The 114,789-nt window shown below is 73.2% G+C and carries 97 protein-coding genes, 2 pseudogenes and 1 riboswitch (1 of these 100 only partly in view); of the genes and pseudogenes, 43 read left to right on the top strand and 56 right to left on the bottom strand.

The features are described from left to right. Positions 1-106 precede the first annotated feature (106 nt). The 8 genes from AB0G35_RS05575 (at position 107) to AB0G35_RS05610 (ending at position 10,301) form a co-directional block, all read left to right on the top strand. Complete coding sequence (locus AB0G35_RS05575) at positions 107-319, top strand: type A2 lantipeptide (protein WP_360944131.1); 213 nt, start codon at positions 107-109, stop codon at positions 317-319. Between the two features lie 198 nt (positions 320-517). Beyond that, positions 518-1,324, top strand: a complete 807-nt coding sequence (locus AB0G35_RS05580) for an HlyD family efflux transporter periplasmic adaptor subunit (RefSeq protein WP_360944134.1) — start codon at positions 518-520, stop codon at positions 1,322-1,324. After that, complete coding sequence (locus tag AB0G35_RS05585; RefSeq protein ID WP_360944137.1) at positions 1,321-3,603, top strand: NHLP family bacteriocin export ABC transporter peptidase/permease/ATPase subunit; 2,283 nt, start codon at positions 1,321-1,323, stop codon at positions 3,601-3,603. The genes AB0G35_RS05580 and AB0G35_RS05585 overlap by 4 nt, the downstream gene beginning before the upstream one ends. 1 nt (position 3,604) lies before the next feature. Further along, positions 3,605-6,487 (top strand): NHLP bacteriocin export ABC transporter permease/ATPase subunit, encoded by a 2,883-nt coding sequence (locus AB0G35_RS05590; protein ID WP_360944140.1) that lies wholly within the window; start codon positions 3,605-3,607, stop codon positions 6,485-6,487. Positions 6,488-6,704: 217 nt separating this feature from the next. Then, positions 6,705-7,163 carry a cyclic nucleotide-binding domain-containing protein gene (locus tag AB0G35_RS05595; protein ID WP_360944143.1) on the top strand — a complete coding sequence of 153 codons (459 nt, stop codon included), beginning with the start codon at positions 6,705-6,707 and terminating at the stop codon, positions 7,161-7,163. 203 nt (positions 7,164-7,366) lie between these two features. After that, positions 7,367-8,434 (top strand): ABC transporter substrate-binding protein, encoded by a 1,068-nt coding sequence (locus tag AB0G35_RS05600; RefSeq protein ID WP_360944146.1) that lies wholly within the window; start codon positions 7,367-7,369, stop codon positions 8,432-8,434. 74 nt (positions 8,435-8,508) lie between these two features. After that, positions 8,509-9,516: an iron ABC transporter permease gene (locus AB0G35_RS05605; protein ID WP_360944604.1), complete on the top strand. Its 1,008-nt coding sequence runs from the start codon at positions 8,509-8,511 to the stop codon at positions 9,514-9,516. Beyond that, a complete protein-coding gene (locus tag AB0G35_RS05610) occupies positions 9,513-10,301 on the top strand; it encodes an ABC transporter ATP-binding protein (RefSeq protein WP_360944149.1) in 789 nt (262 codons plus the stop codon). The genes AB0G35_RS05605 and AB0G35_RS05610 overlap by 4 nt, the downstream gene beginning before the upstream one ends. A gap of 148 nt (positions 10,302-10,449) precedes the next feature. Here the strand turns inward: AB0G35_RS05610 and AB0G35_RS05615 are convergent, their stop codons facing one another. Both AB0G35_RS05615 and AB0G35_RS05620 read right to left on the bottom strand, forming a co-directional pair. Beyond that, positions 10,450-11,400: an isocyanide synthase family protein gene (locus tag AB0G35_RS05615; RefSeq protein WP_360944607.1), complete on the bottom strand. Its 951-nt coding sequence runs from the start codon at positions 11,398-11,400 to the stop codon at positions 10,450-10,452. A gap of 17 nt (positions 11,401-11,417) precedes the next feature. Beyond that, positions 11,418-12,737, bottom strand: a complete 1,320-nt coding sequence (locus AB0G35_RS05620; protein WP_360944152.1) for a cytochrome P450 — start codon at positions 12,735-12,737, stop codon at positions 11,418-11,420. Between the two features lie 302 nt (positions 12,738-13,039). Here AB0G35_RS05620 and AB0G35_RS05625 point away from each other — a divergent pair, with 302 nt between their 5' ends. Genes AB0G35_RS05625 through AB0G35_RS05635 form a run of 3 tightly spaced genes read left to right on the top strand, consistent with a single transcriptional unit; the run spans position 13,040 to position 16,130 of the window. After that, positions 13,040-13,321, top strand: a complete 282-nt coding sequence (locus AB0G35_RS05625) for a hypothetical protein (RefSeq protein ID WP_360944154.1) — start codon at positions 13,040-13,042, stop codon at positions 13,319-13,321. After that, a complete protein-coding gene (locus tag AB0G35_RS05630) occupies positions 13,318-15,621 on the top strand; it encodes a heavy metal translocating P-type ATPase (protein WP_360944157.1) in 2,304 nt (767 codons plus the stop codon). The genes AB0G35_RS05625 and AB0G35_RS05630 overlap by 4 nt, the downstream gene beginning before the upstream one ends. After that, positions 15,618-16,130: a copper chaperone PCu(A)C gene (locus AB0G35_RS05635; RefSeq protein WP_360944160.1), complete on the top strand. Its 513-nt coding sequence runs from the start codon at positions 15,618-15,620 to the stop codon at positions 16,128-16,130. The genes AB0G35_RS05630 and AB0G35_RS05635 overlap by 4 nt, the downstream gene beginning before the upstream one ends. Positions 16,131-16,159: 29 nt before the next feature. Here AB0G35_RS05635 and AB0G35_RS05640 read toward each other — a convergent pair whose 3' ends face one another. Next, positions 16,160-16,753, bottom strand: a complete 594-nt coding sequence (locus AB0G35_RS05640) for a sigma-70 family RNA polymerase sigma factor (protein WP_360944163.1) — start codon at positions 16,751-16,753, stop codon at positions 16,160-16,162. Between the two features lie 49 nt (positions 16,754-16,802). Here AB0G35_RS05640 and AB0G35_RS05645 point away from each other — a divergent pair, with 49 nt between their 5' ends. Then, complete coding sequence (locus AB0G35_RS05645; protein WP_360944166.1) at positions 16,803-17,144, top strand: zf-HC2 domain-containing protein; 342 nt, start codon at positions 16,803-16,805, stop codon at positions 17,142-17,144. A 184-nt stretch (positions 17,145-17,328) separates the two neighbouring features. On the opposite strand, the gene AB0G35_RS05650 is transcribed toward AB0G35_RS05645, so the two are convergent. Continuing rightward, positions 17,329-18,093, bottom strand: coding sequence for a PE-PGRS family protein (locus AB0G35_RS05650; RefSeq protein ID WP_360944169.1), 765 nt, complete (start codon positions 18,091-18,093; stop codon positions 17,329-17,331). A gap of 182 nt (positions 18,094-18,275) precedes the next feature. On the opposite strand from AB0G35_RS05650, the gene AB0G35_RS05655 reads away from it, so the two are divergent. Beyond that, complete coding sequence (locus tag AB0G35_RS05655) at positions 18,276-19,211, top strand: virginiamycin B lyase (RefSeq protein WP_360944172.1); 936 nt, start codon at positions 18,276-18,278, stop codon at positions 19,209-19,211. Positions 19,212-19,415: 204 nt separating this feature from the next. On the opposite strand, the gene AB0G35_RS05660 is transcribed toward AB0G35_RS05655, so the two are convergent. Next, positions 19,416-19,631, bottom strand: a complete 216-nt coding sequence (locus AB0G35_RS05660; protein ID WP_360944174.1) for a ferredoxin — start codon at positions 19,629-19,631, stop codon at positions 19,416-19,418. A gap of 8 nt (positions 19,632-19,639) precedes the next feature. After that, positions 19,640-20,830, bottom strand: coding sequence for a cytochrome P450 (locus tag AB0G35_RS05665; RefSeq protein ID WP_360944176.1), 1,191 nt, complete (start codon positions 20,828-20,830; stop codon positions 19,640-19,642). Positions 20,831-20,947: 117 nt separating this feature from the next. Between AB0G35_RS05665 and AB0G35_RS05670 the strand changes: the two genes are divergently transcribed. From AB0G35_RS05670 to dacB, 3 genes are all read left to right on the top strand, one after another. Beyond that, on the top strand, positions 20,948-21,553 hold the full coding sequence (locus AB0G35_RS05670) for a TetR family transcriptional regulator (protein WP_360944179.1): 606 nt from the start codon (positions 20,948-20,950) through the stop codon (positions 21,551-21,553). 210 nt (positions 21,554-21,763) lie between these two features. Then, entirely contained in the window at positions 21,764-22,180 is a 417-nt protein-coding gene (locus AB0G35_RS05675; protein ID WP_360944182.1) for a hypothetical protein, read from the top strand. Positions 22,181-22,279: 99 nt separating this feature from the next. Then, a complete protein-coding gene (dacB, locus tag AB0G35_RS05680) occupies positions 22,280-23,917 on the top strand; it encodes a D-alanyl-D-alanine carboxypeptidase/D-alanyl-D-alanine-endopeptidase (protein WP_360944185.1) in 1,638 nt (545 codons plus the stop codon). Between the two features lie 37 nt (positions 23,918-23,954). Here dacB and AB0G35_RS05685 read toward each other — a convergent pair. Beyond that, a pseudogene (locus AB0G35_RS05685) lies at positions 23,955-24,113 on the bottom strand (PPOX class F420-dependent oxidoreductase); the annotation flags it as partial. Positions 24,114-24,405: 292 nt separating this feature from the next. Then, on the bottom strand, positions 24,406-24,723 hold the full coding sequence (locus AB0G35_RS05690; RefSeq protein WP_360944188.1) for a hypothetical protein: 318 nt from the start codon (positions 24,721-24,723) through the stop codon (positions 24,406-24,408). A 162-nt stretch (positions 24,724-24,885) separates the two neighbouring features. Between AB0G35_RS05690 and AB0G35_RS05695 the strand changes: the two genes are divergently transcribed. Both AB0G35_RS05695 and AB0G35_RS05700 read left to right on the top strand, forming a co-directional pair. After that, entirely contained in the window at positions 24,886-26,070 is a 1,185-nt protein-coding gene (locus AB0G35_RS05695) for a hypothetical protein (protein WP_360944191.1), read from the top strand. 63 nt (positions 26,071-26,133) lie between these two features. Continuing rightward, a riboswitch (ZMP/ZTP riboswitch) is annotated at positions 26,134-26,221 on the top strand. A 21-nt stretch (positions 26,222-26,242) separates the two neighbouring features. Then, positions 26,243-27,097, top strand: coding sequence for a tetrahydrofolate dehydrogenase/cyclohydrolase catalytic domain-containing protein (locus AB0G35_RS05700; protein ID WP_360944194.1), 855 nt, complete (start codon positions 26,243-26,245; stop codon positions 27,095-27,097). Positions 27,098-27,150: 53 nt separating this feature from the next. Here AB0G35_RS05700 and AB0G35_RS05705 read toward each other — a convergent pair whose 3' ends face one another. Next, positions 27,151-27,480 carry a hypothetical protein gene (locus AB0G35_RS05705; protein WP_360944197.1) on the bottom strand — a complete coding sequence of 110 codons (330 nt, stop codon included), beginning with the start codon at positions 27,478-27,480 and terminating at the stop codon, positions 27,151-27,153. Then, a complete protein-coding gene (locus AB0G35_RS05710) occupies positions 27,477-28,616 on the bottom strand; it encodes an MFS transporter (protein WP_360944610.1) in 1,140 nt (379 codons plus the stop codon). Before AB0G35_RS05710 ends, AB0G35_RS05705 begins: the two co-directional genes overlap by 4 nt. On the opposite strand from AB0G35_RS05710, the gene AB0G35_RS05715 reads away from it, so the two are divergent. After that, positions 28,571-29,110: a LysR substrate-binding domain-containing protein gene (locus AB0G35_RS05715; RefSeq protein ID WP_360944613.1), complete on the top strand. Its 540-nt coding sequence runs from the start codon at positions 28,571-28,573 to the stop codon at positions 29,108-29,110. The two genes, AB0G35_RS05710 and AB0G35_RS05715, sit on opposite strands and share 46 nt — an antisense overlap. Before the next feature lie 146 nt (positions 29,111-29,256). Here the strand turns inward: AB0G35_RS05715 and AB0G35_RS05720 are convergent. Next, a pseudogene (locus AB0G35_RS05720) lies at positions 29,257-29,472 on the bottom strand (pyridoxamine 5'-phosphate oxidase family protein); the annotation flags it as partial. Here AB0G35_RS05720 and AB0G35_RS05725 point away from each other — a divergent pair. Then, positions 29,413-29,712, top strand: a complete 300-nt coding sequence (locus AB0G35_RS05725; protein WP_360944199.1) for a DUF6545 domain-containing protein — start codon at positions 29,413-29,415, stop codon at positions 29,710-29,712. The pseudogene AB0G35_RS05720 and the gene AB0G35_RS05725 overlap by 60 nt on opposite strands. 97 nt (positions 29,713-29,809) lie before the next feature. Here the strand turns inward: AB0G35_RS05725 and AB0G35_RS05730 are convergent, their stop codons facing one another. The 3 genes from AB0G35_RS05730 to AB0G35_RS05740 all read right to left on the bottom strand — a co-directional run bounded on the left by AB0G35_RS05730 (position 29,810) and on the right by AB0G35_RS05740 (position 32,910). Beyond that, entirely contained in the window at positions 29,810-31,228 is a 1,419-nt protein-coding gene (locus tag AB0G35_RS05730) for an aldehyde dehydrogenase family protein (RefSeq protein WP_360944202.1), read from the bottom strand. A gap of 195 nt (positions 31,229-31,423) precedes the next feature. Beyond that, positions 31,424-32,593 carry an FAD-dependent oxidoreductase gene (locus AB0G35_RS05735; protein WP_360944205.1) on the bottom strand — a complete coding sequence of 390 codons (1,170 nt, stop codon included), beginning with the start codon at positions 32,591-32,593 and terminating at the stop codon, positions 31,424-31,426. Then, positions 32,590-32,910, bottom strand: a complete 321-nt coding sequence (locus tag AB0G35_RS05740) for a bifunctional 3-phenylpropionate/cinnamic acid dioxygenase ferredoxin subunit (RefSeq protein WP_030411057.1) — start codon at positions 32,908-32,910, stop codon at positions 32,590-32,592. Before AB0G35_RS05740 ends, AB0G35_RS05735 begins: the two co-directional genes overlap by 4 nt. Before the next feature lie 168 nt (positions 32,911-33,078). Between AB0G35_RS05740 and AB0G35_RS05745 the strand changes: the two genes are divergently transcribed. The 8 genes from AB0G35_RS05745 to AB0G35_RS05780 all read left to right on the top strand — a co-directional run bounded on the left by AB0G35_RS05745 (position 33,079) and on the right by AB0G35_RS05780 (position 44,066). Then, entirely contained in the window at positions 33,079-33,882 is an 804-nt protein-coding gene (locus AB0G35_RS05745; RefSeq protein WP_360944208.1) for an IclR family transcriptional regulator, read from the top strand. 188 nt (positions 33,883-34,070) lie between these two features. Continuing rightward, the gene (locus AB0G35_RS05750; protein WP_360944211.1) at positions 34,071-35,183 is read left to right on the top strand and encodes an S-(hydroxymethyl)mycothiol dehydrogenase; all 1,113 of its coding nucleotides are present in this window, start codon (positions 34,071-34,073) and stop codon (positions 35,181-35,183) included. Continuing rightward, positions 35,180-37,633 (top strand): FAD-dependent oxidoreductase, encoded by a 2,454-nt coding sequence (locus AB0G35_RS05755; protein WP_360944214.1) that lies wholly within the window; start codon positions 35,180-35,182, stop codon positions 37,631-37,633. Before AB0G35_RS05750 ends, AB0G35_RS05755 begins: the two co-directional genes overlap by 4 nt. A 195-nt stretch (positions 37,634-37,828) precedes the next feature. Further along, entirely contained in the window at positions 37,829-38,959 is a 1,131-nt protein-coding gene (locus AB0G35_RS05760; RefSeq protein WP_360944217.1) for an aromatic ring-hydroxylating dioxygenase subunit alpha, read from the top strand. Then, entirely contained in the window at positions 38,952-40,418 is a 1,467-nt protein-coding gene (locus AB0G35_RS05765) for an aldehyde dehydrogenase family protein (RefSeq protein ID WP_360944220.1), read from the top strand. Before AB0G35_RS05760 ends, AB0G35_RS05765 begins: the two co-directional genes overlap by 8 nt. A 12-nt stretch (positions 40,419-40,430) precedes the next feature. Continuing rightward, complete coding sequence (locus tag AB0G35_RS05770) at positions 40,431-42,032, top strand: amino acid permease (protein ID WP_360944223.1); 1,602 nt, start codon at positions 40,431-40,433, stop codon at positions 42,030-42,032. A 38-nt stretch (positions 42,033-42,070) separates the two neighbouring features. Beyond that, positions 42,071-43,627 (top strand): GMC family oxidoreductase N-terminal domain-containing protein, encoded by a 1,557-nt coding sequence (locus AB0G35_RS05775; protein ID WP_360944226.1) that lies wholly within the window; start codon positions 42,071-42,073, stop codon positions 43,625-43,627. Positions 43,628-43,691: 64 nt separating this feature from the next. After that, positions 43,692-44,066, top strand: coding sequence for a metalloregulator ArsR/SmtB family transcription factor (locus AB0G35_RS05780; protein ID WP_360944229.1), 375 nt, complete (start codon positions 43,692-43,694; stop codon positions 44,064-44,066). A gap of 338 nt (positions 44,067-44,404) precedes the next feature. On the opposite strand, the gene AB0G35_RS05785 is transcribed toward AB0G35_RS05780, so the two are convergent. The 7 genes from AB0G35_RS05785 to AB0G35_RS05815 form a co-directional block, all read right to left on the bottom strand. Next, on the bottom strand, positions 44,405-45,199 hold the full coding sequence (locus AB0G35_RS05785) for a carbon-nitrogen hydrolase family protein (RefSeq protein ID WP_360944232.1): 795 nt from the start codon (positions 45,197-45,199) through the stop codon (positions 44,405-44,407). A gap of 436 nt (positions 45,200-45,635) precedes the next feature. Continuing rightward, a complete protein-coding gene (aspA, locus tag AB0G35_RS05790; protein WP_360944235.1) occupies positions 45,636-47,051 on the bottom strand; it encodes an aspartate ammonia-lyase in 1,416 nt (471 codons plus the stop codon). A gap of 627 nt (positions 47,052-47,678) precedes the next feature. After that, complete coding sequence (locus AB0G35_RS05795) at positions 47,679-48,671, bottom strand: asparaginase (protein ID WP_360944616.1); 993 nt, start codon at positions 48,669-48,671, stop codon at positions 47,679-47,681. Positions 48,672-48,967: 296 nt separating this feature from the next. Further along, positions 48,968-49,666, bottom strand: a complete 699-nt coding sequence (locus AB0G35_RS05800; RefSeq protein WP_360944619.1) for a FadR/GntR family transcriptional regulator — start codon at positions 49,664-49,666, stop codon at positions 48,968-48,970. A gap of 111 nt (positions 49,667-49,777) precedes the next feature. Next, entirely contained in the window at positions 49,778-50,398 is a 621-nt protein-coding gene (locus tag AB0G35_RS05805) for a GNAT family N-acetyltransferase (protein WP_360944238.1), read from the bottom strand. Between the two features lie 401 nt (positions 50,399-50,799). Next, positions 50,800-51,492 carry a response regulator gene (locus AB0G35_RS05810; protein WP_360944241.1) on the bottom strand — a complete coding sequence of 231 codons (693 nt, stop codon included), beginning with the start codon at positions 51,490-51,492 and terminating at the stop codon, positions 50,800-50,802. 260 nt (positions 51,493-51,752) lie between these two features. Continuing rightward, a complete protein-coding gene (locus tag AB0G35_RS05815; protein ID WP_360944244.1) occupies positions 51,753-53,414 on the bottom strand; it encodes a sensor histidine kinase in 1,662 nt (553 codons plus the stop codon). 225 nt (positions 53,415-53,639) lie between these two features. Between AB0G35_RS05815 and AB0G35_RS05820 the strand changes: the two genes are divergently transcribed. From AB0G35_RS05820 to AB0G35_RS05830, 3 genes are read left to right on the top strand one after another with little or no spacing between them, the layout of a single operon-like run. Next, on the top strand, positions 53,640-54,455 hold the full coding sequence (locus AB0G35_RS05820) for an ABC transporter ATP-binding protein (protein ID WP_360944247.1): 816 nt from the start codon (positions 53,640-53,642) through the stop codon (positions 54,453-54,455). Further along, positions 54,445-55,320: an ABC transporter permease gene (locus tag AB0G35_RS05825; protein ID WP_360944250.1), complete on the top strand. Its 876-nt coding sequence runs from the start codon at positions 54,445-54,447 to the stop codon at positions 55,318-55,320. Before AB0G35_RS05820 ends, AB0G35_RS05825 begins: the two co-directional genes overlap by 11 nt. A gap of 52 nt (positions 55,321-55,372) precedes the next feature. Next, a complete protein-coding gene (locus AB0G35_RS05830; protein ID WP_360944253.1) occupies positions 55,373-56,404 on the top strand; it encodes an ABC transporter substrate-binding protein in 1,032 nt (343 codons plus the stop codon). A gap of 39 nt (positions 56,405-56,443) precedes the next feature. On the opposite strand, the gene AB0G35_RS05835 is transcribed toward AB0G35_RS05830, so the two are convergent. From AB0G35_RS05835 to AB0G35_RS05860, 6 genes are read right to left on the bottom strand one after another with little or no spacing between them, the layout of a single operon-like run. Continuing rightward, complete coding sequence (locus tag AB0G35_RS05835; RefSeq protein WP_360944256.1) at positions 56,444-57,535, bottom strand: serine protease; 1,092 nt, start codon at positions 57,533-57,535, stop codon at positions 56,444-56,446. Positions 57,536-57,567: 32 nt separating this feature from the next. Beyond that, positions 57,568-58,698, bottom strand: coding sequence for a trypsin-like peptidase domain-containing protein (locus AB0G35_RS05840; RefSeq protein ID WP_360944259.1), 1,131 nt, complete (start codon positions 58,696-58,698; stop codon positions 57,568-57,570). Next, entirely contained in the window at positions 58,695-61,694 is a 3,000-nt protein-coding gene (locus AB0G35_RS05845; protein WP_360944262.1) for an ATP-binding protein, read from the bottom strand. The genes AB0G35_RS05840 and AB0G35_RS05845 overlap by 4 nt, the downstream gene beginning before the upstream one ends. After that, complete coding sequence (locus AB0G35_RS05850) at positions 61,675-62,802, bottom strand: hypothetical protein (protein WP_360944265.1); 1,128 nt, start codon at positions 62,800-62,802, stop codon at positions 61,675-61,677. The genes AB0G35_RS05845 and AB0G35_RS05850 overlap by 20 nt, the downstream gene beginning before the upstream one ends. A 7-nt stretch (positions 62,803-62,809) precedes the next feature. Then, positions 62,810-63,763, bottom strand: a complete 954-nt coding sequence (locus tag AB0G35_RS05855; protein WP_360944268.1) for an alpha/beta fold hydrolase — start codon at positions 63,761-63,763, stop codon at positions 62,810-62,812. 18 nt (positions 63,764-63,781) lie between these two features. Further along, positions 63,782-64,675, bottom strand: a complete 894-nt coding sequence (locus AB0G35_RS05860) for a DNA/RNA non-specific endonuclease (RefSeq protein ID WP_360944271.1) — start codon at positions 64,673-64,675, stop codon at positions 63,782-63,784. Between the two features lie 215 nt (positions 64,676-64,890). Here AB0G35_RS05860 and AB0G35_RS05865 point away from each other — a divergent pair, with 215 nt between their 5' ends. Next, on the top strand, positions 64,891-65,697 hold the full coding sequence (locus AB0G35_RS05865; RefSeq protein WP_360944274.1) for a caspase family protein: 807 nt from the start codon (positions 64,891-64,893) through the stop codon (positions 65,695-65,697). A 78-nt stretch (positions 65,698-65,775) separates the two neighbouring features. Here AB0G35_RS05865 and AB0G35_RS05870 read toward each other — a convergent pair whose 3' ends face one another. After that, complete coding sequence (locus tag AB0G35_RS05870; protein ID WP_360944277.1) at positions 65,776-65,967, bottom strand: DUF6381 family protein; 192 nt, start codon at positions 65,965-65,967, stop codon at positions 65,776-65,778. Between the two features lie 430 nt (positions 65,968-66,397). On the opposite strand from AB0G35_RS05870, the gene AB0G35_RS05875 reads away from it, so the two are divergent. Further along, a complete protein-coding gene (locus AB0G35_RS05875) occupies positions 66,398-67,366 on the top strand; it encodes a hypothetical protein (protein ID WP_360944280.1) in 969 nt (322 codons plus the stop codon). Positions 67,367-67,452: 86 nt separating this feature from the next. On the opposite strand, the gene AB0G35_RS05880 is transcribed toward AB0G35_RS05875, so the two are convergent. The 3 genes from AB0G35_RS05880 to AB0G35_RS05890 all read right to left on the bottom strand — a co-directional run bounded on the left by AB0G35_RS05880 (position 67,453) and on the right by AB0G35_RS05890 (position 71,005). Beyond that, positions 67,453-67,803, bottom strand: a complete 351-nt coding sequence (locus AB0G35_RS05880) for a PRC-barrel domain containing protein (RefSeq protein ID WP_360944283.1) — start codon at positions 67,801-67,803, stop codon at positions 67,453-67,455. A gap of 64 nt (positions 67,804-67,867) precedes the next feature. Further along, entirely contained in the window at positions 67,868-68,365 is a 498-nt protein-coding gene (locus AB0G35_RS05885) for a DUF6328 family protein (RefSeq protein ID WP_360944286.1), read from the bottom strand. A gap of 75 nt (positions 68,366-68,440) precedes the next feature. Next, the gene (locus tag AB0G35_RS05890) at positions 68,441-71,005 is read right to left on the bottom strand and encodes an ATP-dependent Clp protease ATP-binding subunit (protein WP_360944289.1); all 2,565 of its coding nucleotides are present in this window, start codon (positions 71,003-71,005) and stop codon (positions 68,441-68,443) included. A gap of 334 nt (positions 71,006-71,339) precedes the next feature. On the opposite strand from AB0G35_RS05890, the gene AB0G35_RS05895 reads away from it, so the two are divergent. Further along, complete coding sequence (locus AB0G35_RS05895; protein ID WP_360944292.1) at positions 71,340-71,978, top strand: UdgX family uracil-DNA binding protein; 639 nt, start codon at positions 71,340-71,342, stop codon at positions 71,976-71,978. Positions 71,979-72,172: 194 nt separating this feature from the next. On the opposite strand, the gene AB0G35_RS05900 is transcribed toward AB0G35_RS05895, so the two are convergent. Continuing rightward, positions 72,173-74,371, bottom strand: a complete 2,199-nt coding sequence (locus tag AB0G35_RS05900; protein WP_360944295.1) for an FUSC family protein — start codon at positions 74,369-74,371, stop codon at positions 72,173-72,175. Positions 74,372-74,494: 123 nt separating this feature from the next. Here AB0G35_RS05900 and AB0G35_RS05905 point away from each other — a divergent pair, with 123 nt between their 5' ends. Together AB0G35_RS05905 and AB0G35_RS05910 are read left to right on the top strand one after the other, a co-directional pair. Next, positions 74,495-75,088 (top strand): PadR family transcriptional regulator, encoded by a 594-nt coding sequence (locus AB0G35_RS05905; RefSeq protein WP_360944298.1) that lies wholly within the window; start codon positions 74,495-74,497, stop codon positions 75,086-75,088. Positions 75,089-75,294: 206 nt separating this feature from the next. Next, a complete protein-coding gene (locus AB0G35_RS05910) occupies positions 75,295-76,776 on the top strand; it encodes a DEAD/DEAH box helicase (protein ID WP_360944301.1) in 1,482 nt (493 codons plus the stop codon). A 90-nt stretch (positions 76,777-76,866) separates the two neighbouring features. On the opposite strand, the gene AB0G35_RS05915 is transcribed toward AB0G35_RS05910, so the two are convergent. From AB0G35_RS05915 to AB0G35_RS05925, 3 genes are all read right to left on the bottom strand, one after another. Beyond that, entirely contained in the window at positions 76,867-77,670 is an 804-nt protein-coding gene (locus tag AB0G35_RS05915) for a uracil-DNA glycosylase (RefSeq protein WP_360944304.1), read from the bottom strand. 20 nt (positions 77,671-77,690) lie between these two features. Beyond that, positions 77,691-78,374, bottom strand: a complete 684-nt coding sequence (locus AB0G35_RS05920) for a pyridoxamine 5'-phosphate oxidase family protein (RefSeq protein WP_360944307.1) — start codon at positions 78,372-78,374, stop codon at positions 77,691-77,693. A gap of 164 nt (positions 78,375-78,538) precedes the next feature. Further along, positions 78,539-80,941: a glycosyl hydrolase family 65 protein gene (locus AB0G35_RS05925; RefSeq protein ID WP_360944310.1), complete on the bottom strand. Its 2,403-nt coding sequence runs from the start codon at positions 80,939-80,941 to the stop codon at positions 78,539-78,541. 233 nt (positions 80,942-81,174) lie between these two features. Between AB0G35_RS05925 and AB0G35_RS05930 the strand changes: the two genes are divergently transcribed. After that, entirely contained in the window at positions 81,175-82,365 is a 1,191-nt protein-coding gene (locus tag AB0G35_RS05930) for an IS110 family transposase (RefSeq protein ID WP_360944313.1), read from the top strand. 8 nt (positions 82,366-82,373) lie between these two features. Here the strand turns inward: AB0G35_RS05930 and AB0G35_RS05935 are convergent, their stop codons facing one another. Continuing rightward, complete coding sequence (locus AB0G35_RS05935) at positions 82,374-83,135, bottom strand: HAD-IA family hydrolase (protein WP_360944317.1); 762 nt, start codon at positions 83,133-83,135, stop codon at positions 82,374-82,376. A gap of 180 nt (positions 83,136-83,315) precedes the next feature. Here AB0G35_RS05935 and AB0G35_RS05940 point away from each other — a divergent pair, with 180 nt between their 5' ends. After that, entirely contained in the window at positions 83,316-84,197 is an 882-nt protein-coding gene (locus tag AB0G35_RS05940) for a universal stress protein (RefSeq protein ID WP_360944320.1), read from the top strand. Between the two features lie 46 nt (positions 84,198-84,243). Here AB0G35_RS05940 and AB0G35_RS05945 read toward each other — a convergent pair whose 3' ends face one another. The 15 genes from AB0G35_RS05945 to AB0G35_RS06015 all read right to left on the bottom strand — a co-directional run bounded on the left by AB0G35_RS05945 (position 84,244) and on the right by AB0G35_RS06015 (position 103,444). Beyond that, entirely contained in the window at positions 84,244-85,590 is a 1,347-nt protein-coding gene (locus tag AB0G35_RS05945) for a nicotinate phosphoribosyltransferase (RefSeq protein ID WP_360944323.1), read from the bottom strand. A 42-nt stretch (positions 85,591-85,632) separates the two neighbouring features. Next, the gene (locus AB0G35_RS05950; RefSeq protein WP_360944326.1) at positions 85,633-85,932 is read right to left on the bottom strand and encodes a DUF1876 domain-containing protein; all 300 of its coding nucleotides are present in this window, start codon (positions 85,930-85,932) and stop codon (positions 85,633-85,635) included. Positions 85,933-85,964: 32 nt separating this feature from the next. Continuing rightward, the gene (locus AB0G35_RS05955) at positions 85,965-86,846 is read right to left on the bottom strand and encodes a universal stress protein (RefSeq protein WP_360944329.1); all 882 of its coding nucleotides are present in this window, start codon (positions 86,844-86,846) and stop codon (positions 85,965-85,967) included. 123 nt (positions 86,847-86,969) lie between these two features. Then, the gene (locus AB0G35_RS05960) at positions 86,970-88,211 is read right to left on the bottom strand and encodes a sugar ABC transporter permease (RefSeq protein ID WP_360944332.1); all 1,242 of its coding nucleotides are present in this window, start codon (positions 88,209-88,211) and stop codon (positions 86,970-86,972) included. Beyond that, positions 88,208-88,984: an ATP-binding cassette domain-containing protein gene (locus tag AB0G35_RS05965; RefSeq protein ID WP_360944335.1), complete on the bottom strand. Its 777-nt coding sequence runs from the start codon at positions 88,982-88,984 to the stop codon at positions 88,208-88,210. Before AB0G35_RS05965 ends, AB0G35_RS05960 begins: the two co-directional genes overlap by 4 nt. 11 nt (positions 88,985-88,995) lie before the next feature. Beyond that, complete coding sequence (locus tag AB0G35_RS05970) at positions 88,996-90,090, bottom strand: substrate-binding domain-containing protein (protein ID WP_360944338.1); 1,095 nt, start codon at positions 90,088-90,090, stop codon at positions 88,996-88,998. Further along, positions 90,087-92,489 carry a SpoIIE family protein phosphatase gene (locus tag AB0G35_RS05975; protein WP_360944622.1) on the bottom strand — a complete coding sequence of 801 codons (2,403 nt, stop codon included), beginning with the start codon at positions 92,487-92,489 and terminating at the stop codon, positions 90,087-90,089. The genes AB0G35_RS05970 and AB0G35_RS05975 overlap by 4 nt, the downstream gene beginning before the upstream one ends. Before the next feature lie 218 nt (positions 92,490-92,707). Then, complete coding sequence (locus AB0G35_RS05980; protein WP_360944341.1) at positions 92,708-93,760, bottom strand: zinc-dependent alcohol dehydrogenase family protein; 1,053 nt, start codon at positions 93,758-93,760, stop codon at positions 92,708-92,710. A gap of 140 nt (positions 93,761-93,900) precedes the next feature. Continuing rightward, complete coding sequence (locus AB0G35_RS05985; RefSeq protein ID WP_360944344.1) at positions 93,901-94,236, bottom strand: hypothetical protein; 336 nt, start codon at positions 94,234-94,236, stop codon at positions 93,901-93,903. A 108-nt stretch (positions 94,237-94,344) separates the two neighbouring features. After that, positions 94,345-94,791: a hypothetical protein gene (locus AB0G35_RS05990; protein WP_360944347.1), complete on the bottom strand. Its 447-nt coding sequence runs from the start codon at positions 94,789-94,791 to the stop codon at positions 94,345-94,347. A 271-nt stretch (positions 94,792-95,062) separates the two neighbouring features. After that, positions 95,063-96,013, bottom strand: a complete 951-nt coding sequence (locus AB0G35_RS05995) for a hypothetical protein (RefSeq protein ID WP_360944350.1) — start codon at positions 96,011-96,013, stop codon at positions 95,063-95,065. Positions 96,014-96,128: 115 nt separating this feature from the next. Continuing rightward, positions 96,129-97,589 (bottom strand): amino acid permease, encoded by a 1,461-nt coding sequence (locus AB0G35_RS06000; protein WP_360944353.1) that lies wholly within the window; start codon positions 97,587-97,589, stop codon positions 96,129-96,131. A 413-nt stretch (positions 97,590-98,002) separates the two neighbouring features. After that, positions 98,003-100,459 (bottom strand): SpoIIE family protein phosphatase, encoded by a 2,457-nt coding sequence (locus AB0G35_RS06005; RefSeq protein WP_360944356.1) that lies wholly within the window; start codon positions 100,457-100,459, stop codon positions 98,003-98,005. A gap of 84 nt (positions 100,460-100,543) precedes the next feature. Continuing rightward, positions 100,544-102,172, bottom strand: a complete 1,629-nt coding sequence (locus tag AB0G35_RS06010) for a helix-turn-helix domain-containing protein (RefSeq protein WP_360944359.1) — start codon at positions 102,170-102,172, stop codon at positions 100,544-100,546. Between the two features lie 177 nt (positions 102,173-102,349). Then, positions 102,350-103,444 (bottom strand): acyltransferase family protein, encoded by a 1,095-nt coding sequence (locus tag AB0G35_RS06015; protein ID WP_360944362.1) that lies wholly within the window; start codon positions 103,442-103,444, stop codon positions 102,350-102,352. 268 nt (positions 103,445-103,712) lie between these two features. Between AB0G35_RS06015 and AB0G35_RS06020 the strand changes: the two genes are divergently transcribed. The 3 genes from AB0G35_RS06020 to AB0G35_RS06030 all read left to right on the top strand — a co-directional run bounded on the left by AB0G35_RS06020 (position 103,713) and on the right by AB0G35_RS06030 (position 106,294). Beyond that, a complete protein-coding gene (locus AB0G35_RS06020) occupies positions 103,713-104,546 on the top strand; it encodes an undecaprenyl-diphosphate phosphatase (protein WP_360944365.1) in 834 nt (277 codons plus the stop codon). Positions 104,547-104,653: 107 nt separating this feature from the next. After that, positions 104,654-105,952, top strand: a complete 1,299-nt coding sequence (locus AB0G35_RS06025) for a PP2C family protein-serine/threonine phosphatase (protein WP_360944368.1) — start codon at positions 104,654-104,656, stop codon at positions 105,950-105,952. A 126-nt stretch (positions 105,953-106,078) separates the two neighbouring features. Continuing rightward, on the top strand, positions 106,079-106,294 hold the full coding sequence (locus AB0G35_RS06030; protein WP_360944371.1) for a hypothetical protein: 216 nt from the start codon (positions 106,079-106,081) through the stop codon (positions 106,292-106,294). 277 nt (positions 106,295-106,571) lie between these two features. Here the strand turns inward: AB0G35_RS06030 and AB0G35_RS06035 are convergent, their stop codons facing one another. Next, positions 106,572-106,730 (bottom strand): hypothetical protein, encoded by a 159-nt coding sequence (locus AB0G35_RS06035; protein WP_360944374.1) that lies wholly within the window; start codon positions 106,728-106,730, stop codon positions 106,572-106,574. 128 nt (positions 106,731-106,858) lie between these two features. Between AB0G35_RS06035 and AB0G35_RS06040 the strand changes: the two genes are divergently transcribed. Together AB0G35_RS06040 and AB0G35_RS06045 are read left to right on the top strand one after the other, a co-directional pair. Then, positions 106,859-107,044: a hypothetical protein gene (locus AB0G35_RS06040; protein WP_360944377.1), complete on the top strand. Its 186-nt coding sequence runs from the start codon at positions 106,859-106,861 to the stop codon at positions 107,042-107,044. Between the two features lie 145 nt (positions 107,045-107,189). Beyond that, positions 107,190-108,599 carry a DUF5685 family protein gene (locus AB0G35_RS06045; RefSeq protein WP_360944380.1) on the top strand — a complete coding sequence of 470 codons (1,410 nt, stop codon included), beginning with the start codon at positions 107,190-107,192 and terminating at the stop codon, positions 108,597-108,599. A gap of 274 nt (positions 108,600-108,873) precedes the next feature. On the opposite strand, the gene AB0G35_RS06050 is transcribed toward AB0G35_RS06045, so the two are convergent. The 4 genes from AB0G35_RS06050 to AB0G35_RS06065 all read right to left on the bottom strand — a co-directional run. Further along, positions 108,874-109,701, bottom strand: coding sequence for a hypothetical protein (locus AB0G35_RS06050; RefSeq protein ID WP_360944383.1), 828 nt, complete (start codon positions 109,699-109,701; stop codon positions 108,874-108,876). After that, positions 109,701-110,975, bottom strand: coding sequence for a VWA domain-containing protein (locus AB0G35_RS06055; protein ID WP_360944386.1), 1,275 nt, complete (start codon positions 110,973-110,975; stop codon positions 109,701-109,703). Before AB0G35_RS06055 ends, AB0G35_RS06050 begins: the two co-directional genes overlap by 1 nt. A gap of 498 nt (positions 110,976-111,473) precedes the next feature. After that, positions 111,474-112,652 (bottom strand): aminotransferase class I/II-fold pyridoxal phosphate-dependent enzyme, encoded by a 1,179-nt coding sequence (locus tag AB0G35_RS06060; protein WP_360944389.1) that lies wholly within the window; start codon positions 112,650-112,652, stop codon positions 111,474-111,476. Between the two features lie 27 nt (positions 112,653-112,679). Continuing rightward, on the bottom strand, positions 112,680-114,789 hold the 3' portion of the coding sequence (locus tag AB0G35_RS06065; RefSeq protein WP_360944392.1) for a SpoIIE family protein phosphatase. The gene runs 245 nt beyond the window's last position; 2,110 of the gene's 2,355 nt are visible here — the last part of the coding sequence; the start codon falls outside the window, past its right edge — the gene reads right to left on this strand; its stop codon occupies positions 112,680-112,682.

Raw genomic sequence — 114,789 nt, forward strand, 5'->3', positions numbered from 1 at the left:
CAGAGGTCTCGATTTGGGGACCTTCGGCGACCGCTGTCGCGGCTGGACCGCCCTTCCGGAGGGCGCGGCCGCAGCTATTTGAGATATGCATCCGAAAGGAATCATCATGCGCGAGATTCAGACCCAGGAAATCGCCGACAGCGAGCTCGACAACGTGGCCGGCGGCCTCGTCGGCAGCCTGGCCGGCACCGCCACCTCCGCCCTCGACGGCGCCACGGGCCTCAACGTCGGCGGCACCCTGGGCACCGCCACCGGCACCGTCGAGGGTCTGACCGGCGTCAACACCAGCCAGGTCACGGGCCTCGTCGCCGGTCTCTAAAGACCCACGGCAGGTCGGCGGCCCCTCCTTGCCGACATGCCGGCCGGCTGCCCCGGAACCGCCAGGCCTTCGCCGGGTTCCGGGGCACCCGGCTGCCGTACCCCGGACCGGCCACCGTACGCTCGGTCCCACCGCGGCGGGGCGAGCCGCCCCGTCCGTGGTGTCCTGACAGTCCTTTGCAGTTGAGGGAAGAGTGTCGTGCAGTTCCGCCAACAGGCCCTTTCCAAGCTGCAGTCGCCCGAGGAAATCGATCTGCCGGTGCGCTTCGCCCGGCCGCAGGGACTTCTCGTCCTGATCGTCACGGTCCTCAGCGTGCTCGCCGCCGCCGTATGGGCGGTGACCGGAACCGTCTCCTCCACCCTCACCGCACCCGGGATCCTCACCCACGGCCAGGGCAGCTACGTCCTGCAGAGCCCGGTCGCTGGCCAGGTCACCGCCGTACTCGCCCGAGAAGGGCAGCGGGTGGCCGCGGGCGCCCCGGTCCTCAAGGTCCGCACCGCCCAGGGCACCACCGTCGTCCGCGCGATCGCCGCCGGCCGGCTGACCACGATGGTCGCCACCATCGGCTCGGTCGTCACCACGGGCGCGGACGTGGCCTCCGTCGAGCGCGTGGCACACGACCGGGACCCCCTGACGGCGACGCTGTACGTACCGGCCGAGAACGGCGCCACCGTCCCCGTCGGCGCCTCCGTCGACCTCACCGTCCAGTCCGTGCCGAACCAGCAGTACGGCGTGCTGCGCGGCCGGGTCAAGGCGGTCGGCCGGACCGCCCAGACGCGCCAGCGGATCGGCGCCTACCTGGGCAGCAGCCAGCTCGGCGAGCAGTTCTCGAAGGCCGGCCCGCCGGTCGCCGTCCTGGTCCGGCTCGACCGGGCCCCCGGGAACAGGTCCGGCTACGCCTGGTCGACCTCCGACGGCCCGCCCTACACCGTCGACTCCATGACGCTGGCCAGCGGCGCCGTCCACCTCGCCGCGCAGCACCCGATCGATTGGCTGCTGCCGTGACCGCATCCCAGGACTCCGCACCCCCGCAGGACCGGCTGCCGCCCCCCGGCCGCGGCCGGCACCGCCCCGAACCCGCGCCCGGCGCCCGACGCCGGCGCGCCGCCCCGCCCGCGCCCCCCAAGAAGGTCAAGACCGTCCGCACCCCCACCGTCCTCCAGATGGAGGCCGTGGAATGCGGCGCCGCCTCCCTGGCGATGGTCCTCGCCCACCACGGACGGCACGTACCCCTGGAAGAGCTGCGGATCGCCTGCGGCGTCTCCCGCGACGGCTCGCGCGCCAGCAACCTGCTCAAGGCCGCCCGCAGTTACGGCCTCCAGGCCAAGGGCATGCAGATGGAGGCCACCGCGCTCGCCGAGGTCCAGGGCCCGGCCATCCTCTTCTGGGAGTTCAACCACTACGTCGTCTACGACGGCATGGGCCGCCGGATGGGCCGCCGCGGCGTGCACATCAACGACCCCGACAAGGGCCGCCGCTTCGTGCCCATGGAGGACTTCGACACCAGCTTCACCGGCGTCGCCCTGGTCTTCGAACCGTCCGAGTCCTTCCGCAAGGGCGGCCGCAAGCCCGGCGTCCTCGGCGCCGTGCCGGCCCGGATGCGCGGCACCACCGGCACCCTGCTCGCCGCCCTCCTCGCCAGCCTGCTGCTGGTCGCGGTCGGCGCCGCGGTGCCCGCGCTCAGCCGGACGTACATCGACATGTTCCTGATCGGCAACCAGACCTCGCTGCTGGGGCCGCTCTTCGCGTCGATGGCCGCGATGGTCGCGCTCACCGCCGTCCTCACCGGACTGCAACAGGCCAACCTGCTGCGTGGCCGGATCATCTCCTCCACCCTCACCAGCGCCCGCTTCCTGCGCCATCTGCTCCGGCTCCCGGTCACCTTCTTCGCCCAGCGCAGCCCGGCCGACCTGGTCCAACGCCTGCAGTCCAACGACGCGGTCGCCGAAACCCTCGCCCGCGACCTCGCCGCCGCCGGCGTGGACGGCATCGTCGTCGTCCTCTACGCCGTGCTGCTGTGGACCTACGACCCCCAGCTCACCGTCATCGGCGTGGGCATCGCCCTGCTCAACGTCGTCGCCATGCGGATCGTGATACGGCTGCGCGCCACCCACACCGCGAAACTCCGCGCCGACACCGCCCGGCTCACCAACACCGCCTACACCGGCCTGCAGCTCATCGAGACCATGAAGGCCACCGGCGGGGAGAACGGCTACTTCCGCCGCTGGGCCGGCCAGCACGCCGCCACCCTGGAGGAACAGCAGCGGCTCGGCGTCCCCAGCGCCTGGCTGGCCGTCGTCGCGCCCACCCTCGCCACCCTCAACAGCGCCCTGATCCTGTGGATCGGCGGACTGCGGGCCGTCGAGGGCCACATCTCCATCGGTCTGCTGGTCGCCTTCCAGGCGCTGGTCACCCGCTTCACCGCGCCCATCACCCGGCTCAACGGCGTCGCCGGCCGCATCCAGGACTTCGCCGCCGACGTGGCCCGCCTCAAGGACGTCGAGTCCTTCCCCGCCGACACCCTCTACACCCGGCCCGGCTCGGAGGGCGACACCCGCCGGCTCAAGGGCCATGTGACGCTGGAGGACATCACCTTCGGCTACAGCCCGCTGGACAAACCGCTGCTCACCGGCTTCTCACTGGCTGTCGGGCCGGGCCGCCAGGTCGCCCTGGTCGGCGGCTCCGGCAGCGGCAAATCCACCGTCTCCCGGCTGATCTCCGGCCTCTACAGCCCCTGGGAAGGCACCATCCGCATCGACGGACACCGCCTGGAGGACCTCTCCCGCAGCGCGCTCGCCGCCTCCGTCTCCTTCGTCGACCAGGACGTCTTCCTCTTCGAGGGAACGGTCCGGGACAACGTGGCGCTGTGGGACCCGTCCATCCCCGACGACGCGGTCATCGCCGCCCTCAAGGACGCCGCCCTCTACGACGACGTCATCGCCCGCCGCCCGGACGGCATCTACACCCGGGTCGACCAGGACGGCCGCAACTTCTCCGGCGGGCAGCGGCAGCGCCTGGAAATCGCCCGCGCCCTGGTCCGGCGCCCCAGCATCCTGGTCCTCGACGAGGTCACCAGCGCCCTGGACGCACAGACCGAACAGATCATCATGGACAACCTGCGGCGGCGCGGCTGCGCCTGCGTCGTCATCGCCCACCGGCTCAGCACCGTCCGCGACAGCGACGAGATCGTCGTCCTCGACCACGGCGTGGTCGTCGAACGCGGCCGGCACGAGGACCTGGTCGCCGCCGGAGGCGCGTACGCCGAGCTGGTCAAGGAGCACTGAGGTGTCAGCCCTGCCCCCCATCCCGCACGCGGGACCCGGCGAGACGGACGCGGTGACGCAGGCCCTGGGCGGCCTCGGCACGCCCGTCGACTGCGCCGGACTGCGCAGCGTCCCCCTCGAAGGGCCGCACGTGCTGTGGCTGGTCACCGCCGGCGCGCTCGACCTGTTCGCGGTCGACGCCGCGGCGGAGGGCCACTGGCACTTCCTGGGCCGGCTCGAACCCGGCGCCCTGCTCCTCGGCCCGGTCGACGGCCCCCAGCACACCCTGCTCGGCCGCCCCTCGCAGGACTGCGCGGTGCGCCGGATCCCGCTGCGCGAGCTGCCCCGCTGGGAGTACGGGGGGTACGGCGAGGAGCATGACACCGGTGCCCAGCCGCTGTACGGCGCCCCCGGCGGCTACGGCCACGCCGCGGCGTACGGACCGCTGGAGCACGCCTTCGCGTTGGGCACCGCCCGCAGCCTGGGCGTGCTGTTCGAAGCCCCGCTGGACGGCCGGCCCGGCGACGACGCGGTGGCCGACGACGACGTGCTGTGGATGCCGGTGCCGCCCGGCAGCGTCCAGTACGGCGCCTCCTACAGCGCGGAGGCGGCCGCCGACCTGCTGCTCGACCCCGAGCTGTGGCAGCGGATGGTCAATCAGCAGTACCGGCTGCTGTCCGCCGTCGACCGCTGGATCGAGCAGCTGGAGCGCGCCCACGAGGACCGTACGGCGGCCGGCATCAAGGCCGGTGAGGCCGTCCGCGAGCGCGCCGACCAGGCACTGCTGGCCTCCATCGGCCGCCAGGACCGGGCCGGGCGGGGCGGCGCCGGGACGGACCGGACCGGCGACGACACCACCTTCGCGGTCTGCCGCACGGTCGCCGAGGCCGCCGGGATCACCCTCACCGAACCCCCCAGGGGCGGCGCCGTCAACGACCGCATCACGCCCGTCGAACGGATCGCGGTCAGCTCCCGGATCCGCACCCGCGCGGTCCGCCTCACCGGAAACTGGTGGCGGACCGACACCGGCCCCCTGGTCGGCCACCGCGCCAAGTCCGGCGCCCCCGTGGCACTGCTGTGGCGCCGCGGCCGCTACGAGGCGGTCAACCCCGTCTCCGGCCTGCGGATGCGGATCGGCAAGGACAACGCCGACGAGTTCGAGGCCCGCGCCGTCATGTTCTACCGCCCGCTGCCCGAGCGGCCGATGAACATGTGGCGGCTGATGCGCTTCAGCCTGCGCGGCACCCGCACCGACGTCCGCAACCTGGCCCTCAGCGGCCTGGTGACGGTCGCCCTCGGCGCCCTCGTCCCGATCGCGACCGGCAAGGTCCTCGGCGTGTACGTCCCGGCCGCAGACAAGAGCCTGATCGTCCAGGTCGCGCTGGCCGTCATCATCAGCAGCGTGGTCGCCGCCGCCTTCATGCTGCTGCAGAGCCTCACCGTGCTGCGCATGGAGGGCCGAATAGAGAGCGTGCTGCAACCGGCCGTCTGGGACCGGCTGCTGCGGCTGCCGACCAAGTTCTTCACCGAACGCTCCACCGGCGAACTCGCCAGCGCCGCGATGGGCATCAGCGCCATCCGCCGGGTGCTGTCCGGCATCGGCCCGGTGGCCGTGCAGTCCACCACCGTCGGCGCGATGAACTTCGCGCTGCTCCTCGTCTACAGCGTGCCGCTGGCGCTCGCCGCGCTCGGCATGCTGCTCGTCATCGGGGCGGTCTTCCTCACCATGGGCCTGTGGGAACTGCGCTGGCAGCGGCGGCTGATCAAGCTGACCAACAAGCTCAACAACCAGGCGTTCCAGACCCTGCGCGGACTGCCCAAGCTGCGGGTCGCCGCGGCCGAGAGCTTCGCCTACGCCGCCTGGGCCCGGGAGTTCGCCCGGTCCCGGGAGCTCCAGCAGAAGGCCGGCCGGATCAAGAACCTCACCACCGTCCTCAACGCCGTCTACCTGCCGCTGTGCTCGCTGGCCCTCTTCATGCTGCTGGCCGGCCCGGCCCGCGGCACCATGTCGGCCGGCGCGTTCCTCACCTTCAACACCTCGGTCACCATGCTGCTGACCTCGGTCACCCAGATCACCGGCGCCTTCGTCTCGGCCGCGGCCGCCCTGCCGATGTTCGAACAGATCAGGCCGGTTCTGGACGAGGCACCGGAGGTACGCGGGGCCAGCGCCCAGCCCGGCGCCCTCACCGGCGCCCTGGAGGCCAAGAAGCTCTCCTTCCGCTACACCGACGACGGCCCGCTGGTCCTCGACGACATCTCCCTCCAGGTCCGCCCCGGCGAATTCGTCGCCGTCGTCGGCCCCAGCGGCTGCGGCAAGTCCACCCTGCTGCGGCTGCTGATCGGCTTCGACAAACCCACCTCCGGCAGCGTCCTCTACGACGGCCAGGACCTCGCCGCCCTCGACCAGGCCGCGGTCCGCCGCCAGTGCGGCGTCGTGCTGCAGAACGCCCAGCCGCTCACCGGCTCCATCCTCGACTGCATCTGCGGCGCCGAGTCCTTCACCCAGGAGGAGGCCTGGGCCGCCGCCGAGATGGCGGGCCTGGCCGAGGACATCAAGCGGATGCCGATGGGCCTGCACACCATGATCTCCGGCGGCGGCGCCATCTCCGGCGGGCAGCGGCAGCGCCTGATGATCGCCCAGGCCCTGGTCCGGCGGCCGCGGATCCTCTTCTTCGACGAGGCCACCAGCGCCCTGGACAACGAGACCCAGCGCATCGTCATCGACAGCACCCGCAAGCTCAGCGCCAGCCGGCTGGTGATCGCCCACCGGCTCTCCACCGTCATGGACGCCGACCGGGTGATCGTCATGGAGGACGGCCGGATCGTCGAACAGGGCGCCCCGGCCGAACTCCTCGCCGACACCGGAGGCCGGCTGCACGACCTGGTGCGCCGTCAGCTGACCTGACCCGACCTGACCCCACCTGACCGCACCGGCCGCTCGGGACCGCCCGCCTGGGACCGCCCGCCCGGGGCCGGCCGCCTGGGACCGCCCCCTGGGACCGTCCGCCCGGGACCGTCCGCTCGGGACCGCCCGTCCGGGGCCGGCCGCGCCGCCGGACGAGCCGTTCCCGGCATCCCCGCCGTCCACCGCATATCGTGCGGAGCGGCGGACGGAGGATGAGATGGCCACGGCGCGGAACCTGTTCGACGCGATGCCCCCCGAGCAGCGGGGGCTGCTGACCGAACTCGCCCGCGAGGTGTCGCTGCCCCGCGACACCCGGCTCTTCGACGAGGGCCGGCGGGCGGACCGGTTCTGGATCATCCGCAGCGGCCGGGTCGCGCTCGACCAGCACGTACCCGGCCGCCGGTCGGCCGTCGTGGAAACCCTCGGCCGGGACGAACTGCTCGGCTGGTCCTGGCTGTTCCCGCCCTACCTGTGGCACCTGGGCGCGCAGACCGTCGGGCCGGTGGAGGCGGTCGAGTTCGACGCCGCGGCGGTCCGTGCGCTGTGCGAGCGCGACCCGGTCCTCGGCCGGGCGGTGTACCGCTACGTCGCCGAGACCGTCGCCCACCGGCTGCACGGCACCCGCACCCGGCTGCTCGACCTCTACGGCCCCCAGGGCAGCGGCTTCGACGACTGAACGGGCCCGGCCGCGCGAAAGCCGGCCCCCGCGTGCACCCCACCACGTGCACCCCCGGCGTGCACCCCACCGCGAGCGCATCCTCCGCGAAAAGCACCCCGCGCCCCGGAACCGCACCCCGCAACCGGCCGACTACCTGTGCCGGGCCGTGTCCACGGCCCCGGCCGGGCGGACCGGCCGCAAAAGCGTAGGGGAGAAGCACCATGCGTCCTGGGAAGTTGTGCGGTCTGGCCGCCGTCGTGGCACTGACCGCCACCGCGTGCGCCGGCGGGGGAGCGGACGTCGGCGGGGACGCCTCCGGCCGCGGCGGCGCCGGATTCCCGGTGCGGATCGCCGACTGCAAGGGCACCGAGACCACCTTCACCGCCCCGCCGCGCAGAATCGTCACCAGCAACGCCGCCGCCCTGGAGATGCTGCTCCGGCTGGGCGCCGGCGACCGCGTCATCGGCACCGGCTTCCCCCCGGGCAAGGGCACCCTGCCCGCCGCCCTCGACGCCCGCGCCCGCAAGGTGCCCGTCCTCGGCAAACACCTCGTCCCCAAGGAAAAACTGCTCGGCTCCGGAGCCGACCTCTACATCGACACCTTCGCCTCGATGGGCCACATGGGCGGCGCCGGGGACGCACCCACCGACGACGAGTTCGCGGCGGCCGGCATCAAACACCTCTACCTCGCCTCCACCGCCTGCGCCCCCATGGCGAAGCAGCCGCAGCGGGACCTCTCCGCGGTGGAGGGCGACATCCGGCGGCTCGGCGCGGTCACCGGTACGGCCGACCGGGCGAAGCGGCTCATCGCGGGCATGCGGGCCAAGGTCGCCGCCGTGCACAAGGCCGTCGGCCCCGTCCCCGAGCGACAGCGGCCGACGTACTTCTTCTTCGACTACGACGCCGGCACCAAGCAGCCGCTCGCGGTCTGCCGCAAGCAGGTCGCCAACGCCGTGATCACCCAGGCCGGTGCGCGCAACGTCTTCGCCGGCTGCGACGGCGACTTCCGGCCCGTCTCCTGGGAGGACGTGGTCGCCAAGGACCCGGACTGGATCCAGCTCGGGGTGCGCAACCGGGGCGACGCCGCGGCCAACGCCCGCGCCTTCGACGACGCGGCGGCGTTCCTGAAGAGCTTCCCCGCCACCAAGGGGCTGACCGCGGTGAAGGAGGGCCACTTCCTGCGGATCGGTTCGGAGCGGACGACGATCGCCGGGGTCGGCACCGCCGACACGGTCGAGGAGATCGCGCACACCCTCTACCCCGCCCGGTTCCAGGAGGCCCGCCGGTGACCACCGCCCTCGCCGACGCCTCCGCCCGGGCGGAAGCGGACGACCGGGCCGGGCGCCGGGCCCCGCGCGCCGGGCTGCTCGCCGTCGTCCTGGGCGCCGCGCTGCTGGCGGCCCTGACCGCCGCGGTCTCCGTCGGCGCCACCGCCATCCCGCCCGCAGAGGTCTGGTCGGTGGTGCTGCGCCGACTGGGCGGTGCCCCGCCCCGGCCGGGCACCGACGACCTCATCGTGTGGCAACTGCGCGTCCCCCGCGCCCTGTTGGCCGCCCTGGTGGGCGCCGGCCTGGGACTCGTGGGGACCGCGACCCAGGCGCTGGTCCGCAACCCGCTGGCCGACCCGTACCTGCTCGGCATCTCCAACGGTGCCTCGCTCGGCGCGGTCGCCGCGATCGTGCTGGGCGCGGGCACCGGCGGGCTGCTCGGGCTGGGGCTGTCCGCGGCCGCCTTCGCCGGCGCACTGGCCGCGTTCGCACTGGTGTGGTGCCTGGCCCGGCGCGGCGGCGGATTCTCGCCGCTGCGGCTGGTGCTGGCCGGGGTGGGCGTCGGCCAGTTCCTCTCCGGGTTCACCAGCTACCTGGTCCTGCAGGCCGGCGACGAGCAGCAGACCCGCAGCGTGCTGTTCTGGCTGATGGGCAGCCTCAGCGGGGCCACCTGGAGCCTGCTGGGACTGCCGCTGCTCGCCGTCGCGGCCGGGCTGCTCGCCCTCCAGGCCCGCGCCCGCGCCATGAACGCCCTGCTCATGGGCGACGAGACCGCCGCCGGCGTGGGCGTACCGGTGACCCGGCTGCGCCGCGAACTGTTCGTGGTCACCAGCCTGCTGACCGGTGTCCTGGTCGCGGTCTCCGGCGCCGTCGCCTTCGTCGGGCTGATGGTGCCGCACCTGTGCCGGCTGGTCATCGGCGGGGACCACCGCCGGCTGCTGCCGCTGTCCGCGCTGACCGGGGCGCTGCTGCTGGTCGTGGTGGACCTGGTGTGCCGTACGGCCATGGACACCCAGGAACTGCCGGTCGGGGTGGTCACCGCGCTGATCGGGGCGCCCGCCCTGCTGTTCGTACTGGACCGGCGGACGGCGGCCGGCCGGTGAACGTCGCGATCGAGGACCTGCACGTCGGCTACGCCGGCCGGAACGTCGTCGCCGGGGTGCACCTGATGGCCGCCTCCGGCGAGATCGCCGGGCTCGTCGGCCCCAACGGCAGCGGCAAGTCCACCGTCCTGCGCACCGTCTACCGCCATCTGCGGCCCACCGCCGGACGCGTCCTGCTGGCCGGCACCGACCTGCGCACCCTCACCCCCGGACGGACCGCGCGGCAGGTCGCCGCGCTGCCCCAGGAACGCGGCAGCGACTTCGAACTGACCGTCCGCGAGGTCGTGATGATGGGACGGACGCCCTACAAACGGGCCTTCGCCGGGGACGACCGCGAGGACCGGGAACGGGTGGCGCAGGCGCTGGCCGCCGTCGGACTCGCCGGCGGGGAGGCCCGGAGGTTCTCCGCCCTGTCCGGCGGCGAACGCCAACGCGCCCTGCTGGCCCGGGCGTTCGCCCAGGACCCCGAGGTGCTGGTGCTGGACGAACCCACCAACCACCTCGACATCCGCCACCAGGTCGAACTGCTCACCCTGCTGCGCGACCGCCGCCGCACCACGCTGATCTCCCTGCACGACCTCAACGCCGCCGCCTCCCTCTGCGACCGGCTGCACGTGCTGCACGGCGGACGGCTGGTGGCCTCCGGCACCCCGCGCGAGGTGCTCACCCCGGACCTGCTGGCCGAGGTCTTCGGCGTACGCGCCGCGGTGACCGAACACCCCCTCACCGGTGACCTGTTGATCGCCTACGACCACCGCGCACCGCTGCCCGTGGAGCGCGGCTGACGGGCGGGCGGCGGTGGCGGGGCCCGGTGCCCGGGCGGGGAGGGTGCCTGACCGCGGGGGGCGCCTTACCGGGGAGGGTGCCTGACCGGGGAGGGCGGCCACCGGGCGGCGGGCGCGTCCGGCGCCGGTGGCCACCCTCCCCCTCCGCTCACCCCGTCGCCACGAAGTGGCTCGGCCGGCCGTCCCGCAGCACCGGCCGCCCGAGCCGCTCGGCCTCCGCCCGGTGCCGCAACTCCCGCCTGCCGTCCGGGTGTTCCAGCACGCACGAGTGCCAGGGCGTCAGCCAGACGTCCGGTGCCGCCAGCAGCCGGATCCCGAACTTCGCCGCACCGCGTGGCTGCGGATGGATCGAGAGCCGGACCGCGCCCGGGTGCCGGCGGGCGACCAGCTCGCCCCAGGCACGGCTGCGCCGCATCACCCCGTAGGCGCGCCGGCGGCAGTCGCGCTGCAGCGCCGAACGGGTGCCGGAGAACGCCGCGGTGTCCTCGAAGAGGAACCGGGTGATGCCCTGGTACAGCCGGCGGGTCGGCTCGTGGCTGCGGGTCCGGGCGCGCAGCGCCTCCAGCGTGGGGGCGTACCGTTCGTCGACCAGCGCCCGCCGGTCGTCGTACGACAGCCCGGGCCCGTACACCGCCCGCAGGTCGAACACGTCCAGCCGGGTCAGCCCCTCGGCGCGGACCATGGCGCGCAGTGCGTCACCGTAGGCATCGATGGTGCGGTCGGGCACGTGGATGAGGTCGCTGAAGACGTGCCCGTCGGAGCAGATGACCACCCGCGCGCCGGGCGGGTGGACGTCCTCGATCCGGGCGCAGAGCTCGTCCAGGAAGCGCAGGGCCAGCCGCTCGCCCTCGTCGGGCAGCGGTCCGAGCACCTTGGCCGGGTTCGGCGACTTGCAGGGGAAGCCCGGCAGCGTGAACACGATCGGCTCACCGGCCGCCACGGGCCCCCTGAGCTGCCGCAGCTGCTCGGGGAACGCGTCCGGCCCGTCCCCGCCCGCGGTGTCCAGCGTCCGTCGGTACGGCAGGAGGACCGCGAGCACCGCCGCGCACACCGCACCGGGGTCGTCGGGCGGCGGGACGGCGGCGGGAGGGGCGGGCAGCACACGGTCCGGGTGGGTCAGCACGCGGCGCCCGCCCCGTCCGCGGTACGCCCTGCGGTGAACGGGCAGCCGCCGCCGGAGGCCGTACCGACGGCGTTCTCTTCGGCGGCCCCGCCGGCTCCGTACGCCACCGGCAGCCGGTCGACGCCCCGCGCCAACACCGCCGGTATCCAGGAGAGCCGGTCGTCCGGTGTGGCGAGCCGGAGCCCGGGAAGCCGCCGGAGCAGCGTCTCCAGGGCGATCCGGAGCTCGATCCGGGCGAGCGCGGCGCCGGGGCAGAAGTGGATGCCGTGGCCGAAGGCCAGGTGCGGACGGGGGGAGCGGTCGAGGTCGAGGCGCTCGGCGTCGGCGAACCGGCGCGGGTCGCGGTTCGCCGCGCACAGCGACACGATGACGGAGTCGCCCGCCGGGACCCGGGTCCCGTGCAGGTCGGCGTCCTCGGCGAAGAACCGCCAGGTCGTCAGCTCGAAGGCGCTGTCGTACCGCAGCAGTTCCTCGACCGCGCGCGGCAGCAGCTCCGGACGCGCGGCCAGCTCCGCGAGCTGCCGCGGGTGGCGCAGCAGGGCGACCAGCGCCGTGGTGATCTGGTTGGTGACCGGTTCCTGCCCGGCCACCAGCAGCTGGAAGATCATCGAGTCCAGCTCCGCCGGCTCGATCCGGCCGTCGTCGCACGCGGCCACCAGCCGGGACAGCAGATCCGCGCCCCGCTCACGGCGCTTGTGGGCGACCAGACCGCCGATGTACCCCTGCAGCCCGCGCAGCCGCGCCTCGTACGCCGGCCGGCCCGGGTCCGTGGGCCCCACCGGCTGGACCACCTTGCCCCAGTCCCGGTCGAAGCGATCGGCGAACTCCTCCGGCAGGCCGATGACTTCGGCGAGGACCTGGAAGGGGAAGCGGGCCGCGAACGCCTCGACGAGGTCCGTGGTGCCGCTCTCCGGCAACCCGTCGAGCAGGGCCTCGGCCCGCTCCTGGAAGCGGGGCCGGAGCGCCTCGACGCGCGCCGGGGCGAAGGCGTCGGTGAGCAGTCGGCGCAGCGCGGTGTGCCGGGGCGGGTCCTGGTGGAGCAGATGCACCTGGAGCTGGGAGTGCTGCGGCTCGGGCATGATCGAGGCGCGGGCCCGCCAGGCCGCGTTGCCCCGGGAGTGGTGCTTGCCCAGCCGCGGATCGGTCAGCGCCTGACGGGCGGCCTCGTACCCGGTGACCAGCCAGGCGCACACCCCGCTGGGGAACCGCACCCGGTGCACCGGGCCGCGCGCCCGCAGTTCGGCGTAGAGCGGATACGGATCTCGGGTGTAGTCCGCCCCGTAGAGCTCCACGGGCTCGGGCAATCTGGACATGGGTGTTCCTCCACGGCACTGACCGGTGACCGCCGTGCGCGAACGGCACGGCGTGGGAGAGGTCGGGCGCCGAACGCGTCGAGTTCCCGCGATACGCCGACGAATCCGGCGGACGACGAATCCGGCGGAAGGGGAGGCGGGAGCCGGGGCGGGAGCGGCGAGGAGCGAACCGGGTGGCGCGCAAACCCAGTTAGTCGCCCCGTGACGCCACCGGGTTCCGGGTCCGGAACAGGATGAACCTCACGTGCCAAAGGCCCCCCGATCGGCCGCTCCAGCCCGCGTCCACCTGCCACGATGACGCGATGTCCCGTTCTCCGGCCGACCGCAGTCGGCCCCCGCACCGCACGACCGCCGCCCGTCCGCTGCTTGCTCGGTCGGTGCTCGGATTCATCGCCCTGCTGGCCGTCCTCTTCGCGCTGTCCTACGCGGCCGGAACGCTCGCCGGCCCGGTCGCCCCGGGGCTGCACCCCGCCGGTGGCACCGGTGGTGGCGACCACGCTCCCGCCGACGGCGGGGACATGGGCGGCATGCACGGCATGGGCGCCCCCGCGCCCCGCCCGCTCGTCGTGGGGGCGCCGCGATGACCGCCCGTACGACCACCCTCACCATCGGCGGGATGACCTGCGCCGCCTGCGTGGGCCGGGTCGAGCGGAAACTCGGCCGACTGGACGGCGTCGCGGCCTCGGTCAACCTGGCGACCGGCCGGGCCACCGTGCAGCACCCGGACGAGGTGTCCGTCGAGGAGCTCGTCACCACCGTCGAGGCGGCCGGTTTCACCGCCCGGCTCCCCGAACCGGAGGTTCCGCAACCTCATTCCGGCAAGGGAGAGTCGGGGGCGCCCGACGGCGACGCCCCGAGCGCCCGCCACCGGCTGCTGGTCACCGCGCTGCTCTCGCTCCCCGTCCTGGTCCTGTCGATGGTGCCCGGCTGGCAGTTCCGCCACTGGCAGTGGCTGTGCTTCGTGCTCGCCGCACCGGTCGCCGTGTGGAGCGCCGCCCCCTTCCATGCCCGTGCCCTGCGCGGACTGCGGCACGGCGCCGCCACCATGGACACCCTGGTCTCGCTCGGCGTCACCGCGTCCTTCGGCTGGTCGGCGTGGGCGCTGTTCCTCGGCGGGGCGGGCGCGCCCGGTATGACGATGCCCTTCAGCCTGCTGCCCACCGCGGGGGACGGCAGTGCGCACCTCTACCTCGAAGCGGCCGTCGGCGTACCGCTGTTCGTGCTGGCCGGGCGGCACATGGAGGCCCGGGCCCGGCGCGGCACCGGCGCCGCGCTGCGGGCGCTGGCCGAACTCGCCGCCAAGGACGTTGCCGTCCGGGTGGCGGGACAGGAGCGGCGCATCCCGGTGGAACGGCTGCGGGCCGGGGACCACTTCCTGGTCCGGCCCGGGGAGCGGGTCGCCACCGACGGCACCGTCGTCACGGGCAGTTCCGCCCTGGACCTGTCCCTGGTCACCGGGGAGAGCCGCCCGGTCGAGGTCGGCCCGGGCTCGCCGGCGATCGGTGGCGCGGTCAACTCCGGCGGCCTGCTGGAGGTACGGGCCGACACGGTCGGTGCCGACACCCAGCTCGCCCGGATCACCCGGCTCGTCGAGGACGCCCAGACCGGCAAGACCCGGATCCAGCGGCTGGCCGACGCGGTGGCCGCGGTCTTCGTCCCCGCGGTGCTGACCGTCTCGGTCAGCGTCCTGGGCTTCTGGCTCGGCGCCGGCGCCGACCCGCAGGCCGCGGTCACCGCCGCGGTCGCCGTCCTCGTCGTGGCCTGCCCGTGCGCGCTGGGCCTGGCCACCCCGACCGCCCTGATGGCCGCCACCGGCCGCGGCGCCCAACTCGGCATCCTGGTCCGCGGCCCGCAGGCACTGGAGCGGCTGCGCCGGATCGACACCGTCGTCCTGGACAAGACCGGCACCCTCACCACCGGCCGGATGACCGTCACCGCCGTCACCGCCCGCACCGACGGCCTCGGCCCGGACACCGCGCTGCGGCTGGCGGCCGGCGTCGAACAGGGCTCGGAACACCCGCTGGCCCGCGCCGTCACCGCCTGCGCCCGCGACCACGACCCGGACCAACCACTGCCCGCCGTCAGCGACTTCACCGCCGAGCCCGGCCACGGCGTACGGGGCACCACGGACGGGCACCGGGTCGAGGTCACCGGGCCCGGCGACCCCGCCGCCCTGCCGGCCCCGCTCCCGGACGCCGTGCACGACGCCGAAGCCGCCGGCCACACCGCCGTCCTGGTCACCGTCGACGGCACCCCCGAGGCCGTCCTCGCGATCGGCGACGCGCTGCGCCCGGACGGCTACCGCGCCGTCGACCACCTGCGCCGGCTGGGCCTGCGCCCGGTCCTGGCCACCGGCGACCGCGCCGCCACCGCCCGCGCGGTCGCCGGCCACCTCGCCATCACCGAACTCCACGCCGAGGTACGCCCCGAGGACAAGGCCGCCCTCGTCACCACCCTCCAGCAGCAGGGCGCCCGGGTCGCGGTGGTCGGCGACGGCGTCAACGACGCGGCCGCCCTGGCACTGGCCGACCTCGGCATCGCCATGGGCAGCGGCACCGACGCCGCGATCGGTGCCGCGGACGTCACCCTCGTCCGCGAGGACCTGCAGGCCGTCGCCGACGCGGTACGCCTGGCCCGGCGCACCCTGGGCACCATCCGGACCAACCTCGGCTGGGCCTTCGGCTACAACCTGGTCACCGTGCCGCTCGCCGCCGTCGGCCTGCTCAACCCGATGCTCGCGGCCGCCGCGATGTCCGCCAGCTCCCTGCTCGTCGTCGGCAACAGCCTCCGGCTGCGCGCCTGGCAGCCCGGTGGCGGACCGGCCCGGCCGGGCCGCGGAAGCACCGGACGCCGCACCACCACCGCACACCGGGAGACCGCATGACACGGCTGCCCGCGGCCACCGTCGCCGTACCGCTGCTCACCTGTCTGGCGACCCTCGGTGCCCTGACCGCCTGGACGGCGGCGGGCCGGGCCGGCACCCCGGCCCGGATGGAGGTCACCGACGGCCGGGTACTGGTCCCGTCCGGACCCGAGGCCACCGCCGCGTTCCTCACCGTCCGCAACACCGGCGGCGCGGACGACGTCCTGACCGGCGTCACCGGGCCCGGCGGGCACCGGGCGATGCTCGGCCGCTCCGTCGACACCGGGCACAACGCCCGCAGCATGGCCATGGTCCACAGCGCTGCCGTCCCGGCCGGCGGCGCCCTGCGGATGACGCCGACCACCCTGGACATCATGATCAGCCCGCCGCCGCGGCTCGCGCCCGGCGACCGGCTCACCCTCACCCTGCACTTCCGCGACAGCCCCCCACGGACCGTACGGGCCCTCGCGGTACGCCCCGGGGAAGCCCTCACGAACGGGGGCCCAGGGACCGGCCGTGCCCGTCCCTGAGCCCCTCGCGTGGCGGGCGCGGCCGGTCGTCAGGCCACCGCGCCCGCGAACGCGTCCGGGCGGTCGGCCGGCTCCGGCCGCTCCGCCTCCGCCAGCAGCGCCACCAGCGTCTCCCGGGCCCGCGCCACCCGGGACCGTACGGTCCCGACCGGGCAGCCCATCACGCCGGCGGCCGCCGCATACGGCAGCCCCAGCACCTGGGTGAGCAGGAACGCCTCCCGCCGCTCGGGCGCCAGCGCCGCCAGCAGCCCGGTCAGCGCGATGCCCTCGTCGAAGCCGGGCACCCCGCGCGGCTGCGCCCGTTCCGCCGCCGTCTGCCAGTCGTCGGTCGCGGCCAGCCGCGGCCGCACCGCGTGCGACCGGAACCGGTCCGCCACCACCCGCCGGGCGATGGTCAGCAGCCAGGTGCGGGCCGACGACCGGCCCTCGAACCGCGGCAGGCTGCGCAGCGCCCGCACATAGGTGTCCTGCACCAGGTCGTCGGTGGCCTGCGGATCACCGCTGAGATGCGTCACATAGCGCCGCACGTCGAGCTGGGTGGCCCGGACGAACTGCTCGACGGCCTGCTCGTCACCGGTCCGGGCGGCCAGCGCCCAGCCGGTCACCGCCTCGTCATCCCGCATTCCGCGACCGCCCCTCGCCCTCGGCCCGCGCTTCGGAGAGGATGGCGGTATGCACTGCGCGCCCCTCCGTACGGCCCTCTCCGCCCGTCTCGACGGGGAGGAGCTGCCACCCGGCCTGACGCCCCACCAGCTCGACGGCCACCTCGCCGGCTGCGCCGACTGCCGGCGCTGGGAGAGGCAGGCCCGGGCACTGTCGGCGCGGGTCGCGCACGCGCACGCGCACGCGAGCGCGGGGAGCGGGGACGATCCGGAGGCTGTCGGGTCGCTGCTCGCCGCGCTGCGGTCGCGCTCCGTATGGCCGGGCGGAACCGCCCGCGCCCACGAGGAGGGGCCGGGCGGAGCCGCCCGCGCCCAGCAGGAGGGCAACACCGGGAGTACGGCCGCGGGCTGAGGCCGCCTGGGTGCCCCGCACGCCGGCCACGGACACGGGCGGCGTCGCCACCGGCATCCGGACACGCTTCATCATCTGGAGTCCTTCGCATGACCCGGTCCCCGCAACGGCGGTGACCGGTGACGTCGGAGCGGGGACAGGGGCGCCCGGCGCCCGTCCCCGGCTCGGGAGTTCGACCGTGCTGTCAGCAGACAGCCGGCTCATGCGGCGGACCCCGCAACGACATCGCGTGGGCCAGCAGGAGCTCGTGCACCGCGCGCCGCGGCTCCTGACGCGCGGCGCGTACGGCAGGCGGCGCGTCGGGCAGCACGATCCGCAGCACCAGCGCCAGCGGCGCGAACACCCGGGCCGACACGCTCCGGACGAGACGGAAGGCGGCCCGCTCCCCGCCCCACAACCACCATGCGCTGAGCAGGGCGACGAGGAGGTGGGCCGCCAGCATGCCGGCCGCACCGCCGTGCGCGGCGCCGCCCGGATGCGCCGTTTCCGCCATGCCCGGCATCCCTGCCGGGCCCGTCATGCCGGCCATGTCGTGCGTTCCGCCGGACATCCCGGGCATCGCGGCCATCTGGCGGTGCATCAGCCGCATCATCTCCGCGGCATCGCCACCGGAGACCGGCAGCCCCTCGCCGCCGCACATCCAGCCGGCCGCCCACTGCCGCAGCAGCGGCACCTGCCCGCCGCCGGATCCGGCCATCGCCTGGCCGAGGGAGAAGGCGCTGTGCAGGGCGGTCTGGGCGCCGACGGTCAGCAGGCCGACGAGCAGCGGTCCGCGTTCCCGGCCCGCGGCGCACCAGGCGCCGGCCGTGGTGGCCGCGCCCGCGGTGAGCAGCATCCACAAGGGCACCGCCGTACCGGACATCACCGAGTGGCCCAGTGCGGCGAGCAGCACGCAGACCACGGCGAACACCGCGGCCCGAAGCCCCCTGAGTACCTGCCCCGCAACCATGACGGGCCCATCGTCGCACCCCGCCTCCGGCGCGGAGTGCCTGGGTCACCGTTGTGACGGTGGGTCAGAAACGCTGCCGGACCCTCTTCGTGGAATTCCTTGCCCGGCCGGGCCACTTCATGGCATCCTGACGTCCACGCGTTAACGCAACTGAAGTAGCGGTAAGGAACGACAGGAGACCCGTGCCCCACAGCTCCAGCCCCCACACCCCCTCCACCTCCCTCACTCGGATCTCCGTCTCCGATCCCGCCGCCGGCCCCTATGCGATCGCCGCCGGACCCGACGGTGCGCTGTGGTTCACGATGGTCCACGCGGGCCGGATCGGACGGCTGGCGCCCGACGGCCGGCTCGACCGGTACGACCTCGACGCGCCGTCCTGCGGGCCGTCGCTCATCACGCCCGGACCCGACGGCGCCTTGTGGTTCACCCGCGCCCGGGACCACCGGATCGGGCGGATCACGGTCACCGGAGAGGCCACGTCGTTCGCCGTACCCACTCCGGACAGCGGTCCGTTCGGCATCGCGGCCGCCTCCGACGGCGCACTGTGGTTCACGCAGATGAACGGCAACCGCATAGGCCGCCTCACTCCGGACGACGGCCGGGTGACCGAGTTCCCGCTGCCGGTGAGCGGGGCGTTCCCGTCGGTCCTCACGGCCGGGCCGGACCAGGCGCTGTGGTTCACGCTCCACCAGGCCAACGCCATCGGCCGGATCGGCCTCGACGGTGCGACCACCCTCCACCCGCTGCCGACCGAGGCCGCCGGACCGGTCGGCATCACCTGCGGTACGGACGGCGCGCTCTGGTTCGTCGAGATCGGCGCGGGGCAGATCGGCCGCATCACGACGGACGGCCGGATCGACGAGTACCCCCTCCCGGACCGCGCGGCCCGCCCCCATGCCATCACCGCCGGCCCCACCGGCGGGTGTTGGTTCACCGAATGGGCCGCCGGCCGCATCGGCCACGTCACGCCGGACGGCCGCATCGAGGAATACGACCTGCCGGACCGCGACGCGGAGCCGCACGGCCTGGCGTTCGGACCCGACGGTGCGCTCTATGTGGCCCTGGAGGCGGGGCAGATAGCCCGGTTCGAGCCGGCCGGCACACCGGCTTCCACCTGACCTGCCGTCAGGTGACGGTGGTGCGCCGCAAGAACGCACCCTCCGTGGGATCGTCCGCCTCGCGCCGGCATACGTCCGGTGGGGCGTGACCACCGGCCACGCCCCACCTGCCATCCGTCACGCCCCACCGGGCGCGTCCCCCCGGACGCGCCCCACCGGGGCCTCCACGCCGGGCACCCCCGGCGTCGTCCGGCGGCCGCGGTCTCAGGGGCGCGGTCCGAGGACCTTCCCGGCGGCCCGTACGGTGATCGCCAGGGCGGGGCAGACGTCGGCCGCGTCCAGGGCGCGTTCGTCGGCCTCGATCCGGTCGTGCCGTGGCCGGGCGTGCACGCCGTCGAGGGCGAAGAGGTCCGGTGCGATGGCGGCGCACGAGCCCGACGCCATGCACAGCTGCGGATCGATCTCGATCTCCCACGTCATCGGCGCACTCACCACCCCACCGGAAGGACCCGGGGACCGCGCACCAGCATCTGGGTCTTCCACTCCACATCGCCGGCCACATGGAGCTTCGGGAAGCGGGTGATCAGGCCGCCGATCGCTTCCTGGAGCTCCAACCGGGCCAGCGGGGCACCCAGACAGTGGTGGACGCCGTGTCCGAAGCCGAGGTGCTGGTTGCCGGTCCGGGTGATGTTCAGCGTGCCGGGCGCGTCGAACCGCAGTGCATCGCGGTTGGCGGCGCCGACCGCGACCAGTACGGGTGTGCCGGCCCGCACCAGCGTGCCGCCGACCTCGATGTCCTCCGTGGCGTAGCGGGCCTGGCCGGCGCCGCTGCCGAGCGGGACGAACCGGAGTAACTCCTCGACGGCGCCGCCGATCAGCTCCGGGCGCTCGCGCAGCAGGGCGAGCTGGTCCGGGTGGTCCAGCAGCGCCAGCACGAAGTTGGGGATCTGGGTGGCGGTGGTCTCGTGCCCGGCGACCAGGATCCCGACGCACAGGTCGACGAGCTCCAGCTCCGAGAGCCGGTCGCCGGTGTCCCGGGCGTCGATCAGCGCGGTCATCAGGTCGTCCTGCGGGGCGCGCCGGTGCTCCTCGATCAACTGCCCCATGTAGGAGCGGAGTTCCTCCAGGTTGGTGTCGAACTCCTCCGCCGTCAGTGAACTGGTCGACAGCGCGGCGTCGCTCCAGACCCGGAACTTCGGCCGGTCCTGTTCCGGTACGCCGAGCAGCCGGCAGATCACCGCGACGGGGATGGGCAGCGCATAGCGGTCCACGAGGTCGGCCGGCGGCCCGGCAGCCTCCAGCTCGTCGAGCAGATCCTGGGTCAACTTCTTGACCTGCGGCCGGAGTTTTTCGACCTGGCGGACCGTGAAAGCCTTGGCGACCAGGGTCCGCAGCCGGGTGTGGTCCGGCGGGTCCATGCCCAGGATGCCGCTGTCCCGGCGGCCCTCGGACTGCCGGGGCTCGTCGTGCCGGGCGCTCTCCGCGCGGCTGAAACGCTGATCGCCGAGGACGAACCGGGCCTCCGCGTAACGGGTGACGAGCCAGGCCGGCTCGCCGTAGGCCAGCTGCACCTTCAGCAGCCCCGGGCGGTTGCGGGCCTGCTCGTACGCGTCCGCGAGGTCGAGGCTCTCGGCTTCATTGAAGGGGTAGGAGAGGGGTGCTGTGTCGGCTGTGGTCAAGGTGACCTCCCTTGTGTAAGCACCTGCTTACACAAGGTATGCCGCTCCTGCGGGGCGGTCAACGACGCATCGGCGCCGTCATCGTGACGGGCCGACGGAGAGGAGCGTGACACGACGATGGGGGAGACCTCCCAGTACGGCACGGTGGGCACCTACCGGCGGGACGCCCAGGGCACCCGGCGGCGCCTGCTGGACGCCGCGGCGGAACTGTTCGCGGAGCGGGGGTACGAGCGGGCGACGGTACGGGACATCGCGGCCCGCGCGGGCGCCAATCAGGCCCTGCTGTTCCGTTACTTCGGCACCAAGAAGGCGCTGTTCGGCGAGGTGATGGCGCGCGGCGGGCAGGAGCAGCTGCGGACCACGCCCGCGGACCGGCTGTTCGAGGTCGCGCTGCGCGGCATGCTGGCCGGCGGTGGCGGCCCGGGCGCCGACCGTTCCCTGGAGGTGTGTCTGCGCTCCATCGGTGGCAGCGACGAGATCGCGGACGCGCTGCGCGGGCTGGGAGAGGAGTACGCCGAGGTGCTCGCCACCCTCTCGGCGTCCGAGGACGGCGGGCTGCGCGGCGATCTGGCGCTGTCCTGGCTGCTGGGCATCGGCCTGATGCGGGTGGTGGTCGGCAAGGAGCCGCTGGCGAGCGCCGACCCCGACACGGTCTGCGCGCTCGTCGTCGGGGCGCTGCGGCATCTGCTGGAGGACCTGTCGGCGGACGAGGTGACGGATTGACGGATGGGGGCGCGGGGGTGAGCGCGCGGTGGGGTGGGCGGCGGAGCGCGCGCCCGGAAACGCACCCGGAGGGTGTCGTGCGGTTTGTCCTATTTCGTACTGCGTTCTGGTGATTTCCTCGGCGCGTCGCAGATCAAGGGGCAAAAGCCTCCTTATTGTCGCGTATGCAGAGAATATTCATTTTCTGCAGAGTCGAGTGAAGGTGGAAACATGCTCCGTTCGATCCCTCGCGGCCTCGCAGTGGCCGGCCTGACCGCGGCTGCCCTCGTGGTACCGACGGCCGGCGCCGCCACCGCCGCGACCGCACCCCCCAGCAGCACCCAGAAGCCGATGTGCTCCGCGCAGCGCTGCGACGAGGGCCACCACGGCAACCGGCACCACAACCGCCACCACGCCGGCCACAAGGGCAAGGGCAAGGCCAAGGGCCGCCTCGGGCACGGCGGCCACGACGGCTACGACGGCTTCGGCCGCGACGGCCGCCGCGACGGCTACGACTACGGCAACGGCCGCCACGACGGGTACGACGGCTACGGCCGCGAGGGCTACGGCCGCGACGGCTACGGCCGCGACGGCTACGGCCTGGGCCGGGGCGGCCTGCTGGGCCTGGGCCTGCTCGGGCTCCTCTGATCCCCGTCAGGCAGTCACGCGCAGGAGGCCCGGGAACACCTCCCGGGCCTCCCGCATGCCGCACCGGTGGCGGTCCGCGCCCCTGTCCACGGAGTCTGCATGTCACCATCCGCCATCCGCAGCAGGAACCGCCGGCGCACCCTCGTCGCCACGGCCCTCCTGCTGTCCGCCGGCATCGTCCTCACCGGTCTCGTCCGGGAGGCACCGCCGACGCCCCCGGGCACGCCCACCGGCACCGCCACCGGCCTGCCCGCCGACCGGGGCGGCCTCGACCCGCGCACCGCCGCCGTCCTGCGCAAACCGGCGTACCGGCACGCCCAGTGGGGCCTGTTCCAGCAGAATCCGCGCACCGGCAAGGTGATCCGGTCCCGCTACGCCGACCAGTTCTTCCTGCCCGGCTCCACCGCGAAACTCTTCAGCGTCAGCGGCACCTGGCACACCCTCGGCGCCGGCCACCGCTTCGTCACCCCCGTGTACGCCCTCGGACCGCGCCGCAACGGCACCCTCAGAGGCGACCTCGCCCTGGTGGCCCAGGGCGATCTGACCCTCGGCGGCCGGACCCGCAAGAACGGCACCGTCGCCTACACCACCGTCGACCACACCTACGCCAACGACATCCCCGGAGCCACCCTCACCCCGCAGAACCCGCTGGCCGGTCTCGACCAACTCGCCCGCCAGGTACGGGCGGCGGGGATCCGGCGGGTCGTCGGCGACGTCGTCATCGACCCGCGGCTGTTCCGCCCCGACCCCGCACTCGACCCGGTGCCCACCCCGCTGATCGTCAACGACAACGTCATCGACCTGCTGACCACTCCCGGCAGCGGTCCGGGCGCCCCCGCCGGCCTGGAGGTGCGCCCCAAGGTCGCGCCCTACCGGGTCACCTCCGCCGTCCGCACCGTCGCGCCCGGCCGGCCCGCCGACATCACCGTCACGACCTCCCCGGACGGCACCCGCATCCGGCTGACCGGCACCATCGCCGCCGGCTCCGCCCCCGTCCTGCGCATCGCGCCCGTCAAGGACCCCAACGCCTTCGGCCGCACCGCCCTGATCGAGGCGCTGGCACGGGCCGGCGTCCAGGTCACCGCACCGGCCGTCGGCCCCAACCCCGCCGCACGGTTGCCCCGTTCCTACCGGGGCGCCACCACGGTGGCCCGCTACACCTCCCCGCCCTACGCCGAGTACGCCGAGCTCATCCTCAAGGTCAGCCACAACCTCGGTGCGAACCTGGGCCTCTGCCTGATGGCCGTCCACAAGGGGAGCACCGACTGCCAGGACGGGTTCCCCGTGCTCGGCGCGTTCCTCGGCCAGGCAGGGGTCGACCGCCGGGCCGTCCAGCTCGCCGACGGCCGCGGCGGCAATCCGGCCGACCGGACCACCCCGCGCGCCCTGGCGCAGATGCTGACGTACTGGCAGCACACGCCCGAGGCCCGGCGCTTCCGCGAGGCGCTGCCCGTCCTGGGCGTGGACGGCTCCCTCGCGGACGACTGCCGGCACTGCCCCGCGCGCGGCAAGGTCTTCGCCAAGACCGGGACCGTGGCCGGCGCCGACGCCCTCAACGACCGGATCGCCGTGGGGGCCGAGACCATCGCCGGCTATCTGGACCGCGGCAAGGGCCGGTTCGACGTGTTCTTCGTCGGGGTGAACGGCGCCTCGGCACCGGACATCGACGGCGTCCTGGCCATCGGCAACGACGTCGCCACCGTCGCCGGCAACCTCCAGCAGCAGCGCACCGGCTGACGGCCGGGCCCACCGGCCCGGCCGCACCGGCCGCCCCTCATCCGGCCTGGCCGCTGTCCTTCAGGCTGCCCCAGCCGTGCCACCGCTCGACCTCGATCCAGGCGCTGACCCGGCGCCGGTCCCGCTGCGGATACGGCTTGCCCAGATAGCGCTGCGCCAGCCGGTCGATGTCCGTCAGCTGCGCGTCGTCCTTCATGGCGCCGGCGGAGCGGAATGTTCCGGAGGCGGGCGGCGTGCGGCTTCCTGATCATGCTTCTGCAGTACCGCAGGGACACCCTGCGGCACCGGCTCGGCACCGGCTCGGCACCGAGGGCGAGACGGCACACGCGGTGCTGTTCCTCTTCACCAACCGGTGCACGACCGGCTCGACGCTCTCCCCGGACGGCGGCCACACCCTGCGGTGGGGCCTGGCGGCCGCGCCGCGTCCGGCGTCAACACGGCGGATCGCCCGGGCGGTCCGTCCGCCCGGCGTCCCGCCCGCCGAGGGGTCAGGCGTCCTGGTGCGCGGGCCGGGCTGCCGGCACCGGCCGCCGGGGCGGCAACACGTCCGGCGCACGGTGCGGCCGCAGCGCGGTGAGTGCGGTCTCGGTCTCCTCCATCAGCGCTCGGTAGGAGACCAGCCGCTGCCACTCCGGATCGGCGACGCCGGGCACCGTGGCCGCGCGCTCCGTCCAGAGACGTACCAGCGCGGCGTAGACCGGGGTCTGCCGGGCGATTTCCGCGGTGATCCAGCTCGGCGTGGCCGCGGGACGGGGGAGGAACGTGTGACCGTGACCTGCGACGGTGCCGGAGGTGGGGGCGCTCATGGCCGTAGAAACGATTTTTCCGCCCTGGGGTCACTGCGTATTTTTCCGGCTGCCCGCACATGAGTCCCGGAGGCGGGGGGTCAACTCCCTCGAATATCACCTCATGCAGTGATCTATTGCCGGGAAGCGGTCCAATCCGGACGAAAGAACGTTGACGCTGTCATGGAACCGAGGGAGTTGTGGGAGCGCCACGCGGTACTCGCACAGGCGTTTTGCAGCAGCGATGACGAGGTCCGCCGGACGCAGGGACTCCTCGACGAGGCCGAGGCCCGCCGGTCCCGGACCCTGGCCGCCTTCGCCGTGACCGTCGGCAGCGACGCGGTGGTGGCGGACCTGCTCGGCCTGGACGAGCGCGAAGTGCGGCTGGCCCGCCGCACGGTGGGCAAGGACGACGCCCGCGCGGTCGCCAAGAGCCTGCTCGCCGAAGCGCCCCCCGCGCGCGAGACGTCCCCGACGCGGGAGCAGACCACGGTACGCGAGCCGTCCCCCGCCCAGCCGGCCGCCGCGCCGACCGCCCCCCGCCCCGCCCCGGCGCAGCCCGCCCCGGACCGGCCCACCACCGACCGGCCCGCCCCCGCCGGGACCGCCCCCGGCACCACGGCCGGCCAGTCCGGCGCGACCCCGGTCACCCACGACCCCGCCTGGGCGCCGGCCCTCGACGCGGTCCTGATGACCAGCTGGCACACCGGCGTCGACCTCACCGCACTCGCCACCGAACTCGGCCTGGACGTACGGCTCTTGGTCGCCCGCGCCCAGCAACTGTCCACGGAGACCCGCCCCACCCCGTCCCCGGCGCCGGACCGCACCGGCCGGCACCGAAGAATGGCCACCCTCCAGCCCTCCCCGCCGGCCGATACCGGCCCGGCCGCCTGGCGCGAACGCACCGACCGGCCCGCCTGGGAGCAGCACGAACACGACACCTGGAAACAGCAGCCGCACCAGCAGTACCAGTCCTACGCCGCGACCTACCCCCAGCACTCCCAGTACACCGCCTCGTCCACCTCGGCCGGCTACCACCAGTACCCCACCCACCAGACCCACCACGGCACCACGGGCCACCAGAGCCACCAGGCACACCAGCACCCCCACGACACCCGGACCGGGCAGACCCTCCACACCACCCAGCACGGTCAGCAGGTTCACCACGGGCACGAGCACCACTCCGGATACCAGGACCACCAGGGGTACCCGGCGTACGAGTCCCCGCCGCCACCCTCCGCCGCCCCCACCTGGGACGCCAACGCCATCACCGCCGCCCAGCACGACTGGGACGGCATCCTCAGCCAGTGGGAGGCCACCACCCCCACCACCCCACCCCTGTCCGCACCCGGTCACGGAGCCACCTGACCGGCCCGCGCTCCCGCCCGTGCGGCTCCTTGACCCCTACGGGTGAGCCGTCCTCTACAGTGGACGACGGGCCGTGACTGGCGCTTGGGTGGAGTACCACCGGGGAGCGGCCCGGCCACCATGGCCACTGCCGCGCGCCTGGGCGATCCACGACGACGCTCAGGAGTACCCGATGCCCTCGACCGCCCGCCTCATGGACGGCACCGCGCTGGCCCGCCGGATCGTCGAACAGGCCGCCGAGCGCGCCGCCGCCCTCACCGAGCAGACGGGCCAGGCCCCGTGTCTGGCGACCGTCCTGGTGGGGGAGGACCCCGCCTCGGTGACGTACGTCCGGATGAAGCGCAACCGCTGCGAGAAGGCCGGCATCCGCTCCCGGCACGTCGCGCTGCCCGCCACCACCACGACCGGCGAACTGGTCGACACCCTCACCGCGCTCTCCCAGGACCCCGAGGTGCACGGCATCCTCCTCCAGCACCCGGTCGGGCCGCACATCGACGAGCGCGCCGCCTTCGAGGCGATCGCCCCCGAGAAGGACGTCGACGGCGTCACCTACCACTCCTTCGCCACCATGAGCTTCGGCGCCGACGGCTTCGCCTCCTGCACGCCCGGCGGGATCCTCCGGCTGCTCGACCACTACGGCGTCGAGCTGGCCGGCAAGCACGCCGTCGTGGTCGGCCGCAGCGCGATCCTCGGCAAGCCGGTCGGGATGCTGCTGCTCGGCCGCAACGCCACGGTGACCTACTGCCACTCCCGCACCACCGACCTCGCCGCCCTCACCCGCCAGGCCGACGTCCTGATCGCCGCGGTCGGCCGGCCCCGCCTCCTCACCGCCGAACACCTCAAGCCCGGCGCGGTCGTGGTCGACGCCGGCTACAACCCCGGCAACATCGGCGACGTCGACTTCGACTCCGCCGCCACCCGTGCCTCCCTGATCACCCCGGTCCCCGGCGGCGTCGGCCCCATGACCATCGCCACCCTCCTCACCCAAACCGTCGACGCGGCCACCCGCCAGCTCAAGTCGGCCTGACCGCACCGAGCCCCCGGAGGCGGCCCCGCGCTGCCGTCGCTGCCCCGCCCGGCCTAGCGGCGGCGTCCCACGACCGTGAGCTGGGGCGGGTGCAGCGCGGTTCCGGGGTGGTGGCGGACCTCGAAGCCACGGGCCACCAGGACCTCGGCGAGAGCCCGGTACACGATCCGGCCCAGCTCATCACCGCTGGAACGCGGCGGAGCGGGCAGCCCTGCGTCCGGCCCCGGCCCGTTCCACAACACCAGCGCCCCCTCGCCCACCCAGTCCCGCTCGACGTACACGCCCGTCTCCCCGTCGCACCCGTCCAGCGAGGGGGCGAGCCGGAACCCCGAGCTCGCGAGGGCTGCACAGACCTCGTCCGCGAGTGCCGTCGCCCGTGTCATGAACTCTCCCGCCCCCGATAGGTCATCACCGTGGCCGCGCCCGACAGGCCGAGGACTGCCAGCGTGAGCAAAGCGGGCCCATAGCTTCCGGATTCCTGGATCAACGCCCCGGCTGCGGCCGGCCCCACGGCGGAGCCGGTTCCCACCGTGGTGTAGAGAACGCCCAGGATCTTTGTCAGGCGGGCGAGCCCGTACTGGTCGCCCAGCACGACGGGGATGAGCGCGATATAGCCTCCGTAACTGACGCCCAGCACGACGGCGAACGCCAGGAGGCCACCGAATCCCTCCGAGGCCAGCCACAGCAGCGGGCTGACGGCGATCACCACATGGCACCCCTTGAACAGGTTGAGCGTGCCGATCCTCCGGGCCACCGCGCCCAGCGCCAAGCGTCCGACGATGCTGCTGACCCCGATGACGGAGACGAGACCCGCGGCGGCGACGCCGGGTACACCGTGGTGACGGGCGTACTGGGGAAGTTGCACGAAAGGTACGTAGATGACGATGTTGATGAGGAGCGCCGAGAGGTAGAGGGTGCCGAAGCCTCGTCGAGCCCGGCCGGTCCCCGGAGCGGCGGTCGCCACCGGCTCGTGCCGAGGAGGGCGGGGGACGAGGGCCGCGCACAACAGGAGCAGCACCACTCCTCCCGCGGCGTAGTACTCGTACGAGCGGCGCTGGCCGAACGTGTCGACCATCCAGGCGGACAACGGAGAGCTGACCACCGTCCCCACGCCGACCCCACTGACCACGATGCCGGTGGCGAGCGCGCGTTGGCGGTCGAACCACCTTCCGACGGCGGTCATGACGGGCACGTAGACGCAACCGACACCGAGCCCGGTGCCCAGCCCGTAGGCCAGGTACGCCTGCCACAAGGCCGTCGCGTGGGCGGTGAGGAACAGCCCGAGCGCCAGAAGCCCTCCGCCACCCGCCAGCACCACCCGGGGCCCGTAACGGTCCGCCAGCGGGCCGGAGACCGCTCCGAGGCTGAAGAACAGAAGAGAGGTGATCGAGAAAATGGCCGATCCCGCGCCGCTTCCCGTTCCGAAGGAAGCGGAGAGCGGAGAAAAAACTGACCGTAACTGTAGGCCAGCCCATAGGCGACGCAGACGGCAACCGTGGCGCCGGCCGCAGCCAGCCAGGCACGCGGCGAGTCCCGGCCGGCCTCACCGACGGCCGCTCTCACCTCGCCATCCTGCGCTCCGCGCCCGAAGGCGACCTCGACTTCTTCCCCTTTCGCGACGAACACCGCGTGGTGGCCCTGCCCCTCGGTCACCCTCTTGCCGGGAACGGAACGGTCACACTGGCCCAGACCAGGAACGACCCCCTCGTCGTCAACATCATTTCCGGCAGCGGAACGCCCGGCCTGCGGGCGACAACCTCCCCCGGACGTCCCATAGTTGAGGTGAACAACGTCGACGAATGGCTGGAGGCCATCGCCGCCGGACGCGGTATCGGCGCTTCCACCTCTTCCACCGTGACCCTCCATCCGCATCCCGGCGTGATCTACCTGCCCTTGAAGGACGCCGCCCCCGTCAGCGTCCTCATCGCCTGGCGGAGCCTGGACTCCCACCCGCACACGGCCCACTTCGTTGCGGCCGCGAAACGCTGGAGCCGGTTCCGGCCCCGCGACTGACCCGTGGGCGAGGCAACCGGAAGCACGCCCGCCCACATGTCCGGGGTGACCTCGTCGTCCCGGTCGCGCGGCGGCCCGGTGCGGACCTTCACCGCTGACTCGGTGAGATCGAGTGCCGTCACGGCGACGGCAGCCAGTTCCCTGGCGTCGGGGCGTCGGGCGTAGTCCCATGAGCCGGGGGCCACGTGCTCGGCGAGCACCTGCATCCCGTGCCGCTTGGCGTCCTCACCCGGAATCGTCCGGGCCCTTCCCGGCACGACCGCCGAGCGGTAGTTCACGGAGTGGTGGAACACCGAGCGCCCGTGGACGATGCCGTCCACATGCGTCACCGGCCGCCGTCGGCAGAGCGCGCGCGCCTGCACATCGGAACAGCGGCGGAACTCCCTCCCCGCAGGGCAAAGGCGGCAATCGTGGCCTGTCTGCTCAAGGAAGCGTGCCGCGCTCGACTGGCCGGGCATCCTCCCGAGGCGCAGCCGGTCGGCCTCACCGCCATCGGTGGTGACGATCTCGCGGAGGAGACCGCATTCCTGCTGGAAGTGGCCCGCGCGTACACCTCACCACTGGTGGGTTCGTTCCCCGCCCACGTCGGGCGGTCGGTCTGATTCCCTACGAGCGGCGATCCCCCGGGACCGCCTGCCGCACAGTCGGCCGAGGCACTTCGTCCGGCGTGAACGGCAGGCGTTCCCCGGGGGCAACCGTTCAGAGCTGGAGCGACTTCGGCTGCAGGAATTCCATGAGGCCGTGCTTGCCGAGTTCCCGCCCGACGCCCGATTGCCGGTATCCGCCGAAGGGCGCGAGCGGATTGTATCCGCCGCCGTTTACGGTCACTTGGCCGCACAGCATCGCGCGCGCGAAGGCGATGGCCTGTTGCCGATCGGCGGCCCAGACGGACCCCGCGAGGCCGTAGTCGGAGTCATTGGCGATGTGCAGGGCCTCCGCTTCGTCCTCGTACTTCATGAACGAGAGCACGGGGCCGAAGATCTCCTGACGGGCGATGCTCATCGTGGGAGTGACGTCGGCGAAGACCGTAGGGCGGATGTAGTACCCCTTGTCGCGGCCTTCGGGGGTTTCCGGGCCACCCACGACGAGACGGGCGCCTTCCGCCAAGCCCGTACGGATGTGATCGCGGACCCGGTCCCGCTGGGCACCGCTCACCACCGGGCCCAGGCGGCAATCGGGATCGGCCGGGTCCCCGGGCACATAGGCGGCGATCTCCTTGACGGCGAGGCGAAGCGCTTCCTCGTAGTCATCGGCACTCACCAGCGTGCGCGTCAAGGCATTGCAGGACTGCCCGGCGTTGCGCATCACGTCGGCGACGTTGGCGCGGACAGCCTGCGTGAGGTCTGCTCCGGGGAGGATGACATTGGCGGACTTGCCACCGAGCTCAAGAGCGACGGGTTTCACCGCAGCGCCGGCGACGGAACCGATGTGCCTGCCGACGGCCGTGGATCCCGTGAACGAAATCATGTCGACCCCGGGGTGGCGTACCAGCGCCTCCCCGGCTTCCGTTCCCCGGCCGGTGACGAGGTTGAAAACCCCCTCGGGCAGGCCGGCGGCCGCCACACACTCGGTGAACAACTGGGCCGACAGCGGCGTCAGTTCCGCAGGCTTCAGTACGACCGTGCAGCCGGCGGCGAGTGCCGGCACGACCTTGCAGACGATCTGGTGCAGCGGGTAGTTCCACGGTGTGATGGCACCGACGACTCCGACGGGTTCGAGCACGACAAGCGAATTGCCCACCTGTTCCTCGAAGGCGAAATCGGCCGCCAGATCGGCGTGCAAGCGCGTCACGGTGACGGGAAGACCGGCCTGCACCCTGCGGGAGAAGCCGATGGGGGTGCCCACTTCGGCGGTGATGAGCGAGGCCATCTGCTCCTGCCGAGCGACGAGTTCGCCGGACAACGCGGTCAGTAACTCGGCACGCCGGGTGGGTGCGGTGGCCGCCCAACTCGGCAGTGCCGAACGGGCCGCGTGGACCGCGGCATCGACGTCGGCTGCGGAACCGGCCGGAACGCTCCCGATGACCTGCTCGTCGGCGGGATTGACGACTTCGAGGGAATCCGTTCCTTCCGCCGGTCGCCAGCGTCCTTTGATGAACACCTCCTGGTGCGCGATCACAAACGTGCTCCTCCCTAGATCACGGCTGGTAGGGGAAACCTAACCTCGGGCGCCACGGAGGCACCAGTGCGGACAGGGAGTTCGAGTCCGGTGCCGGCGGACACCCCTCCGTTGCGCACACTGTGCTGCCGTTCCGTGCCGGAGCCCGGCGCGGTTCGGCCTGGGCGAGGACGCGCACAGGGGGTGGGGCGGGGGTCAGGCCGTGGCCGGCTGGGTGGTGCGGGTGAGTTCGCGGCGGTGCCGCATGAAGGGGCGGGGGCGGTTGAGGGCGAGGACCGCGGTGGTGCGGCCGTCGCGTTCGTAGGTGGCGAGGAAGCTGCGGTCGTCGGGGGAGCCTTCGAGGAGGTGCGGGGTGTCGGTGGGGCCGCGGCGGCCGGCGAACTGGATGCGGACGCCGTACTGGTCGGACCAGAAGTAGGGCAGGGCCCGGTGGGTGGTGACCGTGCGGCCGGCGAGGAGGTTGCGGGCGGCGACCGCGGCCTGTTCGGTCGCGCTGGTCCAGTGCTCGGTCCGGACCCCGGCCACCCTGGCGACGTCGCCGACCGCGACGACGTTGGGCAGCGCGGTGACGCAGCCGGCGTCGCAGACCACGCCGTCGTCGAGGGGGAGTGCGGAGGAGGCGAGCCAGTCGGTGTGCGGGCGGACGCCGATGCCGACGACGACCACGTCGGCGGGCAGGCGGCGGCCGTCGGACAGTTCGACCGAGGTGACGCGGGGGCCGGCGCCGGCGCCGTGCAGCCCGGCCACGCCGGTGCCGGTCAGCAGGGTGACGCCGTGGTCCGCGTGCAGTGAGGCGCAGATCCGGGCCATCTCGTCGCCGAGCTGGGGCAGGAGCGGCAGCGGGGCGGCCTCGACCACGGTGACGTCATGGCCGAGGGCGGCACAGGATGAGGCGACCTCGGCACCGATGAATCCGGCGCCGATGACGACGACGCGGACCGGGCCCCGGGTCAGGTCGGCGCGCAGCGCCCGGGCGTCGTCGAGGGTGCGCAGGGTGTGGGTGCCGACGAGTGCCGGGCCGGGGAGGCGGCGGGGGGTGGCGCCGGTGGCGAGGACCACGCCGTCGGTGGCCAGCGGCCGGCCGTGGTCCAGCAGTACCGCGCCGGCGGCGGTGTCCAGGCCGGTGGCGCGGGTGCCGAGCAGCCATTCGGCGTCGAGCTCGGCGGTCTCCTCGGCGTCGGCCAGGGCGAGTTGGTCCTGGCCGGTGGTGCCGGTGAGGAAGTCCTTGGACAGCGGGGGCCGGTCGTAGGGGCGGTGGTGCTCGTCCCCGACGATCACCAGCCGGCCGTCGAACCCCTCGGCGCGCAGTGCCCGGGCGGTGTACAGGCCCGCCAGCGAGGCCCCGATGACAGCGACCGACTTCATGCGGCGGTGCCCTCCTCGGCGACGTGGTGCACGTAGATCATGCCGTCCTCGACGGTCACCGGGTGGGTCCGTACGGCCCGGCGGGCGGGCAGACAGGTGGGCGCACCGGTGCGGAGATCGAATGAAGCGGCGTGCAGCGGGCATTCGACCAGACACCCCTCCAGCCAGCCGTCCGCGAGCGAGGCGTCCTGGTGGGTGCAGGTGTCGTCGATGGCGTACAGCTGCCCGTCGGCGTTGAAGACGGCGATCGGAGGAGCGGTGTCGATGCGTACGGACTCGCCTGCGGGCAGGTCGGCGAGGTGGCAGACAGGAATCACAGGACCCCCCTGTTACTCTTCGGTATCATCGAGTTTCGCGTTGCGCACGATGGAGCGCTATGCGCAACAGAATCCCGACCGGGAGCGGGCGCGTCAAGCGCTCCCCGGAATTGCCGACTGCTCGAATTCGGACCCGCAACCGGGTCGCCAGGTGGTGAGAACCAACACATGACGGACATGGTGGAGGGGCAGACGGACGGCAGGCCGTCGAAGGGACCGGCGAGCGCCGTGCAGTCGGTGGACCGCGCGGTGACCGTTCTGGAGATCCTCGCCCGGCACGGCGAGGCCGGGGTGACCGAGGTCGCCGACGAACTGGGCGTCCACAAGTCGACCGCGTTCCGGCTGCTCGGCGTGCTGGAGAGCCGGGGCCTGGTCGGGCAGGAGCAGGAGCGCGGCAAGTACTTCCTCGCGGCCGGGGTGCTGCGGCTGGCCGGTGCGGCCGCCGTCCGGCTGGACATCTCCCAGGAGGGCGCGGCCGTCTGCCGCCAACTGGCCGACGAGCTCGGGGAGACGGTCAACATCGCGGTGCTGGAGGGCGATGCCGCGGTGAACATCATGCAGGCCCGCGGTCCGGCCTCGGTCACCGCGCAGAACTGGCTCGGCCGGCGCACCCCGCTGCACGCCACCTCCAGCGGCAAGGCGCTGCTGGCGTACCAGCCGGCGCCGGTCCAGGACGCCGTCCTGAGCCGGAAGCTGCCCCGGCTCACCGAGCGGACGGTCACCTCCGCCGAGGAACTGCGCCGCGAGCTCAAGGAGGTCGTCGAGCGCGGTTTCGCGATGGCGGTCGAGGAACTGGAGCTGGGGCTGCGCGCGGTCGCGGCACCGGTGCGCGCGCACGACGGCTCGGTGATCGGGGCGATCAGCGTGTCGGTGCCCGCGTACCGGCTGGACGAGGACCGGCTGCCCGAGGTCGTCCAGGGCACCGTTTCCGCGGCCGAGGAGCTCTCCCGCCGTATGGGGTACGCCTGTTGACCATCTGGCAAACACCTGACGGCGGCGGGGCCGGGGCGAACAGCTCCGGCCCCGCCGCCGTGTCCGGATGCGTCATGAGCCTTTTACGAACAGCTGGCCCGCACCCCTTGACGGTGCCGAGACGGCCTTCCCACTATGTCTCTCATCGCGCAACCAGTCGTGCACTGCGCAACACTGAGGGGTAGGGCATGCCACACGAAGTCCATGCCGTCGTCGCGGCGAAACAAGGCGCACCCGTCGAACTCCGGACCATCCTGGTGCCGGACCCCGGCCCGGGCGAGGCACTCATCGCCGTACAGGCCTGCGGAGTCTGCCACACCGATCTGCACTACCGGGACGGCGCGATCAGCGACGAATTCCCCTTCCTGCTGGGCCACGAGGCCGCCGGAATCGTCGAGGCCGTCGGCCCCGGCGTCACCGATCTTGCCCCCGGGGACTACGTCGTACTCGCCTGGCGGGCCCCCTGCGGCAGCTGCCGGTCCTGCCGCCGCGGCCGCCCCTGGTACTGCTTCGACTCCCGCAACGCCACCCAGCGGATGACCCTGCCTGGAGGCACCTCCCGGACGAAGTCTGGGGGAGGCACACCGCTCAGCCCGGCGCTCGGCATCGGCGCCTTCGCCGAGAAGACCCTGGTCGCGGCCGGACAGGCGGTCAAGGTCGACCCCGCCGCCCGGCCCGAAGCGGCCGGACTCATCGGCTGCGGTGTGATGGCCGGATACGGCGCCGCCGTGCACACCGGGGGAGTGGGCAGCGGTGACACCGTCGCCGTCATCGGCTGCGGCGGCGTCGGCAACGCCGCGATCGCCGGCGCCTCGATCGCCGGCGCCCGCCGGGTCATCGCCGTCGACATCGACGAACGCAAACTCGACGGCGCCACCCGCTTCGGCGCCACCCACACCGTCAACTCCCGCCGCACCGACCCCGTCGAGGCGGTACGGGAACTCACCGGCGGACACGGTGCCGACGTCGTCATCGACGCCGTCGGCCGCCCCGAAACCTACCGACAGGCCTTCTACATGCGGGACCTGGCCGGAACCCTCGTCCAAGTCGGCGTCCCCGCCCCCGACATGACGATCGAGCTGCCCCTCATCGACCTCTTCGGCCGCGGCGGCGCACTGAAGTCCTCCTGGTACGGCGACTGCCTGCCCAGCCGCGACTTCCCCGTCCTCATCGACCGCCACCTCGGCGGACGCCTCGACCTCGACGCCTTCGTCACCGAACGGATCACCCTCGACGAGGTCGAGTCCGCCTTCGAGAAGATGCAGCGCGGCGAGGTCCTGCGCTCGGTGGTGGTCCTGTGACCCCCGCACCCTCCACCCCCGCCCGCGTCGTCATCATCGGCGCCGGCATCGTCGGCTGCTCCCTCGCCGACGAACTCACCGCCCGCGGCTGGACCGACCTCACCGTCCTCGACCAGGGCCCGCTGCCCGCCCCCGGCGGCTCCACCTCACACGCCCCCGGCCTGGTCTTCCAGACCAGCCCCTCCAAGACCCTGACGGCCTTCGCCCGGTACACGGTGGAGAAGTTCTCCGCCCTCGAAGTGGACGGCCTGCCGTGCTTCAACCCGGTCGGCGGCCTGGAACTGGCGACCACCCCGGAACGCTGGGCCGATCTGCACCGCAAGGCCGGCTGGGCCGCCTCCTGGGGCGTACGCGGGGAGCTGGTCTCCCCCGCCCGCTGCAAGGAGATGTGGCCCCTCATCGACGCATCGATGATCCTCGGCGGCTTCCACACACCCGATGACGGACTGGCCCGCGCCCTCCTCGCCGCCCGCGCCCAGAGGGAGCGGGCCGAGAAACGCGGCGCCCGCTTCCTCGACCGCCACACCGTCACCGGCATCGAACAGGACGACGGCCACGTCACCGGCGTGATCACCGACCGCGGCACCTTCCCGGCCACCCACGTCGTCTCCGCGGCCGGCTTCTGGGGCCCGGTCATCGGCCGCATGGCGGGCGTCGACGTCCCCCTCCTCCCCCTCGCCCACCAGTACGCGAAGACGCAACCGCTGCCGGAACTCACCGGCGCCAACGACCCCCGCACCGAAGCCTCCAAGCCCATCCTCCGCTTCCAGGACCGCGACCTGTACTTCCGCGAGCACACCGACCGCCTCGGCATCGGCAGCTACGCCCATCCACCCCTGCCCGTCGACCCGTTCACCGTCCCCGGCTACGACCAGGCACGCGCCAGGAACCTGGACATGCCGTCCTCGCTCCCGTTCACCGAAGAGGACTGGGCGCCGAGCTGGGAGGACAGCCGCCAACTGATGCCCGCCCTGCGCGACACCGACATCGACGAGGGCTTCAACGGCGTCTTCTCCTTCACCCCCGACGGCATGCCCGTCCTGGGCGAGTCCGGTGCGCTCCGCGGCTTCTGGCTCGCCGAGGCGGTGTGGGTGACCCACTCCGCGGGCGTCGCCAAGGCGGTCGCCGAATGGATGGTCGACGGCCACGCCCGGACCGACCTGCACGAATGCGATCTGCACCGCTTCGAGGAGGCCCAGCGTTCCCCCGCGTACGTGCACGACCGCGGAGCCCGGCAGTTCATCGAGGTCTACGACGTCATCCACCCCCTCCAGCCCCTGGACCAGCCCCGCCCGCTGCGCGTCAGCCCCTTCCACGCCCGCCAGCAGGAACTCGGCGCCCACTTCCTGGAGGGCGGCGGCTGGGAACGCCCGCACTGGTACGAAGCCAACGCCCCCCTCGTCACCGACACCCCGGAACGCGACCCCTGGGCGGCCCGCCACTGGTCCCCCATCGCCGCCGCCGAAGCGAAGGCCACCCGCGAGAAGGTCGCCCTGTACGACATGACCCCGCTGCGCCGCCTGGAGGTCACCGGCCCCGGCGCGCCCGCCTTCCTCCAGCGCATGACGACCAACAACCTCGCGAAGCGGCCGGGCGCGGTGACGTACACCCTGCTCCTCGACGAGAAGGGCGGCATCCGCTCCGACCTCACCGTGGCCCGGCTCGGCCCGGACCGCTTCCAGGTGGGCGCCAACTCACCCGCCGATCTCGCGTGGTTGAAGCGGCACGCGCCTTCCGATGTGCACCTCCGCGACATCACCTCCGGCACCTGCTGCATCGGCGTATGGGGCCCGCTCGCCCGCGACCTCGTCCAGCCTCTGACCCGCGACGACTTCTCCCACGAGGCGTTCGGCTACTTCCGCGCCAAGGAGACCCACCTCGGCCACGTCCCCGTCACCGCCCTGCGCCTCAGCTACGTCGGTGAACTCGGCTGGGAGCTGTACACCACCGCCGACCTGGGCCTCCGCCTCTGGGACACGCTGTGGGAGGCCGGGCAGCAGCACGGCGTGATCGCGGCCGGCCGCTCGGCGTTCAACAGCCTGCGCCTGGAGAAGGGCTACCGCTCCTGGGGCCACGACATGACCGAGGAGCACACCCCCTACGAGGCCGGCCTCGGCTTCGCCGTCCGAATGGACCGCGGCGACTTCCTCGGCCGCACCGCCCTCGAACAACTTCCGCCGCCCGAAAGGAAATTGACCGCACTGCTCCTCGACGACCCGGCCGCCGTCGTCCTCGGCAAGGAACCCGTCCATGTCGCCGGCACCCCCGCCGGCTACGTCACCAGCGCCGCCTACGGCTACACCCTCGGCCGCTGCGTCGCCTACGCCTGGCTGCCGGCCCACCTCACCACCGGCACCGGCGTACACATCGAGTACTTCGGCGAGAGGCTCCCCGCCACCGTCGCCGACGAGCCGCTGTTCGACCCGAAGATGACCCGCATCCGCCGCTAGGAGACGCCGTGTCACCGTCCTACGACGTCATCGTCATCGGCCTCGGCGGCACGGGCAGCGCCGCCGCCCACCACCTGTGCGCGTCGTCGGGGAAAACCGCGCCGACCTGGCGCTGACCGGCACCACCGAGCACCCTACCGAGCTGTTCGACCCGCGCCGGCCCGCCGCCGCGCCCGCCGTCCCAGGAGTCCGCGCATGACGACCACCCACCTGCCGCCCAGCCTGGTCGCGACCCTCCCCGGCCACTACTACACCGACCCCGCGCTCTTCCGCACCGAACAGGAGCGGATCTTCGAGCGCATGTGGTTCTGCGCCGCCCGCTCCGCCGACCTCGACAAGCCCGGCGCCTTCCGCACCGTCCAGGTCGGCCGCGAGAACGTCCTGATCACCCGCTCCCGCACCGGCGAACTGCGCGCCTTCCTCAACGTCTGCCGGCACCGCGGCGCCCGCCTCTGCACGGAATCCCAGGGCGAGGTCCGCCGCACCCTCCAATGCCCGTACCACGCCTGGACCTACGACCTCGACGGCAAGCTGATCGCCGCCCCCAACCTCACCAAGATGCCCGACATCGACCGCACCGCCTACGGCCTGGTCACCGTCGCCCTGCGGGAATGGCTCGGCTACGCATGGGTGTGCCTGGCCGACCAGCCACCGTCGTTCGAGGACACCGTGATCGGCGCGGCCGTCGAACGGCTCGGCGACACGGCCGCCCTCGACCACTACGGCACCGAACGGCTCGCCCTCGGCAAACGCCTCACCTACGACGTACGGGCCAACTGGAAGCTCATCGTCGAGAACTTCATGGAGTGCTACCACTGCGCCACCATCCACCCCGAACTCACCGAAGTACTCCCGGAGTTCGCCGACGGATACGCCGCCCAGTACTACGTCGGCCACGGCGCCGAGTTCGGCGACGGCGTCAAGGGCTTCACCGTCGACGGCAGCGAGGGCTTCGGCAGACTCCCCGACGTCTCCGACGACCAGGACCGCCGCTACTACGCCCTCACCGTCAAGCCCACGGTCTTCGTGAACCTCGTACCCGACCACGTCATCCTGCACCGCATGTTCCCGCTCGCCGAGGACCGCACGGTCGTCGAATGCGACTGGCTCTACGCACCGGACGTCCTCGCCTCCGGGGCCGACGTGTCGAAGTCCGTCGAACTGTTCCACCGCGTCAACGCCCAGGACTTCGCCGCCTGCGAACGCACCCAACCCGCCATGTCGTCCCGCGCCTACCGCTCCGGCGGCGTCCTCGTCCCCACCGAACACCACATCGGCATCTTCCACGGCTGGCTCCGGCAGCAGCTGGGAGCCGACGGTGCCTGACCTGCTCATCGGCGGCAGATGGACCACACCCCGGGACGAGCGGACCCGCGAGATCCGCTGCCCCGCCGACGGCACCCTGGTCGCCGTCGTCGACGAGGGCGGCGGCAAGGACGCCGCCGACGCGGTCGCCGCCGCCCGCCACGCCTTCGACCACGGCCCCTGGCCCACCACCCCGGCCGCCACCCGCGGGGACCTGCTGCTCCGCGTCGCCGCCCGGCTCGAACGCGACCGGCCCGCCCTCGCCCGCGCCGAATCCCTCGACACCGGAAAACGCCTGGCCGAGAGCGAAACCGACATCGACGACGTCGCCGCCTGCTTCCGCTACTTCGCGCGCCTGGCCGACACCGACGACGGCCGGCTGCCCGACCCCGGCATCCCCGGCGTCGACAGCCGCATCGTGCACGAACCGATCGGCGTCTGCGCCCTGATCACCCCCTGGAACTACCCACTCCTGCAAACGAGTTGGAAGGTCGCACCCGCCCTGGCCGCGGGCAACACCTTCGTGCTGAAGCCCAGCGAACTCACCCCGCACACCGCCCTCCACCTGATGCGGCTGCTCCAGGAAGCCGGACTGCCGGACGGCGTCGCCAACCTCGTCCTGGGCACCGGACCGGAAGCCGGCGCCCCGCTCACCCACCACCCCGACGTCGACATGGTCTCCTTCACCGGCGGACTGCTCACCGGCCGGCGCATCATGGCCGCGGCGGCCGGCACCGTCAAACGCGTCGCCCTCGAACTCGGCGGCAAGAACCCCAACATCGTCTTCGCCGACGCCGACTTCCACACCGCCGTCGACCACGCCCTGACGGCCGTCTTCCTGCACTCCGGACAGGTCTGCTCGGCGGGCACCCGGCTGCTCGTCGAGGACGCCCTGCACGACCGCTTCGTCGACGAGATCGTGCGCCGGACCCGGCTGATCCGGCTCGGCGGCCCCTTCGACGCCCACGCCCGCACCGGACCGCTGATCTCCGCCGCCCACCGCGCCAAGGTCGAGGCCTACGTCGCCGCCGGCCTCGCCGAGGGCGCGGTGCTGCGCTGCGGCGGCGCCCGCCCCGACGACCCCCGACTCGCCGACGGCCACTACTACCTGCCCACCGTGCTCGACGACTGCCGGGCCGGGATGTCCGTGGTCCGCGAGGAATCCTTCGGACCCGTGCTCACCGTCGAGCGCTTCACCGACGAGGACCAAGCGGTACGCCTCGCCAACGACACCGTCTACGGACTGGCCGGCGCCGTCTGGACCACCGACCAGGCACGCGCCGACCGGATCGCCGTCGCACTGCGCCTCGGCACCGTATGGATCAACGACTACCACCCCTACCTCCCGCAGGCGGAGTGGGGCGGCTTCAAACAGTCCGGCACCGGCCGGGAACTCGGCCCCAGCGGGCTCGCCGAGTACCGGGAGATCAAACACATCTGGCGCAACACCGCGCCCGCGCCGGTGCACTGGTTCGACTGAGGAGGACGACCCTTGACGTCACCCGACGCACCATCAGAAAGAACGGCCCCGCCCGCCGACGGCCCCGAACCGGACGACACCGGACTCACCGAATTCGGCTACCGCCCCGAACTCCAACGCACCCTCGGCAACTTCCACACCTTCGCCGCCGGCATCAGCTACATCTCCATCCTCACCGGCACCTTCCAGCTCTTCTACTTCGGCTACGGCATCGGCGGCCCCGCCTACTGGTGGTCCTGGCCCCTGGTCTTCGTCGGCCAGCTGATGATCGCGCTGTGCTTCGCCGAACTCGCCGCCCGCCATCCGGTCGCCGGATCCGTCTACAACTGGGCGAAGAAGCTCGCCAACCCGCACATCGGCTGGCTGGCCGGCTGGATGATGCTGGTCGCCTCCGTCGTCTCGCTCTCCGCCGTGGCACTCGCCTACCAGCTCACCCTCCCGAAGATCTCCGCCGCCTTCCAGTTCATCGGCGACGGCACCGGCACCTACGACACCGCCACCAACGGCGTCCTCCTCGCCGCCGCACTGATCCTCTTCACCACCCTCGTCAACGCCTTCGGCGTCAAACTCATGGCCCGCATCAACACCGCCGGCGTCTTCATCGAACTCATCGCCACCGTCGTGCTGATCGTGCTGTTCGCCGTCCACGTCGTACGCGGCCCCGACGTCGTCCTCCAGACCCACCACGCCGGCGCCGGCCAGCCCCTCGGCTACCTCGGCGCCTTCCTCACCGCCTCGCTGGCCTCCGCCTACGTCATGTACGGCTTCGACACCGCCGCCTCACTCGGCGAGGAGTCGCTCGACCCGTCACGCAACGCACCCCGCGCCATCCTCCGCGCCCTGATCGCCTCGTTCGTACTCGGCGGGCTCATCCTGCTGCTCGCCATGATGAGCGTCAGCAGCCTGAACGGTAAGGGACTGGCCACCGACGGACTCCAGTACGTCGTCCTCGACGTCCTGGGCGACACCGGCGGCAAGGCCATGCTCTGGTGCGTCCTCATCGCGGTCACCGTCTGCGCGCTCGCCGTGCACACCGCCGCCATCCGGCTGGCGTTCGCCATGGCCCGCGACAACAACCTCCCCGCCGCCTCCCTCATGGCCAAGGTCAGCCCGCGCTTCCGGACCCCGGTACTGCCCGCGGTCATCGTCGGGGTGCTCTCCCTCGGCGTACTGCTCCTCAACATCCGCCAGCCACAGATCTTCTCCGTGGTCACCAGCATCGGCATCATCATGATCTACCTGGCGTACCTGCTGGTCACCGCCCCGATGCTGATCGCCAGGCTGCGCGGCCGCTGGACGCCGGCCGGCGGCGGACGGTTCACCCTGGGCCGCTGGGGCCTGCCGGTCAACGCCCTCGCCGTCCTCTGGGGCGCCGGTATGATCGTCAACCTCGCCTGGCCCCGCGACGCCGTCTACAACGCCACCCCGCCGCACCACTGGTACCTGCGCTACGGCGCGGTGCTGTTCGTCGGCGCCGTCGCCGTCGGCGGCTTCGCCTACTACTGGTGCGTCCAACGGCACCGCACCGGCGTCCTCGCCGAACACGCCGCCACCAGCGGCCGGGCCACCACCGACACCACCGGCGCCCCCCTCACCACCGCCGCCACCGACTGACCGACTGGCCGACTGACCGCCCGGGAGGACAACACCCCATGGAACACGCCGAGTTCGACTATGTCATCGTCGGCGGCGGCACCGCGGGAAACGTCGTCGCCGCCCGCCTCAGCGAAGACCCCACCGTCACCGTCTGCGTCCTGGAGGCCGGCCCCAGCGACATCGGCGACGACAACATCCTGCGCCTGGAACGCTGGATGGCACTGCTGGAATCCGGCTACGACTGGGACTACCCGGTCGAACCCCAGGAGAACGGCAACAGCTTCATGCGGCACGCCCGCGCCAAGGTCCTCGGCGGCTGCTCCTCACACAACTCCTGCATCGCCTTCTGGGCACCCGCCGAGGACCTCGACGGCTGGGAGGCGAGCGGCTGCACCGGCTGGGGCTCCCGCGACACCTTCCCGCTCTACCGGCGCCTGGAGAACAACGACGCACCCGGCGACCACCACGGCCGCACCGGCCCCGTCACCCTGCGCACCATCAAACCCGCCGACCCCTGCGGCACCGCCCTCCTCGAAGCCTGCGCCCAGAGCGGCATCCCCACCACACCCTTCAACACCGGCCGGACCGTCATCCGCGGCGCCCACTGGTTCCAGATCAACTCCGACGAGAACAACATCCGCCAGTCCTCCTCGGTCGCCTACCTGCACCCTGTCATGGGCAACCGCCCCAACCTCACCGTCCGAACCGGCATCCGCGCCAAACACCTCCTCATCGACGACGACCGGCGCTGCACCGGCGTCGCCTACCTCGACCCCGACCTGATCCACACCCGCACGGTCCGCGCCCGCCGCGAAACCATCGTCTCCTGCGGCTCCCTCGACACTCCCAAACTGCTGATGCTCTCCGGCATCGGCCCCGCCGACCACCTCCGCGACCTCGGCATCGACGTCCGCGTCCACTCGCCCGGCATCGGCGAGAACCTCCAGGACCACCCCGAGGGCGTCATCATGTGGCAGGCGAAACAACCCATGGTCACCACCTCCAACCAGTGGTGGGAGATCGGCATCTTCGCCGACACCGAACCCGGCCTCGACCGCCCGGACCTGATGTTCCACTACGGCTCGGTGCCCTTCGACCTCAACACCGCCCGGCACGGCTACCCCACCTCCGAGAACGCCTTCTGCCTCACCCCGAACGTCACCCGCGCCCGCTCCCGCGGCACCGTCCGGCTCCGCACCCGCGACTTCCGCGACAAGCCCAAGGTCGACCCGCGCTACTTCACCGACCCCCACGACATCCGCGTGATGACCCACGGCCTGCGGCTGGCCCGCGAGATCGCCGCCCGTCCCGCACTCGCCGGCTGGACCGGCACCGAACTCGCCCCCGGCCCCGACGTCCGCACCGACGACGAACTCCTCGACTACATCCGCACCACCCACAACACCGTCTACCACCCCTCCTGCACGGTGAAGATGGGCGCCGCCGACGACGTCATGGCACCACTCGACGCCCGACTGCGGGTCAAGGGCGTGACGGGCCTACGCGTCGCGGACGGCTCGGTCATGCCGGAACTCGTCACCGTCAACCCGTGCATCACGACGATGATGATCGGGGAGAAGTGCGCGGACATGGTGCGGGAGGACGGCGGCTGAACGGGGCGGCGGGGCCGGGAGAACAAATGAACAGGCCTTCATGTGTCATCGCTAGGATGACCCCATGGGCCACGGAATGGACGACAAAAGCACCATGACCACCCGCGAACGACTCGACGCCGTCGGCGCGGCCGACGTCGCCGCCACCCTCCAGGCCCTCTCCACCCCCTCCCGGCTACGCATCCTCGCCCGCCTCCAGGAAGGCCCCTGCGCCGTCGGCGACCTCGCCACCGCCGTCGGCATGGAACAGTCCGCCTGCTCCCACCAGCTCCGTCTGCTCCGCAACCTCGGCCTGGTCACCGGCGAACGCAACGGTCGCTCGATCGTCTACGCCCTCCACGACCACCACGTCGCCGAACTCCTCGACCAGGCCCTGTACCACGTCGAACACCTGCGACTGGGGCTGCGTGACGAACCGTCAGGGAGCGCTGGGCGATGAGGGGTTGGCGGTAGGGGGGAGCGGTAGGTGGTTGGCGGTAGGTGGTTGGCGTGTGGGCGATGGACTGATGGTGCGTTGGGCGGTTGGTGCTGGACGACGGTTGGTGTTGGGCGGTTGGCGATGGACCGTTTTGGACGGTTGGTGAGGGACTGTTTTGGACGGTTGGTGTTGGCGTGCGGTGGCGGCATGTCGGTGAGTGGTAGGTGCTGTGGGGTGCCTGTGGTGCCGTGGTGCTTGAGGTGTCAGGGGTGTCAGGGGTGCCCGGCGCGCCAGGTGTGACGCGCTGACAGTGGTGGAGGCGGGCGCAGGCCGGGGCCCCTCACGCCCGCCCCTCCCCGCTACAGCCGGCGGTTGTCCAGCACCGCGACCGCCCGCCGCACCCGTGCCGTCTCCTCCGTATCCACCTCGGCCACCAACAGCTCCGGCGCACCGCCCAGTTGGGCCCGCACCGTACCGTCCGGACCGACCAGCGCGCTGCGCCCGACACCGGTCGGCGCCTTCGTCGGCACTTCCGGGTCGGCCTGCGGATCCGGGGCCGCCTGACCGACGGCTGCCAGCCACACCGTCGCATCCAGTGCCCGCGCCCGCACCAGCAGGTCCCACTGCGCCCGCTTGCCGGGGCCCGCGCCCCAGGAAGCGGGCAGCACCGACACGGTCGCCCCGGCATCCGCATGCGCCCGGAACAGCTCCGGGAACCGCAGGTCGTAGCAGGTCGCCAGGCCCACCCGCGCGCCCTCCACGTCGATGGTCACCACCCGGCTGCCTGCGGCCACCGTGTCCGACTCCCGGAACCCGAACGCGTCATACAGATGGATCTTGTCGTACGACTCCTCGACCTCGGGCCCGGTCGCCAGCAGCGTATTGGCCACCCGCCCCTCAGGCGCCGGGGTGAACATGCCGACCACCACCGTTACCCCCGTCTCCCGGGCCACCGCACGCACCCCCTCGGCCCACGGCCCGTCCAGGGGCTCCGCCACCGGCCCCAGCGGCACCCCGAACCGCACCATGGACGCCTCGGGCAACACCGCCAGTCCCGCCCCCTCCCGGGCCGCCCGCCGCACGTGCTCCTGCACCGCCGCGAGGTTCTCCTTCGGCTCGGTCGACGCCGTCATCTGGCACAGCGCGATACGCATGCGATCCCTCTCTCCGAAGCGTCTCGTCCACGGGACCTCGCAAGGCCCCTGACACGATTCTGAGCCAACGGACCGGCGAGCGCGGCCCCGGGACCGGAACCAGGCCAAGGAGAACGGGGCCGTCCCGGGTACGGGCTCCGGGTACGCGCTCCGCGTACGGGCTCCGGGTACCAGCTCTGGACACGGGCTCCGAGTACGCGCTCCGCGTACGGGCTCGGGCCTGGATGCGAGTCGGCGTTACGGGCGGAGAGCGTTACGGGCGGAGAGGGGACGGCGACCCTGCAGGGCCCGCTCCACCGGACGGCTCAGCCCCGCCTCCCGCCTCTCGCCTCCCGGAGGAAGTACGGGGGCGTCGTCTCACCTCGCGGTCCCGCTCTCACCCTCGCTGTCCCGCTCTCACCCTCGCCGTCCCGGTCTCATCCTCGCCGTCCCGGTCTCATCCTCGTCGTCCCGTGCCCGCCACTTCCTCCGGCCGCAGCAGGGCCGCAAGCCGATCCGCCGGCAACAACCCCTGCTCCAGAACGAGTTCGGCCACGCCGCGCCCGGTGGTGAGGGCTTCCTGGGCGATCGCGGTCGCTGCCGTATAGCCGATGTGCGGGTTGAGCGCGGTGACCAGCCCGATCGAATTCTCCACGCTCGCCCGGAGCGTTTCGGTGTTCGCGGTGATCCCGTCCACGCAGCGTTCGGCGAGCGTCCGGCAGGCCGCTCCGAGGTGGGTGATGCTCTCCGAGAGCGAGTGGAGGATGATCGGCTCGAAGGCGTTGAGCTGGAGCTGCCCCGCCTCGGCGGCCATCGTGATGGTGACGTCGTTCCCGATCACCTCGAAGGCGACCTGGTTGACGACCTCCGGGATCACCGGGTTGACCTTGCCCGGCATGATGCTCGAACCGGCCTGCACCGGTGGCAGGTTGATCTCCGCCAGGCCCGCCCGCGGCCCGGACGACAGCAGCCGCAGGTCGTTGCAGCTCTTGGACAGCTTGACGGCGATCCGCTTCAGGACGCCGGAAAGATGGACGAAGGCCCCGCAGTCCTGCGTCGCCTCGACCAGGTTGGCCGCGGTCACCAGCGGCAGCCCGGTAAGGGTGGCCAGGTGCCCGCGCGCCGCCTCCGCGTATCCCCGGGGCGCGTTGAGGCCGGTACCAATGGCCGTCGCACCGAGATTGATCTCATGGATGAGCAGCACGGCCTCCGCCAGCCGGCTCTGGTCCTCCTCCAGCATCACCGCATACGCCGAGAACTCCTGCCCCAGCGTCATCGGCACCGCGTCCTGGAGCTGCGTCCGCCCCATCTTGAGCACATCGCGGAACTCTTCCGCCTTGGCGGCAAAGCTCTCCCGCAGTACCCCCATTGCCTCAAGCAACTCCCGCACCGCCATGATCGTGGCTACCTTGACCGCGGTCGGGTACACATCGTTCGTCGACTGCCCGAGATTGACATGCTCGTTCGGATGCAGCCGGGCGTAGTCGCCCTTCGCATGCCCAAGGATCTCCAACGCCCGGTTGGCAATCACCTCATTGGCATTCATGTTCGTGGAGGTCCCGGCGCCCCCCTGGATCACATCGACAACGAACTGCTCATGCAGCCGCCCCTCCACCCGGATCTCCCGACAGGCGGCAACAATCGCCTCCGCCCGCTCCCGGTCGAGCAGCCCCAACTCCTGATTGGCCCGCGCCGCAGCCTCCTTGACGGCGGCCAGCGCGTTGATCAGATGCGGATACGCAGAGATAGCCGCCCCACTGATCGGAAAGTTCTCCACCGCCCGCAGCGTATGCACGCCCCAGTAGGCCCCGACGGGCACCTCCCGATCGCCCAACAGATCGTGTTCCCAACGGTGTTCAGTGACAGCAGCCATCAAAAATCTTCCTTCGGTGAAGCGGTTGCGGTGAGGGGAGGAGAGGGGAGGGGGTGAGTTGGAGACGGGCGGGGGAAGGGAGGGGAGGGGCAGGGAGGGGAGGGGGCGAAGGTGACGGGGACGAGGAGTGGGAGCAGAACACCCGGAGCAGCGACCACCCGGAGACCTTGAAGACCCCCCGGGAAGACCTGGCCGACCGGGAAGACCTGGCCGGCCGGGAAGGCCTGGCCGGCCTGGGAAGACCTGGCCGACCTGGGAAGTTCTGGAAGATCTAGCGGGCAACCAGCCCCTCACACCCATGTTCATCACAGAGAGTGAAGAACATGGGAACAAATCACTCTCCGTAATCGTTGCCGGAATATAAGGAGGCGTCAGGAGGCGTACAGGAGGCGGGGAACAGCAGCACTCCAAGCCCAGCCCCCTACCGGCCAGGCCAAGGCCCAGTAGGGCTTAGGAGGTCCTAGGCCCTAGGTCCTAGGTCCTAGCAGGGCCTCGGGGTCTACCAGGGCTTGGGGCTGGCAGGGGCTTGGGAGGGGCACACGGCTTGGGAGGGGTGCAGGGCTTGGGAGGGGTGCAGGGCTTGGGAGTGTCTAGCAGGGACTTAGGGGAACGGCGTCTGGCAGGGGTTTAGGAGAAGGCGAGGTCCGCGTCGAGCCCTCGTGCGAGCGCCCCCGCCGCCCGCAGCGCTCCCACCGGTGCGCCACCCCCGATCACCGGTGTGGCGGCGAATGCAGCGAGGGCGTCCGGGGCAATGCCGCAGTGCGCCAGGGCCGCCGCCGTCACAGGCATCCGGGCCCGGTCGGCGCCGTCGGCCACCTTCACGCCGACCGCGCGCCCGTCCGGTAGGGCTGCGATCTGAACGCCCTCGAACCCGTCCTTGGCGAGCAGGCCGGGCACCGCGCGCACCAGCCGAGCGGTGTCCCGGTCGGGGCCGGAGACCATCTCGGGGTGGGTGCGCATGGCGTGCGCGACGCGGCCCTCGTGGGTGTCGGGGGCTGCCGTGGCGAGCCGGGCGGCGGCGCGGGTCAGGCCGTGCAGGGAGACCGCAAAGAGCGGGGCCCCGCAGCCGTCGACGGTGACGTGGGCGATGCGCTGGCCGGTGAGGTCCTCGATGGTCGCGGCGATCTCTCGCTGTAGAGGGTGGCCCGGGTCGAGGTAGGTGTCCGGCCGCCAGCCCCGGGCGAGGGCGGTCAGCAGCATCGCGGCGTGCTTGCCGGAGCAGTTCTGGGTGAGGCGGGTGGGGCCCAGGCTGCGGCGGATCCAGTCGTCGCGTTCGGCGGGGCCGTACGGCAGGTCGGGGACGTTGCGCAGGGCGTCCTCGGTCAGGCCGGCGGTGGCGAGGATGCGGCGGGCGGTGGCCAGGTGGCGTTCGTCGCCGGAGTGGCTGGCGGCGGCGAGGGCCAGCGCCTCGTCGTCCAGCGGCGGCAAGCCCGCGCGGAGCAGGCCGACTGCCTGGAGCGGCTTGAGGGCCGAGCGCGGGTAGAAGGCGGCCTCGATGTCGCCGGTCTGGAACTGCACGCGGCCGTCGGCTGCCAGCACCACGACCGAGCCGTGGTGGATGCCCTCGACGATGCCTCCGCGCACCACATGGGCGATGGGGGCGTGGGCGGGGGCGCGTATCTCGGGCGGTGCCGAAACCGTGCTGGTCTGGGGCGGTGCCGAAACCGTGCTGGTCGGGGGCGGTGCCGAAGCCGCGCTGGTCGGGGGCGGCGTTGAAACCGCGCTGGCCTGCATTTTCGGTGTCGCGGATGCCGTTCGGGCCTCCGTCTGTGCGGATGCCGTCGGGGCGTCCGCCCGTGGGGAGGAGGGCGACGGTTCGGCGAGGGGAGGTCGTTCGTGGGTGGTGGGTTCTCCGAAGGATGCCCGGTGGCCGGAGGGCTCGGCGAGGGGGGACGGCTCGTGGCGAGGGATGTTGTTCACGGCTGGGGCTCGGGTTCCGGGGTCGGGCTGGGGGCCGGGGCGGTGGTGGGCGGGGTCGGCGCGACGATGTGGGTGAGGGTGGTCTCTACGCGGGACAGGTGGTGGGACATGGCCTGTTCGGCGTCGTGGGCGGAGCTGTCGACGAGGGCCTCGACGATGGCACGGTGTTCGCGGTTGGACTGCTCGCGACGGCCGCCGAGCTCGTTGAGGAACGCCGACTGCCGGGCCAGTGCGTCGCGGATCTCCTCGATGACGCGGCGGAAGACCGGGTTGCGGGCCGCCTGGGCGACGGCCAGGTGGAAGAGGGTGTCCATGGCCACCCAGGCGGTGGTGTCGGTCTCCCGCTCCATCCGTTCCAGCAGGTGGGTGAGGTGGTCGAGGTCCTCCGGGGTCCGGCGCTGCGCCGCGTAGCCGGCCACCGGGATCTCCACATGGCGGCGGACCTCCAGGAGGTCGCTCGCCGCGTAGTCACCGAAGGTGGGGTCGGCGACCGCGCCGTCGGAGACGACGAAGGTGCCCTTGCCGGTGCGCGAGACGGTCAGTCCCATGGTCTGCAGGGCGCGCAGGGCCTCGCGCAGTACGGGCCTGCTCACCTCCAGGCGGCGGCAGAGTTCCGCCTCCGAGGGGAGCTTGTCGCCGACCGCGTACTCGCCCCGTTCGATGGCGCCGCGCAGATGCAGCAGGACCGCTTCCATCGCGCTGACGCGGCGGGGTGCACCCCCGGAGGCGGCTGGGCCGGCCGGTGCTGTCTGGCTGTCTGACAGGTTCGTCACGAGACGGATCCTGGGACGTGGGGGAGGGGGATGTCAAGTGGTGGAGGGATCCGGACGGAGGGCGGAGGGGTCTTCGGTGCGGAGGTCCAGCATGTAGAAGACCTTGTCGTAGCGGCGGCCGCCCATGGCGACGAAGTCGGGCAGCCGGCCGTATTCGCGGAAGCCGAGGGAGCGGTAGAGGCGGAGCGCACGGGTGTTGTCGGCGCGGGCGTCGAGTGTGAGGACCTCGATGTTCGCCTTGCGGGCATCGGCGACCAAAGTGCTGGTCAGCGACCTGCCGATGCCACGGCCGTGTGCCTCGGCGGCCACCGCGATCTTCACCAGATCGGCGTGCTGCCGGTTGGTCGCCTGGGTATAGCGCAGCCAGTACCCCAGCCCGACCAGCCGGCGGCCGAGATAGGCGGCGCGCAGGGCACCGTCGCCGTGCCGTGCGGCGCGCAGGACCCGGCCGAGGAGTTCCGTCACCTCGTCGACGGCCGGCGGGTCGTCCCAGCCGAGGGGGGCGCCGGAACGTACCAGGTCGGCCAGCACCCGGTGCGCCTCGGCCGGGAAGTGGGCCGCCAGGCCCGGGTCGGCGGTGAGTTCCGCGGCGGCGAGCAGAGTGGGGGCGGGGAGGGGGGCCGGGCCCTCCGCGCCGGGCGTCGAGATCGTCATGATCGAGAGGCTAGGGGGTGCGCATCGCCCCGGGGCCCAGACGGAAGGATTGCCCAGGAGGTCGGAAAGGGAGGCGCAACGGGGGTGCACCGGGAGACGCAATCGGGGGCGAGGGCGACCAGCGGTCAGCTCGCTGCCCTCGGACGCGCCCGCCCGGTCTGTCCGCTGCCGGCCGGCCGTGGCCTCGCGGCCATCCCGCTGCCGCCCGGCCGCGGCGCCGCGATCAGCTCGCTGCCGCCCGGACGCGCCCGCCCGGCCAGCCCGCTGTCGGCCCGGACGCCACCCCGCGGCCGCCCCACTCCCCCCCGGACGCGCCCGCCCGGCCACCCCACTGGCGCCCGGACGCGCCCGCCCGGCCAGCCCACCGCCGCCCGGGCGCGGCCCCGCGGTCAGCTCTGAGGTCAGCCCGTTGCCGCCCAGTGGTAGCGGTGTTCCGGGCGGCCGGTGTCGCCGTATTTGAGGGTGAGGATGATGTGGCCGCTGCGTTCCAGGTGTTTGAGGTAGCGCTGGGCGGTGGAGCGGCTGACGCCGGCGCGGGCGGCGACCTCGTGGGCGGACAGTGGTGCGCCGGCCGTGTCCAGGACCTGGCGGATCAGCCCGACGGTGGCCGCGGAGTGGCCCTTGGGGAGTTCGGTGTGCGGGGATTCGGCGGTCCGGAAGGCGCCGAATATCCGGTCGACCTGTTCCTGGCCGGCGTCGCCGCGGCCGCTCACTCCTTCGACGGTGCGGCGCAGCGCGGTGTAGCCGTCGAGCTTGGCGCGCAGTCCGGAGAAGCCGAACGGTTTGACGAGGTACTGCAGCGCCCCGGAGCGCATCGCGTCCTGGATGGTCGTCACGTCGCGGGCCGCGGTCACCATGATCACGTCGGTGCGGTGGCCGAGTTGCCGTAGTCGCCGGAGCAGCGACAGCCCGTTCTCGTCCGGCAGGTAGTGGTCAAGCAGCACCAGGTCGGCGGGGGTGCGTTCCAGGGCGGCGAGTGCCTGGGCGGCGGTGTGGGCGCAGCCGGTGACCCGGAAGCCGGGCACCTGTGAGACGTAGGCGGCGTTGATCTCTGCGACGTGGAAGTCGTCGTCCACGACGAGGACGTCGATCATCGGGGGCCCCTGGGCATCGTGACTCCCACGGTCATCCCGACCCTCTCGCGGTCATCGCGACTCCCACGGGCATCGTGACGTTTCCACGGGCATCCTGGCGCTCCCCGGTCATAAGTGACTCTCGCGGGCATCCTGGCGCTCCCCAGTCATAAGTGGCCCCCACGGGCATCGTGACGTTCCCCGGTCGTAAGTGGCTCCCACGGTCGTCCTGGCGCTCCCCAGTCATAAGTGGCCCCCACGGGCATAGTGGCGATCCCAGGTCATCGTGGCTCTCCGATCGACGCGGTGGTGCGTTCCTCCTGAAGGGCTTCGGGCAGGACGACGGTGAACACCGCGCCGCCGCCCGCGCGGGCGGTGACCCGGGCCATGCCGCCGTAGCGTTCGGCGAGTCGGCGTACCAGGGCCAGGCCGATGCCGCGGCCGCGGTGGAAGGTCACCGGGGCCCCGGCCGGCCGGGTGGTGGCCGGTGGGCGGGGGGCCTTGGTGGACCAGCCCTCGGCGAAGATCTGCTCGCGCATCGCGGGCGGTACCCCCGGCCCGGTGTCGGAGACCCGCAGGACGACGGTGCGGTGCTCGGCCCGCAACTCGACCTCGACGAAGGGGTCTTGGCGGTGGTGTTCGGCGGTGGCGTCCAGTGCGTTGTCGATCAGGTTGCCGAGGACGGTCACCAGGTCGCGCGGGTCGACCACGGTGTCCGGCAGCAGCGTGGCGTCGGAGATCCGCAGTGACACCCCGCGTTCGGCGGCGATGGCGGCCTTGCCGACGAGCAGGGCGGAGAGCAGTGGGTCGTGCACCCGCTCGGCGATCTGTTCCGCGGAGGCCCGGTGGGCGCTGGCGACCTCGGTGACGAATTCGACGGCCTTCTCGTAGCGGCCGAGTTCGAGCAGTCCGCGTACCGTGTGCAGCTGGTTGGCGTGTTCGTGGTCCTGGGCGCGGAGGGCGTCCAACAGGCCCTGGGTGCCGTCGAGTTCGCGGCCGAGCAGTTCGAGTTCGGTGCGGTCCCGGAGGGTGACCACGGCTCCGCCGTCCCGGGTGGGTACGCGGTTGGCGATCAGTACCCGGCCGCCGCAGACGGCCAGCAGGTCGGTGCCCGCCACGCGCCCGGCCAGCACCTCCGTGGTCCGGCCCGGTGGCAGCACGTCCTCCAGGGCCCGTCCGGCGGCCCCGGCGTCGATTCCGAGCAGTCGTCCGGCCTCGTCGTTGACCAGCCGTATCCGGCCGTGCCGGTCGAAGGCGACCACGCCCTCGCGGATGCTGTGCAGCATCGCCTCGCGTTCGGCGAGCAGTGCGGAGATGTCGGTGAACGCGACGCCGTGCGTACGGCGGCGCAGCCGGCGGGCGAGGGCGACCGCGGCCAGCACGCCGACGGCGAGTGCGGCGGCCGCGGGGCGCAGCACGTCGGGGAGGGCGCCGATCAGGCGGCTGCGGACGCTGTCGTAGGCGATGCCGACGGAGACCGCGCCGACGATGCGGCCGCGGCGGTCGCGCAGCGGGACCTTGGCGCGGGCCGATCGTCCGAGGGTGCCGGTGTCGATCTGCCGCACCTCGCGTCCGGCGAGGGTGCGGCTGGGGTCGGTGGAGACGTGCCGGCCGATCTGGGAGGGGTGGGTGTGGGACCAGCGCACTCCGCGGGTGTCCATGACGACGACGTACAGGGCGCCGGTCGCCCGGCGGATCCGTTCCGCGGTGTGCTGTACGGGCCCGTTCCGGTCGGGCGGGGTGGTGGTCACTTCGCGGGGGAGGTCGGGGTCGGTGGCGGTGGTCTGGGCGATGGACTGTGCGCGGCGCATCGCCTGGTCGTCGAGTTCGGAGCTGAGCGGGGCGAGGAACAGGCTGGTGGCGAGCACCATCACGCCGGTGGTGAGGGTGAGTTGGGCGGTCAGCACCTGGGCGAAGACGCGCCGGGGCCAGTGGATCCGCATGCTCTCCTCGTCCTCGGGCCCCTGCCGCGTGCGCGCGGAACCGTCACATTCTCTTTACGGCGTGTGCTCGCAACGGTATGCCGTGCGTGAGCATCCGCGCACCCCCTGGTGATGTTGTTGTTGTTCTAGCGTGAGCAAAACGAGCACAACAGGGTTTGCGCGCAGAAAGGCGGGTTGTGCCCACAAGGGTGTCGCTGCGCCGGATCACACCTAGCCTCCCGGGCCATGAACAGCCACCTGAGCCCCGCCATCGAACTACGGGGCACCAGCAAGACGTTCCGGACCCCTTCGGGCGGATCGCACACCGCCGTACGGGATCTGGATCTGGTCGTCGGGCGCGGTGAGTTCGTCGCCGTGGTCGGCCCCACCGGATGCGGGAAGTCCACCACGCTCACCCTGATCAGCGGGCTGGAGGAGCCCACCCGGGGCGAGGTGCTGGTGGGCGGGGAGCCGGTGCGCGGCATCGGTGACACGGTCGGGTTCGTGTTCCAGCAGGACGCGGTCTTCCCCTGGCGGACCGTGCTGTCGAACGTGATGGCCGGGCCGCGCTTCCGCGGGGTGCCGAAGGCGGAGGCCAGACAGCGGGCGCGGGAGTGGCTGGCCCGGGTGGGGCTGGCGTCCTTCGAGGACCGCTATCCGCACCAGCTCTCCGGTGGCCAGCGCAAGCGGGTCGCGCTGGCCGCGACGTTCGTCAACGATCCGGGGATCCTGCTGATGGACGAGCCGTTCTCGGCGCTCGATGTGCAGACCCGGGCGCTGATGTCGGACGAGCTGCTGGAGCTGTGGTCGGGGACGGGTGCGTCCGTCGTGTTCGTCACGCACGACCTGGAGGAGTCGATCGCGCTGGCCGACAAGGTGGTGGTGATGACCGCCGGGCCGGCGACCGTGAAGGAGGTCTTCGAGATCGATCTGCCGCGGCCCCGGCGGGTCGAGTCGGTGCGGCTGGAGCCGCGGTTCATCGAGATCTACCGGGAGATCTGGTCCTCGCTCGGCGAAGAGGTCCGGATCACCCGCGAGAGGGGTGCCGCCGATGCCGCCTGAGACCGTCTCCGCGCCCGTCGCGGTGGTCACGTCCGGTGCCCGTGGGGACCGTTCGCGGGAGCGGGCGCGTGCCGCGCGCCGGCGCCGGCTGCTGGTGTACGGCACCCGGGTGCTGCTGCTGGTCGGTCTGCTCGGGTTGTGGGAGGGGCTGGCCCGGGCCGCGGTCATCGATCCGTTCAACTTCTCGATGCCGTCGAGGATCTGGGACCAGATGAGCCAGTGGGCGCTGAACGGCACCCCGCAGGGCCCGCTGTGGGAGCAGATCGGGTACACGCTCTACGAGGCGCTGCTCGGCTGGGTCATCGGTGTCCTCGCCGGAGTGGTGCTGGGCATCGCGCTCGGCCGGGTGCGTTTCCTGGCCGATGTGCTCGGCCCGTACATCAAGGTGCTGAACGCGCTGCCGCGGATCGTGCTGGCCCCGATCTTCCTGATCTGGTTCGGGCTGGGCCCGGCGTCCAAGGTGGCGTCCGCCGTGGTCCTGGTGTTCTTCCCGGTGTTCTTCAACGCGTTCCAGGGTGCCCGGGAGGTGGACCGCAATCTGGTCGCCAACTCCCGGATCCTGGGGGCGAGCAACCGTCAGGTCACCCTGCAGGTGGTGATCCCGTCGGCGACCTCGTGGATCTTCACGAGTCTGCACGTCAGCTTCGGTTTCGCGCTGATCGGCGCGATCGTCGGCGAGTACATCGGCGCGACGAAGGGCCTCGGTCTGCTGGTCTCGGCGTCCCAGGGCACGTTCAACGCGGCCGGGGTGTACGCCGCCATGGTGATCCTCGCCGTGGTCGCCCTGCTCGCCGAGGGGCTGCTGGCGTTCCTCGAAAAGCGGCTGTTCCGCTGGAAGCCGGCCGACGCCACGGACGGCCGCTGACCTGCCGTTGCTGTTCTTCCGCCAACTCAACGACCTACCCAAGGATTTGATCATGCGTACGTCCGTCAAGCTGACCGCCGCGGCGGCCTCGGCCCTGCTCGCCCTCACCACCCTCACCGCCTGCGGTGGCAGCGGGTCCCAGGACGCCGCGGCCGGCGGCGACAACGGCAAGATCAAGATCATGGTGGGCGGTCTCGACAAGGTGATCTACCTGCCTGCGAGACTCACCCAGCAGCTGGGCTACTTCGAGGACGAGGGCGTGCACGTCACGCTGCTCACCGAACCGGCCGGTGTGCAGGCCACCACCTCGCTCCTCTCCGGTGACGTCCAGGGCGTCGTCGGCTTCTACGACCACACCCTCGACCTGCAGGTGAAGGGCAAGCAGGTGGAGTCGGTGGTGCAGTTCGCGCACGCGCCCGGCGAGGTCGAGGTGGTGTCCAACAAGGCGGCGGCGGAGGTCACTTCGCCCAAGGACTTCAAGGGCAAGAAGCTCGGCGTCACCGGGCTCGGCTCGTCCACCGACTTCCTGACCAAGTACCTCGCGGTGAAGAACGGGGTGCAGACGCACGAGTTCACCCCGGTGGCGGTCGGTGCCGGGCAGACCTTCCTCTCCGCGATGAAGCAGGGCTCGATCGACGGCGGGATGACCACCGACCCGACCGTGGCGCAGGTCGTCGACAAGAACCTGGGCAAGGTGCTCGTCGACATGCGCACGCCCGAGGGGTCGAAGGAGGCGCTCGGCGGCCCGTACCCGTCGTCCAGCCTCTACATGAACACCGACTGGGTGAACAGCCACAAGGACACCGTGCGCAAGCTCGCCAAGGCCTTCGTGCGGACCCTGAAGTGGATGTCCACGCACACGCCCGAGCAGATCGCCGACAAGATGCCGGCCGACTACGCGCAGGGCGGCAAGCAGCTCTACGTGCAGGCGATCAAGGACACCCTGCCGATGTTCACCAAGGACGGGGTGATGCCGGCGGAGGGGCCGGCGACCGTCGAGCGGGTTCTGAAGTCCTTCAACCCCAACCTGAAGAACGCGTCGGTGGACCTGAAGAAGACCTACACCACCGAGTTCGTCAAGTAGAGCGGCCGGCCCGCGGGCGGAGCGCGGGCCGGGCCGGACTCAGACGAAGTTGATCTCCGCCCGGGCCAGCAGCGGATCGTCGACCATCTGCCACAGCGGCACGGCGTAGTTGCAAAGGCCGTAGCGGCCGCCGAAGTGCAGTCCGAGCACCCGGTGGTCGGTGAGGTCGATGACGGGGGAGCCGCTGTTGCCGCCCAGCGTCGAGCAGTCGTGTGTGATGACGTTCCGGTCCGGCACCAGCCCCGTGGTGGTGCCGGGCTGCAGCCGTTTGACGTTGTAGATGTCCATGAAGATCCGGCGCATCGACTCGGGTTCGTTGCGCCGGCCGTCGTACGCCGGGTAGCCCACGCAGTACACCGGGCGGCCGGGCAGGTCGGCCGGGGCGTCGGCGGCCACCGCCAGGGGAGGGGGCAGTGGTGTGCCGCCGCCGGCCGTCGGGGCGACCCGCAGCAGGGCCAGGTCGACGTCGTCGTGGATGCCCACCACCTCGACGACGTCGAAGGAGGGGCTCCCGGCCGCGGGCGGCGTGCCGCCACCCCCGAAGACGGGGTCGAGGTATTCCTCGCCGGTGTCGACGTTGGCGCTGATGCCCTGCTGGAAGGTCCAGCCGTGGCCGTTGCTGCGGGCGAACTCCGCCGCCACATGACGGTTCGTCAGAACGACGTCCGGGCCGACCAGGAACGCCGTGCCCAGCCAGTCCAGGCTGAGGTGGCCGGTCAGTTCGACCCGGCCGACCCGCGCGAACGACTCCCGGATCGCCGCCCGGTGCCCGTCGAGCACCGCCCAGTCGCCCTGCTGCGGCGCGAAGTCGTGGTTCTGGACGAGGATCGCCGGGCGGCCCTCCAGCAGGACGATCGCCTCCATGCCGAAGGACTCGTCGTCGCTGATGTCGTCCGTGCGCCCCTCGGCGAGCTTCTCCAGGCCGATTGCGCCGGCGGTCAGCACCCGGGCCCGCTCCGCCTGCGCGAACTGCCCGATCTGGCCCGCGGGTTGCCGCTCCGCCGGCAGCTCCTCCAGGGACTCCGGGATCTCGGACGACAGTCCCTGACGCACCCGTGCCGCGACCTCGTGCAGATTCGAGAAGACCTGCTCCGGACCGGCCGCGACCGGTGATCTGTGCCGTCTGTGCATCTCGCCCTCCTCGAACGCGCCGTCGCCTCGTGCTACGGCGCCGCTTGTGCCGCCTGGATCTCGGCATGGATGCCGGGACTGGTGGTCTCCAGATGCCGCAGCACGCTGCGCATCTGGGTGCCGACGTTGACGAACGCCGTGGTCCGGCCCTGGAACAGCACGTCCTCCACGCGCCGGGTGCCGCGGTGGAGCGCCACCACCTTCCAGTCGTCCGTGAGGACCGGCGAGCCCGACGACCCGCCGCGGGTGTCGGTGAAGTAGCGCACGTCGTTCTCGTCCGCCTCGTAGACGAGGTTGTTGCGCAGCGCGACCCGTTTCGGCAGGCCGCCGGGGTGCTGGATGATGTTGACCGCGACGTAGTCGCCGCGGTTGACCGTCAGCGGGCGCTCCGCCAGCCGCAGCACCGGCCGGGCCGGCGCCTCGGCCAGCCGCAGCACCGCGTAGTCCAACGCCGCGTCGGACGCGACGAGTTCGCTGACCGCGGCCTCCTCGGTCTCCACGTCGTCGGTGTCGTAGTCGAACCGGGCGCGGGTGTGCCGGGCCTGCAGGTGCAGATCCTCCGGGTCCGCCACCGGCCGTCCCGTGCCGGTCCCGGCCCGGGCGTTGACCACGTGGTGGTTGGTGACGAGCAGGTCGGGGGCGATCAGCCAGCCGGTGCCGGAGTGCGGGAAGCCGTTCGGCTGCAGCGGCGCACCCCCTTGGTACGGCGGCACCTTGAGGCGCGCCACCGCCCCGCCGGCCAGCTCCCCGCCGCGCAGGAACCCGATCGGCACGGTGTCGTCCCGGTGGACGATCTCCTCCTTGATCTCCCCGGGCGAGGGCATCGTGGCCAGGACGTCCGGCTCCCCGCCCGCCTGGCGCGCCACGTCGTCCAGGGCCCGCTGGAAGACGGTGAGCGGCCCGGCCTCGGTGGTCTCGGCGACGGCGTTGCGCAGCCAGATCTCCAGCGGCACCGAGCCGTCGACCAGCCGCTCCACCCGGTTCATCTGGTTGAGGTCGGAGTGCACCTGGCGGCCCGGCGCGGGGTGCAGCGGCAGCGTGCCGCGGTAGCGGGGCATGATCCCGTCCATCAGCAGCGGCCGCACCGACGGGTCGGCGAGCCCGGTCTCCGTCGCGGCGTCGAGCACCGCCCGGATCTCGTCCGGCGAGAGATAGCCGTTCACAGGTCATCACGCCTTTCGCGGGCATGCCGTTCCTCCGGTGCCGGGGCGGCGCGGATGTGTGCTCCGGTGGCGGTCCGCCCACCGCTGCCCGCGCCCATCGCCGCGGCCACCCCGGCGACGATCTCCCCGCTCCGGTCCGGCACGGCCAGGAGGCGCCGGGCGAGCGCGTCGAGGGTGCCGCGGTCCCGGGCGAGCCGGAGGATCCCGGCGATGCTGGTCGGCGCGGTCCCGGGCTGCGGCCGGGACGGCCCGGCGGCCTCGTCCAGGATCTCCATCACCTTGCCCAGCAGCGCCGGCTGCCGGCGGGTCGCCCGGCGCATCGCCGCGCCCAGCGCGTCCAGCGTCTCGTCGTCGGACGGCAGCCCCACCACCTCCACCGCGTGTTCCAGCGCGCCGGGGGCCTGGGTGTAGATCTGCGAGGCGACCGCGCGCACCAGCACGGGCCGCTCGGAGAGTACGTCGTCGGGCAACTTCCGCAGCCGTTCGGCGAGTTGCCGGCCGGTGGCCGGCTCGGCGTGCCCCTCGTCGGTGGTCAGCCGGGCCCGGGCCAGCAGTGCGCCCATCGCCTCCAGGTCCTGCCCGAGGCCGACCGCGACGTCCTCCGCGGCCCGCAGCGCGCGGTCGGCCTGCGCCGGATCGCCGTCCTCCTGCGCGAGCCGGGCGGAGAGCAGCAGCAGCTCCAGCCGGCGCTCCCCGCACCCGGCGCGTTCGGCCGGGCCCAGGGCGTCGGCGACCGCCCGCCGGGCCTCGTCCCGCCGCCCGACGCTGCTGAGCGCCTCGGCGTACAGCGCGTGCAGCGGACTGCACGGCGTCCAGGGGCGGCGCCTGCCGACCCGCTCCAGGGCGGCCTCGGCGAACCCCTGTGCCAGCAGGTCCTCGACCTCCCGGGCGGCGATCCGCTCCCAGTCCTCCTGGTCCGCGCCGGCCGTCACGTGGTCGGGTGCCCCGCCGCCGAGCCGGGCGGTGAGCAGCCCCGCGGCCCGCGGCGACATCTCCTGCTGCGCCCCGGCGAGGAACCGCTCGACGCCCGGCAGCCAGCGCTCCTCCACCGAGCGGGGGTTCTCGTCCAGCCGCAGCCGGTGGTAGATCTCCTCGGCGCGCGCCTCCAGCCCGTCGCGGGCCGCGTAGTGCGCCACCGCGCGCCGCTCGACCTCCCGCATCACCGCGGTGCGGTCGCCGCCGGGCAGCCGCAGCATGATGGCCCGGACGTCGCCGCGGTAGCGCAGCGCGTCGGGAGCGGCCGGCTCGACCATGTCGAGCCGGCTCAGCTCGCCGAACAGCTCCCGGGCCCGGTCCGGGCCCGGCACGTCGATGCCGCACGGTCCGGCGAGCACGTCCTTGATGATCTCCGGAGTGATGACCCGCAGCACCAGGCCCGGGTGGGCGAGCCGGCGGACGTCGGCGTCGGCGATGTGGCTGAGGATCCGTTCGTAGAGGATGCCCTGCACCAGCAGCTGGTCGACCCGGCGGAAGACCTCCCGCCGGCGCTCGGGCAGACTGCAGATCAGCTCACCGGTGGATTCGCCCTCCTGGCCCGCGAGGATCGCCGCCCGCGCCGCCAGCTTCAGGCTCAGCGGATGGCCGCCGACCCGGTCGGCCAGCTCCCGGGCCACCTCGGGGTCGTCCACGCCGCAGGACGTCAGGAGGCCCACCGCCGCCTCCGCGTCGAGTTCACCGAGTTCGATGTCGAACGGCTTCATCGGCTTCGCCGGGTGGTCGACCGGGGCCCGTCCGGAGATCACCAGCCGCATCCGCGGATAGACGCTCTGGAAAGACAGGTGGATGGCCACGATGCGGCCCAGGGCCGGCGAGCCGCGGTACTGCGCCTCCTCGAAGGTGTCCACGGCCATCACGAACGGCGGGTCCGGCTCGTCCGGGCGGGACTTCCGTTCCGCGACCGCCCGTGCCAGGACCTCGCCGACCCGCCGGACCAGCCCGGTCTCCCGGCCGGTGGCCGCCGACTGGAACTGCTGCGAGAAGGGGCGGCCGAGGACCGCCCGGGTGGTGGCGAGTTCCTGCAGCTGGGTGACCCGCTCCTGCCCCTCGCGCTGGCTGCGGGCGGCCTGCTGGCACTCCTCCGCCAGTGCGTCCAGTTCGGCGCGGTGGGCGGGGTACTGGACGCCGAGCTGCCGGGCCGCCTCCGCGATCAGGGTGACCGGTTCCTGGACGGAGAGGGTGGGGCGCTCGAAGTCGATGTAGGCGAACGGGATGCCGCCGGCCGGGTCGTGGACGCTGTCCAGCAGGAACTTGGCGAGCAGGGTGCTCTTGCCCATGCCGCCGGGGCCGTGGATGACCATCGGGGGGACCGGTGCCAGGCGGCCGCCGGGGCCGGCCGCCGGCGGCTCGGGCGGTGCGGCGCCGCCGGGGTGCGCGAGATAGGCGCGCAGCTCGGCGAGTTCCCGGGCCCGGCCCTGGAACGGGCGGCGGACCAGGCGTTCCAGCGGCTCCAGCAGCCGGGCCCGTTCCAGGGCGCGCTGCAGCCGGCCGGCGTCCGGCAGGCCGGTCATGCCCGGCACCCGGGACAGCCACAGCACCGCCTGCAGGGCGTCGGCCAGTTCGCCGGAGGTCAGCCGGTCGATCGCCAGCGGCGTGCCGAACAGCTGGGCCAGCGCGAACCGTTCCGGCCCGGGCTCGACGGGCAGCTGGTTGATGTGGGCGGCGAGCAGGCGCCGGGCGGCCTCGGGCCCGGCCAGCCCGCGCAGCGTCTCCTCCCGGACCTCGGCCTTCAGGGCCCAGCCGGCCTGCTCCCCCATGCCCAGGGTCGTGCAGTCGTCGACGAGTTCCAGGACCGCCCGGCCGGTGGCGTGCTTCTCGTCGGGCAGCCGCAGCTCCCGCGGGTCGAAACGGGCGAGCAGACAGGCCGCCTCGCGGTAGGCGCGGCGGGTGGGGGAGATGCCGCCGGGGCGCTGACCGCCGGTGTGCAGCGCCTCCCGCAGCCGGGCCGCGAAGACTTCCCGCAGGCCCGACGGGGGGCGCTCAGAGGGACCGGTAGACACGGACCGCTCCCTCCACCGCCGTACTGACCCGGCGCATGTAGCTCTCGCCGCCCCCACCGCCGGATTCCGCGGCGTAGAGCACCTCTTCCACGGCGACCTCGACGAGTTCGTCGATGGCGGACTCCTGCGGGCCGCCGGCCGTCAGCACCTCCGGCGGCGATTCGTGGAAGACCTGGTGGAAGAAGGAGCGCAGATCGCCCCGTTCGACGACCCGCGCGGTGTCCCAGCACAAACTGCCGCGCAGGTCGTACGGGAGCTGGCGCATGGCCCGCCCGTAGCCGAGCAGCACCAGCCGGGGCGCCTGGTCGCCGTGGACCGCGGAGTGCTCGTAGACGGCCGTGGCGAGCTGCCCGATGAAGTCCCACACGTCGGAACCGGGGTCGAGCCGGTCGCACTCGTCGAGCACCAGCCACAGCCGTTCCTCGGCGGCGGTGGCCCGGCCGGCGACCCAGTGCGCGGCCTCGTCGACGGACGGCAGCGGGTCGTTGAGGTCGGTGGGGTTGAGCGGGGCGGCCTCGGTGCCCGGCTCGGCGACGAAGTCGGCCAGCCGCCGGACGACCTTCGCCGCGGTGGAGGTCCGCGACAGGGTGACCCGGACGGGACGGAAGCCGCTGTGCTGACCGATGTGGCGCAGGAAGGTGTAGGTGTAGGAGCGGCCGCTGTCCGGCTCGCCGTCGACCAGCAGGATGCACTTGTCGGGGTCGGCGATGAACCGGCGCAGCGTCTCCCGCAGCCCCTGCCGGTCGATGAAGGCCTCGGCGCCGTTCTTCAGTACGCAGGTGCGGAAGGTGTCCTGCGCGGCGTGCGCGCGGCAGTCCTCCCGCAGCCGGTCCCGGAACTCCCGCACCTTCACGATGTCGGGCAGGACGGCCAGTTCGTCGACGCCGGTGAGCGCCTCCATCAGCTGCAGCTGCCGCTGGATGTCCGTGCGCGAGCGGTGCACGAGGGCCCGGGCGTTGTCGGAGCTGACGTGGGTCAGCGGCAGCGCGGCGACGAAGTCCCCGGGGAAGCCGCACTCGGCGAGCCGGTCGTGCGGCTCGGTGGTGTCGAGCAGATGGTTCTGCACCCAGGTGGTGACCAGGTCCCACTCGGTTTCGGTCAGCGGCATGCCCGGCCTACCCCGGACCGTCGCCGAAGATCCGCAGCACCGGCTCGCGCACCGGATGCTGCGACAGGTACGCGCCGATGTCATGGTGGTTGCGGCTGTCGTTGGTGACCAGCAGGTCGGTGACCCGGTCCTGCGGTGCGTACTCGGGACGCAGGGTGTGGTCCAGCGCCACCAGGTCCCGCAGGTCCGAGGCGTTGCGCCAGGCCGCCACGCCGTCCGGTACGGCCGGCGGGCGGGCCAGCCGGTCCTGGATCGCGGTGATCGCCAGCGGCGAGCCGACGGTGACCAGCAGCGCGACGTCGCGCGCCCGCTCCCGCAGCACCTCGTAGGCGATGACGGTGCCCAGGCTGTGCCCGACCACGACCAGCGGGCCGCCGTCCAGGCCGTCCAGCGCCTCCTGCACCACCGCGCGCATCGCCGGCCCCGCCCCGCCGAAGAAGTAGGCGTGGACGTCCTTGAACGCGCGCTGCACCAGCGTCCGGAACAGCGCGGTGCGGCCCGTCCGGGGCAGCGGCACGGCCTCCAGCGGGAGTTCGTCGGCCGGCCCGGGCTCCGGGGCGGACTCGGTGTGCGCGAGGGTGTCCGCGAGGTAGGTCATGTCCCGCAGCCAGGCGGCCAGCGCGGCCTCGTCGGGGCTCGCCCGCCCCTCCAGCCCGGTGTCGCCGGCCTCCTGCCGGGCCTCGTCGAGGGTCCGCGCCACGAACTCCTCGGCGGGCGGGACGGCGTCCGCGGCCCGCTCCGCCGGGCCGGCCGGAGCCCCCTCGACCGGCCCCGGGCCGCCGTCCACCGGGTCCGGCCGGTGGTCGGGCAGCGGCGCGGGATAGCGCACCGGCGCCCAGTAGGCCATCCGCGACGCCTCGCCCATGTCCCTGCCGAACAGGGCGGTGTCCCATTGGGACTTGAGCAGTTCCCGGCGGACCTTGTTTCCGTTGCCGTGGACGTAGACGACGCTCGGTCGCATGGTGTCTCCCCTCGCCGCTCAGTCGCGCCGCAGCACGATGTCGTCGTGCGACGCGAGTCGTTTCCAGCGCTCCTCGGGGGCGCGCACCACCGGCATCAGGTCGACGGCCGGCAGCGGGCCGAGGTCCAGTGAGGTCAGCTCGACGACGTCCGACACCGGCACCTGGAACGTGCGGTAGGCGCCCAGCGGCGGCGGTGCGCCCGGCACCGCGCCGGCGAGCGCCCGGTCGGCGTCCCGGGTCAGGTCCGGGCTCTGGTCCAGCACGTACGCGGTGGCCGCGAGCGCACCGTCCTGGAGGAACGCGGCCACCTTCCAGAAGCGCAGCGGCACCTGGATGCCCCGGTAGGGCGGGTCGGAGTCGTGCAGCACCGGCCCGGTCAGCACGGCCAGTTTGCGGTCGTAGGCGGCGTGGTCGAGCAGATGGTCCTCCAGCCCCGCCCAGAGCCGTTTGCCCTGGTTGAACACGTCGGCCTGCGGGGCGGCGTTGGTGTAGTGGAAGGTGTCCGCGTTGGCCTGGGCGGCCTCCGCGGGCCCGCCCCACACCGGGTCGAGCCGGCGCACCAGGTGGCCCTTGTCCAGGGAGTTGTCCCGGTAGACCGCGTTGCCGGCCTGCAGGTCCTCGGGCAGCCTGGGGTCGAACCGCCAGCCGCCCTCCCGCGGTACGTGCGACGGCAGCAGCCGGCCGTCGATGCAGACGCCGGTGGCCGCCGCCAGCCGCCGGTCCGGGCGCAGCAGGACCGTGAAGTGGGTGTACGGCAGGACCACGGTCTCCATCCCGGGGACGGCCGGCACCGGCAGCGGGACGGGCACGCCGAGGAAGAGCTCGTCGTAGCCGCCGCGGTCCGCCAGGGCACCGCCGGGGACCGGGCCGGTCGTGGCCCGGCCGGCCCGGGAGGAATCTGGTGCGGTCATATGACCACCGCTTCCCGGTGGTACGGCCCGCCGAGCGGCGTCCCCGGGGATGCCACTCCAACAGCCGCGCCCGCCGCGCCGTGCCCCGCCCGGCCGCCGGTCCGCGCGCAGGGGACCGTTCAGGCGGTGGGGCGGGCCGACGCGTTCACCGGCCGGCCGGCCACGGAACGCATCCAGGCGTCGCCCCGACCCCCGCCGCTGCCAAGGAGCCCGCGATGCCCACCGGCCTCTCCCTCCACGTCGGACTCAACCAGGTCGATCCCGCCCGGTACGGCGGCTGGGACGGCCGGCTCGTCGCCTGCGAGAACGACGCCCGCGACATGGCCGCGCTGGCCCGCGGTGCCGGCTTCGCCCCGACGACCCTGCTCACCCCCGACGGCACCGTCGAGCGGGTCACCGCCGAACTGCGGAAGGCCGCCAAGACGCTCAAGAGCGGCGACATCCTGCTGTTCACCTACTCCGGGCACGGCGGCCAGGTCCCCAACACCACCGGCGGTGACGCCGAGCCGGACCGGTTCGACGAAACGCTGGTGCTGTACGACCGGGAATTCCTCGACGACGAGCTGCACCGGGAATTCGGCCGGTTCGCCCGCGGCGTCCGCCTCCTCGTCGTCCTCGACTGCTGCCACAGCGGCACCGCCGTCGAAATGCCGGACCAGGGCGGCGGGGAGCACACCGCCCGGCTGATGCCGCCCGACCGGCAGTACGAGATCTACCGGCGCGACAAGGAATTCTTCCAGGAGATCCAGCAGGAACTCGGCGCCCGGAAGAGCCGCGAACCGGGCGCCGATGCCGTGCTCCTCGCCGCCTGCCAGGACAATCAGCTGGCCTCCGACGGCGACACCAACGGGAGATTCACCGGGACCCTCCTGGAGGTCTGGAACGGCGGCACCTTCCGCGGCGGTTACCGCGCCTTCCACCGCGACATCCAGCGCGGTATGCCCCCCGCCCAAAGCCCCAACCTCTACACGACCGGAAACCCCGGACCGGCATTCCTGGAACAGCAGCCCTTCACCGTGTGACGGCACCGGCGGCCCTGCCGGGGACAACGGACGGGACGCGGCCCGCCGGCCGCGTCCCGTCGCTGCGGTGTGTTCCGCTCACTCCGTGGGGTAGATGTCACCGCCCCGCATCATGCTTTCCTGCTCGCTCTGCGACTGCAGCCGGCGGGCCTTCTCCTGGAGCCGCTTGCGTTCCTCCGGATCACTGGTGCGCTCCGCGCTCTCCTGCAATTCCCTCGCCTTGTCCCGCATCTGCTGAATACGTGCACGGGATTCTCCGCTTGCGTTCATGGTCTGTCCTCGCACTGTGTAGGGAAGCTGCCCGATACCAGCGAATCAGGCCCGGCGGCCCCCGGCACCTCGAAAATCCCGCCCCCGGTGGAAAGAATGCCGGCCGCCGCGAAGTCCTTCGTCGTTCCGCCCGTGGACGCGGCACGCCCGGGCTTCCCGGCGTGTCTCCACCGGATGGCCTTCCTGAATGGCGACGTCGCCGAAGAGGGACGTTGGCTGAAGCACAGCAGCTCAACGTCCGCCGAGTGTCAGCGCTCCTGGTGTTTGACGCTCCCATCGTTCAGTGGAGTCCTCCATGACATCCGAACCAGCTATTTGTGGGGGCGACGCCGAACTGTCATCGACAGAACACGGCGAGCACATTCCGCCCCTCACTCCTGAGAAGAATTCGGCCCGCACGATTCTGTGGGAGGCAGTCACCCATCGGCCCTTGGAGGAAGTCGCCGCCCTCGTGGAACTGCTCCGCCGGAGCGGCGACGTTCCCAATCCCGGCGACGAAGCCCTCCGGCTGGCGGTCGTTTCCCGTCCGGTGAGTGAGGTCGCGGAGCTCTTCGATCTGCTCCGGGGCGACCCGCAGACCGCTGCGGCCGGCCACGACGCGCTGCGCGCGGCGGCCGTCGGCCGGTCCGTGGAGGAGGTCGCGCAGCTCATCGAGCTGTTCGACCGGGCGAAGGAGGGCGGCACCGACCCGTACGACATGCCTCCGCACTTCCCGCCGGACCCCGGCCCCGGGGGCCCCGGCGGCCCCGGCGGTGGTGGTCCGGGCGAGCCCGAGCCCACCACCGCCATGCCGTTCCTCGACCCGGACGTCCGTCCGCTGGGCCCCACGGGCCACCCGGTCGGAGCGGGCGGCCGGCCCGACACGGCGGCGCACCAGCAGCCGCAGCAGCACACCCCCTGGGCCCGCCCCGCAGCCGGCCAGCAGCAGGGCGGGCAGCCGGCGTGGGCCCAGCCGCACGCCGGGCACGACGACCCCCGGCAGCCGGGCTACGCGGTGGCCGGTGTGCTGCGGTCCGTGCTGCGCTGGCCGGCCGCGGCCGCGCTGGCGCTGTGCGGGCTCAGCCACCTGCCGGTGCACTCCGCGCACGTGGAGGGCGCCCAGGCGACCGCCGGGCTGTCGATGGCCATCGCCGTGGTCTACCTGCTGCTGGCCGGCTGGCTGGCGATGCGGGACACCGCCCTCGTCTGGACGGTCAGCGCCGCCGCGGCCATGGTCATCATCGCGCTGCACGCGCTGTCCCGGGCGGGCGTACTGACCCCCCTGGGCAGCGGTCTCGGCGAGACCGGGATGTGGCCCGAACTGCTGGCCGTGGCCCTCGCCATCGTCAGCGCGGGCCTGGCCGGGGCGGCGCTGCTCAGCCGTCCCCGCCGGGTAGGTCCGGCACCGGCCGGAGCGTAACCGGCCGCAGAAGCCGGCCACGGGCGCGGGCCGGGACCCCGATCGGGTCCCGGCCCGCGCCCGTCGGCGTCCGCCCGCCGGACGGGTCAGGTGTGCGGGGCGCCGTAGTGGCCGGCGAGCATCCGGTGGTACTCGTCGTCCCCGATGTGCTTCTCCCTCTCGAACTCCGGGGCGTCCTCGATGTCCTTCTTCGTGCACGCCAGGTAGATCGTGCTGCGGTCCAGGTCGATCGAGGAGATGAGCCCGGCCGGCAGCAGGATCTCCCGGCCGAAGATCCACACCCCGGTGTCGACGACCAGATAGCTGGCCCCGGCCTCGTCGGAGTGCTCGTCGACCGTCCCGACGGTGCCGTCGATCGCCTCGACCGCGAAACCCGTGAGATCGGTCCCGGACACGTACCCCACGCTGTCCTGGTAACCCCAGATGTTCTGCGTCACGGAAAACCTCCCCTCGGCCTGCCCCCGTGACCATCATGCCCCCGGATGCCCGGGGCGGGCGGGCTCACTCCTTCGACGAATACCGGTGCAGGGCCCACGCCGGCAGCGCGAACCAGCAGAGCGCGAACCAGACGACCACCCCCGTCACGATCCAGGGCACGTACGCGTCGTGCATCGCGATCCGCAGGATCAGCAGCAGCGCCGACGCGACCGTCGCCAGCAGCAGCACGATGCCGACCAGGGCCAGCCGCGACGCCCACACCACCGTCTCCGGCTTGAGGCGGTGACCGGTGACCAGCCGGTGGAACGTCACCGTGCCGATCAGCGCGCCCGTGGTGGCCGCGCCCAGCAGCACCGTCACCACGTAGATGAGCTGGTCGGTGTGGCTGAGCGTGGGGAACCGCGGGGTGAAGGCCACGGTGAGCAGGAAGCCGAAGAGGATCTGCACCCCGGTCTGGATGACCCGCACCTCCTGGAGCAGCTCGATCCACCGCCGGTCGGCCCGTTCCTCCGGCGACTCGTTGCGGCCCGACGACGTCTGACGCGGCCCCAGAGGCTTCACCGGTCCTCCCTCCGTCCGTCCGCTCCTTCGCCACGCTCTCCCGAAGGCTGCCCCCTCTGCTTCTGCCCCGGTTCGCTACGTCCTCTCGGGCTGGTTGATGCGGAACGCCAGCTCGTTGTCCGCCACCTCCACGTGCACCTCGTCGCCCGCGGACAGCGCACCGTCCAGCAGCAGCCGCGACAGCGCGTTGTCGACCTCGCGCTGGATCGTGCGCCGCAGCGGCCGGGCCCCGTACTCGGGCTGGTGGCCGCGGTGGGTGAGCCAGTCCACGGCCTTGGGGCTGAACTCCACGGAGATGTCCTGGGCGTGCAGCCGGCGCCGGGTGCCCGCCAGCAGCAGGCCGGTGATCTGCCGCAGCTGCTCGTCGGTGAGCCGGCGGAAGACGATGATCTCGTCGAGCCGGTTGAGGAACTCCGGGCGGAAGTGCTCGCGCAGACTGGCCAGCGCCCGCTCCCGGGCCCCGTCACCGGCCTCCGGCCCCGAGACGTCCGGGCCGAAGCCCAGCACTCCGCGCCCGCCGCTGAGCGCCTCCGAGCCCAGGTTGCTGGTCATCACGATGACGGTGTTCTTGAAGTCGACGGTGCGGCCCTGGGAATCCGTCAGATGCCCGTCGTCCAGCACCTGCAACAGCATGTTGAAGACGTCCGGGTGGGCCTTCTCCACCTCGTCGAGCAGCAGCAGCGAGTACGGGTGCAGCCGCACCGCCTCGGTCAGCTGGCCGGCGTCCTCGTGGCCGATGTATCCGGGCGGCGCACCCACCAGCCGGCTGACCGTGTGCCGCTCCTGGTACTCGCTCATGTCCAGCCGCACCATGCGGTCCTCGCTGCCGAACAGCGCCTCGGCGAGCGCCCGGGCCAGCTCCGTCTTGCCCACCCCGGTGGGGCCGAGGAAGAGGAAACTGCCGATCGGGCGGTTCGGGTCGGACAGCCCGGCCCGCGACCGCAGGATCGCCTCGGAGACCGCCGTGACGGCGTCGTCCTGCCCGATCACCCGGGTGTGCAGCCGGTCCTCCAGCCCCAGCAGCCGCTCCTTCTCCTCCTGGGTCAGGCTGCTCACCGGCACACCGGTCTGCCGCGACACGATCTCGGCGATGTCCTCGCCGGTGACCGACACGATCCGGCCGTCCCCGCTCGGCACCGCCCCCTGGGCGGCCTCGATCCGCGCGGTCAGCTCCGCGAGCCGGTCCCGCAGTTCGGTCGCCCGCTCGTACTGCTCCGACGCCACCGCCTGGTCCTTGTCCACCGCCAGCTGCTCCACCTCGCGCTCCAGCGCCCGCACATCGGTGGTCTTGGTGCCCGAGCGCAGCCGCACCCGCGCACCGGCCTGGTCGAGCAGGTCGATGGCCTTGTCGGGCAGGAAGCGCTGGGTGATGTAGCGGTCGGAGAGCTCGACGGCGGCGAGCAGCGCCTCGGGGGTGTACCGCACCTGGTGGTGGGCCTCGTAGCGGTCCTGCAGGCCGCGCAGGATCGCCACCGTATCGGCGACCGTCGGCTCGGGCACCAGGATGGGCTGGAAGCGGCGGGCCAGTGCGGCGTCCTTCTCGATGTACCGCCGGTACTCCTCCAGCGTCGTGGCGCCGATGACGTGCAGCTCGCCGCGGGCCAGGGCGGGCTTGAGCATGTTGCTCGCCTCCAGCGAACCGCCGTCGCCGCTGCCGCCGCCGGCCCCGACGACCGTGTGCAGCTCGTCGATGAAGATGATCAGCGAGTCCGGGTGGGCCCGGACCTCCTCCATGATCCCGTTCATCCGCTCCTCGAAGTCACCGCGGTAACGGGTGCCGGCCACCACGGAGGTCAGGTCCAGGGCGACCACCCGGCGGCCCGCCAGGATGTCCGGCACGTCGCCGTCGGCCAGCCGCTGGGCCAGCCCCTCGACGATCGCGGTCTTCCCCACGCCCGCGTCGCCCACCAGCACCGGATTGTTCTTCCCCCGGCGGCAGAGCACCTCGATGGTCTGCTCGATCTGCTCCTCACGGCCGATCACCGGATCGATCCGGCCGGCCCGGGCGAGATCGGTCAGATCGCGGCTGTACTTGTCGAGGGTCGGTGTGTCGTGCTTGGGCGCGGCGCCGTGCTCGCCCCCGGAGTGGTGCGAGGAGGGGCCGTGACCGCCCGGGGCCGCGGCGTTGGGGTCGAAGTGGGCGAGGTTGAGGATCCGGCCCGCCGCCGAGTCCGGATTGGCGGCCAGCGCGTCCAGCACGTGCTCCGGGCCGATGTACGACGCGCCGTGGTCCCGCGCCAGGTCGTGCGCGCCCAGCAGCGCCCGCTTCACCGCCGGCGTCACCGCCACGCTGGACTGCCGCGGCCCGCTGCCGGCGCTCCGGTCGATCTCCGCCGCCAGCGCGTCCGGGTCCGCGCCCGACTGCCGCAGCAGGCTCCGGGTCGGCTCCGCGGACAACGCCGCCCGCAGCAGGTGCTCGGTCCCGAGCTCGGTGCTGCCGTGCTCGGCGGCGTACGCGGCGGCGGAGGTCACCAGGTCCCGGGCGGGGCCGCTCATCAGGCGTGCGATGTCCGCCTGCCGGGGCAGCGACCGCCCCGTCTCGCCGCTTCCCGGCTTCGCGGCGCTGCCGAAGAAGCGCGCGAGGAATTCACCGAACGGGTCCGGGCCGTAACCCTCCGGACCCATGAATCCGTTGCTCATGTGTGTCCGTTCCGCTGTCACGGCCGTACCGCGACACGCTGCCTTGGTCGGGTTCGTTCCTGGGCCCGGCCCCGGGGACCGGGCCCGCTGCGGTCGCCCTCGGGCTCCTGCCCCGGCGGGTGCCCGAGCGGCGGGAGGTCACACGTCACACGCCACTCCACTGCTTCAGGATCGGTTCCGGCAGGGCCATCCGCACCCGGGGCGGGCACCCGCCGGCCACCGGGCATCCGGTGCAAAACCGCTGCCAGGGCGTTAACCGCGGCCCGGCCCGGGAACCCGTCTGCGTGGGCCGCCGGAAGCGCGGCGGCCCACGATGGGGAAGGCGGTGCCGCCCGTGGAGGAGCGTACGGAGGCCGGGGAGGGGTACGACGCCACGCCGTACCTGCCCGCCCGCGGCGACCTCACGGCCCTGCGGCGGGCCGCGGCCGACTGCCGGGGGTGCCCGCTCTTCCGTGACGCGACCCAGACGGTCTTCGGCGCGGGCAGCGCCTCGGCACGGACGGTGTTCGTCGGGGAACAGCCCGGTGACCAGGAGGACCGGCAGGGCGAGCCGTTCGTCGGCCCGGCCGGACGGCTGCTGCGCAAGGCGATGGACGAGGTGGGGCTCGACGAGCGGGAGGCGTACTTCACCAACGCCGTCAAGCACTTCAAGTTCACCGTCGCCGCCCGCGGCAAGCGCCGCATCCACAAGGCCCCGAGCCTGCGGGAACTGACCGCCTGCCGGCCCTGGCTCAACGCCGAACTGGCCCGACTCGACCCGGAGGTGATCGTGGTGCTCGGCGCCACGGCGGCCAAGACCCTCCTCGGCTCCTCGTTCAGGGTGACGAAGGAGCGGGGCGCACCGATCGAGAGCGAGCGCGGGCTGAAGGTGGCCACCGTCCACCCCTCGTCCGTCCTGCGCTCCGACGACCGCGCCGAGGCCTACGCCGGTCTGGTCTCGGACCTGCGCGTGGTGGCCGGGCTGCTGGAGTAGGCCGTGCCGGACCACCTCGCCCACGCGGCGGCCCAGCTGCGGCCCGCACCCACGGTCGAGGTGCCGTCGCCGGACGGGCTGCGCAGGGAGCAGACCTGCCTGCCGCGGGACGCCTTCTTCGGCGGCGTCGAGGACATCCCGCCGCAGGACGCCGCGGGCCGGATCGCGGCCGAGACAATCACCTACCCGCCCGGTCAGATCTCCTCCCGGATGCGGGTCAGGTCCGTGGTGAGCGCGTCCAGCCAGATGACCGAGTCCAGCAGCAGCGCCGCGGCGAGCGCCCGGGCCGCCCGGTCCGGGCTGTCCGGCGGGATCCGCCGGACCACCGCCAGCAGGCCGCGGACGTCCAGCGGCGGCGGGGCGCCGTCCGGCGGCGCGGTGTGGTCGGCGCCCAGCCGCAGCGCGAGCGCCCGGTAGCCGGCCGCGGTGTCCTCCGCCGCCCGCCGCAGCCAGTCCCCGGTCTCCCGGTGGGTGATCCGGCCCGGGCGGACGGGCAGCAGCCGTTCGCCGCGCCGGGCGTCCGCCGCGGCGGCCAGCACCGCGGGCCAGTCCGGCTGCCGGGCGGTGTGCTCCCGCGGCTCGCTCTGGTACTGGGCCAGGCTCTCCCGCGCCAGCGCCAGCGCACGGTTGATCGCCCCGATGTCCGCTTCGGCGTCGCGCCCCGCGGCGCCCGGCCCGCCCGGCGCCGCCGCCCCGCCGCCGGTGCCGCCGGCCGCCGGACGGTCCACGACGCGGGCGGCGGTCCGCCCGATGGACTCCGCGACGGCCGCGCTCAGCGCCGCCATGCTGCGCCGCACCTCGCTCCCGGCGCCCCGCGGCCAGGCCACCAGCCCACAGGCCAGCCCGATGACGCTGCCGGCCAGTACGTCCGTCAGCCGGACCGGCGCGAGGTGCCAGGTGACCCGGGAGACCTGTGCGAACAGCGTGGCGACGACCAGGGTGAATCCGCTCTGCGCCCAGGCCAGCCCGCGCAGCGGCCCCAGCGCGAACGCCAGCAGCATCACCGGTGGCAGCAGGACCGCGTACACCACCGCCCGGTCGTCCACCAGGGCCAGCAGTCCGCCGGCCAGCACCGCGCCGGCCAGCGTGCCCAGCAGCGCCTGCCGGACCGCGGACCGGGTCTCCAGGCTCGTCGTCCGGGTGAGCGTCAGGGTCGCCAGCAGCACCCAGAAGCCGTGCTGCAGGTCGAGCACCCCGGCGACGGCCCGGGCCGCGGCCAGCCCGAGCGCGAACCGGCAGGCGTTCTGGAAGATCACCGAGCGCGGGGTGAGATGGCTGGTCAGCCGGAGCCACCACAGCCCGGGGGTGTGCGCCCGGGCGTAGCCGAAGGCGTGCCCGGCGGCGTCCCGGTCGACGCTGCGGTCGCCGCCCAGCAGCCGGGTGGCCAGCACCAGGACGACGGTGGCGTCCGCGGCCTGCACCACCAGCGACCGGCGGCGCAGATAGACCAGCCGGTCGTCGGCGCCCAGCCGCTCCAGTGTGTCCAGGGCCTGCTGGGTGCGTACGGGCCCCAGCTCGCGCTCCAGATCAGCGGCCGACGGGCCCTGCCCGGGCCGTAGCCGGTGGCCGTCGCCCAGCGCCCGCGCGCTGCCCCGGGCGGCGTCGCCGATGCCGGTCAGCAGGGCGACCGTCTCGGGGCGGTAGGCACGGTGTGCGCCCTCGGCGGTGTGCAGGGCGTCGAGCCGGGCCAGCAGGGTGCGGACCGCCTCGGCGGCGTGCCACATGGCCTTGTGGGCGAGGGTGGGGGAGGCGGGCAGGTCGGCCGGCGGGACCCGGGACGGCCGCAGCGCGTCGGCGGCGGCCCGGGCCCGGTCGAGCAGCGGTCCGGGAGCCGGTGCGCCGTGCAGGTCCGCGAGATCCGCGGCCGCGTCGGCGGCCCCGGCCAGCAGCCGGCGGAACGGCGGGGTGTCCGGTTCGGGCAGCAGGAACCGCTGGGCGGCCGCCAGCAGGGCCGCGCCCAGCAGGAAACCGGCCAGCCGCTGGCCCAGCATCTGTGGGGCGTAGGGCGGGAAGCACGGCAGGATGTAGAGCAGCTGCATACCGGGGGCGGCCCCGGCGATCCGCGGCCCGGTGGTCCCCGCGTACGCGATCACGAAGCCGACGACGAGCATGCCGAGGACCGCGGCCCAGGTCCGTACGGCCAGCAGTGTGCCCAGGGTGAGCAGCAGCAGACCGGCCGGGACCGCGGTGAGCACGGTCGCGGCGCGCTGCCGCCCGGACCCGGGGATGCGGGCGAGCGCGCCCAGCGACACCGCGGTGAACGCCGCGTACACCGCCATCACGGTCAGGCCCAGCCCGTAGCGGCAGAGGTAGAAGCCGACGCTGGTCGCGGCGGTCACACGGACCGCGTTGCCGACCACTGAGCGGTGCCCGCGCGGGCCCTGGATGCTCACCTTTCCACTATTGGCCGACCGGCCGCGGTCCGCACCGCGCGCCGCCCCCGGGGGGCTCCGGCGCAAGGGAGTTGGCGTTTTCCCGGCGGGGGCGGTGCGGCGCCGGACCGTAGACTGCGGAACGTGACGGAGAAGAAGCCGGACGGGGCGGACGCCGGCGACGCCCAGCGGCCGGAGCTGCCGGCCACCGGCTGGGCGGTGCTCGGACTGCTCTCCTTCGGCGAGGAGCTGTCCGGCTACGACCTGAAGAAGTGGTCGGACCGGTCACTGCGCTTCTTCTACTGGAGCCCGTCTTTCAGCCAGATCTACGGCGAGCTCAAGCGCCTGGAGAAGGCTGGTTACGTCAGCTCGCGGACGGTCGCCCAGGAGACCGGCCACCGCGACAAGCGGGTCTACGTGATCACCGACGAGGGGATGGCGGCGGCCCGCCGGTGGGCCCGCGAGGCGCCGGTGGAGCCCCCGGTCCTCAAGCACGGGGTGATGCTGCGGCTGTGGCTCGGCCATCTGCTGGAGGACGACCGGATGCGGGAAGTCCTGGGCCGGCACCGGGAGTTCGCCGAGACGATGCGGCAGCGCGCCGAGGCCGACGCGGCGGCCGCCGCCGACCAGGAGGCCCGGTCCGGCCCGGCGCTGGTGCTGAAGTGGTCCGAGCGGTTCTACGCCGCCGAACGCGACCTCGCCGACGCGATGCTGGCCGACCTGGAGGAGCGGGCATGAAGGGCGCCGGCCCGCGCATCGAACGGCCGTGACCGGCCGACGTGCTAGGGTTCCAGCGTTGCAGTTCGGTACCCATGACCATGATGTGCGCCTGACGGGAATGATCCGCAGGCGCATTTGCTGTTTCCGGCCGGTTCACGCCTTTCCGGATGGGGGCTCGTCGGCCCCCGGCGCCGTACTGTCCCAGGCCCTGGAAAGGATCCCCTTTGGCTCGCTCCGCACGCCCGCACCGCACCGGTACGCCCCGGCCGGCCGGTTCAGGAAACCCCCGGCGCAGGAACTCCCCGGGCAAGTCCGCGGGCAAGTCCGCGGGCAAGGCGGCCCCGGCCCGCCAGGCCGCCCCGCCGCGGGACTTCACCGTGCCGGATCCGGTGGTCCCCGCGCTGCCCGCCGTCGCGTCCTTCGCGGAGCTGGACCTGCCGGCGGCCCTGCAGAAGACGCTCACCGCGCAGGGCGTGACCGAGCCGTTCCCCATCCAGGCCGCGACCCTGCCCAACTCGCTCGCCGGACGCGACCTCCTCGGCCGGGGCCGCACCGGCTCGGGCAAGACGCTCGCCTTCGGACTGCCGATGCTGGCCCGCACCGCCGGGCTGCGGGCCACGCCGCGCGCACCGCTCGCCCTGGTCCTGGTGCCCACCCGCGAACTCGCCCAGCAGGTCACCGACGCACTGCTGCCGTACGCCACGGCCGTGCAGCTGCGCCTCGCCACCGTGGTGGGCGGTATGTCGATCACCAAGCAGGCCGCCGCGCTGCGCCGTGGTGCCGAGGTGCTGGTCGCCACCCCCGGGCGGCTCAAGGACCTCATCGAGCGCGGCGACTGTGTGCTCGGGCAGGTGCGCCTGACCGTCCTCGACGAGGCCGACCAGATGGCCGACATGGGGTTCCTGCCGCAGGTCACGGCGCTCCTCGAACAGGTCGAGCCGGGCGGGCAGCGGATGCTGTTCTCCGCCACCCTCGACCGCAACGTGGACCGGCTCGTCCGGCAGTTCCTGACCGACCCGGTCGTGCACTCCGTCGACCCGTCGGCGGGTGCCGTCGCCACGATGGAACACCACGTGCTGCACCTCGCGGACGAGACCGACAAGAAGGCCGTCGCGCTGCGGATCGCGGCCCGCGACGGCCGGGTGATCCTCTTCGTGGACACCAAGCGTGCCGCGGACCGCTTCGCCAAGCGGCTGCTGGCCAACGGGGTGTACGCGGCGGCGCTGCACGGCGGCCGCACCCAGCCGCAGCGCAACCGCACCCTGGAGCAGTTCAAGAACGGTCAGGTGACCGCGCTGGTGGCGACCAACGTCGCGGCCCGCGGCATCCACGTCGACGCGCTCGACCTGGTCGTCAACGTCGATCCGCCGGCCGACCACAAGGACTATCTGCACCGCGGCGGCCGCACCGCCCGGGCCGGTGAGTCCGGCCGGGTGGTCACGCTGGTGCTGCCCGACCAGAAGCGCGAGATGACCCGGCTGATGCGGGACGCCGGCATCACCCCGGCCACCACCCGGCTCAAGTCCAGCGACGAGGAGCTGGTCCGCATCACGGGCGCGCGCGAGCCGTCCGGCGTCGCGGTCGCCATCGAGGTGCCCGCGCAGCCCACGGCCGCGAAGGCGCCGGCCGCGCGCACCCGGTCCCGTGCGGGCCGGCCGCCGCGCCGGGGCCGCGGCCGCGGTGGCCGCCGTCCGGTCGCGCAGTAGCCGCGGCAACGCCCGGGGGCCCGGAAGGGACGGCCGTAGGGGATGCCATCTCCCGTACGGGCGTGCACGGTTGGGCGGGCATCCCGGGTGTCACGGTCGCCGGGGCGAGGAGGGGCCGGGCAGTCCCGCCAGGTCGGCGGCGCGGGTGAGCAGTTCGACGAACATGTCGAAGGTGAGCTTGCCGGTGAAGGTGTTGCGCTGGCTGGGGTGATAGCTCCCCAGGACCTGGAGCTCGGGGCGCCGGCCGGTGGCGGGCAGGGTCAGTTGGGCGCCGTGGCCGAACGCGGGGCGCGGGCGGGGGATCGGCCAGCCCGCCTCGCCGAGCACGGGCAGCAGCGCCTGCCAGCTGAAGGCCCCGAGCGCCACGACCGCCCGCAACTGCGGGGAGAGCAACTCCAGTTCGGCGGCCAGCCAGGGCCGGCAGGTCTGCCGCTCGGCCGGGGTCGGCTTGTTCTCGGGCGGGGCGCAGTGCACCGGCGCGGTCACCCGCACCCCGTACAGCTCCAGGCCGTCGTCCCGGTGCGTGGCGGTGGGCTGGGAGGCGAGGCCCACCGCGTGGAGCGCGGCGAACAGGAAGTCACCCGAGGCGTCCCCGGTGAACATCCGGCCGGTGCGGTTGCCGCCGTGCGCGGCCGGGGCCAGCCCGACGACCGCCAAGGCGGCGTCCGGCGGCCCGAACCCGGGGACCGGCCGCCCCCAGTACTCCCAGTCCCGGAACGCCGCACGGGGGTGCGCGGCGACCTGCTCGCGCCAGGCCACCAGCCGGGGGCAGGCCCGGCAGCGGGCGATCCGGCCGTCCAGTTCGGCCAGTACACCGCACCGTGCCGCCTCGTGGGCGGGGAAGTCCGCCTCGTCGGTGTCCGGCGGCGGTCCGGCCGGTCCCGTGTCGTCCATCCCCCCACGCTAAGGGTCCGTCACCCGTTGTGCGCCGCTCCCGCGGCCCGTTCGGTGAGGTGGGCGGGCGGGGTGATGCCGGGCGGCAGCAGCGGGTCGGCCTCCGGCGGGCCCCAAGTGGTGTGCAGCGGCAGTACTCCGGCCCACAGGCCGAGGGCGGCGTCGGGGCCGTCGCCGTCGTCCGGCGGTCCGGTACGGATCTTCACGGAGGCCTCGTCGAGGGAGAGCGCCAGCAGCGCGGTCGCGGCGAGCTCCTTGCGGCTCGGACGGCGGGCGTAGTCCCACTGGCCCGGCGTGGCCTGCTCGGTCAGACAGCGCAGCCCGGCCAGCTTCTCCTCGGGGTCGGTGACCGGGCGCGGGGTGCCGAACACCATCGCGCAGCGGTAGTTGACGCCGTGCTCGAAGACGGAACGGGCCAGGACCAGGCCGTCGACATGGGTCACGGTGACGCAGACCTCGGCCCGGGGGGCGGCGAGCAGGCTGCGGCTGGCGACCGAGCCGTGGAAGTAGAGCGTGCTGCCGTCCGAGCCGTAGACCGTGGGGACGACCAGGGGTGTGCCGTCCACCAGCACGCCGAGGTGGCAGAGGAAGCCCCCGGCCAGGACGGCGTCGAGCGCCGCGCGGTCGGTACGGCCCTGTTCGCGCAGCCGGCGGTGGCGGGTGCGCGCGGTCTGCGACAGATCGCCGCCGGGCGATGCGGCCATGGGGACGCCTTCTCCTGATTCCATGACTGACTGTCTACCTTGCCGCGGAATTCGTTGTCCAGATCTTTCACGGCAACGAATTCGGTGGGATGTGGGGCCGGCCGCGCTGCGCTCGACGGGCTCCTCCCGGGCCCGGCGGAGGCGCCTCGTGACGGCCGGGCGCGTCAGAGGTCGGGCAGGGCGATGCGGCGGGTCGCGCCGGGCGGGATGACGAAGGACCGGTTGCGCAGCCGGACCCGGACCGGCGGCAGGTCCGACTCCGGCACGGCGATGCCCACTTGCTCGGCGCGGATCCGCAGATCGACGTCCCAGTGCCGGCGGTAGCGGATGCGCACCGCGAACTTCGACAGCTGCGGGAGCGGCGCCGGGTCGAGCCAGAGGGCCTCCTCCCGGGTCTCCAGCCCGGTCAGACCGCGCTGTACCAGGTCCAGGGTGCCGGCCATCGCGCCCAGGTGGATGCCCTCGGCGGTGGTACCGCCCTGAACGTCGGCCACGTCGCCGGTCAGCGCCTCCTCGCAGTACGCCCAGGCGTCGGGCCGCTGGACCCGGGTCAGCACCCAGGCGTGGACCAGTGCGCTGAGCGTGGAGCCGTGACTGGTCCGGCTCAGGTAGTGGTCCACGGTGGCGTGCCAGGTGTCGTCGTCGAGCGGATAGCCCAACTGCTGGAAAACGGCGGCGAGTTCGGGCGGTGAGAAGAGGTAGCCGAGCATCAGCACGTCGGCCTGCTTGGAGGCCTGGTAGCGGTTGACGGTGTCCCCCTCCGCCTCCAGGATCCGGTCCAGCCGGCGGATGTCGCCGTAGCGCCGCCGGTAGCCCTCCCAGTCCAGTTCGGCCAGCTCCCCGTACCCGGCGAACTGGCTGATGATGCCGCGGTGGTGCGGCACGTGCAGCCGGTGCGCGATGTCCTCCCAGCGTTCCGGCTCGTCCGGGGTGAGCTGGATCCGTTCGAAGACCTGCCGGCGGTGCGCCTCGGGGAGCGTGTCGCACAGCTCCAGGGCGCGCATCAGCACCCAGGCCGCGGTCACGTTGGTGTAGGAGTTGTCGTCCACGCCCGGCTGCGCCGCCCCCGGATAGCCGTCGTGGTACTCGTCCGGACCCACCACCCCGCGGATCCGGTACCGGCCCAGCCCGGCGTCCCAGGACGTGGCCGAGGCCCAGAAGCGGGCGATCTGCAGCAGTATCTCCGCGCCCTTGCTCTGCAGGAAGTCACCGTCACCGCTGGCCTGTCCGTACTGCCAGATGTTGTACGCGATGGCCGAGCCGACGTGGTGCTGGAGCCGCGAGTAGTCGGGCAGCCAGCGGCCCGAGCGCGGGTTGAGGTGCAGCTGCTGGGTCTCCTCCCGGCCGTCCCCGGCGCTCTGCCACGGGTACATCGCGCCGGCCCGGCCGGCCTCCCGCGCCGCGTGGAGAGCGGCCGGCAGCCGCCGGTAGCGGTACTCCAGCAACGCCCGTGAGACCTGCGGCAGATGCAGGTTCAGGAACGGCAGCACGAACAGCTCGTCCCAGAAGACGTGCCCCCGGTACGACTCCCCGTGCAGACCGCGGGCCGGCACCCCGACGTCGAGTTCGGCGGTGTGCGGCGACAGGGTCTGCAGCACGTGGAACAGGTGCAGCCGCAGGATCTGGCCGGCCTCCCCGGGCACCTCCAGCTTCGCCTGCCGCCACAGGTCCCCCCAGGCGCGCCGGTGGGACGCCAGCAGCTGCCGGAAGTGCGGCGCCTGGATCACGCAGTCGACCGCCGCGCGCCGGGGGCTCTCGATCGCCGGGTCGCGGGAGGTGTACAGCGCCACCGTTTTGTCGACGACCGCGGTGCCGCCGGGGCCGATCGGCAGCACCACGGTCTGGAAGGCCCGCAGCACCGTGAGCCGGGTCTGGTGCGTGACGCCCCGGGCAGGGGTGGCCCGCAGCCGGGCCGCCAGGGCGACCAGGATGTCCGAGTCGGTGGTGCGGCAGGTCAGCCACATGGTGTCGGGCCGTTCGGAGCCCGCCTCCCAGCCCCGCAGATGCTGGTCGGCCAGCCCCTGGTACCGCGCCACCCCGGCGTTGCGCACGCCGCCGTCGATCGCCGCCTCCACCTCGACCGCACCGGCCCACCCGTCGGCCGTGAACGACAGGCGCTGCGCGGCCAGATGCGGATCGCCCATGTGCACCAGGCGGCGCTCCTCCACGCCCAGCCGCCGCCCCTCCTCGTCGGTGTACGCCGAGGTGCGGGTCAGGGTGCCGCTGCGCAGCTCCAGCAGCTGCCGGTGCTCGGTCAGATGCGGGTGGTCCGGCGAGAGCCAGGGGCCGGGAGCGGCGTCGGCGGGGCAGATCCGGTAGCGCAGCGGAAGCCAGTTGGGCATGTTGACCATGTCCTCGTTGTCCACCGACCGGCCCGCCACGGTGGAGGTGAGCCGGTCGTAGCAGCCGGCCACGTAGGTCCCCGGATAGTGCACGGGATCGCCCAGCACCTCGCACGCCGCGCCACGGGTGACGAAGTAGCCGTTGCCCAGCGCGCACAGCGTCTCCCGCAGCCGCTCGCCCGCCGGTTCGTAGCCCTCGTACGACCAGGTCCAGGGGCGCGCCATCAGTCCTCCCTGCCTTGTTGATCGGGATGAGCGAGCCATTCGTAGGGTTGGCTCACCCAGGGGGTCCGGGTGTGGCTTTCAGTTCTCTGCCATCCGTGGCTGCCGAGGATTCGCCGCCCGGCCCCCACGACGACTCGGCTGCTCATTAGGAATTGCGGCACTGATCGCTCAGTAGGGACTCGACAGCGAGGTCGTCCGTGGTGCCTGTACGAACACGACCTGCGGAGAAGCGAGTGACAGCGATCTGGGCCGGTATCGACGCCGGGAAGACCCACCACCACTGCGTGGTGATCGACGACACCGGCAAGCGGCTGCTGTCCCGGCGGGTGGCCAACGAGGAGACCGAGCTGCTCCAGCTCCTCGGCGACGTCCTGGGCCTGGGCGAGATGACGGCCTGGGGCATCGACCTGGCCGACGGCGGAGCCGGCCTCGTGATCGCGGTCCTGCTCAACCACGGCCAGCACCTGCTCTACATCCCGGGCCGGGCCGTCAACCGGGCCTCCGAGGGCTACCGGGGCGACGGCAAGACCGACGCCAAGGACGCCGCGGTCATCGCCGGCCAGGCCCGCATCCGCCGGGACCTGATGCCCCTGCGACCCGGTGACGAGCTGGTCACCGAGTTGAAGGTCCTCACCGGCCGTCGCCGCGACCTCGCCGACGACCGCACGAGAGCCATCAACCGGCTGCGCGGCCACCTGACCGGGATCTTCCCCGGCCTGGAGCGTGAGCTCGACCTCGCAAACGTCGGCCCCCTGGTGCTGTTGACGGGCTACCAGACACCGGCCGCCATCCGCCGCACGGGCGTCAAGCGGCTGGCCACCTGGCTGCGCAACCGCAAGGTCCGTGGTGCCGACCAGCTCGCCGCCGCAGCCGTCCAGGCCGCCGAGAACCAGCACACCGCCGTTCCCGGCGAGAAGATCACCGCCCAGGTCGTGCACTCCCTTGCCAGGGAGGTGATGACCCTCAACGAGAAGATCGCCGAGACCGACAAGCTCATCGAGGGCCGGTTTCGCCAGCACCGGCACGCCGAAGTGATCACCAGCCTGCCCGGTATCGGCCCCCTGCTGGGCGCCGAGTTCATCGCGGCCACCGGCGGCGACATGGACGCCTTCGACAGCGCCGACCGGCTCGCCGGATTCGCCGGCGTCGCTCCCGCCGCCCGCGACTCGGGCAAGATCAGCGGCAACCTGCACCGGCCCAAGAGATACAGCCGACGCCTCCAACGCGTTTTCTACACCTCCGCGCTGATCAGCATCCGCTGCTGCGACGAGTCTCGCCGCTTCTACGACCGCAAGCGCGCCGAAGGCAAACGGCATGTCCAAGCCGTGCTCGCGCTCGCCCGCCGACGGGTCAATGTCCTGTGGGCCCTCCTGCGTGACGGACGGTGCTACGAACCCATACCGCCCGTCACGTCCGCCGCTTGACATCTCCATTAGGAATCCCCGGCCACCAGCAGTTCGCCGGGGTCGGCCACGACCAGGTCGGCGCCGTGCCGCCGCAGGTCCGCCGCACTGATCCGGCCGCCGGTCCGGTCCACGCCCACCACCAGCCCGAACCCGCCCCGCCGGCCCGCCTCGACACCGGCCAGCGCGTCCTCCACCACGGCGGTGTCCCGGGGCGGCACGTCCAGCCGCCGGGCCGCCTCGACGAACAGCGCCGGGTCCGGTTTGCCGGGCAGGCCCAGCCGGTGCACCTCGTTGCCGTCCACCACCGTCTGGAACAGCGCCAGCACCCCGGCCGCGGCCAGCAGCTCGGTCGCGTGCCGGGACGCCGAGACCGCGGCGCACGGGACCCGGGCCCGCCGCAGCGTGTCCAGCAGCCGCACGGTGCCGGGCCAGGCCTCGATGGTGTGGGTCCGCAGGCCGGCGGTGAAGAGCTGCTCCTTGCGGGCGGCCAGGGCCCGGACCGTGCCGGTGCCGGGGGCGTCGTCCGGGTCGCCGGGCGGCAGGTCCAGGCCCCGGGACGCCAGGAAGGCGCTCGCCCCGTCCAGCCGGGAGCGGCCGTCGACGTGCCGCAGGTAGTCCTCCACGAGGTCGAAGGGGCGCTGGCCGCCGGTGGCCTCCAGGAACGGGTCGAAGGCGTCCTTCCAGGCCGCGGCGTGCAGCCGGGCGGAGTCGATGATCACTCCGTCGGTGTCGAGGACCACGGCCCGCAGCGAGCGCAGGGCCGTGGCGAGCAACGGTGCACCGGTCATCGTGACATCCGTTCGTCGCTGTCCGTCGTCGGTTCCCTCGGGTCCGGGCGTCGGTGTCCTTTCCATGGCACCACGCCCGGCAGCCGCGGGCGCGTCCGGACGTGGCGGGCGTCCGCACGCGGGGTGACGATGGGAGGGCGCACCGGGAGCCGGGCGACCGTGGGAAGGGCGGTGGCGGACATGGAACGGCCCTTGGTCGTGGGTGTCGACGGTTCGGACCCCGCCCTGCGGGCCCTGGACTGGGCGGTGGACGAGGCGGCCCTGCACGGGCTGCCGCTGCGGATCGTGCACGCCTCCACCTGGGAGCACTACGAGCCACCGGAATCGGGCCCGGACGCCGGGGAACCGCCCGGTGAACAGGTGCTCGCCGAGGCCGTCGCGGGCGCCGCCGCGGAGCGCGCCCGCTGCCGCAACGCGGGCGTCGAGGTCTCCGCCGAGGTCCTGCCCGACGAGGCGGTCGACGCCCTGCTGCGCGAGGCCCACTACGCGTACGCGCTGGTCCTGGGCTCACGCGGCCGTGGCGAGGTGCTCGGCCGGCTGCTCGGCTCCGTCGGGGTGACGGTCGCGGCCCGGGCCCGGTCCCCGGTGATCGTGGTCCGCGGCGACCGGGCGGGGCTGGCGGGCAGCCACCGGAGCGTCCTGCTCGGCGTGGGCGAGCCGGCGGAGAGCGCCGAGGCGGTCCGGTTCGCCTTCCGGGAGGCCGCGGCCCGCGGCTGTCTGCTCAAGGCCGTCCGCGCCTGGCGCATCCCCCCGCACGAACGCAGCGACGACCCGCCGCTGCTCGCCGCCCAGGCGCAGAGCTACCACGACAAGCAGGCCACGGAGCAGCTCGACGCCGCGTTGGCGGAGGCGGTCGCCGAGCACCCGGCGGTCACGGTGCGCCGGACCACCGTCGAGGGGCCGGCGCACAAGGTGCTGGTGCACCGCGCCGCAGCGGCCGACCTCCTCGTCGTCGGCGCGGGGCACCGGCACGGGCACTTCGGGCTGCCGCTCGGCCGGGTCGCCCACAGCGCGCTGTGCCACGCCGACTGCCCGGTCGCGGTCGTCCCGGAACGGGCCTGAGAGGGGGCGCGCCCCCGGGCGCGTCGGGCCGTCTCATCCCTGGCCGTCAGGCATCCGCCCCGAACGGCGCCAGCGTCTCGCGCTCGGTCCGCCGTCGGACCCGCTCGGTCAGCACGGCCAGCCGGTGCGACACCACCGCCCGCACCGGCTGCGGCGACCGGATCCGCCGGGCCGGCCCGGGCAGTCCGGCCAGGTCCTCGGCCAGCCGCTGCCGGGCGTCCGCCGGCCGGTCCCGCGGCCCGTAGCGCTCGCCGGCCCGCATCAGCGTCGCCAGCAGCGGCAGGCTGTCCGCCGGCGGCGGCTCGTCGGCCAGCCCGATGACGTCCAGGAAGCCGGGCCGGCGGAACACCTGCTTGCGGCCCGGGGCGTTCACCTTCGCCGCCGACAGCTTCATCACCGGCCGGCCGTCGTACGCCACGAGCTTGTACGCCGAGTCCAGATAGGGCGCATCGGCGCTCACCCCCACCCGGGTGCCCACCGCGAACACGTCGATCGGCGCCCCCGCGGTCACCAGGTCGTGCACCGCGAACTCGTCGAGGCCGCCGCTGGCGACGATGCGGACCTGCGGCAGGCCCGCGTTGTCGAGCATCGCGCGGGCCTGCCGGGAGAGCCGGGCCAGATCCCCGCTGTCCAGCCGGATCGCGGAGCCGTTCCCACGGCCCAGGGAGGTCAGCACCCGGGCCGCCGCGGCGACTCCGGACACCGTGTCGTAGGTGTCCACCAGGAAGGTCACCGGCCCGGGATGGCAGCGTGCGAACGCGGTGAAGGCCGCCTCCTCGTCCCCGAACGCCTCCACGTACGAGTGCGCCATCGTGCCGACCGCGGGCAGGTCATGGGCGTGCGCGGCGGTGACGTTGCTGGTGCCGGCGAACCCGGCCATGGCGCCCAGCCGGGCCACGGTGTGGGCCACCTCGATGCCGTGGGTGCGCCGCAGCGAGAAGTCCACCACCGGCCGCCCGTGCGCGGCCAGCACACAGCGGGCGCACTTGGAGGCCAGGGCGGTCTGATGACTGAGCTGGTTGAGGACGTACGTCTCCAGCAGCTGGGCCTGGGGGAGCGGCGCGGTGATCTCCAGCAGCGGTTCACCGGCCAGCACCACGTTCCCCTCGGGCACCGCCCGCACCTCGCCCGTGAAGCGCATGCCGAGCAGCGGCGCCAGGTCCTTTGCCGGCCGGCGCAGCGCCTCGGCGAACACCTCGACATCCTCCTGGCCGACCCGGAACCCCTCCAGATGCGTCAGGACGGTCTCGACACCCGCCGCGACCAGGAAACCCCGGTCCGGCGGCAGGTTCCGGACGAAACAGCTGAAAGTCGCCGGCCGCACCATGCCCTCGCGGACGTACGACAGGGCCATGGTCACCTCGTAGAGGTCGGTGAGCGTGGCATCCGACATGGCCGGCTCCTTCCACGACCGGGCACGGACCGCCACCGCGGCTCAGGCCAGTGCGTCGGTCCAGCCGTAGGCGGTGCGGGTCTCGTGCCGGGGCGGTGCGGCACCGGCGCCCTCCAGGTCGTCGTCCGCGACCCGCAGCAGCTGCCCGGCCAGGTCCCGCAGCGCCCGGCCGGCCGCGATCTCCTCCCCGATCTCCGGCACGTCCCGGTCCTGCGGACTGCGCCGCGCCGTGCCGTGCCCCGTGAAGGTCGCGGCCCGGGTACGGAGCTCCACACGGGCCGTGGTCGTGCCGCCCTCCTCGACGAGCTGCAGCCGGACCGGCCATTCGACGCTGATCGCCATGGTTCACCTCCGCTTCGGTGCCCCTGTCGTCATCATCCGCCCTTCCCCTCGTACGGCACCACCGCCACCGGGCACGGGGCGTGGTGGACGACCGCCTGCACGACGTGGCCGATCCGCGGTGCGGGCCGCAGATGGCGGTGGCGGCGGCCGACGACCAGCAGTGCGGCGTCCGCGGTGTCGTGCAGCAGCGCCGGCGCCGGGCTCTCCAGCTCCACCCGCGCGTCCACCGTCACGTCCGGGTACTTCTCCCGCCAGGGACGCAGCGCCCGGCTCAGGTCCTGGCGGGCCACCGCGGCCGCCTCCTCGGCCGCGTACGGCTCCACCCCGCCGCCCCGGTTGTACGCGAACGCCGGCAGATGCCGGCCGTGCACGGCGCGCAGGGTGACGCCGTGCCGCTGGGCGCATTCGAAGGCGAAGGCCAGCTGCGGCTCGTGCGGTTCGTGCAGGCCGACCCCGACCACCACGTCACCGACGCGGCCGGCCACCGCGGCCTCCTGCCGGGTGCGGACCAGCACCAGGGGGGTGGTGGTGCGGGCGATCAGCTGGAGGCCCAGTTCACCCAGCACGTACCGCGACACCGGGCCCAGGTCGCGGGTGCCCAGGACCAGCAGGTCCGACCGGCCGGCGGCGTCCTCCAAGGCCTCCAGCGGGTCCTTGGGCACCAGCTCCTGCTCCAGCGGGAGGTCCGGATAGCGGGCCCGGACGGTGCCGGTCACCTCGTCCATCATCCGGTGGGGCCAGTAGTTCTGGTCGCTCTCCGCGCCGGGCGGCCCGGCCGGTTCCGGGGCGAGCAGCACCCAGGCGTGCAGCAGCCGCAGCCGGGCCTTGCGCAGCTGTGCCTCCCGGGCCGCCCACTCGACGGCGGCCGACGACTCCGGCGTACCGTCCACGCCTGCGGTGATGGTCTCCTGCATCGCCTCGCTCCTCTCCTCGGGCCGGCGGTGCGCGTCGCTACACCTCCAGGGTGCGCGGCGCGGTCCGGTCCGGCACCGGCAGAACGGAAACCGGCCGCCGGCCGTCGTGCGGGGACGGGCGCCTCATACCCGGCCGTGCGCCCGCTGGGCCCGCCGGGACAGCGAGTCGATGACCACGGCGACCAGCAGCACCCCGCCGGTGATCATGAACTGGACGGCGGTCTGGATGCCCATCAGGGCCACACCGGAGGCGATCGACTGGATGACCAGGACACCGAGCAGCGCGGACCAGGTCCGGCCGCGGCCGCCGAACAGGCTGGTGCCGCCGATGACCGCGGCGGCGATCGCGTCCATCAGCAGATTGCCGGACCCCGCGGTCTGGGTGGCCGAGGTGACCCGGGAGGCCAGGAACAGCCCGCCGATCGCGGCCATCGTCCCCGAGACCATGAACACCGAGATCCGCACCAGGTCCACGTTGATGCCGGTGCGGCGGGCGGCCTCCACGCTGCCGCCGAGCGCGAAGATCATGCGCCCGTACGGCGTCCGGCGCAGCACGTGGTCGAGTCCGACCAGGAACACCAGGAAGATCAGCAGGGCCAGCGGCAGGCCCTGGAACTGGTTGAGCACGAACGCCGCGGCCAGCGAGACGACCGCCAGCACCCCGGTGCGCAGCACGATCTCGCCGAGCGGTCTGGCCGGCACCCCGGCGCTCCGGCGGCGCCGCACGTCCTGGTACGAGGCGAGGAAGTAGCCGGCCGTCCCGAGCGCCGCCAGACCGTACGCGGCCGCCACCGGGGTGAAGTAGTAGCCGGTCAGCTGGGCGAGCAGGCCCTGGTCGTCGAGGTTGATGGTGCCGGCGGAGCCCAGGATGTAGAGCATCAGCCCGTTCCAGCCCAGCAGTCCGGCGAGGGTGACCACGAACGCGGGCACCCCGACCTTCGCGAAGAAGAACCCCTGCACGGCCCCGATCACGGTGCCGGCGAAAACGGCCAGGACCAGCGCCGGCACCTCCGGGACACCCTGGTTGACGTTGAGCACCGCGAACCCGGCCGCGGCCAGACCGCTCACCGAGCCGACCGACAGATCGATCTCGCCGAGCAGCAGCACGAACACCACCCCGGTCGAGATCAGCCCGATGCCGACGATGTCCACGCTCAGGTTGGACAGGTTGCGCGGCGAGAGGAAGTTCTCGTTGAGGCTCTCGAAGATGATCCACACCACCAGCAGCCCGAGGACGACCGGGACCGAGCCCAGCTCCCCGCTGTGGAACCGGCGCTTGAGGGCCGCGAGCGGGTTCCGGCCGGCCCGCCCCGGCGCCGACCGGGTACCGCGCACGGCGCCCGCGCTCTCCCGCTGCCGGGTCATCGCCCCGTCTCCCCGTGCGCCGCGCGGCGGGACACCGCGTTGTCCGTGGCCCCGGTGATGGAGGAGATGATCTGCTCGTGGGACGTGGTGGTCACGTCGAAGAAGCCGTTGTTGCGGCCCAGCCGGAGCACCGCGATCCAGTCCGCGACCGCCTTCACGTCGCCCATGTTGTGGCTGATCAGCAGCACCCCGAGGCCGCGTTCCCGCAACTGCTCGACGAGGTCGAGGACCTGGGCGGTCTGCTCGATGCCCAGCGACGCGGTCGGCTCGTCCAGCAGCACCAGCCGCGGCTCGCCGAGCATCGAACGGGAGATGGCGACGGTCTGCCGCTGGCCGCCGGACAGCGAGGCCACCGGCAGCCGCACACTGGGCAGCCGGATGGCCAGGGTGTCGAGCAGACCGAGCGTGACCCGTTCCATCTCCACCTCGTCCAGCAGCCCGGCCCGGTGGATCTCCCGGCCGAGGAAGAGGTTGCCGACCACGTCGAGGTTGTCGCACAGGGCGAGGTCCTGGTAGACGGTGGCGATCCCCAGGTCCTGGGCCTCGTGCGGCCGGGTGATCTGCACCGGCCGGCCCTGCCATTCGATGGCGCCCTCGTCCGCCGGATCGACCCCGGCGATCACCTTGATCAGGGTGGACTTGCCGGCCCCGTTGTCCCCGACGAGCGCCACGACCTGACCGGCGCGGACCTCCAGGTCGACGTCCGCGAGGGCCTGCACCGCGCCGTACCGCTTGAAGATGCCGCGCAGCGCCAGCAGCGGAGGTGCTGACATGGGTACCTGCCTTAGCTGGTGAGCCCCGCCTTCCGGCAGGCGGAGGCGTACTTGGGGGTGCAGATCTGGTCGATGGTGTACATACCGTTCTTCACGACGGTGTCCTTGATGTTCGCCGGTGTCACCTCGATGGGCGTCAGCAGGACGGCCGGGATGTCGCGCAGGGTCGGGCTGTTGATCCGGTGCGGGGCCATACGGCCGAGCCGCTCACCGCGCCCCAGGGTGATCGCCATCGCGGCCGCGGTGTCGGCCTCGGGCTTGAAGGGCTTGAGGACGGTCATGATCTGCTCGCCCTGGACGAGGCGCTGGACGGCGGAGAGTTCGGCGTCCTGGCCGGTGATCGGCGGCAGCGGCGAGATCTTGGCGGCCTTCAGCGCGGCGATGATGCCGGAGGCCAGGCCGTCGTTGGCGGAGTAGACCCCGTCGATGTGGTCGGCGCCGAGCGCCGCGATGGCGGCGGTCATGTTGCCGTTGGCGGCCTCCGGGCGCCAGCCGGCCGTGTCGTAGGACTTCCCGATCCGCACCTTGCCCTGGAGGACGGACAGCGCACCGCGCTTGAACCAGGCGGAGTTGGGGTCGGTCGCCGCGCCGTTCATCATCACGATCTGCGCGCGGCGCGCCTTCGGGCCGAGCGCCCGCAGCAGCGCCTCGCCCTGCATCCGGCCGACCTTCGCCCCGTCGAACGAGACGTACGCCGAGACCGGGCCCTCCGCCAGCCGGTCGTAGGCGACGACCGGGATGCCGGCCCGGTGGGCGTCCTCGACGGAGGAGCGCAGCGACCGGGAATCGGTGGCGTCGAGGATCAGCACGTCGACCTGCTTGGTGATCATCGCGGCCATCTGCTGCTGCTGGGTGGCGACGTCGTGCTGGGCGCTGACGGTCTCCACCGTGCACCCGGGACACAGCTCGTGGATCCGCTTCTCGATCAGTGGCCGGTCGAAGCGGTAGAAGCGCGAGGTGCTGTCCGGCAGGAGCACCCCGATCCGCAGGGCACCGGGGGAGGAGGCCGGCCGGTGTCCGCCGCCGGCCTCCCCGCAGGCCGCCGGGCCGGCCAGCAGTCCCAGCGCGGCCAGCGCGACGACGGCCCTGCCCAGACGTCCGGTCACCGCACCGGCCCCCCTTCCCCGGCCCCGATCCGCTCGTCGGGCTGCAGGCCGATCTCGCTCCACACCTGCTTGCCGCCGCTCAGCGGCACCGAGCCCCACGACAGCGACATCGCCTCGACGAGCAGCAGTCCGCGGCCGCCGGTCGCCTCCCAGTCCACGCTCGCCGGCTTGACCGGGGCCCGCGGCGAGGCGTCGTTGACCGCGATCCGCAGCCGGTCGGCGGCCAGCGTCAGATCCAGCCGCACCTCGCCCTGGGTGTGCGCGATGGCGTTGGTGACCAGCTCGGACACCACCAGCAGCGCCACGTCCATCTCCTCGGTGACGCCCCAGGTGCGCAGCGTGCGGCCGGTGAAACGGCGGGCGTGCATCACCGCGTCGGGCAGCCGCCACACCGCCCAGTGGGCGCGGGTCGGGCGGACCCGCATGCCGTCGTAGCGCAGGACCAGCACCGCCACGTCGTCGTCCCGCCGTTTGGCGCTGCCCAGCAGCTCGTCGGCGACCCGCCCGGTGTCGGCCGGATCGGCCGCGGCGAGCACCTCGCACACCCGGCGCATCCCGTCCTCCAGCGGGAGGCTGGCCGACTCGGCCAGGCCGTCGGTGAGCAGCACCAGCAGCGTGCCGGGCGCAAGCCCGACCTCGGTCAGCGGGAACTCGCCCTCCGCGGAGACCCCCAGCGGCGGCCCGCCCTCGATCGTCAGCTCCTCGGTCCGGCCGTCGGGGTGGCGCAGCACCGGCGGCAGATGCCCGGCCCGTACGAACCAGGCGATGCCCTCCTCCATGTCGAGGTCCACGTAGGCGCAGGTGGCGAAGAGATCGGTCTCCATGCCGAGCAGCAGCCGGTTGGCGTGTGCGATCACCACGTCGGGCGGATGGCCCTCCACCGCGTACGCCCGGATCGCGGTGCGCATCTGGCCCATGATCGTCGCGGCGCCCGCGCTGTGCCCCTCGACGTCCCCGATCACCAGCGCCACATGCCCGTCGGAGAGCGGGATGACGTCGTACCAGTCGCCGCCCACCTCCAGGCCCATCGTGGCCGGCAGATAGCGGACCGCGGTGTCCCCGCCGGCCAGCGACGGCAGGGTGCGGGGCAGCAGACTGCGCTGCAGCATGGTGGCGAGCTCATGGCCGGCGTCCAGGGCGTGCGCGCGGACCAGGGCCTGGCCGACCAGCCCCGCGGTCGCGGTCAGCAGCGACCTCTCCTCCGGCCCGAACCGGTGCTCGGTGTCCCAGCCGAGCAGGCACACGCCCACCACTCGGCCCTCGGCCGGCAGCGGCAGGACGGCCAGCCCGCCCGGCCCGATGTCCGCCAGCCCCGGCTCCAGCTCCGCGTCCGGGGGCCACAGCGCCACATGGCCGCCCCGCAGGACGCCCTCCAGCGTGGGCAGGGCGTGGCACGAGGCATCGGGCCACTCGGTGCGCCATTCGCGCTGCCAGGACGCGGGCCAGGATTCCGGATCGGGGGGATCGAGGATCGTGACCACGAGCCGGTCGGCCTCCAGCTCGGCGACCCCGATCCGGCTGGCGGCCAGCGGCGGGCGCAGCACGTCGACCACCGCCCGGCTGACCTGCCGGATGGTGGTCGCACCGGCCAGCGCGGTCGACAGCCGCTGGACGACGGACACCTCGTCGGCGCTGGGGCGCAGGTACGAGGCGTCGGCGACCACCCCCAGCATCCGCTCCGGCACACCGGCGGCGTCGTACCGCACCCGGCAGCGCAGACTCAGCCAGCGCAGCTCGCCGTTGGGCCGGCGGATCCGGAAGGACAGCTGCTGCCCGGAGACGGGCAGCCCGCCCGGTTCCACGATCGACATCAGTGCCGGCACGTCGTCCGGCGCGGTCCGCTCCAGCAGCGTCTCGACCCGCCGGTCGAACCCCTGCTGAGGGATCCCGAACAGCTCCAGCACCAGGGAGTCCGCGTCGATCCGGCCGGTGCGCAGCACCAGCGTGAACGCGCCGCCCCGCAGGGTGCCCAGCCCCGGGCCGAGCAGCGACTGCCGCTCGGTGCGCGCCATGACCCGGGCGGCCACCGCCTCCAGGCCCGCGGCCACCTGGTCGGCGTGCAGCTCCAGGAGGTGCCGCCGGTCCTCGTCGAAGGCGTGCGGGGCCTGGTCGACGACCACCAGGCAGCCCAGCCGCTTGGTGTCGTCGCCGAGCGGCAGCACCCCGAGCGAGACCTCGCCGTGCTCGGCGAGTTCGGCGGCGGCCACCCACTGCGGCCGGCCGGTGCGGAAGGCCGCGGCGACCGGGGAGTTGCCGGACACCTCGTAGCTGGCGGGCAGTCCGATACGGACGCCGGAGCCGCCCACCATCTCGGCCAGGTGGAGTTCGCCGTCCCCTTCGGCCGGGACATAGACGGCGGTCAGCTCGGCCCCGGACGACCCGAGGACCCGCGTGGTCACTGCCTGCACCGCCTCCGTACGCGGAGGGAAGCCGTTGTCGTACGCCACGGTTGCCGTATCCGCCCTCGGGGCCAGGGCTCCACCCCGCCGCCACTTCATCGGATATGCCGTAATTTACCGCTTTGCCTCCATGGTGCGGCATCCGGCGAGGCCGGAGCCAGTCGGCGGACCCGCGCCGCACCGCACCACGGTGGGTGACCGGGGGCCGCCACTCACCGTCAGCGCGGCACCAGCACCGCGGCGCCCCGCACCCGGCCCGCGGCCAGATCGGTCAGCGCCTGCGGGGCACGGGCGAGCGCATAGGGGCTGGCGGTGACCTGGATGCCGATCCGTGCCGCGGTCCGCAGGAACTCCTCGCCGTCCTGGCGGGTGTTGGAGGAGACGCTGCGCAGATCGCGCTCGTGGAAGAGGTGGCGCTGGTAGTCCAGCGCCGGGATGTCGGTGAGGTGGATCCCGGCGATGGCGAGTGTGCCCGACCGGTCCAGCGCCTCCAGCGCCACCGGCACCAAGTCGCCCACCGGCGCGAAGAGGACCGCCGCGTCCAGCGGTTCGGGCGGCCGGTCGTACGCGTCGCGGGCCGAGGTCGCCCCCAGGTCGAGGGCGAGTCGGCGGGCCGCCGCCGACCGGGTCAGCACATGGACCCGGGCCCCCTCGGCCAGCGCGACCTGCGCCGCCAGATGCGCCGAGGCCCCGAACCCGTAGATGCCGAGCCGGCCGCCCGGTGGCAGTGCGCTGCGGCGCAGCGCCCGGTAGCCGATGATCCCGGCACACAGCAGCGGCGCCAGCTGCACGGCGCTCCGGTCCTCCGGCAGCGCATAGGCGTAGTCCGCGGGAACGAGCGCGGCCTCGGCGAACCCGCCGTCGGCGTCCCAGCCGGTGTACCGGGAGGCCGGGCAGAGGTTCTCGCGGCCCGCCCGGCAGTAGCGGCAGCCGCCGCAGGTCCCGCGCAACCAGGCCCCGCCCGCCCGGTCACCGACCCGGAACCGGCCGACCGCCGCCCCGGTGGCGATGACCCGGCCGACGATCTCGTGGCCCGGTACGGTCGACGGGCGGCGCGGCGGCAGATCCCCTTCGGCCAGATGTAGATCCGTACGGCAGACCCCGCACGCCTCGACCCGCAGCAGCAGATCACCGGGGCCCGGCGCGGGAACGGGGCGGCGCACCGCCACCAGTGGCCCCGAGGCCACCGGACCGGGTCGCCCCACGGCCCACGCGGACGCCAGATCCGGGCCGGAGACCGGTGCCGTGGCTCCGGCCGTGTGTGCGGCCATGCGTCCAGCATGGCGCCGGGCGGGGAGGGGGACAAACGGGAGCGGTATCCCGCTTCTGCGGCGCCGAGGAGCGGGTCCCGCAAGTCCCCCGGCTCGGGCCGCCGGGCCACGGCGACCCGGCCGTGCCGCGCGCGCCTCCGTCAGGACGCCGAGGTATGGCGCCCGTCGGCGGAGCGAGCCCGGTCCTTCCGGCGGCGGCGAAAGAGGGTGCGCAGCAGCGCGGTCAGCGGCCGACGGCGCGCACGGACGACGGGGGCGTCGGAGCTGCCGCCACCCGGCACGTCCGCGGCCTCCGGGGCGTCCGGGGCCTCCGCGGCATCCGGGGCGCCCGGCGCCCGATCGGGCGGGCCGCTCGACGGCGACGCGGGCCGACCCGGCGGCGAGACGGCCGGGGGAGCGGTCTTCGGCTTGGGGACGGTGCGCGAGGCCTCGGCGCGCACGAGCGCGCCCAGGGCCCCGAAGATGTCGCGGGGCATACCGGTTCTCCTGCGGTGCCGGTCCTGTGGGCGGATGACGGCAGGCCGCGCGCGCCGCGCCCCGGTGGCCCGTCGTGGGCCGGGGCGGGCGGACGTGGCCGGGCCCGGTCAGCAGCGCAGGACGGTCACGCGCCCCGGAGGTGCGGCGGCGGAGGAGGTGTGGGCGGCGCCGGAAACCGGGACGCCGGCCGCGGTACGGGCGGCCGCCACCGGCGACGCCCCGAGCGCCTTGCCGGCCGCCCCGGTCGGGACGTGGTGGCGCAGATGGCAGACCGACCCCGCATACCGGTGACGGACCCCGCTGCCCGGATGCCTGGGGTCGCCGTCGGCGGACGCCAGCACCGGCGCCTCGGCGGCGCACGGCCGCTCGTCGGGCATGGACGCGGCGGGGACCGCGACGCGGGGGGCGCAGGCCCGGGACCCGGCACCGGGCGGCGATGCTTCCGGGGAGTCCGGGGCGAACGCCGCGTGCAGCAGGGCCAGCAGGGCGAGCAGGAGCAGCAGGCGCCGGCCCCGTGTGGCCGCGGAGCGGCCGGTGCTGACGGTGTCCCGCATACGGATCTCCCCACGCTCTTCCAGGAAGGAATCCCCGGTGCGACATCGGGGCACTCCGGAGAGACCGGAAAGAGACCGCAATTCCACCCGTTCCGGCTACCGTCCGTACGTATGCCCCGTAAACGGACAGGCCGCCGCAGGGGGAACGTGACGGACGGCCACCTCCGTGGAGGACCGCCGATTCCGTCCTGTCGCCGGTGGGCGGTGGCGGGGTGGCACGGGCCGGCGCCACGCCCGCCCCGCCCGCGGCCGGCGCGGTCGCCGCCGTGCCCTAGCCGTCCGCCCTGGCCCGCTCGAAATGGTGGGTGAACCGCTCCAGGGGATCGCCGTCGAGGCTCCAGGGCCAGGGCGTGGCGATGCCCTTGGTGGCCCGCAGGGCGATCGCCGCCTCGGTCATCCGGGCGGACTTGATCAGCGCGAAGGCCAGCACGTTCAGATCGGCCATCGCCTGGGCGTGGTGCAGATGGCCGGGGGCCGGCCAGTACCGTGCCGCCTGGTCGAGGGCCCGGGCGGCGTCCGGGCGGCGCCAGATCTCGCCCGCGCCCAGCGCGGACAGCCCGCCGGTGGCCACCGCGCGCTGATGGGCGCGGACCAGCGCGGTCAGTTCCAGCCCGGCGGCGGGGGCGTCCGGCGGCATGCTGTTGCGGACGCCGTCGAGCAGGTCCAGCACCAGGGCGCTGGAGCCGCACTCGTCGGGTGAGAGATAGCCCAGGGCCTGCAGGTGCGCCTCGCGGTTCCAGGGGTCGCGGGCCTTGATCTCGCGCCAGATCGCCGACAGCTCCTGGGACGGGCGGCGCTCCAGCCGCAGCACGGCCAGTTGCAGGGTCCACGGGGTGGGGTCGGCGGGCGCCAGGTCGGCCGCGATCCGGCAGGTCTCCCGGGTCTCGGCCAGGTCGACGGCGGCGCCCGGCTCGCGGGCCCGGAGCAGATCGGACCAGGCCTGCAGCAGCAGGGCGTCAGGGTTGCGCGGGCTGTGCCGCCGCCAGATGCCGGGCAGTCCCCGGCCGGCCGACGCGGCCAGCACCGCCAGCCGGTGCGCCCTGCGGTCCCAGTCCTCGCCCGTGTCGTCGAGCAGCTGCCCCATCGTGGCCATCACGGCGGTGTCCAGTGAGCCGCGGGACCAAGCGGTCTCGACGCGTTTCCGGACCCGGCCCAGGGTGACGTCGTCGAGCTCCGGGGCCATCCGGGGAACGTTGTCCTTGCGGCGTCTGAAGACGGGCATCGTCGTGGGCTGGCCTTCCGAGGGGGAGTCGTGGGCGGCGGGGGGCGGTGGTGAAGGGATGGTACGGGGCGGTGGCGTGCCGTGCACACCACCGCCCCACAGGGTTCGCGTTCCGCTAGCGGGTCAGGCCCGCCGTCTTGTCCGACGTGGCGCCGATCCGGTCGCGGACCAGGGAGATTCCGACGACCACGACGGCCAGCAGCACCGACAGCAGCACCTGGATGCGGCCGCCGCCCTCGCTGTCGTCGGTCAGCATGTAGGCCAGCACGAACGTGATCATCGCGATCGTGGCCCAGGTCAGGTACGGGAACAGCCACATCCGTACGACCAGCTTGTCCGGGTTCTCCCGCAGGATGATCCCGCGCATCCGCAGCTGCGAGAAGCAGATCACCAGCCACACGAAGAGCGCCACCGCACCCGAGGAGTTCAGCAGGAACTGGAAGACGGTGTCGGGCCACAGGTAGTTGAAGCCGACCGCGATGAAGCCGAAGAGGACCGAGGCCAGGATCGCGGCCTGCGGGACGCCCCGCGGGTTCGTCCGTGCGAAGGCCTTCGGCGCGTCACCGCGCTGGCCGAGCGAGAACGCCATCCGGGAGGCGGTGTAGAGGCCGGAGTTCAGGCAGGACAGCACCGCGGTCAGCACGATGACGTTCATGATCTGGCCGGCGTGCGGGATGCCGATCGAGTCCAGCGCCGCGACGTACGAGCCCTTCTTGACGATCGAGGGGTCGTTCCACGGCAGCAGCGAGAGCACGATGAGGATCGAGCCGAGGTAGAAGACGCCGACCCGCCAGATGACGCTGTTGGTGGCCTTGGTGACCGCGCGCCGCGGGTCCTCGGACTCGCCGGCGGCCAGGGTGACGATCTCGCTGCCCATGAAGGAGAACACGACCATCAGGACACCGGTGAGGATGGCGCTGGGGCCGTGCGGGAGGAATCCGCCGTGCGAGGTGAGGTTGCCGAAGCCGGTCGCGGCGTGGTCGGAGCCGGGCAGCACGCCGAAGACGGCCAGCCCGCCCAGTGCGATGAAGGCGACGATGGCGACGACCTTGATACCGGCGAACCAGAACTCGAACTCACCGAACGAGGCGACCGAGGCGAGGTTGGTGGCGGTCAGCAGCACCATCACGATCAGCGCCCAGGCCCACTGCGGGACGGCCGGGACCCAGCTCGTGAGGATGGCGGCGCCGGCGGTCGCCTCCACGGCGAGCACCACGACCCAGAAGAACCAGTACAGCCAGCCGATGGAGAAGCCCGCCCAGCGGCCGAGCGCGCGGTCCGCGTACGCGGAGAAGGAACCGGAGGTCGGGTTGGCCGCCGCCATCTCGCCGAGCATCCGCATCACGAACACGACCAGCGCGCCGACCAGGGCGTACGAGAGGAGGATGCCGGGGCCGGCCGCGGCGATGCCCGACCCGGAGCCCACGAACAGGCCGGCGCCGATGACGCCGCCCACGGCGATCATGGACAGATGGCGGTTCTTGAGGCCGGAGCGCAGCCCTGACTGCTGCGACGCCGACCCGTCTTCCGGGGGAGAGGGCGGAGCGGCCAGATGGCTCTGGGAAGGTGTGGTCATTGCGACATCCGTTGAGGGGTTGGAGGGGTCATGCACGGGGTGACTGCTGGGATCGCCTCGGTCTGGACGCACGACAGGGCCGGGTGCTGGCAAGCGGCGATCATGGCCCTGTCGAATGTCGAAAGCGGCGGCACGGGGCCGCGGATTCCGGATGCTCGCGCGGGTGGGGGAGCGCTGATCGCGCCACCGCAGCGTGCCCGGCCTCCTCGTGAGAGGTGAGCGGCATCACGTCCGAATGGATTTGCGTCAGCGTATGTGGCGATGCGCGGCGGCGTATTTGTGAGGAGCGACAAAGTCACTCCTGATGGCTGTGCGACCGACCAATGCGGAATCCGTCGCCGGCCCCCTACGGCGGCTCTCCCCGGGCCGGGCGGGCTCGGCCCGGCGCCCTCCTGACGGCCCGGGCCGGGCTCCTACGCCGCCTCGGACGGCAGGTCCTGCTCGGTCCAGATGGTCTTGCCGGTCTGGGTGTAGCGGGTGCCCCAGCGCCGGGCCAGCTGGGCGACGATGAACAGCCCGCGGCCGCCCTCGTCGGTCGTCCGGGCATGGCGCAGATGCGGCGCGGTGCTGCCGCCGTCGGAGACCTCGCAGATCAGCCCGGCCTGCCGGATCAGCCGCAGGGTGATCGGGCCGGTGCCGTGCCGGATCGCGTTGGTGACCAGCTCGCTGACGACCAGCTCCGTCGTGAACTGCAGCTCCGCCATGCCCCATTCGTCCAGCTGCCGGCCGGCCAGCGCCCGGGCGTTGCCGACCACCGCCGGGTCGGCGGGCAGGTCCCAGGAAGCCACCTGGTGCGCACCCAGCGCACGGGTACGGGCGAGCAGCAGCGCCGCGTCGTCCGACGGCGGCCCGGGCAGCAGCGTCTTGACCGCCCGCCCGCCGATGTCCGCGAGCGTCGCCCCGGGCAGCGTCAGCGCGTCGCTCAGCCGGGCCAGCCCGACCCCGATGTCCGGATCGCAGGTCTGGATCAGCCCGTTGGTGTAGAGCGCGAGCAGACTGCCCTCGGGCAGCTCCCGCTCGACGGCCTCGAAGGGCAGCGAGCCCAGTCCCAGCGGCGGACCGGCGGGCAGGTCCACCAGCTCGACCGTGCCGTCCGGGCCGGCCACCGCGGGCGGGAGGTGCCCGGCCCGCGCCATGCAGCACCGCCGGCTGACCGGGTCGTAGACCACGTACAGGCAGGTCGCGCCCATGAACGTGGCCGCCACCGTGGCGTTCTCGGCGGCCGGCGCCGGCTCGGCGCCGTAGGTCTTCACCAGGCCGATGACCAGGTCGTCCAGCCGGGCCAGCAGCTCATCGGGAGGCGGGTCCAGGTTGGCCAGGGTGCGCACCGCCGTCCGCAGCCGGCCCATCGTGGCCGCGGCGTTGATGCCGTGGCCGACCACGTCCCCGACGACCAGCGCCACCCGGGCGCCGGACAGCGGGATCACATCGAACCAGTCACCGCCCACCCCGCTCGGCGCGTCAGCCGGGAAGTACCACGACGCGACCTCCAGGGCCGAGCCGCCGGTCAGTTCGTGCGGCAGCAGGTTCTGCTGCATCACCCGCGCCGCGGTCCGCTCCCGCGTGTAGCGGCGCGCGTTGTCGACGCACACCGCGGCCCGCGCCACCAGTTCCTCGGCCAGCCGGACGTCATCCGGGGTGAACGGCCCCAGCCGGCGTGAGCGGAAGAACGTCGCCGCGCCCAGCGTCACCCCGCGGGCCTGCACCGGTGCCACCATCACCGACCGGAAGCCGTACGCGCGGATCACCGCGCCGCGCGCCGGGTCCGCGGTGACCCAGGCGCTGGACGTGTGGTCCAGGGCCTGCTCCACCAGGGATTCGCCGGCCTGCAGACAGCGGGTGATGGGCGACGCCCGGGAGCGCCGCACGGCCTCGCCGACCGCCAGCCCCGCTTCCGGGCAGCCCTCGTGGACCGACTGCTGGCCGCAGCGCCGCATCAGCAGACTGCTGTCGACCGGCCCGGGCACCGGCTCGTCACCCCGGAGGACCGAGTCCAGCAGGTCGACGGCGACGAAGTCGGCGAGCGCCGGTACCGCGACGTCGGCCAGCTCCTGGGCGGTGCGGGTGACGTCCAGCACGCTGCCGATCCGTGCGCTGGCGTCGTTCAGCAGCGCCAGCCGCTCCTGCGCCCGCCAGCGCTCGGTGACGTCGATGACCATGTACCAGATGCCGATCCGCCGGCCCTGCGGATCCGCCAGCCCGAAGAAGGAGGCCGAGTAGGCGCGCTCCTGGCTGGGGTCGGCATACGTGGGGCTGCGGAATTCGTAGTCCATCACCGGGGTGCCGGTGCGCAGGACCCGCAGCATCCGCTCGTGGAACGCCTCGGCCTCCAGCGGTGGCAGGACCTGGTCCACCGTCCGCCCCAGCCGGCGTTCGAGGGGGATCAGCCGCTCCAGCACGTCGTTGACCCACACGTAGCGCAGCTCGGTGTCCAGCACGGCCATGCCGACCGGGGCGTGCGCCAGGAACGGTTCGAGCATCAGCTGGTTCACCCCGCGGCCCGGCACCCGCCACTCCTCCAGCGCGAACACCGACCACCGCTCCCCTCCGGCGCCGTTGAGCACCGGGGTGACCTGGACGGCCAGCTGCAGATCGCGGCCGTCGCGGTGGCGGGCGGCCACCGAACCGCCCCAGCCGTCGCCGGTCCGGCACCACGCGGCGACCGCGGCGGCCCGCTCCTTGTCGCCGGGCAGGGCCAGCAGTTCCGCCGCGGGGTGGTGGAGGATCTCCTCGGGCCGGTAGCCGAGCAGCCGCTGCGCCGCCAGGGTCCAGGAGACGATCAGCCCCTGTGCGTCCAGTTCGGCCGTGGCCGCCTTCGCGAGGTCACCCGCGCGATCGGAACCGCCCGGCCGTGCCTTCTCGGAGCTCATGATCGCCAGTCCGTCAGCCCAATCGGAGCATCTCGCCCAGTGTAGGAGAAATGTGGACCAACGGCCGCTGCACTCCGTGACGGATCAGGGAGCCGGCGGCAACCGCAGTTGCAGCATGGCCAGCAGGCGCTGGTCGGGGCGGCCGAGGTCGAGGCCGGTCAGCTCCTCGGCCCGGCGGATCCGGTAGCGGAGGGTGTTGGGATGCACGTGCAGTTGCGCGGCGGCGGCCCGGACGTCACCGAAGGCGTTCAGATAGGCGAGCACGGTCTCGGCCAGCTGCCCCTGGTTGCGGCTGTCGTGCGCGACCAGGGCGGTCAGCCGCGGGTCACGCATCTCCGGATGAGCGGAGAGCAGCGTCAGCATCTCGCTGACCAGCACCTCCGCCTGGATGTCCGGCAGCGCGGCGACCGTGGTGGCGACCCCCACGCTCACCATGGCGTCCAGGATCCGGTCCGCCTCCCGCCGGGAGTCGGGGACCTCGCCCAGCGACGGCACGATGCAGCCGACCGAACCGCGCAGCGACAGCCCCAGGTGGCGGCGGACCGCGTCGGTGATCTCCTGCCCCCAGCAGCGCAGGGTGCCCAGGTCGATGCTGCGCGGCAGCTGCGGCAACAGCACGTAGATCCGGGAGTCGGCCTGGGTGACCAGCGCGCTGCGGTGCCGGGCCGCGGTGTGCACCGAGACCAGATTGCCGACCTCGGCGCGGGCCAGCTCCGGCGGCGGGGCCTCGGTCCCGTACGAGAAGCCCAGCACGGCCGCCGGGCGGGCGGCGTCGAGGCCCATGTGGGAGGCGAGCGGCTGCGGGCCGGTGGTGCCCTCCAGCAGCCCGGCCCCCAGGGTGCGGGTCAGCGTCAGGTCCGCCGAGAGCTCCCGGCGGCGGCGCACGAGATGCTGTGCGGCGACCCGGGCGGCGCCCAGCAGCGCCTGGTCGCAGTGGTCGGTCAGCGGCGTCGAGCCCTCCTGCACCCAGATGGTGCCCAGCTGCCGCTCCCCGGACCGGATCGCCACCGCGAGCCGGGCGCGGATGCCCAGCTCCGGATGGCTTTCGATGCGGATCACCTCGTCGGAGGCGCGCAGCCGCTGGAAGACCCCCCACTTCCGGAGCCGGGCCAGATACGCCTCGGGGCCGTGCCAGCCGAGGATGGACAGCCGCCGCAGATCGTCGACCTCGTCGGAGTCGGTGGAGCGGGAGTACGCAAGCACGCGGTTCGCGGTGTCCTCGATGCTGACGATGCCGCCGGTGAGGACGGCGGTGGTCTGGGCGAGCGAGAACAGGTCGCCCTCCTCGTCGCCCGCTCCGGGCAGCCCCGGTTGCGAGCTGTCCAGCGCCGCCCGGGCCAGCCCGTCCACCTGCTCCCAGCGCGCCTCACTGCGTACGGACAGCAGCGCGATGCCGGCCTCGACGGCGGTCTCGCTGAGCGCCGCGGCCTGGCCGGGGGCGTCGAGCTTGACCGCGACGGCGGCGGCCCCGTCGCGCCCGCCGGCCCGCAGTGCGGGGAACGCGGCCCGGCCGCGGGCGCCTATGGCGAGGATCAGCTCGCCGGGGCGGGCCATCGGAGGGTCCTCGGGGTCGAGCAGGGCGACGCTGCGGATCTCGACGTCCAGCCCGGCGGGCGCCGCCTGCAGCTCGACCAGCGGTTCGCCCAGCGACATCAGCAGCTGGCGCAGGCTGATGCCCGCACGGGGTGGCGATGCCGCCGCGGCTATGTCCATGATCGGCGCCTCTGCTGGGTCGGTTCGGCCCGGGGCCGGACGGCGCCGGCCCTCTCGTGGTGCGTACGGTCCGACTGCCAAGCAGTCTGTCGGCCAAAGTCGAGGCTGCTACGGCAGATATGAGCCACGCCAACAGTACTGCTGCTCCCCGCCGGGACAACCGCGGCCGCCGGGCACCTACCGGAAGGCCCAGCGCATCCGTGGCTCCACCGCGAACCGGAACACCCGCCGTACCGGCGGGGAGCACAGCAGCGTCACCACCACGGCGGCGATCAGCGTCACCGCGAGGTGCCCCCACGGCGTCGCGATCCAGGCGGCGTCGTACCAGTCCCACCAGCGCGAGGCCTTGGCCAGGAAGCCGTGCAGCAGATAGCCGTAGAGGGTGCCGGCGCCCAGGGTGGTGCACCACATCCGGCGCCCCGGAACCCAGGCGAGGAAGCAGGCGGTCAGCACCAGCGAGCAGCCGAACATGGCCAGCTGCATCAGCACGCCGCCCCACCACGGCGCCCCCAGCTTCTGGGCGCTGTCGGTGTGGTAGAACCACGCGTCGTTCATCCGCGGCACGGCCCAGTACGCGAACGTGGTCGCGGCCGCCACCACCGGCACGGCCGCGATCCGCACCGCCCGGCGGCGCAGCAGACGGAAGTGCTCGGGGGCCAGGCGCATGCCCAGCACGAAGAACGGCAGGAACTGCAGCACCCGTTGGAGATCGAGATCGCTGCCGACATCCGGGGAGACCGAGGCGAGCGCGGCGATCGCCAGGGCGACCGGCACCGGCAGGCGGATGATCCGCCACAGCGGTGCGGTGAGCCGCCAGATGAACAGCGCCGGCAGGAACCACGTGAGGAACCACGGATCCAGCAGGCCGACCGAGAGGTCGGGCTGATCGCCCGCCGCGTACCGGAACATCGCGTAGGCGGTCCGGAAGATGACATAGGGGACGGCGACGCCGGTGACCAGCCGCTGCAGCTGGTCGGGGCGGAAAGTGAAACTCCGGGAAAAATAACCGGAGATGACGATGAACGCCGGCATGTGGAAGGCGTAGACGACGAGGTAGAGCGCGGCCGAGGTCCGGCTCCCGGCGTAGAACGGCTCCCAGGCGTGGCCGATCGCCACCCATACGATGGCCAGGTATTTGGCGTTGTCGAAGTAGGCGTCGCGGCGGGTGCCGCCGTTTCCGCCCGCGGGCGGGGGCGTGCCTTCGGGTGCGGCCGGGGCGGGAGCGCGTGCGGAGGCGGTGGTGGAGCGGCGGCGGAGCGGGGCCGCGGTCATGGAATCGTTCCTCCCCTCGGTCGTCTACAGTGTTGTAGACCGTCCCGCACTGTAGGGGCCCGGGCGTGCCCCGCGCATCCCGGTCCGCTCCGGTCCGCCCGCCGGGCCCGCGGGGGCCTTCCCGTCGGCCCGACGGCGAAACCCCCAGTAAAGTCACTCATCGCGCCAGGGCGTGTCGTCCGGGTCGGCCCGGACGATCCACCAGACCCGCCCCATGCGCCGAGGCGTGTCTGCGCCCACCGTCCGCCCGTCCCGAGAAATGGATCCCATGAGCGCGATCAGCATCGGCCAAGCCGTCGTCCTCGGAGCCGTGGAGGGGGTGACGGAATTCCTCCCGGTCTCCTCCACCGGCCATCTCAAGATCGCCGAAGGGCTGATGGGCATCCCCGTCGACGACAAGGCCGTCGTCGGCTTCTCCGCCGTCATCCAGGTCGGCGCGATCGCCGCCGCGCTCGTCTACTTCGGCAAGGACATCGTGCGCATCGTGGGCGCGTGGTTCCGCGGGCTGGCCAACAAGGAGGAGCGCTACCACCACGACTACAAGTTCGCCTGGTGGGTGATCTTCGCCACCCTCCCGATCGTCGTCGTCGGCCTGGCCGCCAAGCCGCTGATCGAGGGCCCGCTCGCCTCCCTGTGGGTGGTGGCCGGCTCACTGATCGTCGGCAGCGGTGTGATGTGGGCCGCAGACCAGATGGGCCGCCACAAGCGCGGTGAGGACGACACCTCCCTCAAGGACGCCATGTGGGTCGGCTGCTCGCAGATCCTCGCGCTGCTCTTCCCCGGCTTCTCCCGCTCCGGCGCGACCATGTCCACCGCGCTCATCCTCGACCTGGAGCGGGTCGCCGCCACCCGGCTGTCCTTCTTCCTCGGCATCCCAGCCCTCACCGGAGCGGGGATCTACGAGCTCAAGGACGCCATCGGCTCCGGCGCCGCGGTCGCCCCGCTGGCCATCGGCACCGTCGTCTCCTTCATCGTCGCCTACGCCTCGATCGCCTGGCTGCTGAAGTTCGTCGCCAAGCACTCCTTCAACTCGTTCGTCATCTACCGCATCCTGATCGGCGCCCTCCTCTTCGGCCTGCTGGGCATGGGCGTCCTCAACTGACCCCGCGGCGGCCGCCGCGCCGGACCGCGATCCGGTCCCGCTGGTGATATGGGTGCAACACCAGCAAACCCGCCCATGGCGGGCGCAGCGCCCTGGAGGTGGCCGTAATGAACCGGGACGGCTCGGACGACGCGGGCCGGGACGCCGACGACCCCCGCGTACCGGCCCGGCTGCGCCTCATGGAGGAGGCCGCCGAACGCATCGGCACCACCCTCGACGCACAGACGACGAGTACCGAGCTGTCCCGTTTCCTGTGCCGGCACATCGGCGACGCCGCCGCGGTGGAACTCCTCCCCGAGGACGCCACCGCGGCCCGCCGGCCCGGCGAGGCCCCCGCACTGCGCCGGGTGGCCTCGGCCGGCCTGGTCAAGGTGCTCGAAGCACGCTTCCCCGGCGACGACCCGGAGCGCCCGGACGCCGGCTCACCCCTCCGGCGTGCCCTGGCCGAGGACCGCCCCGTCGCCGCCCGGGCCGTCCTGTCCGGCGGAATGTCCGCCCAGGCCCTCGCGGTGCCGCTGTCCGCCCACGGCCGCCGCCACGGCGTACTGCTCCTTCTCCGCGCCGGCGGCAGCTTCAGCGAGGACGAGACCGCCACCGTCCGCCATGCGGCCCGCCTGGCCGCCGCCCATCTCGCCCACGCCCGTCGGCACTCCTCGGTGCAGCGCACCGCGATGGACCTCCAACGGGCGCTGCTGGCCGAACCGGGCCGCCCGCACCCCAACCTCGACCTCGCCACCCGCTACCTCCCCTCCGGCAGCAGCGCGCTCGTCGGCGGCGACTGGTTCGAAACCGTCCGGCTGCACTACGGGCGCACCCTGCTCGTCATGGGCGACGTCATGGGCCACGGACTCGACGCCGCGGTCGACATGAACGCCTACCGCTCCAGCCTCCGCTACGTAGCCTCGACCGATCTGCCGCCCCACCGCGTCCTGCGCCAGCTCGACACCGCGGTGGCCGAGGACGAATCCCGCCGCCCGGCGACCTGCCTGCTCGCCCGGATCGACCCGGCCCGCGGCATCGCCGCGTTCGCCAGCGCCGGCCACCTCTCCCCGGTGGTCTTCGGCGGCGACCGCACCGCCGACCTCCTCCGGGTCCCGGTAGGCCCGCCCCTGGGCACCGGCGCCGGCGGCTACGAACAGATCACCCGCCCCCTGACCCCCGACGACACCCTGCTGATGTTCACCGACGGCCTGGTCGAACGCCGTGGTGAGGACATCGACACCTCGCTCTCCCGGCTCGCCCGGTTGCGCCTGCCCGCCGGAGCCGACGTCGAGCAGGTCCTCGACGAGGTCCTCGATCACCTTGACGGCCTGCACGCCGAGGACGACGTCGCCGTCCTCGCCGCCCGGATCCGCCGCCACCCGGGGCCCCCGGCTCCGGAGGACACTGACGCCGCCGTGCACTGACGGAGCGTCAGAGGACCGGCTGCCGACCCCCGTTGGCACCCCGGGGACGTACCGGCAGGCGGTGTGGAGGAAGATGCCCAGGTGGCAAACCACGCAGAGACCAAGGACGTTGTGAGGCCGAAGACCATGAGCAGGAGCACGGGGATAACGCTCGCGGCCGCCGTACTGCCCTTCCTCGCCCTGGCGGTTCTCCTCGGGCGCACGGACGCGGACAGCGCCTCCGGGGCACGCAACGAGGGCCCGGCCTATCCGGGGCCGCATCCCACCATGATCGGCTACCTGCACGAGGAGGAAGGCAAGGACGACTGGATGGTGCTCGTCCCTGCCGAGGCCAAACGGTGAGGACACCGCCCCTGCCGGCCCAACCGGGCGCGGCGAACCGCTCGTTGCGGAACGAACAACCCGCCCCGAGGAACGAGGGCCGGCCTCCCATCGCCCGATGACCACGGTATTGATCATCGGTGCGGGAGACATGGGCGAGCGGGTCGCCGACGGACGGGCCGCCGGCGGCCGGGTGCGGCGTCTCCGGGTGGCGGGCCGGTCCGCCGCGCGCGACGCCGTGGCGACGCCCGTGGCCACAGCCCGCGACTGCCGCGTGGAGGCGCCCCGGCTCGCCGCATCACGGCCCGACGAGGCTGCCGAGCTGCTCACCACCACCCGCCCCGACCTGGTCGTGCACCGCGCCTCGCTGCGCGGCCCCTGGGCGACGTCCGACCGCCCCGACCCGACCGCCCGAGCCGTCGCCGCCGCCGGTCTCGGCCTGCGCCCGCCCTGCCAACTCCCGCTCCTCGTCTCCGTGATACGGGCCGGCCCGGCGGCTACCCGGTCCGCATCGTCGACGGATCCGTCACGCCGGACCTCCCACCGGGACTCTCCGAAGCCGACGCGATCGCCTTCAACGAGGACATGGCCGGCGGCGACGGCATCGAGCGCATCGACGACGACGGCACCGTCCACCTCACCGCCGCCAGCCACCAGGCCGTCGCCGACCGCGCGCCGGACCTGGCCGACCTCCTCGCCCTCGACGACCTCGCGCACCGCGCGGCCCGCGCGGCCCGGCTCGACGCCGTACTCGCCCGGCACGCCACCTGACCGAAGCGGCCCTGACCGGCCCTGACCGGGCCTGGCAGGGCCTGACAGGGGGTGCCCCAGGTCAGCGGCACGGTCGGTACGATCTTCAACCGGTGCCGCCGTGCGTCGCGGCAGCACCGTTCCGACGTTTTACGGGGGATCGCACATGTTCGGAATCGTCAGGCCCTGCAGCCATCGCCTGTCCCAAGGGCTCAAGGCCGAATGGATGGCCCACCTCTGCGGTCTGTGCCTCGCGCTGCGCGGCGACCACGGACAGTTCGCCCGGGTCGTCACCAACTACGACGGGCTGATCGTCTCCGTCCTGACGGACGCTCAGGCCGGCCGTACGGAGGACCGCAGGCGCACCGCCGGCCCCTGCCCGCTCCGCGGTATGCGCACCGCCTCCGTGGCACAGGGCGAGGGCGCACGGCTCGCCGCCTCGGTGTCCCTGGTGCTCGCCTCGGCGAAGATACGCGACCACGTCGCCGACCGGAACGGTCTGCTGCGCCGCCGCCCGGTGGCCGCCGCCGCGCGCCGGGTCGCCGCGGGCTGGGACCGGGCCGGGGCCCGCACCGGCGCCACCCTCGGCTTCGACACCTCCGTCCTCGTCGACGCGGTCGACCGCCAGCCGGCCATCGAGCAACTGGCCGGACCCGGCACGCCGTTGACGGTCATCACCGAACCGACCGAGACCGCGACCGCCGCCGCCTTCGCCCACACCGCCGTCCTCGCCGGGCGCCCCGGGAACGCCGCGCCACTGGCCGAGGCCGGCCGGCTCTTCGGGCGGCTAGCCCATCTCCTCGACGCTGTGGAGGACCGGGCCGCGGACGCCGCCGAGGGCGCCTGGAACCCGCTCACCGCGACCGGCGCGAGCACCGCCGAGGCCCGCCGGCTCTGCGACGACGCGCTGCACGGCATCCGCCTCGCCCTGCGCGACGTGGAGTTCACCGACTCCGCGCTGGTGCACGTGCTGCTGGTGCACGAACTCCGCCGGTCGGTGGACCGCGCCTTCGGCACTACGGCCTGTTCCCACCAGGGGCACGGCCGGCAGCTCTCGTACGGGCAGCCTCCGCAGTACGGGCAGCCTCCGCAGTACGGTCAGCCTCCGCAGTACGGTCAGCCTCCCCAGTATGGTCAGCCGCCGCAGTACGGTCAGGCTCCGGCCGGTGGAGCGTACGCGCCGACCGGTGGGCCGTACGCCTATGGCCCGCAGGTGAACGCCCCGCAGAACCCCTACGCGGGGGGATCGGTACCGCCTGGTGGCCACGGCGGTGGATACGGCGGCGGTCATGGTGGCGGCGGCAATAGCGGCAATAGCGGCAATGGCGGGGACGGCGGCGGACTGCCGCGCTTCCCGCACCAGCCGAAGAAGCCCCGGGGCTTCTTCGCGGGCTGCGCGGTGGCCATCGGCCTGTGCTGCACCTGCAAGGTGTGCTGCGCGGACGAGTTCGAGGGCCCCTGGTCGCGCAAGAAGCGCGACGGATGCTGCCAGTCCTGCGACGGCTGCGACGGTGGCTGTGACGGTTGCGGCGGATGCGACTGCTGTGACTGCTGCAGCTGCTGTGACTGCGGCTGAGGCATCGGCGGCTGAGGTTGCGGCGGCTGAGGTCGCGGCGGATGAAGTGCCAACCGCTCAAGCACCGCGTCACGAGGCCGCCATACCTGGCTGCCTGGCGAGACCGACCAACGGGACTGACCGACGAGACTGACTGACGGGGCCGACCGGCGAGGCCGACTGACGGGGCTGACCGACGAGGCTGTCTGACGTGGCTCCGTGAGGGGCCCAGTGACAAACGGGGCGGTCACGGCGGTGTGCCGTGACCGCCCCGCCGTCGGGTGCGGCTCGAAGCTCAGGCGCCCGGCGGCACCCGAGACGGGCGGCCGGAGCCGCGGGTGACGGAATAGCCGGCGATGCCGCCGAGCGCCGCGAGCAGCCCGCCGGCCGCGGTCCACAGCCAGCGGTCCGACCACCAGCCGGAGGACCAGCCACCGTCCGGCTCCGCCATGGCCGCCGGCCGCGGCGACGGCGTCGCCCCGTCGGCCTGCGGCGTGGCCGTACCAGCCCCCGGCACCAGGGGGGCGGCGAGCGAGCCGTCCACCGCCTGGGCGCCACCCTGGTCCGCGGTGCCCGCCTCGACCTTCGCATGGACCGGCAGCCCCAGATCCTCTTGCGGAAGATCGACGACCGTCAAGCGAACGTAATAGCTGCCGGGCAGCGGGTCGTTGGCCCACGGCTCCGCCCAGGCCCGCACCGTGCGCAGCGTGCAGGTCAGCTCGACGGAACCGGCGTCCTGGGCCGCGGCCTTGGTCGGTGCCCCGTATTTGCAGGGCTGCCGCCGGCGCAGCCCGTCGTAGACGTCCAGCTGCCAGGTGGCCGCACCGTGCCGGGCGGCGGCCGGCAGCGTCACCGTGGCGGTGACCGTGGCGCGCTGTCCCGCGTCGACCGGCAGCACCCAGTAGAGGTAGTCACCGGTGGACGCATCGGCCGTCGCCGGCTGGCCGGACTTGATGGCGGTCGCCGTACGGAACGAGGTCCCGGCCTCGGTCGGCCCCGCCTCCGTGCTCGCGCTCGCGCTCGGACTCGGCGTCGCGGTGTCGGCGACCGCGGGCCCCGCCACGCCGAGGAGACCCGCTCCGGCCAGCGCGGCGGTCATCAGCATCCTGCGTACGGTGCGCATCAGTTGGTCCTCCAGACGGAGACGCGCCAACGGGAGATCCAGCCCCAGACCAGACCGGCCACCAGCCCGGTGAGGGCCAGCGTGATCAGCAGCCACCAGCCGTGGCCGAGACCGAAGAACGCCGCGTCGGAGGCGTCACTCGGGCCGTCGACCACATCGACGGCCAGCTCGACCGGCATACCGGGCTCGGTCTTGACCGAAGCCGGCGCCGAGAAGGAGTTGCTGACCTGGAGGCAGACGGTCTTCGCCGGCGGCTCGTCCGCCCCGTCCGGCGCATCGGCCGGCGGCACGGGGTAACGCAGCCCGGAGGAGATCACATCGGTCCGCCCGTCACCCGCCTCCACGCCGCGGACCAGCTCCCGTCCCCGGTCCGTCGAGGCCCGCAGCAGAACCCCGTAATCGTTGTTGACGGCACGGTCGGCGGCGACGCTCACCGAGGCCCGGAGCTCCTGGCCGGGCCGGACGTCGACCCGGTACCAGCGGTGCTCGGCGAACTTCTCGCGGTCGCTGTAGAGCCCCGGCTTCAACTTCGGCGCGCCCGCGCAGCTCTGCGCCCCCTCGGTCGCCACCGGCGTGACGACCGGGTCAGCCGTCCGCTCCACCAACTGGTGCACACGATCGCGAAGTTGCTTTTTGTGCTGCACCGACGTGTACGTCCCGCCGGTCGCCTCGGCGATACAGCTCAGCTGCCTACGGGTCTTGGCGTCCGGCAGCAGACCGAGCGTGTCGACGGTGAGGTGGATGCCCTGCGCGGCGATGTCCCGGGCCACCTGGCACGGGTCGAGCGGGGCGCAGGTGTCCTCGCCGTCGGTGATCAGCACGATCCGGCGGGACCCCTCCCCACCCTTGAGGTCGTGCGCCGCACCCTGCAGGGCGGGGCCGATCGGCGTCCATCCGGTGGGCGTGAGCGTCGCCACCGCGGTCTTCGCCTCGGTCCGGTCGAGCGGCCCGACGGGGTAGAGCTGACGGGTGTCCTTGCAGCCGGTCTTCCGGTCGTCACCGTGGTAGTCGGCGCCGAGCGTCCGTATGCCGAGCTGCACGCCGTCCGGAACGGCGTCCAGCACCTCGTTGAACGCCTGCTTCGCGGCGGACATCCGGCTCTGGCCGTCGATGTCACGGGCTCGCATCGAGCCGCTGACGTCGAGGGTCAGCTCCACCTTGGGAGCGGTCTTCGCATCCGGTTCGCCGGCGCTGGCGGGTGTGGGAAGGAGGGCGACAGCCATCGCGGCCAACAGCCCGCACACCCCGGCCGCCAGCCGTTTTCTTGTGATCATCGCTGGATCGTATGGAGAAATCCGCCCCAGTCCAAAACGGTCGCCGGGGGCGGCTGCGAGGGGAGTTGAAGCCCCGGCACGGGGGTGACCGTGCGCACCCCGGGGCTGCTGGAGGCCCGGCTGCTGAGGGCCTGCCGACTGGAGGTGTGCGGGTGTGCGGGTCTGCGGGTGTGCGCGTGTGCGCGCGTGTGGGTGTGGGTGTGGGTGTGTGGGTCTGCGGACTGGAGGCTTGCCGAACGGGCCGCGTGTCGGCTGGAGCATGTGGCTCGGAGGCGTGCGGGCTGGAGGTGTGACGTCCCGTGGTGCGCCGACCGGAGCGTGCTGCCCGAAGGCGTTCCCGACCGGAGCGTGCTGCCCGAAGGCGTTCCCGACCGGAGGCGTGCTCCCCGGCCGCTGCCGACGCCTTGGTTCGTGCCGCGGTCCGGTCCAGCGCAGCCCGTCGCCTCCCGGCTCGCGTCCGCATCAGCCCAGCCCGTCGCCTCCCGGCCCGCATCCGCTTCAGCTCAGCGCGTCGGCCATCCGTCCGACCGCCTCGGTGAGCACCTCGGGGGAGGTCGCCAGGTTGAGTCGCACATGGCCGGTCCCGCCGGTGCCGAAGTCCGGGCCGGGGCTGAGGGCGACCCTGCCGCGCTCCAGGAAGAACGCGGCGGGATTGTCGCCGAGGCCGAGCGGACGGCAGTCGAGCCAGGCGAGGAAGGTGCCCGCGGCCGGCCGGTAGCGGATCCCGGGCAGCCGCTCGGCCAGCAACCGGGCGAGCAGTTGGCGGTTCTCGTCGAGTCCCGCGCGCAGCGTGTCCAGCCAGCCGCCGCCGTCCCGCAGCGCGGCCGTGTGCGCGAGGACGCCTACATGGCTCGGGCCGTGGCTGACTTCCTCCGGCATCCGCGCCAGCTCCCCGGCGGCCTCCGGACCGGCGACGGCCAGCGCGGCCTTGAGCCCCGCGAGGTTCCACGCCTTGGACGCCGACATGAGCGAGAAGCCGCGCTCCGCGCCCGGCACGCTCAAGTACGGGACGAAGGCAGCGTTCAGCGCCACCACCGGTGCGTGGATCTCATCCGCGACGACCCGCACGCCGTACTCGTCCGCCAACGCCGCTACCGCCGCCAACTCCTCGGCGCTGTGCACCGTCCCGGTCGGGTTGTGCGGGCTGCACAACAGGTACGCGGCCCGGCCACGGCCCGCAACGGCATCCCGGAACGCCCCTTGCAGCGCATCGACGTCGATCCGCAGATCGGCACCCAGCGGGGCCTCCACGACCCGCCGGTCCATATGCGTGAGGAACTGGTAGAACGGCGGATACACCGGGCAGTTGACGACCACCGGGTCGCCCGGCCGGGTGACCAGCTTCAGCACCTCGACGATGCCCAGCATCACATCGGGCACGATCGCCGTGCGCTCCACGGCGAGGCCGTCCCAGCCCCATCGCTCGCGGGCGAAACCGGCCAGCGCCCGGGCGTACGCCGTCCCGGCCGGATAGCCGGTGTCGCCGAGCGCGACCGCATCCGTGATCGCCCGGACGACCGGTGCGGCCAGCGGTACGTCCATCTCGGCCACCCACAACGGCAGCACATCGGCCGGATATGTACGCCACTTCATGCTCGTCCGCCGCCGCAGCGCGTCGATCGAGAGCGCACGCAGCGGGTTCGCGTCGGCGGGAACGTCGGGTGACCTGGGCTCCATGAGTCAACGATAGGCGCGTCGGCCCGTTCAGGCGGCGGTGAGCACCAGCGCGGCCTGGTCGTCGTCGGTGTCATCACCGGCGAACGCCGTGACCGCCGCCGTGACGGACTCCAGGAGCGCGGTGGCAGAGGGAGCCGGACCGCGCACCGCGACCAGCGCATCGGCCAGGCGCTGCTCCTCGAAGAACTCGCCGTCGGCGGCACGCGCCTCGGTGATGCCGTCGGTGACCAGCACCAGGCTGTCGCCCGGGGACAGCACCACTTGGCGCGGGCCCCCGCCGACGCCGGGCGCGATGCCCAACAACTGCCCCGGCTCGGCGAGTTGCTCCACCGTGCCGTTGGCCCGGCGTATGAGGGGCGGCACATGTCCGGCGCGTATCAGGTCCAGGACGAGCCGCCCATCCTCGCGCCGCAGTTCGCCGTATATCAGGGAGACGAAGGTGTCCTCGTTCGTGCCCTCGATGAGCGCGTCGTTGATGGCCGCGACGACGGCCGCCGGGTCGTGCAGAAGGCGCGCCGCGGCCCGCGCCGTGTGGCGGACCATGCCGGTCGTGGTGGCCGCCGCCGCACCGCGCCCGCAGACGTCGCCGATGATCAGCCCCCAGCGGTCGTCGGGCAGCGGGAAGACGTCGTAGAAGTCCCCACCGACGTCGAGCCCTTCGCCAGCGGGGTGGTACGACGCCGCCAGCTCGGCGCCCGGCACGGCCGGCAGTTCGGGCGGTAGCAGACCGGCCTGCAACTCACGGGCCAGCCGGACCCGGTCGGTGAACTGGTGGGCGTTGTCGGCACTCGACGCGGCCCGTCGCGCCAGCTCCTCGGCCAGCGCGATGACATGCCCGTCCAGCTCCCGGCCCATGGCCAGCAGGGTCAGCACCCCGAACGCACGGCCGCGGATGGCCAACGGGACACACCCGTAGGCGGTGAGGGCGGACCGACCGGCGGCGGCGCCGGCACGGGGACCGGGTCCGGGCCGGGCGCGGCTGTCGGGGCCGTCGAGGCGGGTGCGGGTGTCGGCGCTGTCGAGGCCGGTGCGGTCGTCCGGGCCGTCGAGGTCGATGCGGTCGTCAGGGCCGTCAAGGTCAGTGCGGTTGCCGGCGTGGGTGAGGACGTCGGCAGGACCGGGACCGCCGTCTCGCCCAGGACGACTGCCGAGGCCGGTGGCGCCGCTCTCGGGACCGGCGGCACGGATAAGGCCCGTCTCGGTGCTGCCGGAGGCCAGCACCCGGGCGACCGCGTCGTCGATCTCGTCGCTCAGCCCGGGGGCGGCCAGCAGGCTCTCGCCGTCCGGGTCGTCCGAGGCCACCGCGATCCGGTGGGTATGGCCGTCCTCGACGACGTGCACCGTGCACAGCGGCGCCAGCGAGGGCACGGTCAGCCGGGCCAGACACTGCAGGCAGTCGAAGTAGTGCGGCTCGCGGGTGATGGCGGTGCTGGCGTCCAGTACGAACGCAAGGTCCTCCCGGGCCTCCTTCTCCCGCTCCTGAGCGGCCTGACCGGCCTCCAGCGCACGGCGGCGCTCGATTGCCAGGGCCGCGATCCGGGCGAACGCCCCACTCAGCGCCACGTCCTTGTCGTCCGGCGCCTTCGGGGTGCGGTGGTACATCGCGAACGTGCCCAGCAGCTCACCGTCGGCGCCCATGATCGGGGTGGACCAGCAGGCCGCGACCCCGGCCTGCCGCGCCAGCTCCTGGTACCCGTTCCACCGCGGGTCGGTGGCGATGTCCGTGACGATCACCGGAGCCCGCAGATACGCGGCGGTACCGCAGGAACCCACGTCCGGCCCGATGGCGACCCCGTCGATCGCCTCGTTGTAGAAGGCGGGCAGGCTGGGCCCGGCACCGTGCCGCAGGTGCACCCCGTCGGGATCGGCGAGCAGCACCGAGACGATCAGGTCCGGGGAGAACTCCTCGATCGTCCGGGCCATCCCGGTCAGGATCTCGCCGAGCGGCGCGTCGCGCGCGATCCGCTCCAGCAGCACCCGCTGCTCGGCGGCGAGGATCTGGGCGTCGTGGGAGGCGGTGGTGTCCACCGCGATCACGACCACCCCGTCGACCGTGCCGTCCGCGTCCCGCCGCGGTTCGTAGGTGAAGTCGAAGTAGCCCTCCCGCTCCGCTCCCGGCGCGCCGAGCACCAGCCGG

This window comes from Streptomyces sp. NPDC021749, from assembly GCF_040640655.1.
Classification (GTDB): domain Bacteria; phylum Actinomycetota; class Actinomycetes; order Streptomycetales; family Streptomycetaceae; genus Streptomyces.

Bases quoted from the DNA above. Each gene is read 5' to 3' on its own strand.
- AB0G35_RS05650 (WP_360944169.1), bottom strand. From the start codon at position 18,093: ATGGTTGCGGGGCAGGTACTCAGGGGGCTTCGGGCCGCGGTGTTCGCC.
- AB0G35_RS05985 (WP_360944344.1), bottom strand. From the start codon at position 94,236: ATGCCCCGCGACATCTTCGGGGCCCTGGGCGCGCTCGTGCGCGCCGAG.
- aspA (WP_360944235.1), bottom strand. From the start codon at position 47,051: ATGGCTGCTGTCACTGAACACCGTTGGGAACACGATCTGTTGGGCGAT.
- AB0G35_RS05810 (WP_360944241.1), bottom strand. From the start codon at position 51,492: ATGATCGACGTCCTCGTCGTGGACGACGACTTCCACGTCGCAGAGATC.
- AB0G35_RS06015 (WP_360944362.1), bottom strand. From the start codon at position 103,444: ATGACCGCGGCCCCGCTCCGCCGCCGCTCCACCACCGCCTCCGCACGC.
- AB0G35_RS05990 (WP_360944347.1), bottom strand. From the start codon at position 94,791: ATGCGGGACACCGTCAGCACCGGCCGCTCCGCGGCCACACGGGGCCGG.
- AB0G35_RS05925 (WP_360944310.1), bottom strand. From the start codon at position 80,941: ATGGCGCGCCCCTGGACCTGGTCGTACGAGGGCTACGAACCGGCGGGC.
- AB0G35_RS06055 (WP_360944386.1), bottom strand. From the start codon at position 110,975: ATGATCACAAGAAAACGGCTGGCGGCCGGGGTGTGCGGGCTGTTGGCC.
- AB0G35_RS05825 (WP_360944250.1), top strand. From the start codon at position 54,445: ATGCCGCCTGAGACCGTCTCCGCGCCCGTCGCGGTGGTCACGTCCGGT.
- AB0G35_RS06030 (WP_360944371.1), top strand. From the start codon at position 106,079: ATGAGCAGGAGCACGGGGATAACGCTCGCGGCCGCCGTACTGCCCTTC.
- AB0G35_RS05915 (WP_360944304.1), bottom strand. From the start codon at position 77,670: ATGGACGACACGGGACCGGCCGGACCGCCGCCGGACACCGACGAGGCG.
- AB0G35_RS05660 (WP_360944174.1), bottom strand. From the start codon at position 19,631: ATGACGTGGGAGATCGAGATCGATCCGCAGCTGTGCATGGCGTCGGGC.
- AB0G35_RS05745 (WP_360944208.1), top strand. From the start codon at position 33,079: ATGACGGACATGGTGGAGGGGCAGACGGACGGCAGGCCGTCGAAGGGA.
- AB0G35_RS06050 (WP_360944383.1), bottom strand. From the start codon at position 109,701: ATGCGCACCGTACGCAGGATGCTGATGACCGCCGCGCTGGCCGGAGCG.
- AB0G35_RS05995 (WP_360944350.1), bottom strand. From the start codon at position 96,013: ATGCCCGTCTTCAGACGCCGCAAGGACAACGTTCCCCGGATGGCCCCG.
- AB0G35_RS05670 (WP_360944179.1), top strand. From the start codon at position 20,948: ATGGGGGAGACCTCCCAGTACGGCACGGTGGGCACCTACCGGCGGGAC.
- AB0G35_RS05850 (WP_360944265.1), bottom strand. From the start codon at position 62,802: ATGCCGCTGACCGAAACCGAGTGGGACCTGGTCACCACCTGGGTGCAG.
- AB0G35_RS05635 (WP_360944160.1), top strand. From the start codon at position 15,618: ATGACACGGCTGCCCGCGGCCACCGTCGCCGTACCGCTGCTCACCTGT.
- AB0G35_RS05890 (WP_360944289.1), bottom strand. From the start codon at position 71,005: ATGAGCAACGGATTCATGGGTCCGGAGGGTTACGGCCCGGACCCGTTC.
- AB0G35_RS05960 (WP_360944332.1), bottom strand. From the start codon at position 88,211: ATGACCCGGCAGCGGGAGAGCGCGGGCGCCGTGCGCGGTACCCGGTCG.
- AB0G35_RS06045 (WP_360944380.1), top strand. From the start codon at position 107,190: ATGTTCGGAATCGTCAGGCCCTGCAGCCATCGCCTGTCCCAAGGGCTC.
- AB0G35_RS05830 (WP_360944253.1), top strand. From the start codon at position 55,373: ATGCGTACGTCCGTCAAGCTGACCGCCGCGGCGGCCTCGGCCCTGCTC.
- AB0G35_RS05625 (WP_360944154.1), top strand. From the start codon at position 13,040: ATGTCCCGTTCTCCGGCCGACCGCAGTCGGCCCCCGCACCGCACGACC.
- AB0G35_RS05785 (WP_360944232.1), bottom strand. From the start codon at position 45,199: ATGCGTATCGCGCTGTGCCAGATGACGGCGTCGACCGAGCCGAAGGAG.
- AB0G35_RS05700 (WP_360944194.1), top strand. From the start codon at position 26,243: ATGCCCTCGACCGCCCGCCTCATGGACGGCACCGCGCTGGCCCGCCGG.
- AB0G35_RS05860 (WP_360944271.1), bottom strand. From the start codon at position 64,675: ATGACCGCACCAGATTCCTCCCGGGCCGGCCGGGCCACGACCGGCCCG.
- AB0G35_RS05675 (WP_360944182.1), top strand. From the start codon at position 21,764: ATGCTCCGTTCGATCCCTCGCGGCCTCGCAGTGGCCGGCCTGACCGCG.
- AB0G35_RS05870 (WP_360944277.1), bottom strand. From the start codon at position 65,967: ATGAACGCAAGCGGAGAATCCCGTGCACGTATTCAGCAGATGCGGGAC.
- AB0G35_RS05595 (WP_360944143.1), top strand. From the start codon at position 6,705: ATGGCCACGGCGCGGAACCTGTTCGACGCGATGCCCCCCGAGCAGCGG.
- AB0G35_RS05695 (WP_360944191.1), top strand. From the start codon at position 24,886: ATGGAACCGAGGGAGTTGTGGGAGCGCCACGCGGTACTCGCACAGGCG.
- AB0G35_RS05945 (WP_360944323.1), bottom strand. From the start codon at position 85,590: ATGTCGGATGCCACGCTCACCGACCTCTACGAGGTGACCATGGCCCTG.
- AB0G35_RS05690 (WP_360944188.1), bottom strand. From the start codon at position 24,723: ATGAGCGCCCCCACCTCCGGCACCGTCGCAGGTCACGGTCACACGTTC.
- AB0G35_RS05865 (WP_360944274.1), top strand. From the start codon at position 64,891: ATGCCCACCGGCCTCTCCCTCCACGTCGGACTCAACCAGGTCGATCCC.
- AB0G35_RS05575 (WP_360944131.1), top strand. From the start codon at position 107: ATGCGCGAGATTCAGACCCAGGAAATCGCCGACAGCGAGCTCGACAAC.
- AB0G35_RS05750 (WP_360944211.1), top strand. From the start codon at position 34,071: ATGCCACACGAAGTCCATGCCGTCGTCGCGGCGAAACAAGGCGCACCC.
- AB0G35_RS05775 (WP_360944226.1), top strand. From the start codon at position 42,071: ATGGAACACGCCGAGTTCGACTATGTCATCGTCGGCGGCGGCACCGCG.
- AB0G35_RS05920 (WP_360944307.1), bottom strand. From the start codon at position 78,374: ATGGCCGCATCGCCCGGCGGCGATCTGTCGCAGACCGCGCGCACCCGC.
- AB0G35_RS05955 (WP_360944329.1), bottom strand. From the start codon at position 86,846: ATGCAGGAGACCATCACCGCAGGCGTGGACGGTACGCCGGAGTCGTCG.
- AB0G35_RS06000 (WP_360944353.1), bottom strand. From the start codon at position 97,589: ATGACCACACCTTCCCAGAGCCATCTGGCCGCTCCGCCCTCTCCCCCG.
- AB0G35_RS06020 (WP_360944365.1), top strand. From the start codon at position 103,713: ATGAGCGCGATCAGCATCGGCCAAGCCGTCGTCCTCGGAGCCGTGGAG.
- AB0G35_RS05935 (WP_360944317.1), bottom strand. From the start codon at position 83,135: ATGACCGGTGCACCGTTGCTCGCCACGGCCCTGCGCTCGCTGCGGGCC.
- AB0G35_RS05820 (WP_360944247.1), top strand. From the start codon at position 53,640: ATGAACAGCCACCTGAGCCCCGCCATCGAACTACGGGGCACCAGCAAG.
- AB0G35_RS05630 (WP_360944157.1), top strand. From the start codon at position 13,318: ATGACCGCCCGTACGACCACCCTCACCATCGGCGGGATGACCTGCGCC.
- AB0G35_RS05965 (WP_360944335.1), bottom strand. From the start codon at position 88,984: ATGTCAGCACCTCCGCTGCTGGCGCTGCGCGGCATCTTCAAGCGGTAC.
- AB0G35_RS06005 (WP_360944356.1), bottom strand. From the start codon at position 100,459: ATGAGCTCCGAGAAGGCACGGCCGGGCGGTTCCGATCGCGCGGGTGAC.
- AB0G35_RS05950 (WP_360944326.1), bottom strand. From the start codon at position 85,932: ATGGCGATCAGCGTCGAATGGCCGGTCCGGCTGCAGCTCGTCGAGGAG.
- AB0G35_RS05645 (WP_360944166.1), top strand. From the start codon at position 16,803: ATGCACTGCGCGCCCCTCCGTACGGCCCTCTCCGCCCGTCTCGACGGG.
- AB0G35_RS05815 (WP_360944244.1), bottom strand. From the start codon at position 53,414: ATGCGGATCCACTGGCCCCGGCGCGTCTTCGCCCAGGTGCTGACCGCC.
- AB0G35_RS05600 (WP_360944146.1), top strand. From the start codon at position 7,367: ATGCGTCCTGGGAAGTTGTGCGGTCTGGCCGCCGTCGTGGCACTGACC.
- AB0G35_RS05835 (WP_360944256.1), bottom strand. From the start codon at position 57,535: ATGCACAGACGGCACAGATCACCGGTCGCGGCCGGTCCGGAGCAGGTC.
- AB0G35_RS05735 (WP_360944205.1), bottom strand. From the start codon at position 32,593: ATGAAGTCGGTCGCTGTCATCGGGGCCTCGCTGGCGGGCCTGTACACC.
- dacB (WP_360944185.1), top strand. From the start codon at position 22,280: ATGTCACCATCCGCCATCCGCAGCAGGAACCGCCGGCGCACCCTCGTC.
- AB0G35_RS05940 (WP_360944320.1), top strand. From the start codon at position 83,316: ATGGAACGGCCCTTGGTCGTGGGTGTCGACGGTTCGGACCCCGCCCTG.
- AB0G35_RS05640 (WP_360944163.1), bottom strand. From the start codon at position 16,753: ATGCGGGATGACGAGGCGGTGACCGGCTGGGCGCTGGCCGCCCGGACC.
- AB0G35_RS05855 (WP_360944268.1), bottom strand. From the start codon at position 63,763: ATGCGACCGAGCGTCGTCTACGTCCACGGCAACGGAAACAAGGTCCGC.
- AB0G35_RS06010 (WP_360944359.1), bottom strand. From the start codon at position 102,172: ATGGACATAGCCGCGGCGGCATCGCCACCCCGTGCGGGCATCAGCCTG.
- AB0G35_RS05620 (WP_360944152.1), bottom strand. From the start codon at position 12,737: ATGTCCAGATTGCCCGAGCCCGTGGAGCTCTACGGGGCGGACTACACC.
- AB0G35_RS06025 (WP_360944368.1), top strand. From the start codon at position 104,654: ATGAACCGGGACGGCTCGGACGACGCGGGCCGGGACGCCGACGACCCC.
- AB0G35_RS05980 (WP_360944341.1), bottom strand. From the start codon at position 93,760: ATGGCCGCACACACGGCCGGAGCCACGGCACCGGTCTCCGGCCCGGAT.
- AB0G35_RS05760 (WP_360944217.1), top strand. From the start codon at position 37,829: ATGACGACCACCCACCTGCCGCCCAGCCTGGTCGCGACCCTCCCCGGC.
- AB0G35_RS05780 (WP_360944229.1), top strand. From the start codon at position 43,692: ATGGGCCACGGAATGGACGACAAAAGCACCATGACCACCCGCGAACGA.
- AB0G35_RS05705 (WP_360944197.1), bottom strand. From the start codon at position 27,480: ATGACACGGGCGACGGCACTCGCGGACGAGGTCTGTGCAGCCCTCGCG.
- AB0G35_RS05800 (WP_360944619.1), bottom strand. From the start codon at position 49,666: ATGGAAGCGGTCCTGCTGCATCTGCGCGGCGCCATCGAACGGGGCGAG.
- AB0G35_RS05805 (WP_360944238.1), bottom strand. From the start codon at position 50,398: ATGACGATCTCGACGCCCGGCGCGGAGGGCCCGGCCCCCCTCCCCGCC.
- AB0G35_RS06040 (WP_360944377.1), top strand. From the start codon at position 106,859: ATGGCCGGCGGCGACGGCATCGAGCGCATCGACGACGACGGCACCGTC.
- AB0G35_RS06060 (WP_360944389.1), bottom strand. From the start codon at position 112,652: ATGGAGCCCAGGTCACCCGACGTTCCCGCCGACGCGAACCCGCTGCGT.